At 70.9% G+C, this 90,152-nt stretch carries 69 protein-coding genes, 4 tRNA genes and 3 pseudogenes (1 of these 76 running past the window's edge); 18 read left to right on the forward strand and 58 right to left on the reverse strand.

The window, feature by feature from the left end; genetic code table 11:
* Both dnaJ and hrcA read right to left on the reverse strand, forming a co-directional pair.
* Positions 1–974, reverse strand: partial view of a molecular chaperone DnaJ gene (gene dnaJ / locus ACWD10_RS15365; protein WP_451090951.1) — the 5' portion only. Its footprint begins 160 nt before the window's first position; the window shows 974 of its 1,134 coding nt (coding positions 1–974); it begins with the start codon at positions 972–974; the stop codon falls past the left edge of the window.
* A 1-nt stretch (position 975) separates the two neighbouring features.
* The gene (gene hrcA, locus ACWD10_RS15370; protein ID WP_451090953.1) at positions 976–1,992 is read right to left on the reverse strand and encodes a heat-inducible transcriptional repressor HrcA; all 1,017 of its coding nucleotides are present in this window, start codon (positions 1,990–1,992) and stop codon (positions 976–978) included.
* A gap of 185 nt (positions 1,993–2,177) precedes the next feature.
* Here hrcA and ACWD10_RS15375 point away from each other — a divergent pair, with 185 nt between their 5' ends.
* Complete coding sequence (locus ACWD10_RS15375) at positions 2,178–2,933, forward strand: MBL fold metallo-hydrolase (protein WP_451090955.1); 756 nt, start codon at positions 2,178–2,180, stop codon at positions 2,931–2,933.
* 35 nt (positions 2,934–2,968) lie between these two features.
* A complete protein-coding gene (locus ACWD10_RS15380; RefSeq protein ID WP_451090957.1) occupies positions 2,969–3,772 on the forward strand; it encodes a DUF3097 domain-containing protein in 804 nt (267 codons plus the stop codon).
* A gap of 150 nt (positions 3,773–3,922) precedes the next feature.
* Here the strand turns inward: ACWD10_RS15380 and hemW are convergent, their stop codons facing one another.
* The 3 genes from hemW to lepA all read right to left on the reverse strand — a co-directional run bounded on the left by hemW (position 3,923) and on the right by lepA (position 9,322).
* Complete coding sequence (hemW, locus tag ACWD10_RS15385; RefSeq protein WP_451090959.1) at positions 3,923–5,164, reverse strand: radical SAM family heme chaperone HemW; 1,242 nt, start codon at positions 5,162–5,164, stop codon at positions 3,923–3,925.
* A 68-nt stretch (positions 5,165–5,232) separates the two neighbouring features.
* Entirely contained in the window at positions 5,233–7,122 is a 1,890-nt protein-coding gene (locus ACWD10_RS15390; RefSeq protein WP_451090961.1) for an AMP-dependent synthetase/ligase, read from the reverse strand.
* 337 nt (positions 7,123–7,459) lie between these two features.
* Entirely contained in the window at positions 7,460–9,322 is a 1,863-nt protein-coding gene (gene lepA, locus ACWD10_RS15395) for a translation elongation factor 4 (RefSeq protein ID WP_451090963.1), read from the reverse strand.
* A 462-nt stretch (positions 9,323–9,784) separates the two neighbouring features.
* Here lepA and rpsT point away from each other — a divergent pair, with 462 nt between their 5' ends.
* Positions 9,785–10,051, forward strand: a complete 267-nt coding sequence (rpsT, locus tag ACWD10_RS15400) for a 30S ribosomal protein S20 (protein WP_451090965.1) — start codon at positions 9,785–9,787, stop codon at positions 10,049–10,051.
* A 347-nt stretch (positions 10,052–10,398) separates the two neighbouring features.
* On the opposite strand, the gene holA is transcribed toward rpsT, so the two are convergent.
* The 8 genes and pseudogenes from holA to leuS form a co-directional block, all read right to left on the reverse strand.
* Positions 10,399–11,388 carry a DNA polymerase III subunit delta gene (holA, locus tag ACWD10_RS15405; protein WP_451090967.1) on the reverse strand — a complete coding sequence of 330 codons (990 nt, stop codon included), beginning with the start codon at positions 11,386–11,388 and terminating at the stop codon, positions 10,399–10,401.
* Positions 11,389–11,477: 89 nt separating this feature from the next.
* Positions 11,478–11,723, reverse strand: coding sequence for a hypothetical protein (locus ACWD10_RS15410; RefSeq protein WP_451090969.1), 246 nt, complete (start codon positions 11,721–11,723; stop codon positions 11,478–11,480).
* 31 nt (positions 11,724–11,754) lie between these two features.
* Positions 11,755–12,233, reverse strand: a pseudogene (locus ACWD10_RS15415) (YceI family protein); the annotation flags it as partial.
* Between the two features lie 227 nt (positions 12,234–12,460).
* On the reverse strand, positions 12,461–14,905 hold the full coding sequence (locus ACWD10_RS15420; protein ID WP_451090971.1) for a ComEC/Rec2 family competence protein: 2,445 nt from the start codon (positions 14,903–14,905) through the stop codon (positions 12,461–12,463).
* A 653-nt stretch (positions 14,906–15,558) separates the two neighbouring features.
* Positions 15,559–16,224 carry a helix-hairpin-helix domain-containing protein gene (locus tag ACWD10_RS15425; RefSeq protein ID WP_451090973.1) on the reverse strand — a complete coding sequence of 222 codons (666 nt, stop codon included), beginning with the start codon at positions 16,222–16,224 and terminating at the stop codon, positions 15,559–15,561.
* Positions 16,225–16,874: 650 nt separating this feature from the next.
* A complete protein-coding gene (locus ACWD10_RS15430) occupies positions 16,875–17,720 on the reverse strand; it encodes a DegV family protein (RefSeq protein WP_451090975.1) in 846 nt (281 codons plus the stop codon).
* Between the two features lie 108 nt (positions 17,721–17,828).
* Positions 17,829–18,641, reverse strand: a complete 813-nt coding sequence (locus tag ACWD10_RS15435) for a hypothetical protein (protein ID WP_451090977.1) — start codon at positions 18,639–18,641, stop codon at positions 17,829–17,831.
* A 165-nt stretch (positions 18,642–18,806) separates the two neighbouring features.
* Complete coding sequence (leuS, locus tag ACWD10_RS15440) at positions 18,807–21,698, reverse strand: leucine--tRNA ligase (RefSeq protein WP_451090979.1); 2,892 nt, start codon at positions 21,696–21,698, stop codon at positions 18,807–18,809.
* Positions 21,699–22,123: 425 nt separating this feature from the next.
* On the opposite strand from leuS, the gene ACWD10_RS15445 reads away from it, so the two are divergent.
* Together ACWD10_RS15445 and ACWD10_RS15450 are read left to right on the forward strand one after the other, a co-directional pair.
* Positions 22,124–23,647 (forward strand): hypothetical protein, encoded by a 1,524-nt coding sequence (locus tag ACWD10_RS15445; protein ID WP_451090981.1) that lies wholly within the window; start codon positions 22,124–22,126, stop codon positions 23,645–23,647.
* A complete protein-coding gene (locus ACWD10_RS15450; RefSeq protein ID WP_451090983.1) occupies positions 23,644–25,242 on the forward strand; it encodes an NADH-ubiquinone oxidoreductase-F iron-sulfur binding region domain-containing protein in 1,599 nt (532 codons plus the stop codon). The genes ACWD10_RS15445 and ACWD10_RS15450 overlap by 4 nt, the downstream gene beginning before the upstream one ends.
* Positions 25,243–25,340: 98 nt before the next feature.
* Here the strand turns inward: ACWD10_RS15450 and ACWD10_RS15455 are convergent.
* Positions 25,341–25,413: transfer RNA gene (locus ACWD10_RS15455), tRNA-Ala, on the reverse strand.
* On the opposite strand from ACWD10_RS15455, the gene ACWD10_RS15460 reads away from it, so the two are divergent.
* Complete coding sequence (locus ACWD10_RS15460) at positions 25,381–26,883, forward strand: glycosyltransferase 87 family protein (protein ID WP_451090985.1); 1,503 nt, start codon at positions 25,381–25,383, stop codon at positions 26,881–26,883. The two genes, ACWD10_RS15455 and ACWD10_RS15460, sit on opposite strands and share 33 nt — an antisense overlap.
* Here the strand turns inward: ACWD10_RS15460 and ACWD10_RS15465 are convergent.
* From ACWD10_RS15465 to ACWD10_RS15475, 3 genes are all read right to left on the reverse strand, one after another.
* The gene (locus tag ACWD10_RS15465; RefSeq protein ID WP_451090986.1) at positions 26,862–27,095 is read right to left on the reverse strand and encodes a hypothetical protein; all 234 of its coding nucleotides are present in this window, start codon (positions 27,093–27,095) and stop codon (positions 26,862–26,864) included. The two genes, ACWD10_RS15460 and ACWD10_RS15465, sit on opposite strands and share 22 nt — an antisense overlap.
* Before the next feature lie 3 nt (positions 27,096–27,098).
* Complete coding sequence (locus ACWD10_RS15470) at positions 27,099–27,329, reverse strand: hypothetical protein (protein ID WP_451090988.1); 231 nt, start codon at positions 27,327–27,329, stop codon at positions 27,099–27,101.
* A gap of 88 nt (positions 27,330–27,417) precedes the next feature.
* A complete protein-coding gene (locus tag ACWD10_RS15475; RefSeq protein WP_451090990.1) occupies positions 27,418–28,905 on the reverse strand; it encodes an MFS transporter in 1,488 nt (495 codons plus the stop codon).
* A 102-nt stretch (positions 28,906–29,007) separates the two neighbouring features.
* Between ACWD10_RS15475 and ACWD10_RS15480 the strand changes: the two genes are divergently transcribed.
* On the forward strand, positions 29,008–30,012 hold the full coding sequence (locus tag ACWD10_RS15480) for a helix-turn-helix transcriptional regulator (RefSeq protein WP_451090992.1): 1,005 nt from the start codon (positions 29,008–29,010) through the stop codon (positions 30,010–30,012).
* A 91-nt stretch (positions 30,013–30,103) separates the two neighbouring features.
* Here the strand turns inward: ACWD10_RS15480 and ACWD10_RS15485 are convergent.
* From ACWD10_RS15485 to ACWD10_RS15510, 6 genes are all read right to left on the reverse strand, one after another.
* Positions 30,104–30,176: transfer RNA gene (locus ACWD10_RS15485), tRNA-Ala, on the reverse strand.
* A gap of 94 nt (positions 30,177–30,270) precedes the next feature.
* A complete protein-coding gene (locus ACWD10_RS15490; RefSeq protein WP_451090994.1) occupies positions 30,271–30,942 on the reverse strand; it encodes a histidine phosphatase family protein in 672 nt (223 codons plus the stop codon).
* Positions 30,939–31,391 (reverse strand): ribosome silencing factor, encoded by a 453-nt coding sequence (rsfS, locus tag ACWD10_RS15495; RefSeq protein ID WP_451090996.1) that lies wholly within the window; start codon positions 31,389–31,391, stop codon positions 30,939–30,941. Before rsfS ends, ACWD10_RS15490 begins: the two co-directional genes overlap by 4 nt.
* A 104-nt stretch (positions 31,392–31,495) precedes the next feature.
* Positions 31,496–33,220 (reverse strand): LCP family protein, encoded by a 1,725-nt coding sequence (locus ACWD10_RS15500; protein ID WP_451090998.1) that lies wholly within the window; start codon positions 33,218–33,220, stop codon positions 31,496–31,498.
* A 17-nt stretch (positions 33,221–33,237) separates the two neighbouring features.
* The gene (gene nadD / locus ACWD10_RS15505) at positions 33,238–33,909 is read right to left on the reverse strand and encodes a nicotinate-nucleotide adenylyltransferase (protein ID WP_451091000.1); all 672 of its coding nucleotides are present in this window, start codon (positions 33,907–33,909) and stop codon (positions 33,238–33,240) included.
* Positions 33,910–34,012: 103 nt separating this feature from the next.
* Positions 34,013–34,177 carry a hypothetical protein gene (locus ACWD10_RS15510; protein WP_451091002.1) on the reverse strand — a complete coding sequence of 55 codons (165 nt, stop codon included), beginning with the start codon at positions 34,175–34,177 and terminating at the stop codon, positions 34,013–34,015.
* A gap of 332 nt (positions 34,178–34,509) precedes the next feature.
* Between ACWD10_RS15510 and ACWD10_RS15515 the strand changes: the two genes are divergently transcribed.
* Entirely contained in the window at positions 34,510–35,682 is a 1,173-nt protein-coding gene (locus ACWD10_RS15515; RefSeq protein WP_451091004.1) for a M48 family metallopeptidase, read from the forward strand.
* Between the two features lie 67 nt (positions 35,683–35,749).
* Here the strand turns inward: ACWD10_RS15515 and ACWD10_RS15520 are convergent, their stop codons facing one another.
* From ACWD10_RS15520 to proB, 5 genes are all read right to left on the reverse strand, one after another.
* Positions 35,750–36,841: an SCO2583 family membrane protein gene (locus ACWD10_RS15520; protein ID WP_451091006.1), complete on the reverse strand. Its 1,092-nt coding sequence runs from the start codon at positions 36,839–36,841 to the stop codon at positions 35,750–35,752.
* A gap of 68 nt (positions 36,842–36,909) precedes the next feature.
* Positions 36,910–37,584 carry an SCO2584 family spore wall biosynthesis protein gene (locus ACWD10_RS15525; RefSeq protein ID WP_451091008.1) on the reverse strand — a complete coding sequence of 225 codons (675 nt, stop codon included), beginning with the start codon at positions 37,582–37,584 and terminating at the stop codon, positions 36,910–36,912.
* A gap of 119 nt (positions 37,585–37,703) precedes the next feature.
* A complete protein-coding gene (locus ACWD10_RS15530; RefSeq protein ID WP_451091010.1) occupies positions 37,704–38,975 on the reverse strand; it encodes a glutamate-5-semialdehyde dehydrogenase in 1,272 nt (423 codons plus the stop codon).
* A 227-nt stretch (positions 38,976–39,202) separates the two neighbouring features.
* Positions 39,203–39,736: a hypothetical protein gene (locus ACWD10_RS15535; RefSeq protein WP_451091012.1), complete on the reverse strand. Its 534-nt coding sequence runs from the start codon at positions 39,734–39,736 to the stop codon at positions 39,203–39,205.
* Between the two features lie 155 nt (positions 39,737–39,891).
* On the reverse strand, positions 39,892–40,998 hold the full coding sequence (gene proB / locus ACWD10_RS15540) for a glutamate 5-kinase (protein WP_451091086.1): 1,107 nt from the start codon (positions 40,996–40,998) through the stop codon (positions 39,892–39,894).
* A gap of 258 nt (positions 40,999–41,256) precedes the next feature.
* On the opposite strand from proB, the gene ACWD10_RS15545 reads away from it, so the two are divergent.
* Together ACWD10_RS15545 and ACWD10_RS15550 are read left to right on the forward strand one after the other, a co-directional pair.
* Positions 41,257–42,393: an acyltransferase family protein gene (locus ACWD10_RS15545; protein ID WP_451091014.1), complete on the forward strand. Its 1,137-nt coding sequence runs from the start codon at positions 41,257–41,259 to the stop codon at positions 42,391–42,393.
* 143 nt (positions 42,394–42,536) lie between these two features.
* Positions 42,537–44,618, forward strand: coding sequence for a hypothetical protein (locus ACWD10_RS15550; RefSeq protein ID WP_451091016.1), 2,082 nt, complete (start codon positions 42,537–42,539; stop codon positions 44,616–44,618).
* 117 nt (positions 44,619–44,735) lie between these two features.
* On the opposite strand, the gene obgE is transcribed toward ACWD10_RS15550, so the two are convergent.
* The 5 genes from obgE to ACWD10_RS15575 all read right to left on the reverse strand — a co-directional run bounded on the left by obgE (position 44,736) and on the right by ACWD10_RS15575 (position 52,378).
* Positions 44,736–46,181, reverse strand: a complete 1,446-nt coding sequence (gene obgE / locus ACWD10_RS15555; RefSeq protein ID WP_451091018.1) for a GTPase ObgE — start codon at positions 46,179–46,181, stop codon at positions 44,736–44,738.
* A 204-nt stretch (positions 46,182–46,385) separates the two neighbouring features.
* Positions 46,386–46,643: a 50S ribosomal protein L27 gene (rpmA, locus tag ACWD10_RS15560; RefSeq protein ID WP_451091020.1), complete on the reverse strand. Its 258-nt coding sequence runs from the start codon at positions 46,641–46,643 to the stop codon at positions 46,386–46,388.
* Positions 46,644–46,657: 14 nt separating this feature from the next.
* Positions 46,658–46,978, reverse strand: coding sequence for a 50S ribosomal protein L21 (gene rplU, locus ACWD10_RS15565; RefSeq protein ID WP_451091022.1), 321 nt, complete (start codon positions 46,976–46,978; stop codon positions 46,658–46,660).
* Positions 46,979–47,245: 267 nt separating this feature from the next.
* Positions 47,246–51,352 (reverse strand): Rne/Rng family ribonuclease, encoded by a 4,107-nt coding sequence (locus ACWD10_RS15570; RefSeq protein WP_451091024.1) that lies wholly within the window; start codon positions 51,350–51,352, stop codon positions 47,246–47,248.
* 234 nt (positions 51,353–51,586) lie between these two features.
* On the reverse strand, positions 51,587–52,378 hold the full coding sequence (locus tag ACWD10_RS15575) for a TIGR03936 family radical SAM-associated protein (protein WP_451091026.1): 792 nt from the start codon (positions 52,376–52,378) through the stop codon (positions 51,587–51,589).
* A 238-nt stretch (positions 52,379–52,616) separates the two neighbouring features.
* Between ACWD10_RS15575 and ACWD10_RS15580 the strand changes: the two genes are divergently transcribed.
* The gene (locus tag ACWD10_RS15580) at positions 52,617–52,817 is read left to right on the forward strand and encodes an antitoxin (RefSeq protein ID WP_451091028.1); all 201 of its coding nucleotides are present in this window, start codon (positions 52,617–52,619) and stop codon (positions 52,815–52,817) included.
* A 42-nt stretch (positions 52,818–52,859) separates the two neighbouring features.
* Here ACWD10_RS15580 and ACWD10_RS15585 read toward each other — a convergent pair whose 3' ends face one another.
* From ACWD10_RS15585 to folC, 10 genes are all read right to left on the reverse strand, one after another.
* A complete protein-coding gene (locus ACWD10_RS15585; protein ID WP_451091030.1) occupies positions 52,860–54,809 on the reverse strand; it encodes a TIGR03960 family B12-binding radical SAM protein in 1,950 nt (649 codons plus the stop codon).
* A 78-nt stretch (positions 54,810–54,887) separates the two neighbouring features.
* Positions 54,888–56,429, reverse strand: coding sequence for a CYTH and CHAD domain-containing protein (locus ACWD10_RS15590; RefSeq protein WP_451091032.1), 1,542 nt, complete (start codon positions 56,427–56,429; stop codon positions 54,888–54,890).
* 84 nt (positions 56,430–56,513) lie between these two features.
* Positions 56,514–57,704 (reverse strand): rod shape-determining protein RodA, encoded by a 1,191-nt coding sequence (gene rodA / locus ACWD10_RS15595; RefSeq protein ID WP_451091034.1) that lies wholly within the window; start codon positions 57,702–57,704, stop codon positions 56,514–56,516.
* 3 nt (positions 57,705–57,707) lie between these two features.
* Positions 57,708–59,885, reverse strand: coding sequence for a penicillin-binding protein 2 (mrdA, locus tag ACWD10_RS15600; RefSeq protein ID WP_451091036.1), 2,178 nt, complete (start codon positions 59,883–59,885; stop codon positions 57,708–57,710).
* The gene (gene mreD, locus ACWD10_RS15605; protein WP_451091038.1) at positions 59,882–60,595 is read right to left on the reverse strand and encodes a rod shape-determining protein MreD; all 714 of its coding nucleotides are present in this window, start codon (positions 60,593–60,595) and stop codon (positions 59,882–59,884) included. The genes mrdA and mreD overlap by 4 nt, the downstream gene beginning before the upstream one ends.
* Positions 60,596–60,601: 6 nt before the next feature.
* The gene (gene mreC / locus ACWD10_RS15610; protein WP_451091040.1) at positions 60,602–61,636 is read right to left on the reverse strand and encodes a rod shape-determining protein MreC; all 1,035 of its coding nucleotides are present in this window, start codon (positions 61,634–61,636) and stop codon (positions 60,602–60,604) included.
* Positions 61,637–61,771: 135 nt separating this feature from the next.
* Positions 61,772–62,791: a rod shape-determining protein gene (locus tag ACWD10_RS15615; protein WP_451091088.1), complete on the reverse strand. Its 1,020-nt coding sequence runs from the start codon at positions 62,789–62,791 to the stop codon at positions 61,772–61,774.
* A 322-nt stretch (positions 62,792–63,113) separates the two neighbouring features.
* Positions 63,114–63,527: a nucleoside-diphosphate kinase gene (gene ndk / locus ACWD10_RS15620; protein WP_451091042.1), complete on the reverse strand. Its 414-nt coding sequence runs from the start codon at positions 63,525–63,527 to the stop codon at positions 63,114–63,116.
* Between the two features lie 111 nt (positions 63,528–63,638).
* A complete protein-coding gene (locus ACWD10_RS15625; RefSeq protein WP_451091044.1) occupies positions 63,639–64,016 on the reverse strand; it encodes a DUF4233 domain-containing protein in 378 nt (125 codons plus the stop codon).
* 8 nt (positions 64,017–64,024) lie between these two features.
* Positions 64,025–65,488 (reverse strand): bifunctional tetrahydrofolate synthase/dihydrofolate synthase, encoded by a 1,464-nt coding sequence (gene folC, locus ACWD10_RS15630; protein WP_451091090.1) that lies wholly within the window; start codon positions 65,486–65,488, stop codon positions 64,025–64,027.
* Positions 65,489–65,753: 265 nt separating this feature from the next.
* Between folC and ACWD10_RS15635 the strand changes: the two genes are divergently transcribed.
* Positions 65,754–66,812, forward strand: coding sequence for a rod shape-determining protein (locus ACWD10_RS15635; RefSeq protein ID WP_451091046.1), 1,059 nt, complete (start codon positions 65,754–65,756; stop codon positions 66,810–66,812).
* A gap of 13 nt (positions 66,813–66,825) precedes the next feature.
* Here the strand turns inward: ACWD10_RS15635 and ACWD10_RS15640 are convergent, their stop codons facing one another.
* Complete coding sequence (locus ACWD10_RS15640; RefSeq protein WP_451091048.1) at positions 66,826–68,001, reverse strand: sensor histidine kinase; 1,176 nt, start codon at positions 67,999–68,001, stop codon at positions 66,826–66,828.
* 232 nt (positions 68,002–68,233) lie between these two features.
* Between ACWD10_RS15640 and ACWD10_RS15645 the strand changes: the two genes are divergently transcribed.
* A complete protein-coding gene (locus ACWD10_RS15645) occupies positions 68,234–68,854 on the forward strand; it encodes a hypothetical protein (RefSeq protein ID WP_451091050.1) in 621 nt (206 codons plus the stop codon).
* A gap of 75 nt (positions 68,855–68,929) precedes the next feature.
* Here the strand turns inward: ACWD10_RS15645 and ACWD10_RS15650 are convergent, their stop codons facing one another.
* Both ACWD10_RS15650 and ACWD10_RS15655 read right to left on the reverse strand, forming a co-directional pair.
* On the reverse strand, positions 68,930–71,557 hold the full coding sequence (locus ACWD10_RS15650) for a valine--tRNA ligase (RefSeq protein ID WP_451091092.1): 2,628 nt from the start codon (positions 71,555–71,557) through the stop codon (positions 68,930–68,932).
* A gap of 192 nt (positions 71,558–71,749) precedes the next feature.
* Positions 71,750–72,977: pseudogene (locus ACWD10_RS15655) on the reverse strand (RNA-guided endonuclease InsQ/TnpB family protein); the annotation flags it as partial.
* 149 nt (positions 72,978–73,126) lie between these two features.
* On the opposite strand from ACWD10_RS15655, the gene ACWD10_RS15660 reads away from it, so the two are divergent.
* On the forward strand, positions 73,127–74,095 hold the full coding sequence (locus ACWD10_RS15660; protein WP_451091052.1) for a hypothetical protein: 969 nt from the start codon (positions 73,127–73,129) through the stop codon (positions 74,093–74,095).
* 494 nt (positions 74,096–74,589) lie between these two features.
* Here the strand turns inward: ACWD10_RS15660 and clpX are convergent, their stop codons facing one another.
* From clpX to ACWD10_RS15685, 5 genes are all read right to left on the reverse strand, one after another.
* Complete coding sequence (gene clpX / locus ACWD10_RS15665) at positions 74,590–75,873, reverse strand: ATP-dependent Clp protease ATP-binding subunit ClpX (RefSeq protein ID WP_451091054.1); 1,284 nt, start codon at positions 75,871–75,873, stop codon at positions 74,590–74,592.
* A 168-nt stretch (positions 75,874–76,041) separates the two neighbouring features.
* Positions 76,042–76,737, reverse strand: a complete 696-nt coding sequence (locus ACWD10_RS15670; RefSeq protein WP_451091056.1) for an ATP-dependent Clp protease proteolytic subunit — start codon at positions 76,735–76,737, stop codon at positions 76,042–76,044.
* 88 nt (positions 76,738–76,825) lie between these two features.
* Complete coding sequence (locus tag ACWD10_RS15675; RefSeq protein WP_451091094.1) at positions 76,826–77,431, reverse strand: ATP-dependent Clp protease proteolytic subunit; 606 nt, start codon at positions 77,429–77,431, stop codon at positions 76,826–76,828.
* Between the two features lie 304 nt (positions 77,432–77,735).
* Positions 77,736–79,139, reverse strand: coding sequence for a trigger factor (gene tig, locus ACWD10_RS15680; protein ID WP_451091058.1), 1,404 nt, complete (start codon positions 79,137–79,139; stop codon positions 77,736–77,738).
* A 202-nt stretch (positions 79,140–79,341) separates the two neighbouring features.
* Positions 79,342–79,418, reverse strand: a tRNA-Pro gene (locus ACWD10_RS15685).
* A 333-nt stretch (positions 79,419–79,751) separates the two neighbouring features.
* On the opposite strand from ACWD10_RS15685, the gene ACWD10_RS15690 reads away from it, so the two are divergent.
* Positions 79,752–79,825: transfer RNA gene (locus ACWD10_RS15690), tRNA-Gly, on the forward strand.
* 95 nt (positions 79,826–79,920) lie between these two features.
* On the opposite strand, the gene ACWD10_RS15695 is transcribed toward ACWD10_RS15690, so the two are convergent.
* A complete protein-coding gene (locus ACWD10_RS15695; RefSeq protein WP_451091060.1) occupies positions 79,921–80,115 on the reverse strand; it encodes a hypothetical protein in 195 nt (64 codons plus the stop codon).
* Positions 80,116–80,646: 531 nt separating this feature from the next.
* Here ACWD10_RS15695 and ACWD10_RS15700 point away from each other — a divergent pair.
* Positions 80,647–81,777 carry an acyltransferase family protein gene (locus ACWD10_RS15700; RefSeq protein WP_451091062.1) on the forward strand — a complete coding sequence of 377 codons (1,131 nt, stop codon included), beginning with the start codon at positions 80,647–80,649 and terminating at the stop codon, positions 81,775–81,777.
* Between the two features lie 40 nt (positions 81,778–81,817).
* Here the strand turns inward: ACWD10_RS15700 and ACWD10_RS15705 are convergent, their stop codons facing one another.
* The 4 genes from ACWD10_RS15705 to ACWD10_RS15720 all read right to left on the reverse strand — a co-directional run bounded on the left by ACWD10_RS15705 (position 81,818) and on the right by ACWD10_RS15720 (position 86,599).
* Positions 81,818–83,278, reverse strand: a complete 1,461-nt coding sequence (locus tag ACWD10_RS15705; RefSeq protein ID WP_451091064.1) for a MinD/ParA family ATP-binding protein — start codon at positions 83,276–83,278, stop codon at positions 81,818–81,820.
* A gap of 199 nt (positions 83,279–83,477) precedes the next feature.
* The gene (locus ACWD10_RS15710; RefSeq protein ID WP_451091066.1) at positions 83,478–84,671 is read right to left on the reverse strand and encodes a type VII secretion integral membrane protein EccD; all 1,194 of its coding nucleotides are present in this window, start codon (positions 84,669–84,671) and stop codon (positions 83,478–83,480) included.
* Between the two features lie 315 nt (positions 84,672–84,986).
* Positions 84,987–85,427 carry an HD domain-containing protein gene (locus ACWD10_RS15715; protein ID WP_451091096.1) on the reverse strand — a complete coding sequence of 147 codons (441 nt, stop codon included), beginning with the start codon at positions 85,425–85,427 and terminating at the stop codon, positions 84,987–84,989.
* Complete coding sequence (locus tag ACWD10_RS15720) at positions 85,427–86,599, reverse strand: PP2C family protein-serine/threonine phosphatase (RefSeq protein ID WP_451091068.1); 1,173 nt, start codon at positions 86,597–86,599, stop codon at positions 85,427–85,429. Before ACWD10_RS15720 ends, ACWD10_RS15715 begins: the two co-directional genes overlap by 1 nt.
* 193 nt (positions 86,600–86,792) lie before the next feature.
* On the opposite strand from ACWD10_RS15720, the gene ACWD10_RS15725 reads away from it, so the two are divergent.
* Positions 86,793–88,064 carry a GNAT family N-acetyltransferase gene (locus ACWD10_RS15725; RefSeq protein WP_451091070.1) on the forward strand — a complete coding sequence of 424 codons (1,272 nt, stop codon included), beginning with the start codon at positions 86,793–86,795 and terminating at the stop codon, positions 88,062–88,064.
* Between the two features lie 24 nt (positions 88,065–88,088).
* On the opposite strand, the gene ACWD10_RS15730 is transcribed toward ACWD10_RS15725, so the two are convergent.
* Positions 88,089–88,949 (reverse strand): Fpg/Nei family DNA glycosylase, encoded by an 861-nt coding sequence (locus ACWD10_RS15730; RefSeq protein ID WP_451091072.1) that lies wholly within the window; start codon positions 88,947–88,949, stop codon positions 88,089–88,091.
* 211 nt (positions 88,950–89,160) lie between these two features.
* A complete protein-coding gene (locus ACWD10_RS15735) occupies positions 89,161–89,649 on the reverse strand; it encodes a ribose-5-phosphate isomerase (RefSeq protein WP_451091074.1) in 489 nt (162 codons plus the stop codon).
* Positions 89,650–89,874: 225 nt separating this feature from the next.
* Here ACWD10_RS15735 and ACWD10_RS15740 point away from each other — a divergent pair.
* Positions 89,875–90,152, forward strand: a pseudogene (locus tag ACWD10_RS15740) (amino acid transporter); the annotation flags it as partial.

Here is a 90,152-nt window from a genome sequence, read left to right on the forward strand (position 1 = left end):
ACGATGAGGTCACCGCGCCCGCCGCCGCGCAGATGCGTGATCCCGCGACCGTGCAGCGGAATGGACTGGCCGGACTGCGTACCGGGCCGGATGTCGACCTCTTCCATCCCGTCGAGCGTCTCGAGCGGCACCTTCGTGCCGAGCGCCGCCGCCGTCATCGGAATGGTGACCGTGCAGTGCAGATCGTCGCCGCGCCGCTGGAAGACCGGGTGCGGCAGCTCGTGGATCTCCACGTACAGGTCACCGGCGGGCCCGCCGCCGGGGCCGACCTCGCCCTCACCGGCGAGCTGGATCCGGGTGCCGTTGTCCACACCGGCCGGGATCTTCACGGTCAGCGTGCGGCGCGAGCGGATCCGGCCGTCACCGGCGCACTCGGGGCACGGCGTGGGCACCACGGTGCCGAAGCCCTGGCACTGCGGGCACGGCCGCGAGGTCATGACCTGGCCCAGGAAGGACCGCGTGACCTGGGAGACCTCGCCGCGGCCGCGGCACATGTCACAGGTCTGCGCGGAGGTGCCCGGGGCGGCGCCCTCGCCGCTGCAGGTCGTGCACACCACGGCGGTGTCGACCTGGATGTCCTTCGTCGTGCCGAACGCCGCCTCGTCCAGCTCGACCTCGAGCCGGATCATGGCGTCCTGGCCCCGACGGGTCCGCGACCTCGGGCCGCGCTGCGACGCCGTACCGAAGAACGCGTCCATGATGTCCGAGAAGTTCCCGAACCCGCCCGCGCCGAAGCCGCCCGCACCGGCGCCCGCCTGCGAGAGCGGGTCGCCGCCGAGGTCGTAGACCTGCTTCTTCTGCGGGTCCGACAACACCTCGTACGCGGCGTTGATCTCCTTGAAGCGCTCCTGCGTCTTCGGATCGGGGTTGACGTCCGGGTGCAGCTCACGGGCGAGCCGCCGGAACGCCTTCTTGATCTCGTCCTGGGATGCGTCGCGGCGCACGCCGAGTACGGCGTAGTAGTCCGTGGCCACCTTAAGACTCCGCCAGGATCTGTCCGACGTAACGTGCCACTGCGCGTACCGCTCCCATCGTTCCGGGGTAGTCCATGCGGGTCGGGCCGACCACGCCGAGCTTGGCGACTGCCTCGCCGCCCGAACCGTAGCCGACCGAGACGACTGAAGTGGAGTTGAGCCCCTCGACGGCGTTCTCATGACCGATGCGCACGGTCATGCCCGAATCGGTCGACTCGCCGAGCAGCTTGAGCAGCACCACCTGCTCCTCGAGGGCCTCCAGGACGGGCCGGATCATCAGCGGGAAGTCGTGCCCGAACCGCGTGAGGTTCGCGGTCCCGCCGATCATCAGGCGTTCCTCGGTGTCCTCGACGAGCGTCTCAAGGAGCGTCGCGAGGACGGTCGAGACCGAGCCGCGGTCCTCCGCCTCGAAGGACTCGGGCAGGTCCTGCACCAGCGTCGGCACGTCGCTGAACCGACGCCCGGCCACCCGGCTGTTGAGCCGGGCCCGCAGATCCGCGAGCGCCGTCTCACCGAACGGGGCAGGGCAGTCCACATGACGCTGCTCGACCCGACCCGTATCGGTGATCAGTACGAGCATCACCCGGGCCGGAGCCAGCGAGAGCAGCTCGACGTGCCGCACCGTCGACCGGGTCAGCGAGGGGTACTGCACCACGGCGACCTGCTGGGTCAGCTGCGCGAGCAGCCGCACCGTCCGGCTGACGACGTCGTCCAGGTCGACGGCGCCGTCGAGGAAGTTCTGAATGGCCCGCCGCTCGGCTCCCGACAGCGGCTTGACGCCCGCGAGCTTGTCCACGAAGAGCCGGTAGCCCTTGTCGGTCGGGATCCGCCCGGCGCTGGTGTGCGGCTGGGCGATGTACCCGTCGTCCTCGAGGGCCGCCATGTCGTTGCGCACGGTGGCCGGGGAGACGCCGAGGCGGTGCCGTTCGGTGAGTGCCTTGGAACCCACCGGCTCCTCGGTGCCGACATAGTCCTGGACGATGGCGCGCAGCACTTCGAGCCTGCGTTCGCTGAGCATCCGCGCTCACCTCCCTGCCGCCGTCACCGCGACCGTCGCCTTGTCTTGACCTTCGCCTTGCTTCTGGCACTCACCTCGCGCGAGTGCCAGTTTCCGCCGCCCAGTGTACGGCCGTGGGGTACGGCCCCGGCAAGGGCGGTACCTCAGGCCCTGCCAGGGCACGCTCGCGGGGTTAGCGTCTGTGTATGCAGCAGCCGCACTCCACCGGGGCGCCGGACCGGGTTCCCGGCTGGGAGGAGCTCTCACCGGTCGTACGCCGCCGCCGACTGCCCGTCTGGGACTGCACCACGGGCCTGGTCATCGGCGAGCGCTCCGCCCTGGTGATCGACCCCGGGTCCTCGCTCCGGGAGGGCGCCGAGATCCGCGCTCAGGCACAGGCCATGCTCGGCCCGGCCCGCCGTGTGACCCATCTCGCGCTCACGCACCCGCACTTCGACCACGTCATGGGCGCCGCGGCCTTCGCGGGCGTCGAGGTGTACGCGGCCGTGGGCGTCGACTCAGTCTTCGCCGCACGCCGCGACGAGCTCGCCTCGTCCGCCGTGCACCACGGCATGGATCCGAGCACCGCGACCGAGTCCGCGGACGCGCTGGCCCGCCCGCACCACCTGGTGTGCGGCGAGTGGACCCTCGACCTCGGCGGCGGCGTACAGGTGCTGCTCGCCAACATCGGCCCCGCCCACACCGGCCACGACCTGGTGGTTCTTGTACGGGGCCCGGGCAGCGACCCCGAGATCGTGTTCTGCGGCGACCTGGTCGAGGAGTCCGGCGACCCCCAGGCGGGCCCGGACGCGGTGCCGACCCACTGGCCCCACGCCCTCGACCGTCTGCTCGAACTGGGCGGTGAGGACGCCCTCTACATCCCCGGTCACGGTTCGGTGGTGGACGCGGCTTTTGTCCGTACGCAGCGCGCGGAGCTGGCCACCCGCTTCGGCGTGTCGTAACGGACGCCCCGCTCCCTTTTCCTATCGTCGGCCGAATGCGCAGCTACAGCCCCGACCTGACCCCGCCCTGGAAGAAGCGGAAGCCGGTGCCGGAGGTACCGGCCGAGCCGGATCTGGTCGTGGAGGAGGCGGCCACCGGCTTCTGCGGCGCGGTCATCCGCTGCGAGGCGGGCACGGTCACCCTGGAGGACCGCTTCGGCAAACACCGCGTGTTCCCGCTGGAGCCTCGCGGCTTCCTCCTGGAGGGCCAGGTGGTCACCCTGGTCCGCCCGTCTTCTCCTGCTCCGGTACGCCCCACCCGCACCGCCTCCGGTTCGGTCGCGGTCCCCGGGGCGCGGGCCAGGGTCGCACGGGCGGGCCGCATCTATGTGGAGGGCCGCCACGACGCGGAACTGGTCGAGAAGGTCTGGGGCGACGACCTGCGCATCGAGGGCGTGGTCGTCGAATACCTGGAGGGCATCGACGACCTCCCGGCCATCGTCACGGACTTCGCCCCGGACGCGGAGGCCCGCCTGGGCGTCCTGGTCGACCACCTGGTCCCGGGCTCGAAGGAGTCCCGCATCGCGGAGTCGGTCAGCAGCGAGCACGCCCTGATCGTGGGCCACCCGTACATCGACATCTGGGAGGCGGTGAAACCGTCCACCCTGGGCATCGCGGCGTGGCCCCGCATCCCGCACGGCCAGGACTGGAAGACGGGCGTGTGCCGGTCCCTGGGCTGGCCGGAGAACACGGGGGCGGCGTGGCAGCGGATCCTGGGCAACGTGCGCTCGTACAAGGACTTGGAGCCGGAGTTGCTGGGGAGGGTGGAGGAGCTGATCGACTTCGTGACGGGAAATTGAGCCCGTCCGGCGATTGAGGACGAGCGCGTTCAGCACGATATCTGCGGCGGGGGTCCGGGGGCGGCAGCCCCGAAGCCGCTGCAACCACGCGGCGTTAGCCGCATATCGACACAGTCGGGAAGGGGCGGGGCCGGGGAAGGAAAGACCCCGTCAGTCCACCAGGTCCCGCACCACCGCATCCGCCAACAACCGCCCCCGCAGGGTCAACACGGCCTGCCCGCGTTCGAACGCGGAAGCCGACAGCAACCCCTCCCCCACAGCCCCCCGCGCCGCGGCAAGCCCGTCCGCCCGCAGCAGCGACACCGGACACCCCTCCCGCAACCGCAGCTCCAGCAGAATCCGCTCCACCCGCCGGTCCTCCGCGGACAGCAGCTCCCGCCCGGCCCCCGGCGACGCCCCCGCGAGGACCCGCTGCGCATACGCGCCCGGATGCTTGACGTTCCACCACCGCACCCCGCCCACGTGCGAGTGCGCCCCGGGCCCCGCGCCCCACCAGTCGGCACCCCGCCAGTACAGCTCGTTGTGCAGGCACCGCCCGGAACGGCTCGTGGCCCAGTTGGACACCTCGTACCAATCGAACCCGGCCGCCCCGAGTACCGAATCCGCGATCAGATAGCGGTCGGCGTGCACGTCGTCGTCGGTCATCGGCACCTCGCCGCGCCGGATCCGCCGGGCCAGCTGCGTGCCCTCCTCGACGATCAGGGCGTACGCCGACACATGATCGGGCCCGGCACCGATGGCCGACTCGAGCGACGCCCGCCAGTCGTCGTCGGACTCGCCCGGCGTGCCGTAGATCAGGTCGAGGTTCACGTGGTCGAACCCGGCCGCCCGGGCCTCCGCGACGCATGCCTCGGGCCGCCCCGGCGTATGCGTACGGTCGAGCACGCGCAGCACATGCTGCCGGGCGCTCTGCATCCCGAACGAGATCCGGTTGAAGCCCCCGGCCCGCAGCTCGGACAGATATGCCGGATCGACGGACTCCGGGTTCGCCTCGGTCGTCACCTCCGCGTCGTCCGCGAGCCCGAACTCGTCCCGGATCGCCCCGAGGGCCCGTACGAGATCGGCCGCGGGGAGCAGCGTCGGCGTACCGCCCCCGACGAACACGGTCCGCACCGGGCGTGGGTCGTCGCCCAGGACCTTGCGGGCGAGGCGGATCTCCTCCACGAGGTGGCTCGCGTAGTTCTCCCGGGACGCGAGCGCGCCGCCTGGGCCGCGCAGCTCGCTCGCGGTGTACGTGTTGAAGTCGCAGTAGCCGCAGCGCGTGGCGCAGTAGGGGACGTGGAGATAGAACCCGAGCGGGCGCGCGGCCGCGTCGGCGAGGGCGGACGCGGGCAGCGAACCGTCCTCGGGCACGGGCTCGCCATCGGGGAGTACGGAGGGCATGTCCTCCATTGTCCCGTACGCCGACGAGCCGCCCCGGCCGTGCGACCGGGGCGGCCCACCAGGCGCTCCCGGCGCTCTCAGGCCTCCCGCGTTCCGGCGTACATCTCCTCGATGAGTTCCTTGTACTCGCGCTCGACCACCGGCCGCTTCAGCTTCAGGCTCGGCGTCAGCTCACCGTGCTCCACGTCGAGGTCACGCGGCAGGAGCCGGAACTTCTTGATGGTCTGCCACTTCTGGAGCCCCTCGTTGAGCTGCCGCACATAGTCGTCGATCATCTTCACGACCCGCTCGTCGGCCACGAGCTCGGCGTACGACTTGCCGGTGATCCCCTGCTCCTCGGACCAGCCGAGCAGCGACTGCTCGTCGAGGGCGATGAGGGCGGTGCAGAAGTTCCGGTCGGCGCCGTGCACCAGGATGTTGGAGACGTACGGGCAGACCGCCTTGAACTGGCCCTCGACCTCGGCGGGCGCGATGTACTTGCCGCCGGACGTCTTGATCAGGTCCTTCTTGCGGTCGGTGATCCGCAGGTAGCCGTCGTCGGACAGCTCACCGATGTCCCCGGTGTGGAACCAGCCGTCGCTCTCCAGGACCTCGTCGGTCTTCTCGGGGAGGCCGTGGTAGCCCTGCATGATCCCGGGCCCGCGCAGCAGGATCTCGCCGTCGTCCGCGATCCGCACCTCGGTGCCGGGCAGCGGCTTGCCGACGGTGCCGGTGCGGTACGCCTCGCCGGGGTTGACGAAGGACGCGGCGCTGGACTCCGTCAGGCCGTAGCCCTCGAGGATGTGGATCCCGGCGCCGGAGAAGAAGTACCCGATCTCGGGCGCGAGGGCGGCGGAGCCGGACACACACGCCCGCAGCCGTCCGCCGAAGGCCTCCCGCAGCTTCGCGTAGACGAGCTTGTCGGCGATGGCGTGCTTGGCGGAGAGCCCGAACGGCGCGGAAGCGGTCCCGGTCCTGCGGAAGTTGTCCTGGGTGACCTTCGCGTACTCGCGCGCGACCCCGGCCGCCCACTGGAAGATCTTCAACTTGGCGCCGCCACCGGCCCGCGCCTTGGCCGCGACCCCGTTGTAGACCTTCTCGAAGATCCGCGGCACGGCGGCCATGTACGTGGGCTGCACGACCGGCAGATTCTCGATGATCTTGTCGACCCGGCCGTCCACCGCGGTCACGTGCCCGACCTCGATCTGCCCGCTGGTCAGCACCTTGCCGAAGACGTGCGCGAGCGGCAGCCACAGGTACTGCACGTCGTCCGGGCCGACGAGCCCGGTCGCCGCGATGGCCTTCGCCATGTACGACCAGTTGTCGTGCGGCAGGCGCACGCCCTTGGGGCGCCCGGTGGTGCCGGAGGTGTAGATCAGCGTCGCCAGCTGGTCCTTGCTGAGCGCGGCGACCCGCTCCTTGACGGCCTCGGGGTGCTTCTCCAGGTACGCCGCGCCGCGCGCCTCCAGGTCGGCGAGCGAGAGGATCCAGCCCTCGGGCTCGTCGCCGGTGGCGAGGCCGTGGTCGCCGTCGATGACGATGACGTGCTTGAGCTCCGGCAGTTCGTCGCGGCGCTCGCGCACCTTGGCGACCTGCTCCTCGTTCTCCGCGATCAGGATCTTGCTGTCGGAGTCCGCGAGGATGTACGCGGATTCCTCGGCGTTCGTCGAGGAGTAGACCGTCGTCGTGGCCGCGCCCGCGCAGAGGATGCCGAGGTCGGCGAGGATCCACTCGACCCGCGTCTCGGAGGCGAGCGCCACCCGTTCCTCGGGCGCGATTCCCAGGTCAATCAGGCCCGCCGCGATGGCGAAGACCCGCTCGGCGGCCTGGCCCCAGCTCAGCGACTTCCAGTCATCGGGGCCCTGCCCGGAGGCGGGCGGTACCGGATAGCGGTAGGCCTCGCCGTCCGGCGTTGCGGCGACGCGCTCCAGGAAGAGGGTCGCCACGGAGGGCGGACGGTTCTCGATCGTTGTCTGTGTGTCGCTCACGACATCCTCCGGGCCCGCGACAGGCGTACGACGCGGCATACGACTGGTGGAGAGGGGGCGGTAGTGGGGCGGTGACGGGACGGGGTGTGGGGGAGAAGGTTGTGGGGGGAACCTTGTGGGGAACTTTGTGGGGGAAGTTGTTTAACTAGCGAGTAACCTGCGAGCAGTGATCAGAGTAGAGCGCGCGGGCCCGCCGCGTAAGGGTCTGCGAGCAGTCACTTGCCAGGTCCTTTCTGGGTCACTGCCAGGTCACCGCTAGGTCACTTCTTACAGAGCTCCGGAAACGCCGCGGGCCCGCCGCGCGGTGCGCGACGGGCCCGTTCCTGCGAGGGGGCGGCTACTTCTTCTTGGCCCCTTCATCGCTGGAGAGCACCGCGATGAAGGCGTCCTGCGGAACCTCCACGGAGCCGACCATCTTCATCCGCTTCTTGCCTTCCTTCTGCTTCTCGAGCAGCTTCCGCTTACGGGAGATGTCACCGCCGTAGCACTTGGCGAGGACGTCCTTGCGGATGGCGCGGATGGTCTCGCGGGCGATCACCCGGGAGCCGATCGCGGCCTGCACCGGCACCTCGAAGGCCTGCCGCGGGATGAGCTCCTTCAGCTTGGCGACGAGCCGCACTCCGTAGGCGTACGCGTGGTCCTTGTGCGTCACCGCGGAGAAGGCGTCGACCTTGTCGCCGTGCAGGAGGATGTCGACCTTGACGAGCTGCGAGGACTGCTCGCCGGTGGGCTCGTAGTCGAGCGAGGCGTAGCCGCGGGTCTTGGACTTCAGCTGGTCGAAGAAGTCGAAGACGATCTCCGCGAGGGGCAGCGTGTAGCGGATCTCGACGCGGTCCTCGGAGAGGTAGTCCATGCCGAGCAGGGTGCCGCGGCGGCCCTGGCAGAGCTCCATGATCGAGCCGACGAACTCGGACGGGGCGAGGATGGTCGCCCGCACCACCGGCTCGTACACCTCGGCGATCTTGCCCTCGGGGAACTCGCTCGGGTTGGTGACCTGGTGCTCGGTGCCGTCCTCCATGATCACGCGGTAGACCACGTTCGGGGCGGTGGCGATCAGGTCGAGGTTGAACTCGCGCTCCAGGCGCTCCCGGATCACCTCAAGGTGAAGGAGGCCGAGGAAGCCGACGCGGAAGCCGAAGCCGAGCGCCGCGGAGGTCTCCGGCTCGTACACCAGGGCGGCGTCGTTCAGCTGCAGCTTGTCCATGGCCTCGCGCAGGTCCGGGTACTGGGACCCGTCCAGCGGGTACAGGCCCGAGAACACCATCGGCTTGGGGTCCTTGTAGCCGCCGAGCGCCTCCTCGGCGCCCTGCTTGAGGCTGGTGATGGTGTCACCGACCTTGGACTGGCGGACGTCCTTCACACCGGTGATCAGATAGCCCACCTCGCCGACGGCGAGGCCGTCGGAGGGCGTCATCTCCGGCGAGTTGGTGCCGATCTCCAGCAGCTCGTGGGTGGCGCCGGTGGACATCATCCGGATCCGCTCGCGCTTGTTGAGCTGCCCGTCGACGACTCGGACGTACGTGACGACGCCGCGGTACGAGTCGTACACCGAGTCGAAGATCATCGCGCGAGCCGGGGCGTCGTGCACGCCGACCGGGGCCGGGATCTCGTGGACGACCCTGTCGAGCAACGCCTCGACACCCATGCCGGTCTTGGCGGAGACCTTCAGGACGTCCTCGGGCTCGCAGCCGATGAGGTTGGCGAGCTCCTCGGAGAACTTCTCCGGCTGCGCGGCGGGCAGGTCGATCTTGTTGAGCACCGGGACGATCTGGAGGTCGTTCTCCATCGCCAGATAGAGGTTGGCGAGGGTCTGCGCCTCGATGCCCTGGGCGGCGTCGACGAGCAGGATCGTGCCCTCGCACGCGGCGAGCGAGCGCGAGACCTCATACGTGAAGTCCACGTGCCCCGGGGTGTCGATCATGTTGAGGATGTGGGTCTTGCCCTGCCCCTCACCCTCGGTGGGCGCCCAGGGCAGCCGGACCGCCTGGGACTTGATGGTGATACCGCGCTCGCGCTCGATGTCCATGCGGTCGAGATACTGAGCGCGCATCTGCCGCTGCTCGACCACACCGGTCAGCTGAAGCATCCGGTCGGCAAGCGTCGACTTGCCGTGGTCGATGTGCGCGATGATGCAGAAATTCCGGATCAGCGCCGGGTCGGTACGGCTCGGCTCGGGCACGTTCGAAGGGGTCGCGGGCACGCAGGGTCCTGATTCTTGAGACGTCTGCAGCTCTCTGCAGCCTCGGGTCGGATCATTACGCAGCCTCCATGGTCCCACGAGCGAGCGGGATGCTGGGGCTGTGGGGGTTGGGGGTGCGGTGTGGAGGGTGTCCGGGTCCGGTTTTTGGGGCCGGAGTCCGGTTTTTTGAGGGCCGGGCTCTGGTTCGGGGTGGTCCGCGGGACTGGCTCGGGGTGGTTCGGGGTGGTTCGCGGGACTGGTTCGGGGTGGTGTGCGGGTTCCGGCTCGGGATGGTGTGCGGGACTGCTTCGGGATGGTGTGCGGGACTGCTTCGGGATGGTGGGCGGGACCGGCTCGGGGGCAGCGACGGGGCCTCGTTTTGGGCCGGTCGGTGGGCTGCTGGTAGCCTGGTCAGCTGTGTCTCGTGGCCCTCTCAGCGGCGGGACACACAAGGAAGATCACCCATCCTGAAAAGGCTCTTTCGTGGCGAACATCAAGTCCCAGATCAAGCGGAACAAGACGAACGAGAAGGCGCGCCTGCGCAACAAGGCCGTCAAGTCCTCGCTCAAGACCGCGATCCGCAAGACCCGTGAGGCGGCCGCCGCGGGTGACGTCGAGAAGGCCACCGTGGCCCTGCGCGACGCCAGCCGTGAGCTCGACAAGGCCGTGTCGAAGGGCGTCATCCACAAGAACCAGGCCGCCAACAAGAAGTCGGCCCTGGCCTCCAAGGTTGCCTCCCTCAAGGGCTGAACTCTCCCGAGAGTTCTTCTGACTTGACCGCCGGAACGGACCAAGCGGGCCCTCTCAACCGCTCCTGACCGGCACCCTCCGCGCCGCACGCGGCCTGCGTTCGCCACGCGGGTGCGGCGCACCATCTGTACGACGGGCCCCGCCTGACACCCTTCCCCAGGGTGGTCGGGCGGGGCTTTGTCGTGTGTCGTGCCAAACGGGCTTGGTCGTGTGTCGTGCCCGACCGGCTTGGTCGTGTCTTGTGTGCCAAACCGGCTTGGTCATGTGTCGTGCCCGACCGGCTTGGTCGTATGTTGCGCCCGACCGGCTTGGTCGTGTGTTGTGCCAAAGCCCTCGGGGGCCCACCCTCAGCGAGCCGTACGAGACCGCGCTGCCCGCGCGACCGTCACGACCGCCTTCTCCAACGCGTACTCCGGATCGTCACCGCCGCCCTTCACCCCGGCATCCGCCTCCGCCACCGCCCGCAACGCCACCGCGACCCCGTCCGGTGTCCATCCCCGCATCTGCTGCCGAACCCGATCGATCTTCCACGGCGGCATCCCCAGCTCACGGGCGAGGTCCGCGGGCCGCCCGCCACGCGCCGACGAGAGCTTGCCGATCGCCCGCACCCCCTGCGCAAGCGCACTGGTGATCATGACGGGCGCGACCCCGGTCGCAAGGGACCAGCGCAACGCTTCCAGGGCCTCGGCCGCCCGTCCCTCCACCGCCCGGTCGGCCACGGTGAAGCTGGACGCTTCGGCGCGCCCCGTGTAGTACCGCCCGACCACGGCCGCATCGATCGTGCCCTCGACATCCGCGGACAGCTGGGACACGGCACTGGCCAGCTCACGCAGATCACTGCCGATCGCGTCGACCAGGGCCTGACACGCCTCGGGCGTCGCGGAGCGCCCCAACGTGCGGAACTCCCCGCGCACGAACGCCAGCCGGTCCGCCGGCTTGGTCATCTTCGGGCAGGCCACCTCCCGCGCACCCGCCTTGCGGGCCGCGTCGAGCAGCCCCTTGCCCTTGGCCCCGCCCGCGTGCAGCAGCACGAGCGTGATCTCCTCGGCGGGGGAACCGAGGTAACTCTTCACGTCCTTGACCGTGTCGGCCGCGAGGTCCTGGGCATTGCGTACGACCACGACCTTGCGCTCGGCGAAGAGCGACGGGCTGGTCAGCTCGGCGAGGGTGCCGGGCTGCAACTGGTCGGGCGTGAGGTCCCGCACGTCCGTGTCGGCGTCGGCGGCGCGGGCGGCCGCGACCACCTGCTGCACGGCGCGGTCGAGCAGCAGCTCTTCCTGGCCCACGGCGAGCGTGACGGGGGCGAGCGGATCGTCGTTTCCGGATTTCCTGGCCATCGCCGTCAAGGATCCCACGGGCCACTGACATCGGGCTCACGCCCGAGGTGCCGCCCCCCCGGCCCCGCGACCCCACAGCCTTCCGCCCGTCACGGCTCCTCGCGCCAGCCCTCCCACTCCGCGGCGAAGGCATCAAGGGCAGCCGGGTCGAGGCTGTCCTGTGCGTCCTCCAGGACAAGCAGCCACTGCGCGTCCTCGGCGTCGTCCTCACCGGCCAGAGCATCGCGTACGAGCTCGGGCTCCTCGGCCACGCCGAACCGCTCGGCCAACGCCTGCGCCGCCTCCTCGGCCGCATCACGGTCGGGCAGGACCAGTACGTGTCTCACATCGCTCACCCGCCCATTTTCCTCCGCCCGCATGACGCACAGCCTCCGGGTACGTGCGCAGAACAGTCGACTCCATGCGCTCGGCGATCCGGACCGCCCCCGCGAACGTATTGAACCGGCCGTGGATCCGGGCCAGCCCAATGCGCCGCGCCGTGAACCCGAGCGAGGAGTGCCTCGGCTCGATCTCCCACTCGCCCGGCTCGGGCGGCTCGGGAGGCGCGGGAGGCGCGGGAGGCGCGGGAGGCGCGGCTACCTGGAGCATGGGGTCACCGAGGCTCACATGACCCTGTTCGGTGACCGTGGCGGTGCCCCGGTAGGGCGCGTAGCCGTCGGCCGAGACGGCGAGGCGGACTCGCCCGCGGGCACCGTCGCGATGAACGAGCCGAACGGGTCCGCCTCGCCGCTCACCACCTTGCGGCCCTGGCTATCGCTGACGGTGAACTCGGCGTTCCGGACCGGTTCGTGGAGCGGATCGGGGATCCGGCAGCTGAGTACGCCGCCTCGGGCCGGCAGCGGCAGCGTCGCGTGGGGACTCCTGCCTTTGGCCCGGGTCGTACGGTTTCCCAGCCAGCGGCCGAACGTCGGCTTCCGGCCCGAGTCGGCGGCGGCCCACCCGCATCAGTACGGGTGAACCGTTCAACCCGGGTGGCCCGATCAAGCCGAGTGACCCGATCAAGCCGGGTGCCCCGATCAAATCGAGCGACGTGATCGGCCCGGGCAAGCCCCGTTCAGCCCTGGTGGCCCGATCAGCCCGGGTGCCCCGTGGGCGGTGGCCGAGCCGGGCCGGACGTCACCGCGCGCAGTCCGCTTCCGGCGCCGGTCACGGCCAGCGCGCCGTCGGTGTCGGTGCGCAGCACCACCGTGCCGAGGGAGCGGAGTACGTCGACCGTGCGCGGGGCCGGATGCCCGTAACGGTTCCCCGCACCCGCCGAGATCAGCGCGAGACGCGGCCGCACCCGGCGCAGAAAGCCCGGGTCCTGCTGGCCGGAGCCGTGATGCGCGACCTTCAGCACATCGACCGGGCCGAGCGTGGGCGCGGCCCTCAACAGCGCTTCCTGAGCGGGCGGTTCGAGGTCCCCGGGCAGCAGCATGTTCAGGCCACCGGTGCGCACGAGCAGCGTGACACTCGCGTCGTTGGCCCCTTCCAAGGCGGGCCCCGCCACGGACCCGGCCGGGGGCCAGAGGACCTGCCAGCTCAGCGGGCCCACACGGCGCCGCTCCCCCGCCGCGGCCCGGGTCAGCGGGATACCCCGGGCTGCAGCCTGACGTCGTACGGCCGCCGCCTGCCCCGGCGGATCCTCGAGCCCCGTCACCTGAATCGCACCGACCTCCCGGCCCCGCAACACCCCCGGCAGCCCCGTGACATGGTCGGCGTGAAAGTGCGTGAGCAGCACGAGCGGCACCCGGGTGACGCCGAGGGAGCGCAAACAGCGGTCGACGAGCGCCGGTTCGGGCCCCGCGTCCACAACCACGGCCGTGCCCGGGCCCGCCGCCAGAACGGTCGCATCGCCCTGCCCCACATCACACACCGCGTAACTCCAGTCGCGCGGCGGCCATCCGGTGATCACCCGGGTCAGCGGCGCGGGCCGGAGCACGGCCAGGAGCAGGAGCAGCGCCCCGGCACCGACCACCGCGGGATGCCGCAACCACCGGGCCGCAGGATGCCGCAGAAGCCGCCCGCCACACAGCAGAAGCACGGTGATGCCCGCCGCAAGCAGCAGCCCGCCGCGCCATCCGCCCGGCCAGTCCACCCCCGAACCGGGCAGCGCGGCCCCGGCCCGGGCGACGTCGGCGATCCACCCGGTCGGCCAACTCGCGCACCAGGCCAGACCCTTGGCCACCGGCATGGCCAGCGGCGCGACCGCGAGCGCCGCGAAGCCGAACACCGTGGCCGGTGCCACCGCGAACTCCGCGAACAGATTGCAGGGCACCGCCACCAGGCTGATCCGGGCCGCCAACACGGCCACCACGGGCGCGCACACGGCCTGAGCCGCCAGCGCGGCGGCCAACGCCTCGGCGAGCCGCGGCGGCACACGACGACGACGCAGCGCGGCGCTCCACCGCGGGGCGAGGGTGAGGAGGGCACCAGTGGCAAGCACCGACAGCACGAAGCCGTAACTCCGGGCCAGCCAGGGGTCGTAGAGAACCAGGAGCAGCACCACGGCGGCCAGTGCCGGAATCAGAGACCTACGGCGTCCCGTACCGATGGCAAGAAGCACGATGAGCCCGCACGCCGCCGCGCGCAGCACGCTCGGATCCGGTCTGCACACCACCACGAAAGCGAGCGTGAGGACGCCTCCGAGCAGGGCCGTCGTCCGAAGAGAGAAACCGAGGCGCGGCGCAAGCCCACGGCGCTCGGCACGGCCCGCGGTACCGGGCGGGCCGATGAGCAGCACGAGGACGATCGTGAGGTTGCTGCCCGACACGGCCAGGAGATGGTTGAGTTCAGTGGCCTCGAACGCCTCGTCCAGCTCCTGCGACACCCGCGAGGTGTCACCGACGACCAGCCCAGGAAGCAGCGCACGGGCATCCGGCGGCAACCCGTCGGTGGCCTCACGCAGCCCGGCCCGCAGCCGTCCCGCGAAGCGCTGGAGGGCGCTCGGCCCGGCCGTCACCGTGGGCGGCGTACGGCCCGACACCCGCAGGACCGCGGCAACCCGGCCACTGTCGTCGAACGGCGGCGCGAGCCGGGCGTGCATCCGCAGCCGTGTGGAGGGGAGCAGGGAGGACCACTTGGTGCGGTCGGTCTGGCCGGTCTGGTCGGTCTGGCCGGTCTGGCCGGTCTGGCCGGTCTGGCCGGTCTGGTCAGACTGGTTGATCTGGTTCGTCTCGCTGGTCTGACTGGTCTGGTCGGCCTGGTTCGTCTGGCTGATCTGGTTGGTCTTGTCGTACGTGTCGGCGACGGCGACCGGGGCCGCGTCGGCGTGACGGTCGCCATTGCCGTATCTGGCTCCGTCTCCCCTTTCCCCGCCCCCGCCCCCTCCCTCTCCGCCTCCGTTGCCGTTGCCGTTGCCGTTGCCGTTGCCGTCGCCGTCGCCGTCGCCGTCAGCATTACCGTCGCGGTCGCTGCCGCCTTCGCCTTCGCCGTCGTCGGCCTCGCCGTCGGCACCGCCGTCGCCCTCGCCCTCGCCAAGAACGAGGACCAGTACAGGGGTACGGGTCGCCACCACCTGCCGGGCAGGGGTAGTCACGCGAGTGACCTCCGCCTGGAGAACAGTGCCGGGCAGTGTCGCCACGGGTCCCCGGACCCGGGGGCGCATCGGGCGGGGGTCTGCCGTGACCTCCAACTCCACCGTGACGTGGGCGTATTGGCGGGCGAGCCCCGGGAGCGGCCCTCGGCGCACATCCGCCGTGTGCAGGGCGGCGGAAGCGACGGCCGCCGCGACGCAGAGCAGCGTGGTGGCAGCGGCGAGACGAACTCCGGGACGCGTGGAGCGAGGACGCGTGGAGCGTGGTCGGGTGGTGCGGGGACGCGTGGAGCCGGGACGCGTGGAGCGGGGACAGGCGGAGCGCGGTCGGGTGGAGGGGGTACTCGTGCCGCCGGAGCGGTCCGCGGGACGCGGGACGGGGCCGGGGCCGGGCGTGAGTCCGCGACCACGGGCGCGCCGTACCCACCGTGCCTCCGCCCCCAGGAGTCCCGCCGCCACGATGACGCACAAACCCGTCGCGAGCCACGCCCAGTTCGCAGGTGCGCCAAGGGCGAGTGCCGCCGCGGCCCAGGCCGCGAGTGCGGGCGGAACGAGACGGAGGTCGGGTGGGCGTTCCTGATGAGGGTGCGACGAGCCGAGCGGGCTGGCCGCGGTGGCATGGACCGACTGGCGGTCGGCTTCAACTCCGGTGCGCGTCATGGCCGTACGGCGTTCTTCAACTCGGCGAACCGACGGTCGCCGATGCCATTCACCTCGCGCAGCTCATCGACCGAGCGGAAGCCGCCGTGCTGGGTGCGGTAGTCGACGATGTGCTGGGCGAGGACCGGGCCCACCCCAGGGAGCGTGTCCAGTTGCTCGACGGTCGCGGAGTTCAGGCTGACCGGACCGGCCGGCCCCGCTCCACCGGACACCGAGCCCGGGCCGGCGCCGCCCGATGCCGCCGCGGAGGCCGATCCGCCGGACGCTGGCGGCACCGCGCCACCGGGTGCCCCCACGACGACCTGCTCGCCGTCCACGAGCACCCGTGCGCGGTTGAGCGCGCTGAGGTCCGTTCCCTTGCGGACTCCGCCCGCCGCCCGCAACGCGTCGGCTACCCGTGACCCTTGCGGCAGTTGGTGGATGCCCGGTCGGCGGACCTTGCCGCTGACGTCCACCACGATCCGGCCCTTCGCACCGCCCGGGCTCCCCCGGCCCGACGCGGGCGGCCCGCCCGGGGTCGTCACGGGAGCTCCGGGAGAGGGGTCCGGTCCGGATGCGGCCTGGCGCACCACGTCGGGCGCGGCCACCGGCTGCGGCCGCCCCGTCCAGAAGTGGTGCACGGCAAAACCGACCGCGACGACCAGGACCACGGCGATGGCCACAAGGCTCCGACGTTCGAGCCCGCACCTCAACTGCAGCCACAGCGGCAGCCGTTCCCGCACTGCGCCCCAGCCGCGCCGCCGCCGAGACCCGACCTCCTCCGACGCAGGCGGAGGCGCAGGCACGGGCGCGGGCGGAGGCGCAGGCACGGGCGCGGGCGGGGGCGCGGGCGGAGATGCAGGCGGAGACGCAGGCGCAGGCCCCCGCGGCTCAGCCGCACCCTCCGCGACCCCCGTGCCACCCCCAGCGCCGCCGACTGCCCTGGCCGCACTGGCCGCACTCGCCGCACTCGCCGCCCCACGCGCGGCGGACGTATCGAAGAGCGCCTGCGCGCGCAGCCTGAGACGTTCGGCCGCAGCACGTCGGCGCCGTACTCGACCAAGGTCGCGTTCGTAGTCCCGTACCGCCCGACGCGCGGAGGCAGCACGGTCGTCAGCAGCGGTCTCACGCCCGGAACCGCTCGTTGCCATGGAAGATCGAAGAGTCATGCGAGCGACGTTAGGCATCTCCGCCCGAGCCCGCTGATCTTGCTCAAATCCTCTGGATTACCCAGCAGTTGTGGATAACTCAGCCACCCACACGAGCTACACCAGCCCCGGCCAAGCCGCGCCTGCGCCGCCTGGGCCCGCCCGCACGAGCTACACCAGAACCCTCACCGCGGCGAAACCACAGCCCCCAACAACCCAGGCCCCGTATGCGCCCCGATCACCGCGCCGACCTCGCTGACGTGCAGCTCCGCGAGGCCCGGCACCCGCTCCCTGAGGCGCTCCGCGAGCGTGGCGGCGCGTTCCTGGGCCGCGAGGTGGTGCACGGCGATGTCGACCTGGCTCGCCCCGGCGCGCTCGACCACGAGTTCCTCGAGGCGGCCGATCGCCTTGGAGGCGGTGCGTACCTTCTCGCACAACTCGATACGCCCGCCGTCCAGTTCGAGCAGCGGCTTCACGGCGAGGGCCGAGCCGAGCAGGGCCTGTGCCGCCCCGATCCGCCCGCCGCGGCGCAGATAGTCGAGGGTGTCGACGTAGAAGTACGCGGACGTGGACGCGGCCCGCTTCTCGGCGGCGGCTACCGCATCGTCCACGGTGCCGCCGCTCTCCGCGGCCTCCGCCGCCGACAGGGCGCAGAAGCCCAGGGCCATCGCGACCATGCCGGTATCCACGACGCGTACCGGAATCGGGGCGTCGGCCGCGGCGAGCACCGCGGCGTCGTATGTGCCCGAGAACTCGGCGGACAGATGCAGCGACACGATGCCGGTCGCCCCCGACTCGGCGATCTTGCGGTAGGTCTCCGCGAAGACCTGAGGGCTGGGCCGGGATGTGGTGACGGGGCGGCGTTTCTGCAGGGCGAGGGCGAGCGAGCGGGCCGAGATCTCGGTGCCCTCCTCGAGCGCCTGGTCGCCCATGACCACGGTCAGCGGGACCGCGGTGATGCCGTGCCGCTCCATCGCCCGTTGCGGCAGGTAGGCCGTGGAATCCGTGACGATCGCGACATGGCGGGACATGAGCTGGAGGTTACCTGGCCCAAACGGTGAGCGGCAGCCCGGCCCGGCCCTCGGACGCTGTCCCGGATACCCGTGTGAAGCACCCGTTCCGGAAGGCGGGTGGCTGTCTCAGGTGGTCCCCTCGCGCCGCTCCTGCTTCTGCCACGGATAGGTCGGCGTCGGCCGGGCCTGCTCGATGGCCTGCGGTTCCTCGGCGTCGCGGCGCGGGTCCGGCCAGGTCTGCTCGGCCGCGGCCGCCGGCCCGTCGACCAGCGTCGGCTCGGGCCACGAGGGCGGAGTGGCGGGGCCGGTCGCGGGGGCGGCGGCACCCTCGGGGGGTGTGGTGGCGGCAGTGGGGCCGGAGGTCTCTTCGGTGCGCCCCTTCGGCGACGGCTCGGCGTCCGTCCAGTGCCGCAGTGCGCCCGATTCGACGTCGATCTCCCGTCCGAGCGCCGCCAGATCGTCGTCCGCGAACTGCCGTGCCCGGTCGCGTGCGGCCCAGCGCAGCGAGTCCGCGGCGTGCGTGATCCGGTCCGTGCGCTCCTTGAGCTCGGGGAGCAGTTCGCGGAGCCGGGGTCTGTCGGGCTCGCGCTCCAGGCCCCTGAGTTCGTGGTCCAACTCGTGGGCGTGCGCGCTCAGGCGCTGGAAGAGGGCCATGGATTCCCGCAGCGAGGCGTCCTCGCCGACCTTCTCGCCCAGCGCGTCCTGGGTGGACCGCATCGAGGTGCGTAGCTTGAGCCGGAGCTGGGCGAGTTCGCCGGCGGTGCCCGGCTGGGCGAAGCTCTTCGCCTTGAGCGTGGTGTCCTCGACCGTGCGGCGGGCCTGCGCGACGGTCCGGTCCACGCCGCGCGCGGCGGCCTTGGCCACCTTGACCGTCACGAACACCCCCGCCGCCACGAACAGCACGAAGAGCAGTGCCACTACGGCGATCACTACGTCCATGGCAGGTGAGCTCCTTCGGGGCGGTGCCGGGGTCAGGGCCTCTCTTCCACCGTAAACGCAGCCGGGCAGGTCGAGGGTTCCCCAGAACCCCCAACCTGCCCGTAGGGCATGTCCCCTATGCGCCGCGGTGCGCGCTCAGCTGGGCGCCGGAGTCGTCACGGCACGTTACGCCGGAACGATGTTCACGAGCTTCGGCGCCCGCACGATCACCTTGCGGATACCGGCGCCACCCAGGGCGGCCACGACCCGCTCGTCGCCCAGGGCCGCCTGCTCCAGCTCCTCGTCCGAGATCGACGGGGAGACCTCCAGGCGGGCCTTGACCTTGCCCTTGATCTGCACGACGCAGGTCACGGCCTCGTCCACGACGTACGCCGGGTCGGCGGCCGGGAAGTCCTGGTGCACCACGGAGTCCGTGTGGCCCAGCTTGCGCCACAGCTCCTCGGCGATGTGCGGGGCCAGCGGCGCGATCAGCAGCACCAGGGACTCGGCGACGCTGCGCGGCAGCGGGCCTCCGGCCTTGGTCAGGTGGTTGTTCAGCTCGGTGACCTTGGCGATGGCGGTGTTGAACCGCAGGCCTTCCAGGTCCTGGCTGACGCCGTCGATCGCCTTGTGCAGGGCGCGCAGCGTGGCGTCGTCCACCTGGTCGGTGTCGACGACCGTGACCTCGCCGGTGGCCTCGTCGACGACGTTCCGCCACAGCCGCTGGAGCAGCCGGAACTGGCCCACCACCGCGCGCGTGTCCCACGGCCGGGAGACGTCCAGGGGGCCCATGGCCATCTCGTAGAGGCGCAGGGTGTCGGCGCCGTACTCGGCGCAGATCTCGTCCGGAGTGACCGCGTTCTTCAGGGACTTGCCCATCTTGCCCAGTTCGCGCTTGACCGGCTCGCCCTCGAAGAAGTACTTGCCGTCGCGCTCCTCGACCTCGGCGGCCGACACCGGGAAGCCGCGGCTGTCCCGGTAGACGTACGCCTGGATCATGCCCTGGTTGAACAGCTTGTGGAACGGCTCGGCCGACGAGATGTGGCCCAGGTCGAACAGGATCTTGGACCAGAAGCGGGCGTACAACAGGTGCAGCACGGCGTGCTCGGCGCCGCCCACGTACAGGTCGACACCTCCGGTGGGCTGCCCCTCGCGCGGGCCCATCCAGTACTGCTCGACGGCCGGGTCGACCAGCTTCTCGCTGTTGTTCGGGTCCAGGTAGCGCAGCTCGTACCAGCACGAACCCGCCCAGTTGGGCATGGTGTTGGTCTCGCGGCGGTACGTCTTGACGCCGTCGCCCAGGTCCAGCTGGACGTTGACCCACTCCTCGTTGCGCGAGAGCGGCGTCTCCGGGGAGGTGTCGGCGTCGTCCGGGTCGAAGGTGCGCGGCGAGTAGTCCTCGACCTCGGGCAGCTCCAGGGGCAGCATCGACTCGGGCAGCGCGTGGGCCACGCCGTCCTCGTCGTAGACGATCGGGAAGGGCTCGCCCCAGTAGCGCTGGCGGCTGAACAGCCAGTCGCGCAGCCGGAAGTTGACGGTGCCCTCGCCGATGCCCCGCTCGGCCAGCCACTCGGTGATCTTCGTCTTGGCCTCGACGACGCCCAGGCCGTCCAGGGACAGCGTGTCGCTCGACGAGTTGACGAGCTTCGCGTCGTACGAGTCGAAGGCGTCGTCCCACGTAGTGGCGTCGGTTCCGCGGTCGTCGGACGGCTCGACGACGCAGCGCATGGGCAGCTCGAAGGCGCGCGCGAAGGCGAAGTCGCGGCTGTCGTGCGCCGGGACGGCCATGATCGCGCCGGTGCCGTAGCCCATCAGGACGTAGTCGGCGATGAAGACCGGGACCTGCTCGCCGCTGACCGGGTTGATGGCGTACGCGCCGGTGAAGACGCCGGTCTTGTCCTTGGCCTCGGCCTGCCGCTCGACGTCGGACTTGGCGGCGGCCTGCTTGCGGTACGCGGCGACGGCGTCGGTGGGCGTGGCGTGGCCGCCCGTCCATACGTCGTGGGTGCCCTCGGGCCAGGCGGCCGGGGTGATCTTCTCGACCAGCGGGTGCTCGGGGGCCAGGACCATGTAGGTGGCGCCGAACAGGGTGTCCTGGCGGGTGGTGAAGACGGTGATGGCGTCCTCGCCGTTGGTGGTGACCTTGAAGTCGACGCGCGCGCCCTCGGAGCGGCCGATCCAGTTGCGCTGCTGCAGCTTGATGGCCTCGGGCCAGTCCAGGCCGTCCAGGTCGTCGAGCAGGCGGTCGGCGTAGGCCGTGATGCGCATGTTCCACTGGCGCAGCTTGGCCTTGAAGACCGGGAAGTTGCCGCGCTCGGAGCGGCCGTCGGCGGTGACCTCCTCGTTGGCCAGGACAGTGCCCAGGCCGGGGCACCAGTTGACCGGGGCGTCGGAGGCGTAGGCCAGGCGGTAGTCGCCCAGGACCTCGGCGCGCTCGACGGCGCTCAGCTCACTCCACGCGCGCGTGACGCCGGATTCGGTGGCCGGCACGGCGCGCTCGCCGCTCTCGAACTGGGCGATCAGGTCGGCGATCGGGCGGGCCTTCTTCGCGTCCTGGTCGTACCAGGAGTTGAAGATCTGGAGGAAGATCCACTGGGTCCACTTGTAGTAGTCCGGGTCGATCGTCGCGAACGAGCGGCGCTGGTCGTGGCCCAGGCCCAGGCGGCGCAGCTGCGCCTTCATGTTGACGATGTTGGCCTCGGTGGAGACCCGCGGGTGCGTGCCGGTCTGCACGGCGTACTGCTCGGCGGGCAGGCCGAACGCGTCGAAGCCCAGGGTGTGCAGGACGTTGTGCCCGGTCATCCGCTGGAAGCGGGCGAAGACGTCGGTGGCGATGTAGCCGAGGGGGTGGCCGACGTGCAGGCCCGCGCCCGAGGGGTACGGGAACATGTCCATGATGAACTTCTTGGGCCGGGCCACGACCGCCGGGTCACCGGCCATGTCGCCGCTGGGGTTCGGCACCTGGTAAGTGCCGTTCGCGTCCCAGAAGTCCTGCCAGCGTGCCTCGATGTCGGCGGCCATGGCAGCCGTGTAGCGGTGCGGCGCTGCCACCTCGGCAGCCGTATTCGTCTCGCTCATGATCCTTAAGGCTCCATCGATCGTCTCTGCCGGCGTTTCGTCTGCTACGTACAGCCGAAATGAAAAATCCCCTCGCATAGGAGGGGACGCCGCGCCGATTCCGACCACTCAATTGTCATCACTTGCCAAGAGTGGTCGGCACTGATCAGCGCGGCTCGCTAAGCAGAAGGCGTACGGCACGCATGGCGTCAGGGTACCGCAGGGCTCGCGACGGCCGCACCGAGCTTCCGGTCCAGACCAAATCGGCCGCCGAACTCCGCCTCACCGCACCGGGTTACTCGGCGTACCGACCCCTATCGGGGCAACACCACAAACCGATGTCCAGTGGATAACGACGCAATAACTCAAACCCCGTACTGGCTGGTATGACTCCACTTAGCATGCGGCAACGGGACGCGCTTTGCCGAACTTTCGGAGTCTGCCCCATGAACTCTCTGACCCCCCCGACCCGTCCGAGCCCGCCCTCCCTGGACCGCCGCCGGCGCCCCGCCGGGCCGAGCCGCACGGTCCGCGGGCTGTCCTTAACGGCAGCACTGCTGCTCATACCCCTCGCGGTGGCCGCGGGCAGCGACGATTTCCGCGCCGCGCTCGACTTCACCAGCGGAGTCCTCTGCCTCGTGGCCCTGACCTGCTCCGTGGTCTGGGGCCTGGTCGCTTCCGACCGGCTCTTCCTCGGCGCCCGCCAGCGGCTGCTCGCCCAGGCCGTGCACCGGGGCACGGCGGTGGCCGCCGTCGGCTTCCTGCTCCTGCACGGCACCATCAAGTTGAACCTCGACCATGTCGCGCCGGTCGACGCGCTCGTGCCCTTCGCACACGGCGTGGTCGGCACCGCCGGGCTCATCGGGTTCGGCACCCTGGCCGGACTGCTCCTGCTGACGGTCGCGGTCACCGGCGCACTGCGCAGCTCCTTCGCCTCGCCCGCGCGGGTCGCCGGGCGCTGGCGGGCACTGCACACCCTCGCGTACCCCGCGTGGTGCTCGGCCCTCGTCCACGGCCTGTACGCGGGCCGTGAGCCCGCCGCCTGGGTGGTGGTGCTCTACTGCCTGTGCCTGGCGGCGGTGGCCGGGGCGCTGGCCCTACGGGCGGCGCCCGAGCCGGTCAAACGGAAGGTCTCCCGCCGCATCCTCGCGCTGCTGTCCCCCGACGGGCGTACGAGCCGCACGCCCGAGGAGGAACCGCCCGCCCGCCGGGACTCCGCGCCACTGCCCGGCATGGACGGTTCCGCGGCGCATCACACCACCACCGTGGTGCCGCCCCGGCCCTCCGAGCGCCCGTTCACCCCGCCGATGCCGCGGTTGTACGAGGCCGAGGCGCCCTCCTCCGCCGCCTCACGGCACCCCTGGGACACCGAAACGGGCACTACTACAGATACGGCCGCCGCTCCCGGACCGGTGCCGCCCCCAGGAACAGGCGCCACCACAGATACGGCCCCTTCTGCAGGCCTGCCCACAGGAGAAACGGCCACCCCTACAGGTCTGTCCGCCGCCTACCGCGCGGTCTCCGCCCCCGCCCCGCGTCCAGGGCCCGTCCCGCTCCCCCATCCCCCGGCCGGTCCCGCCGCTCCCCGCTCACACCCCGCCGGATCCGGCACGCCGCACTGGCCCGCCCCTTCTCCACCGCCGCCCGCCGAGGCCACCCCGTCGACGTACGAGACGTCCGGCACCGTCCCCCGGCCGAGGCCCGCCAGCGGTCCCGCCCACGCCCGCACCTCTCACGCACGCGCCCCCTACACCCCCGACCGGCCGTCCGCACACCCGGCGTACGACGACGGACCCGTCACCGAGCCGCTGCCCCGGCCAGGGCACGAGCGCGAGCGCGAGCGCGAGCCAGGGTACGAGCCGGGGCACAGGCCGGGCCGCGCGCCCACCCCGGCACCCGGCGCCGACTGCCGCCCGCCGGTCACCGGTGAGCCCTGGGACGCTCCGAGCTCCACCGGAGGTCACCGGTGAACGCGCCGCTCCCCGACATCCCCGAGGTCCGCGTCGTCGGCCTCCCCCACCTCACCAGCGGCCTCGACCTCGTGGAGCGGCTCGACCTGCCGCTCCACCTCAAGGTGCACGGCCCCCTCGAACCGGTGCCCGGCGAGCGGCTCGCCGCGCTCGCCGACGCGGTCGCGCTGCGCGGCCGGGGCGGCGCCGGGTTCCCCTTCGCCCGAAAACTGCGGGCCGTCGCCGAGTCGGCCATCTCGCGCGGCATACGTCCCGTGGTCGTCGTCAACGGAAGCGAGGACGAGCCCGCGTGCCGCAAGGACACGGTGCTGCTCAACCGAGCCCCGCACCTGGTCCTGGACGGCGCGCTGCTCGCCGCCGAGGCGCTCGGCGCCCGCACCCTGGTGGTCGGTGTCACCCGCGACTCCACCGAGGCGTCCACGGCCGCCGCCCTCACCGAGCGGGGGCTCTCCAACCGGCGCGGTGCGCCGCTCCGCGCGCGCGTGCAACGCAATCCCGCGCGCATGGTGACCGGCGAGGCCACCGCCCTGGTGCGCTCCGCCGACGGCGGCCCGGCACTGCCGCCCGGCCGCCGGGTGCGCGCCGCCGAGTCCGGCGTCGGCGGCGCCCCGACCCTTGTGTCCAATGCCGAGACCTTCGCGCAACTCGCGGTCGCCGCCCGGCTCGGCCCGGACCGGTACCGCCGCACCGGCCTGCACGACGAGCCCGGCACCGTGCTGCTCACGCTCTCCGGCGCCGTGGGCCGCCCCATGGTCATCGAGGTGCCCACCGGGGTGCCGCTGCGCTATGTCCTTCAGCTGGCCGGGGCTCCGCCACTGCCCCAGGGCGTCCTGACCGGCGGCTACCACGGCAGCTGGCTGGGCGGCCCGGCCGCGCACGACGCCGTCGTCTCCCGCGCCGCCCTCCAGGCCCTGGGCGGCGCGCTCGGCGCCGGGGCGATCCTGCCCCTGGGCCCGGACACCTGCCCGCTCGGCGAAGCCCTCAGGGCGGCGCGCTGGCTGGCCGCCGAAAGCTCCGGCCAGTGCGGCCCCTGCCGACTCGGGCTGCCCGCGGCGGCGAACGGCCTCGCCGACCTGCTGGGTGGCGGCGGCCCCACGGCGCTCGAGGCGCTGCGCGAGGTCACCCGCGCCGTCCGCGGCCGCGGCGCCTGCAAGCACCCGGACGGCGCGGCCCGCTTCCTCGACTCGGCGCTCTCGGCGTTCCGCGACGACGTCGCCGCACACGCGCTCGGCTCCGGCTGCGGCCGCGCCACCAGAGGCGTCCTGCCGCTGCCCGGTCCGGGACAGCAGGACGCGGGCGCGCCCAGCGGCGAGCGCCTCGCCGTCGACTGGACGCTCTGTCAGGGCCACGGCCTGTGCGCGGACGTCGTGCCGGAACTCATCCAGCTCGGCCCCGACGGGTTCCCCACGGTCCCGGACGCCGCGGTTCCGCTGCCGCTACGAGGGCGGGCACAGCGCGCCGTACGACGCTGCCCGGCGCTCGCACTCCGCTTGGAACGCACGCCCGGGCAGACGCCCGCACGCCTCACACAGGCCACCCCGCTCGCCCTGCCACCCGCTCCTGAACCCAAGCCCCTGAACAGCCACCGGAGTTGACCCCAGGGCGCCCCGGAAAACAAAAATCCCGTCCGATCGGAGTGATCGGACGGGATCCGGGAGACCGAACCTGATGCGACTCAAGAACGGTTCTGCTGTGGAGCTAAGGAGAATTGAACTCCTGACCTCTTGCATGCCATGCAAGCGCTCTACCAACTGAGCTATAGCCCCTTGCGGTGTGTCTCCCCGGGGCCTTGCCCCGCGGCGACGTCGTCAACAGTACACGGTCACCCCGGTGCTCCACCAAATCGTTTGTCCGCCCCTCCGGGGGGAGAGCGCCAGAAGGTACTGTCAGCACGCGTGACCACAGTAGGACGGGCCGCCGACAAGGCCGACAACAGGAACCGGGACGGACGGCCGCCGCACCTTCTGTACGCCCTGCTCGTCTGCCTGGCGTCGTTCACGGCTTTCTGGATCGCCCAGCGCCTCGCCGGCGTGACCCTGCTCGACGTGATGGTCTACCGCGCCGAGGGCATGACCGTGCGCGCCGGCGGCGACCTGTACGCGATGCGCGCGACCGCGGCCGAGCTGCCGACGACCTACCCGCCGTTCGCCGCCCTGCTGTTCACGCCGCTGACGCTGCTCGGCGTACCGGAGATGCGGACCTTCGCGACCGGTTTCAATCTCGTGCTCGTCGTCGCGGTGGTGTACCTCTCGCTGCGCCTGGCCGGGCTCGAGCGGCGCCCGCGGCGGTTCGTCGTCGCCCTGTGGGTGTCCGCGCTGCTCGTGTGGTGCGAGCCGGTGTGGACGACGCTGCGGTACGGCCAGATCAACCTGCTGCTCGCCGTCCTGGTCCTGTGGGACCTGACCCGGCGGGCGGAGAACCGCTGGGCCGGGGTCGGCATCGGCCTCGCGGCCGCGATCAAGCTCACCCCGGCCCTGTTCGCGGTGATGCTCGCGCTCGCGGGCCTGGTGCAGGCGCTACGTCTGGTGCGCGCGGGTCAGAAGTGGTGGAACCCATGGCTGCGTCAAGCCGCCGTCGCCACGGCCACGTTCGTCCTCGTCACCGCGGGCACCGCGGTCGCGCTGCCGGGCGACTCACGGCGTTTCTGGACCGAGGTGATGTTCTCCGCGAACCGCCCGGGCAAGGCCGAGGACACCGCCAACCAGTCGCTGCGCGGGGTGCTCGCGCGGCTCCTGCACACCCCCGAACCCGGCGTCTGGTGGGCCGCCGTGGCGGCGCTCGTGGCCGTCGCCGGGCTCACCGTCGCAGTGGCGGCGCTGCTGCGCGGCCGTACCGCCTGGGCGGTGACCGCGTGTGCGGCGACCGCGCTCCTGGTCAGCCCGGTGTCCTGGTCGCACCACTGGGTGTGGGTGGTACCGGCGCTCGTGCTGCTCGGCACCGAGGCCCGCCGCTCGGGCAGTCGGCGGCTGCGGGCGGTGACGGTCGCGGGCGCGGTGCTGTTCTCGTCGTTCGTGCTGTGGTGGGTGCCGCACAGCGGCTCGAGCACCACGATCCGGTACGAACTCGACCAGAACGCTTGGCAATCGCTGTGCTCGGGCGCGTACTGCCTGGCCGGGCTCGCCTTCCTGGCGCTTGCCGCCCGGCACGCGCGCGTGGGGCACGACATGAGCGTGGAGCAGGAACGTGCCTTCCCCGTAGGGGCGACGCCGAACGCTCAGGCCGTCGCGAACGAATAGAACCGTTTCAGGGTGCAGTGCTCGTCGAGGAGTCGCCCGTAGATCGGCTCGCCCTCCAGTTCGCGGTACGTCTCGATCGGGTCGCCTTTTATGATCAGCGCCCGCGCGCATTCCTCGCACCAGTACTGGTACGCGGCATTGACCGGCTCCATGTCACGGACGATCGGCGTGCCGCTGCCGCACCAGTCGCACTTCCTCCTATGTGCACCCATCGATCAGCTCCAGCTGTGGCCGCAGGCCGTGCACACGTAGGAGATTCCGCCGTTGTCCCCGAGCACTTGGGCCACACTGACGGAACCACAGGACGGGCAGCTCAGGGCGGTACGGGCGAGTGGGGTGGCGCGCCGGGGGCGGGCGGAGCGGAGCGGCTGCGCAGGCGAACGGCGGCCTTGCTCGTCGATCGCGTCGAGGACGCCGCTGCCTTCCTCGGGGATGCTCGCGGGCATCGCTCTTCTCCCTCCCGTCGGGCGCTCTTCGCCGGGTGTTCCGGCCCCCTTCCGGCCCGCTCGATTCTGCCACGACCTTGGAAATGGGTCAGCGACGCACGGGTACCAGTCCGGACACGACGCCGACCCCGGCCGCCAAGGCCAGTGCTAGACAGCTGACCAGGAGCGCTTCACCGGACTCCAGCGCTCCGCCTGTCGTACCGGCGTCCGCAAGGCGGTTGAGGAAGAGCGTGCCGACGGTGGCGACGCCGGTGAGCTGACCGAGCTGTGTGACGGTGGCGAGCAGGCCGCTGGCGTCCGCGGCATCCTCCTGCCGTACCGCCGCGAGCGCGCCCGTGAGCGCCGGTCCGAAGGCGAGCGCGATGCCCGCGCCGACGCCCGCGAACGCCGCGTACAGCCCGATTCCGCCGCTGCCGCCGCCCCGCAGGACGAGACCGACCAGCGCGACCGAGACCGCGGCGAGGGCGAACCCGCCCGGAATCAGCGGCCGTTGCCAGGCCGCGGGCAGCCGCTGCCAGCTCCGCCCGGCCACGCCGAAGGCCAAGGCGGCCGGTACAAAAGTAAGTCCGGTACGCAGCGCGCTGTGCCCCAAGCCGCCCTGGAGATGCAGGGTGAGGGTGAACAGAAAGCCCGCGTTGAGCGCCATGGCCAGCAGAATGTGCAGGGCGGCACGGGCCGTTCCCGGGGTGCGCAGCAAGCGGGGCGCGATCAGCGGGGCGCCGCCGCGCGCGGCCAGGCGTGCCTCGTACGCCACAAAGCCCGTGAGAATGACGGCGCTTGACGCCAGCGAGACCCAGGACCAGAGCGGCCAGCCCTGCTCCTGGCCGAGCACCAGCGGAACCGTGCACAGTGACACGGCGGCCCCGAGCAGCACCAGGCCGGGCAGATCGAGCCCACGCGCGCGTGCCGCACCTCCGGCGCGCGGCACCACCGGTCCTCCGTCCTTCGGCAGCACGAGCGCGCCGAGGGCGAGCAGCGCGAGGCCGACCGGCACGTTGACCAGGAAGACCGGGCGCCAGCCGGTGCCGAACAGGTCGGCGCTGACCAGCACTCCGCCGACCACCTGCCCGGCGGCGGCGCCGAGTGCCAGGACGGCCGAATACGCGCCGAGCGCCCGCACCCGGGCCGGACCCGTGAAGTGCCGCTGGATCAGGCTGAGTACCTGCGGAATCATCACCGCCGCGGCCGCGCCCTGGACGAGCCGGAAGGCGATCAGCTGCCCGCTGTCCTGGCTGAGGCCGCAGGCGAGCGACGCGGCGGTGAACAGGGCGAGCCCGGCGAGGTGCGCCCTGCGGTGGCCGATGCGCTCGCCCAGGCGCGCGCCGGTGATCAGGAGCACGGCGTACGCGATGGTGTAGCCGGCCACCACGAGTTGCAGCCCGGCGCCGGAGGTGCCGAGGTCGGCGCGGATGGTGGGCGCCGCGACATTGACGATGAACACGTCGAGCAGAGCCATGAATTGGGCGGTGAGCACCACCGCGAGCAGTCTGCCGGGACCGGCGGCGGCGCGATTGTCAGTGCCACCGGCTTTACTGGACGCGGAAGTTGGCGGTGCGGCCGCAGAGGTCGTCGTCATGGACCGAGCCTGACGACGTTCGGCCTCGGGTCACGAGAGCCCGTGGATACGGGTACTGACAGTACCTGGCAGCGCCGCCGCACCGGCTCGACGATGGGGGATGTGACCACGGTGACGACGGAGGCGGCGGAGACGACGGAGACGGACACCGAAGCCCGTCCCGATACGCGCGGGGCCACGCGCGCGAGCACGGGTGCCGGTGCTGGTGCCGGTACTGGTACCGACAAGCCCGGTGACAGGCCCGGCGGCAGACCGGGTGGCAGGCCCGGCGGCACCCAGCGCCGCCGGGCCGAGCTCGCCACGTTCCTGCGCGGCCGCCGGGCCCGCGTGCGGCCGCAGGACGTCGGGATACCGCCGGGCCTGCGCCGCCGCACCCCGGGGCTGCGGCGCGAGGAGGTCGCGCAGCTCTCCGGCGTGGGCATCACCTGGTACACGTGGCTGGAGCAGGGCCGACCGATCAACGTCTCGCCGCAGGTCCTGGACGCCGTGGCGCGCACCCTGCGCCTGGACCGCCCGGAGCGCGAGCACCTGTACCACCTGGCCGAGGTCCCCTGCGAGCCCGACGCCTCCGACCCGGCCTTCAACGCCGACGTCGGCCCGGAGATCCAGGGCATCATCGACGCCCTGGACCCGCGCCCGGCGGTGGTCTACAGCTCGCGTTGGGACATCCTGGCCACCAACCCGGCGTACCGCGTCCTGTTCGATGTGCCTTCGGCCCCCACCCTGGGGGTGCCGAACGCGCTGTGGACGCTGTTCACCGTCCCGGACCCGGTGTGTCCGCTGGTCTTCCGGGAGGCGGAGCTGCCGGTCATGGTGGCGCAGCTGCGCGCGGCCTATGGGCGCCACGTCGGGGTGCCGTCCTGGGAGTCGTTCATCGGCCGCCTCTCGAAGGCCAGCCGCTACTTCGCCGAACTGTGGGAGAGCGGCGATGTGGTGCCGCCGGGCTCCCGCGTGAAGCACTTCCGGCACGAGGCGGTGGGCGAGATACGGATGACCTCGGTCTCGCTGTCCATCGACGGCATGCCGGAGCGCCGCATCGTCACGTACAACCCGAACGACGAGGAGAGCCACGCGCGGATGGCGGCGTTGCGGTCCCGGAAGGCGTGAACGGGCACGGAGCGGCTGCGGAAGCGGACGCGGAGAAGTGCCGGGCAAGACAAAGATCCCGCCCCCTTGCGGGGACGGGATCCGGTGACTGTGGAGCTAAGGAGAATTGAACTCCTGACCTCCTGCATGCCATGCAGGCGCTCTACCAACTGAGCTATAGCCCCTGGTGTTCTTCCCGCTCGGCGGGCGAACAAGAAGAACTTTAGCCGGTGACCTGCCGGAAAGTGAAATCCGGGTCGGCCCCTGCTCGGAAGGTGCTCAGGAGTCGTCGCCGAGGACGGGTTCCGGCAGCGTGCCCGCGTTGTGCTCCAGGAGCCGCCAGCCGCGGGCGCCCTCGCCGAGGACGGACCAGCAGCAGTTGGAGAGGCCGCCGAGCCCTTCCCAGTGGTGGGCCTCCAGGCCGAGGAGCCGGCCGATGGTGGTGCGCAGGGTGCCGCCGTGGCTGGCGACGACGAGGGTGCCGCCGTCGGGCAGCTTGTCGGCGTGGCCGAGGACGACCGGGGCGGCGCGGGCGGCGACCTCGGTCTCCAGTTCGCCGCCGCCCCGGCGCACCGGCTCGCCGCGCTTCCACGCGGCGTACTCCTCGCCGTACTTCGCGATGATCTCGTCGTGCGTGAGGCCCTGCCACTTGCCCGCGTAGGTCTCCCGCAGGGCCTCTTCGTGGGTGACGTCGAGGCCGGTGAGCGCGGCGAGCTCGGCGGCGGTGGCGGCGGCACGCTTGAGGTCGGAGGCGACGATCGCGTCCGGCTTCAGGGAGGCGAGCAGGCGGGCCGAGCGACGGGCCTGGGCGGCACCCTCGTCGGTCAGCGCTATGTCCGTGTTGCCCTGGAAGCGGCGCTCCAGGTTCCAGGAGGTCTGGCCGTGCCGCCACAGGATGATGCGGCGTCCCCGGCCCCCGCTCGCGTTCAGGAACACCTGGTGCGAGCTCACCGCGGGCCGCCCGCGGATGCTCCGGCGTCCCTGGCCTCCCCGCCGTCCTCGGCCACGGCGGCGGCGTGCTTGCCGCGGGTGGCCTGGGCGTCGGCCGGAAGGTCGAGCTCGGGGCAGTCCTTCCAGAGCCGCTCGAGGGCGTAGAAGACGCGCTCCTCGCTGTGCTGGACGTGCACCACGATGTCGACGTAGTCGAGCAGCACCCAGCGGGCCTCGCGGTCGCCCTCGCGGCGCACCGGCTTGGCGCCGAGTTCCTTGCCGAGCCGCTCCTCGATCTCGTCCACGATGGACTTGACCTGGCGGTCGCTGGGGGCGGAGGCCAGCAGGAAGGCGTCCGTGATGGCAAGGACGTCGCTTACGTCGTAGGCGATGATGTCGTGCGCGAGCTTGTCGGCTGCCGCCTGCGCGGCAACGTTGATGAGCTCGAGGGAGCGGTCCGTCGCGGTCACTACGAGGCTTTCTTTCGGTGGTCAGTACTCCCCAAGGGTCTCACGGACAGCTGTCGGCACCCCAAACGATTACCGGGGTCACCCGGCGGGGGTGCGGATCGGGCCTACCCGGCCGGGGTGTAGTCCGTGCCCAGGACCACCGCGATGTCCGCGTTCGCCGCCACCTTGCCCTTGCGTACGGCGGTCGCGGGCAGGTCGAGGGTCTTGGCGACCTCCACGGCCTCCGCCTTGCGGGACTCGTCGGCGTAGCTGACCCGTGAGGTGGCGGTGCCCGAGGGGCTGCCCTGGACCACGGTCCAGCCGCCGTTGACCAGGGAGACCCGGGCGCTCTGCGCGGCCTGCTCGGTGCCGGAGAGCTTCACGCGGACCGCGGCGCCCTGCTCGGGGGCCTTGACCTTGCCGCCGAGGACGTCCTTGACGACGCGGTCGGTCGCCTGCGCGGAGAGCGTGCCGTTCTGGCGTACCGGAAGGACCGAGGTCTTGTAGTCGCCGGTCTTGGCGTGCCCGGCCAGCTTGGCGAGGGAGGCGCCGAGGTCCTTCTCGGTCAGCGACGGGTCCAGGATCTGGGTGAGCGTCTCCACGGTGACCGTGGCCGCCTGCGGGTCCGACGAGATCTTCCGCAGGACGCCCTGCATGACCGCCCCGAACCGCTCCAGCTGGGCGCTCTCGCTCTCGCCGGGCGCGCGGTAGGTGGCGTACGCGACCGCCATCGGACCGCTCAGGGTCTGCTTCTCGCCCTTGTTGACCAGCGGTGCCTCGCCCTTCCGCTTCGCCTTCGGGTCGGGCACGTCGGTGTTGGTGTCGATCTCGATGTCCCCGACGGTCTCCACCAAGGTGTCGAGGTAGGGGGTGTCGAGCCGCCAGGTGCCCTCGATGCGGGTGCCGAGCAGCGTGTTCAGGGCGTCGCGGGTGCCGCCCGCGCCGTCGTCCTCGACGGACTTGCCCAGGGTGGTGGCGGCGCCGTCGTCGTCCGTGACGGCCAGGGCGTTGGGCAGCAGGATCGTGGTGCCCTGTCCTGTAGTGGCATTGTCGACGAGCAGGGCCGTGGAGGTGCCGCCCTGCTTGGTGTTGTGCAGATGGACGACGATCACGTCCCGCTGCTGCGGCCCGGAGGCGGCGGGTCCGCCGGTCTCCTTGTCGGAGACGCCGGGCAGCTTGCCCGCGGACCAGAGGTAGCCGACACCGCCCACCACGGCGAGGACGAGCACCACGGCCAGGGCGATCATGCGGTTGCGGCCGCGGCGCTTGGCCTCCTCGCGGCGCTCGGTGCGGGACTCGGTGAATTTCAGCCAGTCGATGACGTCTTCGGACTCCTCGTCCGGTTCGTCGATGAACTGGAACTGTTCGGTGCGGTAGTCCTGCTCGGGGCGGTGCTGCTGCTCCTGCCGGTGCTGCTGCTCGGTGCGGTGCTGCTGCGGCATCCGGGGCGACGGCTGCTGAGCACCTTGCTGGGCGCCGTACTGGCTGTCGTACTGGGTGGTGTCTCGCGGGGCGTCGTACGTCGTGCCGTGCGCGGTGTTGTACGACGTCTCGTACGACGGGTCACCGCCGTACTGCCGCTCGTACGCCCCCTCGTAGCGCGGGGCCGTTGGGGCCGTTGAGCCGTAAGGCCGCTCATACGCCTGGGCGGGCTGCTGCGGGGGGACGGGGGGCTGCTGGCCGGTGCCCGTGGCGGCGCCGTAGGGGTCGTAGCCGTAGCCCTGGGACTGCTCCGGCTGCTGCTGCGGTGCGACCTGGCGGTAGACCGGCTGCCCGTGCTCGTCGTAGCCGACGATCTCGTACGGGCCTGCGGCGTACGGGTCGTAAGGGTCGTACTGTCGGTCGTTCACCGGGTGCCCCTCTCGGCTCACTCGCCGCGGTACAGCTCGCGCTTGTCGATGTAACGCACCACGCCGTCCGGCACCAGATACCAGATGGGCTCGCCCTTGGCGACCCGCGCCCGGCAGTCCGTCGAGGAGATGGCGAGCGCCGGCACCTCTACAAGAGAGACGCCGTCCTCGGGAAGGCCGGGGTTGTTCAGCGCGTGGCCGGGCCTGGTCACGCCGATGAAGTGCGCGAGGGAGAACAACTCTTCCGTGTCCCGCCAGGTGAGGATCTGGGCGAGGGCGTCGGCGCCGGTGATGAAGAAGAGGTCCGTGTCGGGGTTGAGCGCGCGCAGCTCACGCAGGGTGTCGGTGGTGTACGTCGGGCCGCCGCGGTCGATGTCGATGCGGCTCACCGAGAACTGCGGGTTCTCCGCGGTGGCGATGACCGTCATCAGATAGCGGTCCTCGGCCGGGGAGACATGCTCATGACTCTTCTGCCACGGCTGGCCGGTCGGCACGAACACCACCTCGTCGAGGTGGAACTGGGCGGCGACCTCGCTGGCCGCCACCAGGTGCCCGTGGTGGATCGGGTCGAATGTTCCACCCATGACGCCGAGGCGGCGCTTGCCCGTGCTGATCCTGCCGCTGAGCTCGCCGCTCACCGTGCCGGGGCTCTCGCCGGCCGGGCCGGTCGGCATGTCCTGCTCTCCCATGCGTGCAGACCCTACCGGCCCGCCCGGCCGGCCCCGCTGTCGGCGGTCGACGGCGGCGCGGGCTCCGGTGCGGGCGGGCGGTCGGGCGTCGGTGCCCGGGACCTCAGCGGTCGCGGTTGAAGCGGGTGGTCACCCACAGCAGCAGGAGCAGCACGAGGAGTGCGCCGCCGCCGGTGAGGTACGGGCTGATGCTGTCGTGTCGGCCGCCGTGCTCGCCGCCCTCGGAGGCGAGGGTGACCAGCTGGGCTGCGGTGGTGTGGAGGCTCATCGTCGACAGGACCTATCGGGTGGGAGCGGGCTTGAGACTTCGGGCACATCGTATGCGGGCGGTTCCGGGGCGCCCACGCCGACTCGGGATTCCCGGGTCGGAGCCGGGCCACCTGGGGCGGGCACCTACTCGTCGGCGTCGGAATCGCGCCCGTAGCCCCGCCTTCAAGTGTGCTGCTCCGCCACGGTAGGCCGCGCCCCGAGCCGCCCCGGCAACGCCCCTGGGACCACACCGTCCCGGGTTATCCACAGGCCCCGGCACCGGGGAACCGTACCGCCTAGGCTGGGCGTTGCCAGGGGGGCGAGACCACTCGCAAAGATCAGGGGGCGACCATGACCGAAGAATCCGGAAGCACCGGCAGCAGCGGAACCAACGGCGGCGGAAGCGGAGCCGGGGGCGACGACCGCCTGCCCGGCCGCACGCGCCGACGCTTCCCCGGGATCTCCTCCCGGGCGTACGAACATCCGGCGGACCGCTCGGCTCTGGTGGCCCTGCGCAAGCTGAGCGGCTTCGACACCGTCTTCAAGGCACTCAGCGGACTGCTCCCGGAGCGGAGCCTGAGGCTGCTGTTCCTGTCGGACTCGGTGCGGGTGAGCGACGCCCAGTTCGCCCACCTCAACTCCATGCTGCGGGACGCCTGTTACATCCTGGACCTGGAGAAGGTCCCGCCGATGTACGTCAACCAGGACCCGGTGCCGGGCGCGATGTGCATCGGTCTCGACGAGCCCATCATCGTCGTCACCACGGGTCTGGTGGAGCTCCTCGACGAGGAGGAGATGCGCGCGGTCGTCGGCCACGAGGTGGGCCACGCCCTGTCGGGGCACGCGGTGTACCGCACGATCCTGCTGTTCCTCACCAACCTGGCGATGAAGGTCGCCTGGATCCCGCTCGGGAACGTCGCGATCATGGCGATCGTGACCGCGCTGCGCGAGTGGTTCCGCAAGTCGGAGCTGTCCGCCGACCGCGCGGGCCTCCTGGTCGGCCAGGACATACAGGCCTCGATGCGCGGCCTCATGAAGATCGCTGGTGGCAACCACCTGCACGAGATGAACGTGGACGCGTTCCTGGAACAGGCCGAGGAGTACGAGGCGGGCGGCGACCTGCGCGACTCCGTGCTGAAGATCATGAACGTGCTGCCGCGCTCCCACCCCTTCACGACGGTGCGCGCCGCCGAGCTGAAGAGGTGGGCGGAGTCCCGGGACTTCCAGCGGATCATGGACGGCCATTACCCGAAGCGGGACGAGGACAAGGACACCTCGGTCTCCGACTCCTTCCGCCAGTCGGCGAGCAGCTACGCGAGCGATGTCCGCAGTTCCAAGGACCCGCTCATGAAGCTGGTCACGGACATCGCGGGCGGCGCGGGCGACCTCGGCGGCAAGCTGCGGGACAAGTTCACGGGCGGGACTTCCGGCCCGGGTTCCGGCTCGGGTTCTGGCTCCGGCTCCGGCTCCGGCTCCGGCTCCGGTCACAGCGACGATACGGACGGCGACGGTCCGGGCAAGTGAGCCCTGCCCTGGCCTTGGCTATAGCCCCGGGTCAGGTCCCGGGCCAGGTCACGGACCAAGTCCCGACCTAGGCCCCAGGCCCGTCCCCCGAAGGCTGTGCGGACGGTGCCAGCGAGCCGCACAGGGCCGCCGGGTTGTCCGTCGCGTAGGGGTTGGTACCGGCGGGGGCGCCGTCCTTCGCGGTCTGGCCGGCGAGCAGGGGGTGCAGCCGGGCCGCCGAGTCCGTGCCGCAGGCGAGCGGTCCGGCCTGGACATAGGAGGTCACGAGCTGGGCCTGGTGCAGCCGTACGTTCTCGGTGTCGAAGCGGAAGTGCAGCTCACGCCGGACGGTGAACAGGGAGGCGGGTCCATCGTCGTCTCCGGCCGGCCGCAGGGCGTAGGCGAAGGTGTGGTCGGAGGTCACCTCCAGGACGTCCCGCTCGGTCTCGGTGACGTTCAGGACACCCGAGACCCGTACCTGCGTATCGGCGAGCTCGGTCTTCGCCGGGTCGAAGCGGATCAGCCAGCCGGGGGTGGCGTGCCGACCGTCCGCCGCGGGCTGGTCGACGCTCTGGTCGAACTGCGCGTGCTGGTCCGGGTCGACGAGCATGCGCACCGGCCGCACGGTCTCGCCGGTCAGCACCTTCGGGTCGAGAGAGGAGGCGACGAGATAGTCCTTGACGGTGGTCAGGGCGGACATCACCTGGCTGTCCGAGAAGTGCGCGGTGCGACGGGCACCGGGCAGCGTGATCCCGGCGGCGCCGCTCTTGAACTCGGCGGCGGGGCTGCGCGCGAAGAGGTCGTCGGGCTTGTCCGCGCCCGGCACCGGGCCCTGCGGGACCAGTGGGATCACGGTGGTGCGCAGCGGGTCCGCGGGGCGGCCGGTGGGCTGCTGGTACGGGTGCCGGACGCCCATGTAGATCGCGGTGCCGAAGGCGACGGCTATGAGGAGGATGAGGATGAGGGCCTGACGAGAGAGCTTTCCGGCCGCCTGCCCAGGGCGTCCCGGGCGGCGGCGCACGGCCGGGGCGTGATCGGTGATGCGCTCCTGCGCGGAGGACTCCTGGAGGGGCGCAGCGCTGACGAACGACTCGTCGAAGACGACGGATCGATACTCTTCGTCTCCTCCACCGGGGACGCCTTCGGGTGTGCCCTCAGGTGGGTCTCCAGTCCCGGCCATACTTTCAGGGTAGGTCCGTGAAGCGGAACGTAAACGCCCAGGTACGCGACAACTTGCGCGGGCCGGGATCAGGGCCCCGGGGACCGTGCGGTGACCGGTGGCGCGGAGTAATCGGCCGAGGTGGAAGGGCCGGTTCCGAGGGTGGGCCGAGCACCTGCCGTGGGCTCGACGCCGGTGGTGGCGGGCGGCGGCACCCGGTCCTGGCGGCCCGCGGAGGCGCCGCGGTAGACGGCGCTGAAGGCCAGGGCGACCATGCCGACGCCCATGACTACAGCGAGTACCCAGGCGACGGGGCGGTGCCAGCGGGTGTGGCCGCGGCGCGCGTAGCCGTCGTCCAGGAAATCGGGGTCGTACGGGTCGTGGAACTCCGGGTCGTGGCCGAAAGCGCCATGACCGTAAGGATCGTGAACGCGGCCACGGGATCCGCGGCCGCGCGCGGCACGGCCGTCTGCCGCGTCCCGGCCGCCGCCCGCCGGGTCCGCGGGGTCCGCGGGGTCCGTCGGGTCGGCGGGGTCGTCGTCGGAGGGGGTGCGGCGGCCGTGCAGCCGTTGCTCGGCCTCCGCGCGTGCCTCGGCGGCGGCCAAGAGCCGTTCCACGGCGGTGGGTTCATGGATTTCGGCGGACCGGACGAAGCCCTCGTCGAAGACCACGGAGGCGAACTCGTCGTCCGCGCCCCCGCGGTCGTGGTCGTCGTCGGGCTCCCAGCCGTCAGGGAACGGCGAGCCCCCCACGTCCTCCGGCACGGCTCCAGAGTAGACCTGAGGGGTCAATTTGGGCAGAGAGTAAGGGAATTCACCGCCCGGCCCATCCGTACAAATGGGCCGGGGCCGTCAGCGGGCGCCGTCGTCAGCAGATGTCGCCGTCAGCGGGTGTGGCCGTCGCCGGTGACGATGTACTTCGTCGAGGTCAGCTCGGGCAGGCCCATCGGGCCGCGGGCGTGCAGCTTCTGCGTGGAGATGCCGATCTCGGCGCCGAAGCCGAACTGGCCGCCGTCGGTGAACCGGGTCGAGGCGTTCACGGCGACCGTCGTGGAGTCGACGAGCTGCGTGAAGCGGCGCGCGGCGGGCTGCGAGCCGGTGACGATCGCCTCGGTGTGGCCGGATGTCCAGCGGCGGATGTGCGTCACGGCGGCGTCGAGGGAGTCGACGACGGCGGCCGCGATGTCGTACGAGAGGTACTCGGTCGCCCAGTCCTCGTCGGTGGCGGGCACTACGGAGGCCTTGGTCTCCTTGGCATACGCCTGGACCCGGTCGTCGGCGTGCACGGTCACGCCCGCGTCGGCGAGAGCGTCGAGGGCGCGCGGCAGGAACGCGGCGGCGATGTCCTGGTGCACAAGGAGCGTCTCGGCGGCGTTGCAGACGCTCGGGCGCTGCGCCTTGGAGTTGACGAGGACGGAGACGGCCATGTCGAGATCGGCGTCCGCGTCCACGTACACATGGCAGTTGCCGGTGCCGGTCTCGATCACCGGGACCGTGGACTCCTCGACGACGGTACGGATCAGGGAGGCGCCGCCGCGCGGGATCAACACGTCGACCAGGCCGCGGGCGCGCATCAACTCCCGTACGGAGTCCCGGGATTCGCCCGGCACGAGCTGCACCGCGTCGGCCGGGAGCCCGGCCTCGGCGACGGCGTCGCGGAGCACCGCGACGAGCGCGGTGTTGGAGTGGTACGCGGAGGACGAGCCACGCAGGAGTACGGCGTTGCCGGACTTGAGGCAGAGCGCGGCGGCGTCCGCGGTGACGTTGGGCCGGGCCTCGTAGATGATGCCGACGACGCCGAGCGGGACCCGGACCTGGCGCAGGTCGATGCCGTTGGGCAGGGTGGAGCCGCGGACGATCTCGCCGACCGGGTCGGGCAGGGCCACCACATGGCGTACGTCCGCGGCGATGGCGGCGACGCGCTCGGGGGTGAGCGTGAGCCGGTCCACGATCGCCTCGCTGGTACCGGCCTCCCGGGCCTTGGTCACGTCCTGCGCGTTGGCCTCGACGATCTCCGCGGTACGGGCCTCGAGGGCGTCGGCCATGGCGAGCAGCGCGGCGTCCTTGGCGGAGCGCGGCAGCGGGGCGAGCTCGGCGGCGGCGGTGCGGGCACGGTGGGCGGCCTGGGCGACGGGGGTGTGGTCGGCTTGCGTCATGCTTCGCAGGGTAGTCGGGCGGGGAATGGCGTCCGCCGGGTATCCCGTACTGCGAGACGGGGGTGCGCCTCGTTTTTTCTTCCCCAGTCCCGCCCCTTCCCGTAACTGGGGCCCGCGGCGAAGCCGCTAATGGATGCAGCGCCCCCAGACCCCCGCTCCTCAAACGCCGGAGGGGCTGGTTTCGAAGCCGAAGGGGCTGGATCAGAAGCCGGACGGGCTGAAAACTCTCAGAACGGGTGCACCCCGACCCGAGCCGCCGGAGGCGGCCCGTACCCCTCCGCTATCCGCTGGTGGTACGTCTGCCGGTCGATGACCTCGAGGCCCACGATCTCCCACGGTGGCAGCTGGGCCGTCTGTCGGTGTTCGCCCCAGAGGCGGAGCGCGACCGCGGCCGCGTCGTGCAGGTCGCGGGCCTCCTCCCAGTAGCGGATCTCCGCGTGGTCCGCGGCGTACCGGCTGGTGAGCAGGAACGGGTGGTCGTGCGCGAGCTGTTCCAGGGAGCGGCGGACGTCGGGCAGCGGTGCCGCGGCCCCGGAGACGCTCAGCGTGACGTGCCAGAGCCGGGCCTGCTCGGCCCGCGCGCCGGATCCATCGGCCGACCTGCTGCCCTGCGGGGTGGCGCGGCCCGCGGGGCCGGTGGTGTCCGCCGGGCTGCCGGTGCCGGTCCCCACGTCCGTGCCGTTCCGGCTGTCGCCCGTCTTGACACTGGTCAGCGTCCGCTCAGCTCCTCGGGGCGCGGCCCCCGGGCGCGCTCGTCTCACCGGCGGCCTCCTGCTCTGCGTTCGTCGTGCGGCCCTGCCCCGCAACTCCCCGCAACAAAGTTGACCAGCCCTCGCGGCTCCGCGGGGCGGTTTTACGGAAGGTCACTCAGGACGAGAGGGTCATTTCGGCCGGATTTACGGGGCAGTCGGCCGGATTACCGGTGCAGGATGACCAGATCGTCCCGATGCACGACCTCGCGTTCGTACGCCGGGCCGAGCTCCTTGGCCAGATCGCGGGTCGACCGTCCGAGTAGCTGCGGGATCTCCTTGGCGTCGAAGTTGACCAGGCCGCGGGCGACCGGGTTCCCCTCGGCGTCCCGCAACTCCACCGGGTCCCCGGCGCTGAACTCGCCCTCGACCTCCTTGATCCCGGCGGGCAGCAGTGAGGTGCGCCGCTGGGTCACCGCGCGTACCGCCCCGTCGTCCAGGACGAGCGCGCCCTGCGGCGTCGAGGCGTGCTGGAGCCAGAGCAGCCGCCCGGCCGAACGGGGTCCGGTGCTGTGGAAGTACGTGCCGGTGGGGCGGCCCGCGAGCGCGTCGGCGGCGTGCACGGCGGAGGTGAGCACGACCGGAATACCGGCCGCCGCCGCGATCCGGGCGGCCTCGACCTTGGTGACCATGCCGCCGGTGCCGACACCCGCCTTGCCCGCGTTGCCGATCTGGACATGCGCTATGTCGTCGGGGCCGCGTACCTCCTCGATCCGGGAGCTGCCGGGCTTGGCCGGGTCGCCGTCGTACAGGCCGTCGATGTCGGAGAGGAGCACGAGCAAGTCGGCCTTGACGAGGTGGGCGACGAGCGCGGCGAGCCGGTCGTTATCGCCGAAGCGGATCTCGTCGGTCGCGACCGTGTCGTTCTCGTTCACGAGCGGCAGCGTGCCCATGGCGAGCAGCTGGTCGAGGGTGCGCGAGGCGTTCCGGTGGTGGGCGCGGCGGGCCATGTCGTCGCTGGTGAGCAGGACCTGGCCGACGCGTACGCCGTACCGCGCGAGGGACGCCGTATAGCGGGCCACGAGCAGCCCCTGTCCGACGCTGGCCGCGGCCTGCTGGCGGGCCAGGTCGCGCGGGCGGCGGCGCAGGCCGAGCGGGGCGAGCCCGGCGGCGATGGCGCCGGAGGAGACGAGCACTATTTCCTTCTCGCCGCCGCTGCGCACCTTGGCGAGCACGTCGACGAGCGCGTCCACGCGGTCCGCGTCCAGGCCCCCGGACGCGGTGGTCAGGGACGAGGACCCGACCTTCACCACGATCCTGCGCGCCTCTGCCACGGAGGCCCGGTGGGCCGTCCCTTCCTTCTGACTTGCGCCTGACACCTCGTACGTCCTCATGGGCTGTGTGCCGCGGCGGTGTTCTGCCGCCGCGATCCGATCTCCCGACCTGCGCAATCTACGCGAGGAAGGCCGTGTCGCGCCCGCACATTCCGAGGGGCGGAACGGGGCCGGGCCCGCACGTCCGGGACCTTCGACTCCGACGCGCGGGGACTTCCGGCGTCCGGGTGCGGCGGGATGGTGCGTAGGGTCACGTTTGTGTCCCTCTCCGCACCGGCGGCGAAGGTCCGGCGCACCCTGGCGAAGGCCGCCCCTTCGAAGCCCGCCCCCTCCAAGATCGCCACTCCGAAGACCGCAAACGCCGCCGCGAGTCGCGACCCGTTCTTCGACAACTCCAAGTTCCTGCTGATCGCCCTGGTGGTGTGCGGTCACAGCTGGTCGCCCGTGCAGCACGACATCCCGGCGGCGCGGGCCCTGTACTCCACGGTCTATCTCTTCCATATGCCCGCGTTCATCCTGATCTGCGGCTATTTCTCGCGGGGCTTCGCCGGCCGCCCGGAGCAGCTCAGGGCCTTGGCCACCAAGGTGCTCGTGCCGTATCTGCTGTTCCAGACCGCGTATCGGGGCCTGGAACGATGGATCGACGGCGGGCCCTTCGAGATCCAGCCCACCGAGCCGACGTACATGCTGTGGTTTCTGCTCGCGCTGTGCCTGTGGCGGCTGAGCGCGCCCCTGTGGCAGGCGGTGCGCTACCCCGTCGCGATCGCCGTGCTCGTCTCGCTCGCCGCCGGGACCACCCGGATGGGATACGACCTGGCGCTCCCCCGGGTCCTGATGTTCCTGCCCTGGTTCGTGCTCGGCCTGCGGCTGCGGCCCGAGTACTTCGCACGCCTGCGCGTCCCCGCGGTGCGCCGCGCGGCGCCGGTGCTTTTCGCGGCGACGGCCGCGGCCGCCTACTGGCTGGCCCCACACCTGAACACCGACTGGTTCAACATGCGGGACAGCAATACCGACCTGGGGGTGTCGGTGCCCGTCTATCTGGGCGTGCGGGTGCTGCTGTTCGTTCTGTCGGGTGCGCTGGTGGCGGCCTTCTTCGCGCTTGTGCCGACGCGCACGACCCGATTCACGGCGCTCGGGGCGGTGACGATGTTCCCGTTCCTCGCACACGGTCTGGTGATCCAGACGGCGGAGAAGTACGACCTCGACGTCCTGGCCGGGCAGCTTGGCGCCGGAGCGGCGCCGCTACTCGCCGTAACCGGGCTCGGTCTGACGCTGCTGCTCTCCAGTACGCCGGTCCGGCGCGTCCTGCGGCCGCTGGTGGAGCCGCGGTTCCGCCGATCCACCGGATCCGCCGAATCCACCGAAGACGACCGCAGGACCTCCGGGGTTCAGTGAATTTGCCCAGAAATCCGGTGATTGATGTCACCGGAGATTGCTAGGCGGACACAGAAAGTCATACGGTCAGGGGTCAGCCTCCCCCCACAAGGCAGACTCTTCCGCCTTCCCCCCCTCATTCGATCAGCCAGGAGCCCCAGCCCGTGCCCTCCGCCGGACTCGCCCCCCGCCGCCTTGCGCAACTAGCCGCGCTGCTGATGATGTTCGTGTTCTTCACGGCCCAGCTGACCGGCGCACTCCTGCCCAGCCTGCCGGTCTTCGTGATCGCCGGTGTCGGCGGCCTGGCCCTGGACACCTACCTGCAGCACAAGCAGCCGGGCCTGCTCGCTCTCCTCGCGAGAATCCACTTCGACGTTCCGGTACGTCAGCTCCTGCGGGACATGCTGATCGTGGTGGGTCTGCTCCGGCTGCCCGGCATCGACCCGCTCAAGGAGCAGGCGCCGGTCACCATCGCGCTCCTGGCCTTCCACGTGCTGCACTTCATTTGCCAGGCCCTGGCCGTCCTGGTCCGCCGCAGCCGCCAACTGCCGTTCCTCACCCGGAACATCGACACCTCGGCGCTCCACCTGTCCGCGGCCCCGCCGCGCATCCTGGCCCGCCGCCAGGCGCACCGCCTGCTCATCTTCTCGGCCCCGGCCACGCTCGGTCTGCTCGGCTCGGCGATCACCAGGACCGTGTACCCGGGCGCCATCGGCGTCGGCATCGCGCTCGCCCTGATGGGCGGCGGCACCGTCTACCTGGCCACCTGGCTGCTGCCGAAGAACCGCAAGGTCAGCGACGCCAAGGCGATGGAGTGGCTGAGCTCCTGGCTGGCCGAGTACCAGCCGACCGTGGCGATGTACTTCTCCGGCGGCACCACGTCCGCGTACCAGGCGAACATGTGGCTCTCCACCCTCGCCGCCGTCGACGGCAAGCCGCTGATCGTGCTCCGCGAGCGCTTCATGGTCCGCAAGATCGACGCGACCGACGTGCCGATCATCTGCGTCCCCAAGGTGGCGAACATGTTCGCCCTGGAGGACTCGACCCTGAAGATGATGCTGCACCCGGCGAACGCCGCGAAGACCTCCCAGGTCCTGCGCATCCCCACGGTGAAGCACGCCTTCATCAACCACGGCGAGAGCGACAAGCTCTCCTCCTGCAACCCGTACGCCAAGGCGTACGACGAGGTCTGGGTCGCGGGCCCGGCCGCCCGCGAGCGCTACCAGCTCGCCGAGATCGGCGTCGAGGACAAGGACGTCGTCGAGGTCGGCCGCCCGCAGCTCGCCCCCATCCGCCCGTACGCGGGCCCGCCCACCGGCGCGTACACGACCGTCCTGTACGCCCCCACCTGGGAGGGCTGGGACGGCAACCCCGGCAATACGTCGGTGGTCCTGGCCGGCGAGAACATCGTCCGGCACCTGCTCGCCGACGACAACGTACGGCTGCTCTACAAGCCGCACCCGATGACCGGCTCCCAGGACCCGCGCGCGGGCGCCGCCGACAAGCGCATCCGTGAGCTGATCCGGGAGGCCAACGCCCAGCGCTCCGGCGACCGTCCCGGCCCCGAGGCCGCGCGGGAGCTGGCCGACCGCACTGCCGAGCTCGACCGCCTCACCTCGTCCTCCTTCCGCCCCAGCGCCGACATGATGGAGCGGATGATGCTCCAGGGCGCCCCGGACGGCGACCGCCAGGCGGCCGTGGCCGAGGCGACGGCGGCCTGGGAGGCGGCGTTCTGGGCCTCGTTCCCGGAGTGGGAGCACCAGATCATCACCGGCCCGCGCCCGGCGATCTTCAACTGCTTCAACCAGGCGGACCTGCTGATCAGCGATGTCTCCTCGGTGGTCTCGGACTGGCTGAACAGCGAGAAGCCGTACGCCGTGGCCAACACCTCCGGCATGACGGAGGACGACTTCCGGACGGGCTTCCCGACGGTGCGCGCGGCCACCATCCTCACGCCGAAGGCGGAGGGCGTGCCGGAGCTCCTGGAGTCGGTACGCCACCCGGAGAAGGACCGCTTCGTGGCGGAGCGCACCGAGCTCAAGAAGCACCTGCTCGGCCCCTCGGACCCGCCGTCCCTGGACCGCTTCAACGCCGCCGTACGCGCCCTGTGCGCCAAGGCCGACGACCGCCGCGCCCGCATGGCCTCCCGCATGGCCACGGATATCCCGACCCAGCGCTTGGGCGACGAGACGGAGCCCGTGGACGCCGGGGACCAGGAGTCGGAGCAGGACACAGCGGACGCCTAGGCGTCGTCTGTGGGCACAGCCCACGGCGCCAAGTACGCCAACGGCCGGCCTACGGCAACACCAGAGGGCGGCACCCGAATCACTCCGGGTGCCGCCCTCTGGTCGTACCGCCGAGGATCAGAACGGCTTGAACTCGTCGAACTCCTGCTCCGACTCGTCCCGCTCCGCCTGCTTGTCGCGGCGCCGCTGGGCCGCAGGCCGAGGCGCCTCGAAGCGGTGGTCCTCGCCGCGGCGGCCGAGCATCTCCGCGCCGGACGCCATCGTCGGCTCCCAGTCGAACACGACCGCGTTCTCCTCCGGGCCGATGGCCACGCCGTCGCCGGAGCGGGCGCCCGCCTTCATCAACTCCTCTTCCACACCAAGGCGGTTGAGGCGGTCCGCGAGGTAGCCCACGGCCTCGTCGTTGTTGAAGTCGGTCTGCCGCACCCAGCGCTCCGGCTTCTCGCCGCGCACCCGGAAGAGCACCTCACCGTCGTCGCCCTCGCGCGTGACCGTGAAGCCCGCGTCGTCCACGGCCTTCGGGCGGATCACGATCCGGGTCGCCTGCTCCACCGGCTTGGCCGCGCGGTCGGCCGCGACCAGCTCGGCGAGCGCGAAGGACAGCTCCTTCAGGCCGGTGTGCGCCACCGCGGACACCTCGAAGACGCGGTAGCCGCGCGCCTCCAGGTCCGGGCGGACCAGGTCGGCCAGGTCCTTGCCGTCCGGTACGTCGATCTTGTTGAGGACCACGACGCGGGGCCGGTCGTCGAGACCGCCGTACTGCGCCAGCTCCTCCTCGATGACGTCGAGGTCGGAGGCAGGGTCGCGCTGTGACTCGAGCGTGGCGGTGTCCAGGACGTGCACGAGCACGCTGCACCGCTCCACGTGCCGCAGGAACTCGAGGCCGAGCCCCTTGCCCTTGCTGGCGCCCGGGATGAGCCCCGGCACGTCGGCGATGGTGTAGACGGTGGCACCGGCCGTGACCACGCCGAGGTTGGGCACGAGCGTCGTGAACGGATAGTCCGCGATCTTCGGCTTGGCGGCACTGAGCACCGAGATCAGCGAGGACTTACCGGCGCTCGGGTAGCCGACGAGCGCCACGTCCGCGACGGTCTTCAGCTCCAGGACGATGTCGTCGGTCTTCCCGGGCTCCCCGAGCAGCGCGAAGCCGGGCGCCTTGCGGCGGGCCGAGGCGAGCGCGGCGTTGCCGAGGCCGCCGCGGCCACCGTCGGCGGCGACGTACGAGGTGCCCTGGCCGACCAGGTCGGCGAGGACGTTGCCCTGCTTGTCCAGGACCACGGTGCCGTCCGGGACCGGCAGGATCAGGTCCTGGCCGTCCTTGCCGGAGCGGTTGCCGCCCTCGCCGGGCTTGCCGTTGGTGGCCCGGCGGTGCGGGCTGTGGTGGTAGTCGAGCAGCGTGGTCACGGACTGGTCGACGACGAGGATGACGTCGCCGCCGCGGCCGCCGTTGCCGCCGTCCGGGCCGCCGAGCGGCTTGAACTTCTCCCGGTGTACGGAGGCACAGCCGTGACCTCCGTTACCCGCGGCGACATGGAGCTCGACGCGGTCCACGAAGGTGGTCATGGTTCAGTGCCTCCAGCAATGCCAGGAAAAACAGGGAAACGGTAAAAACAGGGAAAAACGAGAAATGCGTACGCGTTTGTCTCTCTGGATAACGCGTCGAGGGCGGACCCGCTTCCCGTACGCAAGCCGTACCGGAAACGAGGTCCGCCCTCGGAAGTTCGCTGGAACGCGCGAGCCGTCAGAACTCGCTCTGCGGTGCCGTGATTACTCGGCGACCGGAGCGATGTTGACGACCTTGCGGCCGCGGAAGGTGCCGAACTGCACCGCACCGGCCTCCAGCGCGAACAGGGTGTCGTCGCCGCCGCGGCCGACGCCCGTGCCCGGGTGGAAGTGGGTGCCACGCTGGCGGACGAGGATCTCACCGGCGCTGACGACCTGACCGCCGAAGCGCTTCACGCCGAGCCGCTGAGCGTTGGAGTCGCGACCGTTCCGAGTGGACGATGCGCCCTTCTTGTGTGCCATCTCTCTTCAGTCCCTTACTTCGCGACCGCGGGGATACCGGTGACCTTGATCGCCGTGTACTGCTGGCGGTGGCCCTGGCGACGGCGGTAACCGGTCTTGTTCTTGTAGCGCAGGATGTCGATCTTCGCGCCCTTGTGATGGTCCACGACCTCGGCCTGGACCTTGATGCCGGCCAGGACCCACGGGTCGCTGGTCACGGAGTCGCCGTCGACAACGAGCAGGGTAGAGAGCTCTACCGTGTCGCCAACCTTGGCGGTGGAAATCTTGTCAACCTCAACGATGTCGCCGACAGCAACCTTGTGCTGGCGACCACCGCTGCGCACGATGGCGTACACGCGGATCTCTCTTTCGCTCGATATCGGACCTCTGATGCCAGCCGCTCACACGGCCCCATGGACAGCGCCCCGGGGTCGATGATCCTTCGGTGGACGAGCGGCCTCTCCCGGGCCTTTCGCAAGGTCCGGCAGGTAGGTGCTCAGAGGTGGGCGTACAGACGCCGACGGTCAAGATTACGGGGCTGCGGCCGAACGGGTCAAACCGGCCCCGGGGCCGGTGCCGCCGTGTGGACACGGAGGCACCGGCTGCCCGTTGGACGGAAGCGCTCAGCTGCCGCCCGCCGAGGCGGAGACGGAGGGCAGCGCCTGCTGCTCGGCCGCCGCCGTCTTCGTCTTGCTGGTGGTGCTCTTCTTCGTGGCCGCCTTGGTGGCGGTCTTCTTCGCCGCCGTCTTCTTGGCCGCCGTCTTGGTGGTGGCGGCCTTCTTGGCGGTCGTCTTCTTGGCCACGGTCTTCTCGGCGTCGGTCTTCTCGGCCGTGGTCTTCTTGGCCGCCGTCTTCTTCGTGGCGGCCTTCTTGGCCGTGGCCTTCTTCGCCGACTTACGGGCTGCCGCCTTCTTGGCCGGAGCCGCTTCGGCCTCCGGGGCTTGTGCCGCAGGGGCTTCAGCGGGGGCCGGGGCCTCCGCGGGGACGACCACGACGGCCGCCTCCTCGGACGCCGTGGGCGCCGCGGCCTTGCGCACCACGCGGCGCCGGGGCCGGGCGGGTGCCGCGGGCTCGGCGACCGCGGCCTCCGCGGCCACGGGCTCGGCGGCTACGGGCTCGGCGACCGGCTCCGGCTGTGCGGCAGGGGCCTCGACCGGTTCCGGCGCACGCGCGGGTGCGACCTCGGCCTCGGCCTCGGCGGGCTTCGGCGATCCGGCAGGCGCCGTCGCCTTGCGCGTCGCACGGCGGCGGGTACGGGGCTTGGGAGCCTCCTCGGCCGCCGGGGCCACGGGCTCCGCCGGGGCGGCGGGAGCCTCGACGACCGGCTCGGCCTTGGCCGGGGCCTCGGTGGCCTCGGCCGCCGCCACGGGAGCGGCAGGAGCGGCCGCCTCCGGCTGCGGCTTCGGGGCACCCGAGGGCGCCGTCGCCTTCCGGGTGGCCCGGCGACGCGACCGGCCGCGCGCACCGGCCGCCGCGGCCTCCGCCTCGGCGGCGCTGCCGTACAGCTCCTCGTCCGGCCGGAACTCGGGCTCGGCCAGCTTCACCGGCGCCGCGGCCGCGGCCGCGACCTCCGCCTCGGTCTCGGCGGCAGCGGGCTCCTTCGCGGCGGGCTGCTCCGGCTTGGCCGGTGCCTCGGGCACCTGCTCGGCCTGGGCACCGCGGCCGCGCTTCTTCCGCTTGCCACCGCCACCGACCGCGGTCGGCTGCTCCATGTGCACGATCAGGCCACGCCCGTTGCAGTGCACACAGGTCTCGGAGAAGGACTCGAGCAGCCCCTGCCCGACCCGCTTCCGGGTCATCTGGACGAGGCCGAGCGAGGTGACCTCGGCGACCTGGTGCTTCGTACGGTCCCGGCCCAGGCATTCGAGCAGGCGCCGCATCACCAGGTCCCGGTTGGACTCCAGGACCATGTCGATGAAGTCGACGACGACGATGCCGCCCAGGTCACGCAGGCGCAGCTGGCGCACGATCTCCTCGGCCGCTTCGAGGTTGTTCCTCGTCACGGTCTCCTCGAGGTTGCCGCCCTGGCCGGTGAACTTGCCGGTGTTGACATCGATCACGACCATCGCCTCGGTCTTGTCGATGACCAGCGAGCCGCCGCTGGGCAGCCAGACCTTGCGGTCCAGGGCCTTCATCAGCTGCTCGTCGATGCGGTACGTCGCGAAGACGTCGACCTCGGACGTCCACTTCTGGAGCCGGTCGACCAGGTCGGGCGCGACGTGCGAGACGTATCCGTGGATGGTCTCCCACGCCTCGTCACCGCTGACGACGACCTTGGCGAAGTCCTCGTTGAAGATGTCCCGGACGACGCGGACCGTCATGTCCGGCTCGCCGTAGAGCAGGCTCGGCGAGCTCGTCGACGCCTGCTTCGACTTCTTCTGGATCTCTTCCCACTGCGTCTGGAGGCGCTCGACGTCGCGCCGCAGCTCGTCCTCGCTGGCGCCCTCGGCGGCGGTGCGCACGATGACGCCCGCGTCCTCGGGGACGATCTTCTTGAGGATGGTCTTGAGGCGGGACCGCTCGGTGTCGGGCAGCTTGCGGCTGATGCCGGTCATGGAGCCCTCGGGCACGTACACGAGGTAGCGGCCCGGCAGCGACACCTGGCTGGTCAGACGGGCGCCCTTGTGTCCGATCGGGTCCTTGGTGACCTGTACGAGGACGGACTGCCCGGACTTCAGGGCGGACTCGATCCGGCGCGGCCCGTTGGCCATGCCGAGCGCCTCGAAGTTGACCTCACCGGCATAGAGCACCGCGTTGCGGCCCTTGCCGATGTCGATGAAGGCGGCCTCCATCGACGGCAGTACGTTCTGCACCTTGCCCAGGTAGACGTTGCCGACGTACGAGGTCGACTGCTCCTTGTTGACGTAGTGCTCGACGAGGATGTTGTCCTCGAGCACGCCGATCTGGGTGCGGTCGCCGTTCTGCCGGACGATCATCTCCCGGTTGACCGCCTCGCGGCGGGCCAGGAACTCGGCCTCGGTGATGATCGGCACCCGGCGGCGGCCCTGCTCGCGCCCCTCGCGGCGGCGCTGCTTCTTGGCCTCCAGACGGGTCGAGCCCTTGATGGACTGCACCGCGTCCTGGAAGTCCGACGGCTCGGACTCCTTCTTCGCCCGCGGCTCGCGGACCTTGACGACCGTACGCTCCGGGTCGCCCTCGCCCGGCGCGGTGTCGGGGGAGGTGTCACCCGCGCGGCGACGGCGCCTACGGCGGCGACGGCTGCTGCTCGAGCCGCCCTCGCCGCGCTGCTCGTCGCGCTCGGCCTCGGCTTCGGCGCCTTCGTCCTCGGCCTGCTCGGCAGCTCCCTCTTCGGCCGACGCTTCCTGCGCGGCCTCTTCGGCGGTCTGCTCCTCGGCCTCGTCGTGCTCGGCGGCCTCGCCGCGGCGGCGGCGACGGCCTCCACGGCGGCGGCGACGGCCCTGGCGGCCGCCCTGCTCGTCGGCCTCCTCACCGGCGGCCTCGGCCTCCGCGGACTCGGGCTCGGGCTCGGCCTCGGCGGGCTCCTCGGGCTCCTCTACGGCGGCGGGCGCGGCGGCCTGCTCGGCCTGCTCCGGCTGCTCGGCCTTACGACGGCGGCGACGGCGCGGACCGGTGGTCGGCTCCGCCTCGGCGGCCTCGTCAACGGCACCACCGGAACGGTCGGCGCTGTCGGCCTCGGCCGCGGCGGCGGCAGCGGCGGTCTCCGGCGTCTGGAACATCGGCTCCGTGAAGACCGGGGCCTGGAAGACGGCCACGGCGGGGCGCCGCGGACGCCGCTCCTCCTCGGGCTCCTCCTGCGCGGCGGGCGCGTCCTGCGGCTCGGTGAAGAGCGCGGACTTCCGCGTGGTCCGGCGACGGCCACGCTTCGCGGGCGCGGGCTCCTCGGCGGGCGCCTCCGTGACGGGCTCGGCCTCGACCGGGGCGGCGGCAGCGGCCGGGGCGGTCTCCTCGACACTCTGCTCGGCCGCGACGGCCTCGGGGGCGCTGGTCTTACGGGTGGCACGGCGCCGGGTCCGCTTGGGGGCGGCCTCCTCGGCGGGCGCGGCAGCCGGGGCCGGGGCCTCGGCGGGGGCCTCTGCGACAGCCTCGAGCGGTGCGGCAGGAGCGGCCGGAGCAGCCGGAGCGGTCTCCTCCGCGGACGGCTGCGGGGCGCCCGCGGGGGCGGTGGCCTTGCGCGTGGCGCGGCGGCGGGTACGGCGCGGTGCTTCCTCGGCAGCGGCGGCGGGCTTCTCGGCCTCGGCCGGCGCGGCGGTCTCGGTGATCGCGGGGATCTCGGTGGCAGCGGCCGCCTCGGCGGGCTCCGTGCTCTCGGTGGTCACCTCGGCGGTCTCCGTCTCCGTACCGGCCTGCTTCGGCGACCCGGCGGGCGCGGAGGCACGGCGCGTCGCCCGGCGCCGGGTGCGCGGAGCGGGCTTCTCTGCGGCCTCTTCGACGGAGGCTGCCTCAGTGGTCCCGGTCGTGGCGGCTTCCTCGGCCTCGTCCACGACGACGGCGTCACCGGACTCCACGGCGTCACCCGACTCCACGGGGTCCACGGACGCCACAGGGTTCGCGGACGCCACAGGGTCCACGGGGTCGATCGGATCCGCCGGATCGGCGGGGTCCAGGGCAGCGGCGGCCGTCGCGGACGGCGGCCCCGCGGGGCGCGAAGCGGCGCGGCGCCGACGGCGCGGCGGCAGCTTGTCGCCAGGGGCGTTGTTGCGGTGACTCTCAGGTTCCCCGGTCACACCGGGTTCGTTCGGCTCGAGCATGCGGGCGGTTCTCCCGTCGGGCTCCCGGGCGCCGCGCCTGGTCCGGGTGACGTCCGCGGCCACCGCATGCTGGGCGGGGCCGCCGTCCGGGGCGCGGGCGCCGCACGGGAGCTCTCTGTGTCTGTCTCGCCGGTTCCGGTACGCGATGTACGTACGGCCTGGCGAAAGTCCTGGTTGGTGCGCTGCCCGACCCAGGTGGCTCCCGAGTACCAGGGCTGCGCGCGACGACCGTCCTTACGCGGAGCCTTCCTGCACCTGCGCTGCCGCGGCGGTCGGTCCGGCGGCCCCTGAGCGATCGGCCGGGGCGGCCGTGACTGCCTCGCGGTCGGGCGCGAGCGGGTCGGTCACCGTGCCGGTCTCGTCATCGAAAAGCCCCTGCGCCAGCCTGGTCACCGCTGCGGGGACCGGCGGCGCCAGGTCGGCCACAGCTCGGAGACCGGACAGGACGTCGTCGGGTCGAACGGCAGGCGTCACGTGCCGAACAACCAGCCGCAGTATCGCACAGGGCCCGTCCACCGGCCTATCAGCATGTGGACGAAGGGCCTCGAGCGAGGCCACGGCGGCGCGGGCGTCGAAGCTGCGCATGCCGTTCTTGGTGCGCCGCTGCACCTCCACCGACTCGGCCGCGAGGAAGGCGTTGGCGGCCTTCTCGGCCTCCTCGACCGTCACACCGTCGAGCCGGAGCTCCCACACGGAGGCCTGGAGCCGGTCGGCGAGCCCGGAGGTGCGGGCCTCGACGGCGTCGGTGATGTCAAGGCCCGTGGGCAGTGACGCGTCGAGCAGGTCCCCGAGCCGTTCCGGGTCGCGCTGTTCGACGAGGGCGATCTCCAGGTACTCGGCTTCGCTGCCCGTGCCGGTGGGTGCGGCATTGGCGTACGACACCTTGGGGTGCGGGGTGAAGCCCGCCGAGTAGGCCATGGGGACCTCGGCGCGACGCAGGGCGCGCTCGAAGGCGCGCTGGAAGTCGCGGTGGCTGGTGAACCGGAGGCGGCCGCGCTTGGTGTAGCGCAGTCGGATGCGCTGCACCGCGGGTGCGGGCGGCGGGCCTTCGGGCTGTCGCTTGCCCAGTGTCGTTCAGTCCTTCGTGATCTTCGGCAATGCGTGAGTCGTAGCTGTGTCAGCTGCGTCCTGCTACCAAGAGTACGTGTCCGGCGCTCCCCCGGTTCCCGCCGGGGCGGAAGCGCCCCGGGCTCCCAGCGGATGCAGTGTGCGCGGTGGACGGCGATCCTGTAGTGGTCCGGATATCTCGCCAGGGAGGTCCACGATGTCCATGATGGACAAGCTCAAGAGCATGCTGAAGGGCCATGAAGCGCAGGCCGGAAAAGGCATCGACCAGGGCGGCGACATGCTCGACGAGAAGACCCGGGGCAAGTACAGCAGCCAGGTCGACACCGCCCAGGACAAGCTCAAGGGGCAGCTGGGAGCGGACCGGGACCAGGGAGAAGAGCGGCCGCCGCAGTCCTAGCGCATAGCGCGTGCGGCCGCCCCGAAACCGTCCCGCCCGCGGTCAGCAGCCGTTCCCGCCGCCACCCGCGTTGACCACGCTGAGCGGCAGCAGCTTCTTGCCGGTCGGCCCGATCTGGATGTCCAGGTCGAGCTGCGGGCACACGCCGCAGTCGAAGCACGGGGTCCAGCGGCAGTCCTCGACCTCCGTCTCGTCGAGGGCGTCCTGCCAGTCCTCCCAGAGCCAGTCCTTGTCGAGGCCCGAGTCCAGGTGGTCCCAGGGCAGGACCTCTTCGTAGGTGCGCTCGCGGGTCGTGTACCAGTCGACGTCCACGCCGTACGACGGGAGCGTCTTCTCGGCGCACTGCATCCAGCGGTCGTACGAGAAGTGCTCGCGCCAGCCGTCGAAGCGGCCGCCGTCCTCGTAGACGGCGCGGATCACGGCGCCCACGCGGCGGTCGCCTCGGGAGAGCAGGCCCTCGACGATGCCGGGCTTGCCGTCGTGGTACCGGAAGCCGATGGAGCGGCCGTACTTCTTGTCGCCGCGGATCTTGTCGCGCAGCTTCTCCAGGCGCGCGTCGGTCTCCTCGGACGACAGCTGCGGGGCCCACTGGAAGGGCGTGTGCGGCTTCGGCACGAAACCGCCGATCGACACGGTGCAGCGGATGTCGTTCTTGCCGGAGACCTCACGGCCCTTCTGGATCACGGACGTTGCCATGTCGGCGATCTGGAGGACGTCGTCGTCGGTCTCCGTCGGCAGGCCGCACATGAAGTACAGCTTCACCTGGCGCCAGCCGTTGCCGTACGCCGTCGCGACCGTCCGGATCAGGTCCTCTTCCGAGACCATCTTGTTGATGACCTTGCGCATCCGCTCGCTGCCGCCCTCGGGGGCGAAGGTCAGGCCCGAGCGGCGGCCGTTGCGGGTCAGTTCGTTCGCGAGGTCGACGTTGAAGGCGTCCACGCGGGTCGACGGGAGCGACAGGCCGATCTTGTCGTCCTCGTAGCGGTCGGCCAGGCCCTTCGCGATGTCGCCGATCTCGGAGTGGTCGGCGGAGGAGAGGGAGAGGAGGCCGACTTCCTCGAAGCCCGTGTTCTTCAACCCCTTGTCGACCATCTCGCCGATGCCCGTGATGGAGCGCTCGCGCACCGGGCGGGTGATCATGCCGGCCTGGCAGAAGCGGCAGCCGCGCGTGCAGCCGCGGAAGATCTCCACGGACATGCGCTCGTGCACGGTCTCCGCGAGCGGGACGAGCGGCTGCTTGGGGTACGGCCACTCGTCGAGGTCCATGACCGTGTGCTTGGAGACGCGCCACGGAACGCCCGACTTGTTCGGTACGACGCGGCCGATGCGGCCGTCCGGCAGGTACTCGACGTCGTAGAAGCCGGGGACGTACACGCCGCCGGTCTTCGCCAGACGGAAGAGCAGCTCCTCGCGACCGCCCGGGCGGCCCTCGGCCTTCCACGCGCGGATGATCTCGGTGATCTCCAGGACGGCTTGCTCACCGTCACCGATCACGGCGCAGTCGATGAAGTCGGCGATCGGCTCGGGGTTGAAGGCCGCGTGGCCGCCCGCGAGGACGATCGGGTGGTCCTCGGTCCGGTCCTTGGCGTCCAGCGGGATGCCCGCGAGCTCCAGGGCCGCGAGCATGTTGGTGTAGCCGAGCTCGGTGGAGAAGGAGAGACCGAAGACGTCGAAGGCGCGCACGGGGCGATGCGAGTCGACGGTGAACTGCGGCACGTCGTGCTCGCGCATCAGCGCCTCGAGGTCCGGCCACACGCTGTAGGTGCGCTCGGCGAGGACGCCCTCACGCTCGTTGAGCACCTCGTAGAGGATCATGACGCCCTGGTTCGGCAGACCGACCTCGTACGCGTCCGGGTACATCAGCGCCCAGCGGACGTCGCACTCGTCCCACGGCTTGACGGTGGAGTTCAGCTCGCCGCCCACGTACTGGATCGGCTTCTGTACGTGCGGGAGAAGCGCTTCCAGGCGCGGGAAGACCGACTCGACAGGCATGGTGGTGTCTCTCATGACGCTCGGCAGGGGCTGACAGGGCTGGCAGGGTGACCCTCAAGACTAACCCGTCCCCCGCAACTACCCGCCTCCGCGCAGGTCAGCCGCGTACTCGGGATGCTCCTGCGGGCTCAGCCCCGGCAGTTCCCGCTCGCAGTCCGCGGCGCGCTGTTCCTCACGGCCGTACAGCAGGCCGTACGTGAACGCCGACTCGCCCGCCGTGTGTGCCTGGGCCGCCAGGTCGCGCAGGGCGGTGCGGGCGACCACGCTGTCCTGGTGCTCGCCGAGCAGGTTCTGGAGGTCCTTCATGTAGCGCACCAGGCGCTTGGCGGGCTTGCCGAGTGCGGGCTGCGCGGCCTCCGCGGCGTACCGGGTGCGCTTGGCCTTCTTGCGGGCCTCATGCATGGCGAGGTCGCGCTCCTCGGTGCCGGGAGGCGCCTTGAGGGCGTCCTGGACGTGGCCGGTGACGCGGTCGTAGTCGCGCAGTACGGCCTTGGTGATCACCTTGGCGGCCGGGCGCTCGGCGGCCGGGCGCAGCGGCGGGTCGGCGAGCAGCGCGTCGAGGGTGTCGAGGAGCACCAGGTAGCGGTGGCCGTCGAGGACGCCGATCAGATGGCGCCGCGAGCCCTGGCGGCGCGCCGCCGACCAGGTGCGCAGGCGGCCCCGTACCGGCCCGTGGATCAGCGTGCGGGGGAGCTCGGCGACGGCGTTCTGGAGGCGTTCGGTCAGCACCTCGCGGTCCCGGTCGATGCCCAACTCCCCGGCGAGCCACTTGAGTTCGTCACCGATGGGGTCGGTGACGGCGCGGTCGAGGACGCGGCGGTACGAGCGGAAGGCGCTGCGCATCCGGCGGGTCGCGACCCGCATCTGGTGCACGGAGTCGGGCAGGTCGCGGCGGACGGCGGGGTCGAGCTCGACGATCGCGTCGCGCTGGGCCCGCAGGTAGGCGAGGACGTGGTCCCCGGCGGTGACCGGTTTCGTCGGCTTCGGCGGCCGGGGCGGCTCGGCGCCGGTCTCGGCGAGGGCCCGGGCCAGCTTGGAGGCCGTGCCCGCCGGGCGGAGGCCCTTCTTCCGCAGCAGCCGCTTCTCGACCTTGTCGAGCAGGTCCGGGTCCGCACCGTTCGCCAGCTCGACCTCGACCTCGGTCCACTCGGCGGTGGCCCCGGCACCGTCCCCGGCCAGCCGGTCCGCGCGTACGGCGTCCACGGCCACCTCGGCGAGCAGCGTCCCGTCCGCGTCGACGAGGTGCCGCAGTTCGCGGGCGGAGCGCAGCCGGACGACGGGCACGAGCTCGGCGTCGCGCACCCGCGAGCGCACGAGCCCGGCGAGCGCGCGCGGTACGGCGGCGGAGAGCGGGGCGTGCACCTCGTCCCGTACGCCCTCGGCGACCGGCAGCTTGAGGTGCCAGCCCGCGTCGTCCCCGCCGGTGCGGCGGCGCAGGGTGCGGCCGCCGGCGGCGAGGGTCAGGTCGGGGGTGTCGTAGTAGGTGGCGTCGAGGTCGACGAGTCCCTTGTCGACGACGTCCGCGACCCCGGGGGCCTTGGTCAGGTCGGGCAGGCCCGTGACTGCGTCCCCAGGAGTACCTTCGTACTTCCGCTCGATCTCGCGCTTCGTCTCCGCCATAAATCGAATTTAGTCACGATGTCTGGCTATGGGCAGCCCCCGGCGCGCGCGGGCGCACGCCGGGGGCTGCCCGAAGATCGTTGGTTACGCCGACAGCGGCCGCTGCGCTTGGATCGACTGCAGTAGTCCTACTGCTATCCAGACCGCGAACATCGACGTACCGCCGTACGACACGAACGGCAGTGGCAGACCGGCGACCGGCATGATGCCGAGGGTCATGCCGACGTTCTCGAAGGTCTGGAAGGCGAACCAGGCGATGATCCCGGCGGCGACGATCGTGCCGTACAGCTCGGTCGTCTCGCGCGCGATCCGGCAGGCGCGCCAGAGCACCACACCGAGGAGCAGCAGGATCAACCCGGCGCCGAGGAAGCCGAGTTCCTCGCCCGCGACGGTGAAGATGAAGTCGGTCTGCTGCTCGGGCACGAACATCCCGGTGGTCTGCGAGCCCTGGCCGAGCCCGGCGCCGGTCAGGCCGCCGGAGCCGATGGCGATACGCGCCTGGTTGGTGTTGTAGCCGACGCCCGCCGGGTCGAGGGCCGGGTTGGCGAAGGCCGCGAAGCGGGCGATCTGGTAGTCGTCGAGGAGCCCGAGCTGCCAGACCGCGATCGCGCCACCGGCGCCCGTGCCGAGGAGCCCGAAGACCCAGCGGTTGGAGGCGCCGGAGGCGAGCAGCACGCCGAGCACTATCACCGCCATCACCATGACCGAGCCGAGGTCCGGCATCAGCATGACGATCAGCATCGGTACGGCGGCGAGGCCGAGGGCCTGCACGACGGTGCGGTGGTCGGGGTGGTCCCGGTCACCGGCGTCGACGCGGGCGGCGAGCAGGATCGCCATGCCGAGGATGATGGTGACCTTGACGAACTCGGAGGGCTGGAGGGAAAGCCCGCCGACGTTGATCCAGGCGTGCGCGCCGTTGATGGTCGCCCCGAGCGGGGTGAGCACGAGCAGGATCAGGAAGACCGAGACGCCGTAGAGCACGGGCACGGCGGTGCGCAGGTTGCGGTGGCCGAGCCAGATAGTGGCGATCATCAGGGCGAGCCCGATGCCGATGTTCAGGACGTGCTTGATCAGGTACGCGTACGGGTCCTCACCGACGAGCTCGGTGCGGTTGCGCGTGGCCGACCAGACCAGGGCCGAGCCGATCAGGGAGAGCGCGAGGGCGCTCAGGAGCAGCGGCCAGTCGAGCCTGCGGGTCACCGAGTCGCGGGCGAACAGCCTGGACCAGGCGCTGCGTTCGGGCCCGTACCCGGAGACGGAGAATCCGCCTGCCATCGGTCAGTCCCGCCTTCCGGGCTCGGTGATGGCGGCCGCCAGCTCCTGTGGGGCGGGCGACTCCTTCTTGGGCGGTACGTAGGGCTTGATCTCGGGGGCGTTGATGGAGCCGTCCCCGTCGATCTTGGGCAGGCCCTTCTCCGGCTCTGGCAACAGGGCCTTCTTCAGGTGCTGCTTGCCCTTTTCGTCGACCCCGTACATGGCCTCGTAGATATTGCGGACCGCGGGGCCGGAGGCGCCGGATCCGGTACCGCCCTGGGAGATGGTCATGATGATCGTGTAGTCCTTGGTGTACGACGCGAACCACGAGGTGGTCTGCTTGCCGTAGACCTCGGCGGTACCGGTCTTGGCGTGCATCGGGATCTTCTTCTGCGGCCAGCCGCCGAACCGCCAGGCGGCGGTGCCGTCGGTCGCGACTTTGGCGAGCGCCTTGTCCACCATGTTGCGGGTCTTTTTGTCCTTGAACGGCAGCTTGCCGTGCGACTTGGGCTCGATCTCCTCGATGTGCTTGCCGTCGGCGCTGATGATGGCCTTGCCGACGGTGGGGTCGTTGAGGGTGCCGCCGTTGGCGATGGCCGCGTAGATGGTGGCCATCTGGATCGGCGTGACGAGGGTGTCGCCCTGGCCGATGGAGTAGTTGACCGAGTCACCGGCGCGCATCTTCATGCCCTCGAGGCAGTTCTCATACATGATCTTCTCGACGTAGTCGCCGCCCTTCTTGCCCTTCTTGCACCAGACCTTGTGGTTGGCGTCCCAGTAGTCCTTCTTCCACTGGCGGTCCGGGACCCGGCCCCTGACCTCGTTGGGCAGGTCGATGCCGGTCTCCTTGCCGAGGCCGAACTGGTGGGCGGTCTTGTAGAACCAGTCCTTGGCATCCTTCTTCGGCGTAAGGCCGCCGTCCTTCCTCCACTGGTCGTGGGACAGCCTGTAGAAGACGGTGTCGCAGGACACCTCCAGGGCCTTGCCGAGGGAGATGGCGCCGTGGGACTGGGACTCGAAGTTCTTGAAGACCTGCCCGCCGATCGAGTACGAACTCGGGCACGGGTAGCTGCCGTTGAAGTCGTATCCGGCGTTGACCGCGGCGGTGGTCGGGATGACCTTGAAGATCGAGCCGGGGGCGGCCTGGCCCTGGATGGCGCGGTTGAGCAGCGGGTAGTTGGAGCCCTTGCCGGTGAGCTTCTTGTACTCCTTGGCGTCGATGCCGCCGACCCAGGCGTTGGGGTCGTAGTTCGGCTCGGAGGCCATGGAGATGACGCGGCCGGTCTTGTTCTCCATGACGATGACCGCGCCCGCGTCGGCCTTGTAGTTCCGGTTGGTGTTCCGGTCGTGCTCCTTGCGGGCTTCCTTCATCGCCCAGTTGAGCTCGTACTCGGCGACGGCCTGGACGCGGGCGTCGATGCTCGTGACCACGTTGGCCCCGGGCCGGGCCGGGTCGCTCTCCGTCTCGCCCATGACGCGGCCGAGCTTGTCGACCTCGTACTCGGTCACGCCCGCCTTGCCGCGCAGCTCCTTGTCGTACGTCCGCTCGAGGCCGGAGCGGCCGACCATGTCGGAGCGGAGGTACGGGGACGGGCCGTCCTTGGCCTTCTCGATCTCCTCGTCCGTGACCGGCGAGAGGTAGCCGAGCACCTGGGAGGTCCGGGCCTTGCCGGGGGCGGGGTAGCGACGGACGGCGGTGGGCTCGGCGGTGATGCCGGGGAAGTCCTCGGCGCGCTCGCGGATCTGCAGGGCCTGCTTGGGCGTTGCCTCGTCGGTGATCGGGATGGGCTGGTACGGGGAGCCGTTCCAGCAGGGCTGTGGGGTCTCGCTGTCGCAGAGGCGGACCTTGTCGGCGACCTCCTTGGGGGTCTTGCCGAGGACTTCCGCGAGGCGGGTGAGGACGGCGTCGCCGTCGTCCTTCATCTTCATCAGCTGGGTACGGGAGGCGGAGACGACGAGGCGGGTCTCGTTGTCGGCGAGCGGGACGCCGCGCGCGTCGAGCAGGGAGCCGCGCACGGCTGGGTGGACGACGCGCTGTACGTGGTTGCCGCTGGCCTTGTTGGCGTACTCGCTGCCGTTGCGGACCTGGAGGAACCAGAGGCGTCCGCCGAGAGTGGCGAAGAGGGAGAAGACGAGCACCTGGATGACGACGAGCCGGATCTGGACCCGCGGGGTGCGTCCGGTCTCCGGAATATTGGTCACAGCTTTTTGACCCCCTTGATGCGTCCGGTGCGTGCCATGCGCGTCTTGGTCTGCTTCATCCGCAGGCCGCCGCGACCGGGCCCGACGCGGCCCGGCCCGCGTCGCTGGCTGCCGATGCGCAGGCCGGTGCGGAGTCCGGTGCCGGTGGAGAGCCAGCCGGTGGAGGCCTCGCTCGATCTGCCGCTGCCGCCGGTCTCGGCGAGCGGGTCGTTCTCGGCCCGCCGGGCGAGCGCCATGATCCCGGGCACGACGAACGGCGCGAGCAGCAGGTCGTACAGCGTGGCCGTGAACAGCAGGCCGCCCAGGCCCACACCGCGGGCCCCGGTGTCCCCGACGAGGAAGCCCACCGCGGCGTAGAGGAGCGTGGAGCCGAGGGCGCCGCCGACGACCACGACCATCGGCCCGGTGGCGGAGCGGACCTGGCCGGACTCGGGCTTGGTCAGTCCGGCGAGATAGCCGATGACGCAGAGCACGAGGGCGTAGCGCCCGAGGGCGTGGTCGGCCGGTGGCGCGAGGTCGGCTAGGAGTCCGGCGCCGAAGCCGACGAGGGCGCCGCCGACGTGGCCGTAGACGAGGGCGAGTGCGAGGACGGTGAGCAGCATCAGGTCGGGCACGGCGCCGGGCAGGCGGAGCTTGGCGAGCACACTGACCTGGAGGACGAGGGCGACGGCCACCAGCGTGGTGGAGAGGAGCATCCGGTTGACACGCATGGGCTCTTACTCCTGGTCGTCCTGGGCGCCTTGGTTGTCCGGGTCGCCTGCGGGTGGCTGTTCGCCGTCGGTCGGCGGGGCCTGCCCGTCGGCGTCGGCCTCGCCTTCTGCGGGCGGTGGTGCCTCGCCCTCGGCGGGCGGGGTGACGGTCACGGTGACCGTGGGTGTCGGCTTGGGCTTCGGCGGCGGGGGCAGCACCTTGTCGCGCGGGTCGGTGCGCGGGGCCTGGACGACGACGCCGACGACGTCGAGCTTGGTGAAGCCGACGTACGGCTTGAGGTGCACGGTCCGGGTCAGGTCGTTATTGGCCGGGTCGATGCGGGTCACCTCGCCGAGCGGGACGCCGGGCACGAACGGCCGGTCGGCATGCGAGCCGAAGGTGACCATGCGGTCGCCCTTCTTGATCTTGGCCTTGCCGTTGAGCATCTTGACGGAGAGGTCGCCGCCGCCGCGGCCGTTGGCGAAGCCGAGCTCGTCGGTCTTCTCCAGGCGGGTGCCGACGGCGAAGTCCGGGTCGATGGCGAGCAGTACGGTGGCGGTGCTCGGGCCGACGGTGGTGACGCGGCCGACGAGGCCGTCCGCGTTGAGCACGGTCATGTCGCGCGTGAGGCCGTCGTTGGCGCCGGCGTCGATGGTGACCGTCCAGCTGAAGCCTTGGGCGGCTCCTATGGCGATGACCTCGGCACCCTTGATGGCGTACTGTCCGGCGCCGGCCTTCTTCAGCATCTGGTCGAGCTGCCGGACCCGACTTCGGTTGCGGTCGTCGCTGCCGAGCCTGGCCTTCAACGCGGCGTTCTCACGCTCGAGTTCGCTGATTCTGCTGTGCCGCTCGCCGGAGTCGCGGACCGCGGCGATGGCGTTGCCGAACGGCTCGACCGCCGCGGATACGCCGTTCTCCACGGGTCCGAACACCGTCGCTGCGGCCTGTCGGGCACCGTCGACCGGTGACTCCTCGCCACCGCGGATGTCCACCGTGATCAGCGCGAACGCGATGGCGACCAGCAGTACCAGGAGCAGCCGGCTCTCTCGTGTGTCCCTCACGTGCGGCGGCCGTGCCTTCCTCGTCGGAATGGGTTGTGGCTTGCGTAGCGGATCGCCGCTACCGATCCGCTATATCAACGATCCGCCGTACGAAGAGAAAGCTCGTACGGCGGACGTTTTTTGTGTGGCCCCCGCTTACCTGCGGGGCGAGGCGTCGAGCACCTGCTGGAGCGCCTCGAACTCCTCCACGCACTTGCCGGAACCGAGCGCCACGGAGTCCAGCGGGTCCTCCGCGATGTGGATCGGCATGCCGGTCTCGCGGCGCAGCCGCTCGTCCAGGCCGCGGAGCAGGGCGCCGCCGCCGGTGAGCACGATGCCTCGGTCCATGACATCGCCGGAGAGCTCCGGCGGGCACTTGTCGAGAGTGGTCTTGACCGCGTCCACGATCGAGTTGACCGGCTCCTCCATGGCCTTGCGGACCTCGGCGGTGGAGACGACCACGGTCTTGGGGAGCCCGCTGACCAGGTCGCGGCCGCGGATCTCGGTGTGTTCCTCGTCCTCCATGTCGTATGCCGAACCGATGGTGATCTTGATCTGCTCGGCGGTGCGCTCGCCGAGGAGGAGCGAGTACTCCTTCTTGATGTGCTGGATGATCGCGTTGTCCAGCTCGTCGCCGGCGACGCGGATGGACTGTGCTGTGACGATTCCGCCGAGAGAGATGACGGCGACCTCGGTGGTGCCGCCGCCGATGTCCACCACCATGTTCCCCGTGGCCTCGTGGACCGGGAGACCGGAGCCGATGGCGGCGGCCATGGGCTCCTCGATGATGTGCACCTGGCGGGCGCCGGCCTGGGTCGACGCCTCGATGACTGCGCGTCGCTCCACGCCGGTGATGCCGGAGGGGACGCAGACGACTACGCGGGGGCGGGCGAGATAGCGTCGCTTGTGGATTTTGAGGATGAAGTAGCGGAGCATCCGCTCGGTGATTTCGAAGTCGGCGATAACGCCGTCTTTCAGCGGGCGGACCGCGACGATGTTGCCAGGGGTGCGGCCGATCATCTTCTTCGCCTCAGCGCCGACCGCAAGAATGCCGCCGGTGTTGGTGTTGATGGCGACGACGGATGGCTCGTTGAGTACGATGCCGCGGCCCCTGACGTACACCAGCGTGTTGGCAGTCCCGAGGTCGACAGCCATGTCACGGCCGATGAACGACATGTTGGTTCCCATCAGGAGCGTCAGGCCTTCCCAAGTGAAGCGTTTGATGGCTGGTCAGGTCGGCGTGGGGTGCGCGCTGGCGTGCAGGGTTACATCGTAATGTCGCCCGCACGGACTGGGCGCGAGGGTCTCCGCCATTGTCAGCAGAGGAATCACCGTCCCGCTAATGGGGACGTGCCGACTGAAGGAAGCGTTCCCCCAATCGGCCTGCATATGCGGAAGGGCGGCCGCTCAATTGGCGGCCGCCCCAGGTCACAGGCCTGGATTTATTGACGGTACGTCAGCAATTCGGGCAATCCGCCGCCCGGGCCCGCGTGCCTGCTCAGAGGCCTTGGGGGAAGAAGATCTTCAGCTCGCGCTCGGCGGACTCCTCCGAGTCCGAGGCGTGGATCAGGTTCTCCCGCACGATGGTGCCGTAGTCCCCGCGGATCGAGCCCGGCGCCGCGGCGATCGGGTCGGTCGGACCGGCGAGTGCGCGCAGGCCCTCGATGACCCGCTCCCCCTCGACGACCATGGCGACGACCGGGCCCGAGGCCATGAACTCGACCAGCGGCTCGTAGAACGGCTTGCCCTTGTGCTCGCCGTAGTGCTGCTCCAGGACGTCCTGGCTCAGGGTGCGCAGTTCGAGCGCGGTGATGGTCCAGTTCGCCTTGCGCTCGATCCGGCCGATGATCTCGCCGATCAGACCACGGCGTACGGCATCGGGCTTGAGCAGGACGAGAGTGCGCTGGCTCACGGGTCGGCTCCTTCTGGCAATTGCAGATAGCGGGTGGTCAGAGGCTACAGGTCCCTGAGCGGCGGACGTTACTCAGCGTCAAGCCGCGGGGAGTACTCGGGCAACTCCGGCTCACGCCGGGTCGGCCCCCGCAGCCCCCGCCGCCTCCGCTGCCCCCTCAGCCTGTGCGGCGAACCGCGCCTTCGCCTCGTCCACCTTCCGGCCGAAATGCACCGAGCACCACCACAGGGCCGCGAAGCCGACGCCCAGGAAGAACATCGTCGGCAGCACGAAACCGGAGGCGATCAGGCCGGCCTGGAGAACCCAGCCGAGCTGCACCCCGCCGGGCCGGGTGACCATCCCGCAGAGCAGCACGGACACGGCCATGGCGATGCCGCAGATCGTCCAGACCGTGCCCATCGACAGATTCGGGTCCTTCATCGCGACCAGACCGGCGAAGCCGATCACGAAGAACTCGCCGATCAGCGTGGACGAGCAGAGCGTGCGCATACGAAGAGTCAGCCCTTCCCCAGGAGCAGCCGGGCCTCGCCGACCGTGATGACGGAACCGGTGACGAGGACGCCGCCGCCCGCGTACTCGTCCTCTTCCTCGGCGAGGGTGATCGCCGCCTCCAGGGCGTCGTCCAGGCGCGGCTCGACCTGGATCCGCTCCTCGTCCCCGAAGACCTCGACGGCGAGGGCGGCCAGGGCGTCCGCGTCCATCGCGCGGTGGCTGGAGTTCTGCGTGATGACGACCTCGGCGAGGAGCGGCTCGAAGGCCTCGAGCAGCCCCCGCGCCTCCTTGCCCTCGCTCACGCCGACCACGCCGATCAGACGGCTGAAGTCGAAGACCTCGCTGACCGCGGCGGCGGTGGCGCGGGCGCCCGCCGGGTTGTGCGCGGCGTCCAGGACGACGGTCGGCGAGGTGCGGACGACCTCCAGGCGGCCCGGCGTGGCCACCGAAGCGAACGCGGAGCGGATCACCTCGGCGTCGAGCGACTCGGTGCGCTGGGCGCCGACGCCGAAGAACGCCTCGACCGCGGCGAGCGCCACCGCGGCGTTGGCCGCCTGGTGCGCGCCGTGCAGCGGCAGGAAGATGTCGGTGTACTCGGTGCCGCCGAGGCCGCGCAGCGTCAGCAGCTGCCCGCCGACGGCGACCTGGCGCGAGACGACGCCGAACTCCAGGCCCTCGCGGGCCACCGTGGCATTGACCTCGACGGCCTTCTTGAGCAGCACCTGGGCGGCGTCCACCGGCTGCTGCGCCAGGATCACCGTGGCGTCCTGCTTGATGATCCCGGACTTCTCGGCGGCGATCTCGCCGGGCGTCTCGCCGAGCCGGTCGGTGTGGTCCAGGTCGATCGGGGTGACCACGGCGACGTCCGCGTCGATCACGTTTGTCGCGTCCCAGCTGCCGCCCATGCCGACCTCGACCACGGCCACGTCCACCGGGGCGTCGGCGAAGGCGGCGTACGCCATGCCGGTCAGGACCTCGAAGAAGGAGAGGCGGTAGTCCTGCTGTGCGTCGACCAGCTCGACGTACGGCTTGATGTCGTTGTACGTCTCTACGAAGCGCTCGGCGGAGATCGGGGCGCCGTCCAGGCTGATCCGCTCGGTGACGAGCTGGACGTGCGGCGAGGTGTACCGCCCGGTGCGCAGCTCGAAGGTGCTGAGCAGCGACTCGATCATGCGGGCCGTGGACGTCTTGCCGTTGGTGCCGGTCAGGTGGATCGAGGGGTAGGCGCGCTGGGGCTCGCCGAGCACGTCCATCAGGGCATTGATCCGGGTGACGGACGGCTCCAGCTTGGTCTCGCCCCAGCGGGTGGCGAGCTCGGCCTCCACCACGCGCAGCGCCTCGTCGAGCTCGGGGTCCTCGGGGCGGGTCGGGACGTCGGCCTGCGGCGGGCCTGCCTGGGTGCGCAGGGTGCGGCTGCCGGCCTCGATCACGGCGAGGTCGGGGTCGCGGTCGGTCTCGGCCTCGACGATGTCGGCGAAGGCGTCGTCGCCGCCGTCGCCGTCGGGGCCTTCGACACCGTCGGGACCGTTGTCGGCGCCGTGGCCGAAGGGGCCGAGGGGGCCCTCGATGGGGCCGGGTTCTGGGTCGTCGCTCGGGTTGCCGTGCGCGGGGAGGTCACTCACACCGCCAAGTCTACGGAGGGGGTGTGACACCGACGGGACGGGACCTTCGGCCCGCCCGGTTCGGGACCAACGCACTGCCCTCGCGCGGAATCACCCGGCAAACTTGGCGATCATGGACATAGGTATCGACCTCGGCACGGCCAACACCCTGCTCTACGCCCGCGGCCAGGGCATCGTGCTCAACGAGCCGTCCGTCGTGGCGGTCCGCGAGGGCACCCGCGGCGCCCTCGCCGTCGGCGCGGACGCCAAGGAGACCATCGGCCGCACCCCGGGGTCGATCACCGCGATCCGCCCCCTGAAGGACGGCGTGATCAGCGACTACGTGGCCGCCGAGGAGATGATCCGGCACTTCGTCCGCAAGGCGGTGCCGGGCCGCCGTCCGCGCACCCGCATGGTCGTCTGCGTGCCCTCCGGCGTGACCCCCGTGGAGCGGCGCGCGATCGTGCACGCGGCGCAGCGCTCCGGGGCACGGGCGGTGCACCTGATCGAGGAGCCGATGGCGGCGGCGATCGGGGCGGGCCTGCCGGTCTCCGAGCCGCGCGGTTCGATGGTCGTGGACATCGGCGGCGGCACCGCCGAGGTGGCGGTGATCTCGCTCGGCGGCATCGTCACGGCGCAGTCGCTCCGGGTCGGCGGCGACCGTCTGGACGCCGCGATCACCGACTACGTACGCAAGGAGCACGGGCTGCTCATCGGCGAGCGCACCGCCGAGGACATCAAGGTCGCGATCGGCTCGGCCTGGCCGGTGCCGGAAACTGAAGGGGCGGGGCGAAGCCCCTCCGGCAAGGGCGGTGGTGGGCGACGGGCGGGCGCCTTCGAGATGCGGTCGTTCACGGTACGGGGCCGGGAGAAGGTCGGCGGCCTGCCGAAGACCATCGACCTCACGGCCCGCGAGGTACGGGCGGCCCTGGACGAGCCGATCGAGGCGGTCATCACGGCGGTGAAGGCCACCCTGGAGGACTGCCCGCCCGAACTCTCCGGCGACGTGATGGAACACGGCATCGTGATCACGGGCGGCGGCGCGCTGCTGCCCGGGCTCGACCTGCGGATGGCCTCGGAGACCGGCATTCCGGTGTCGGTGGCGGAGCACCCGCTGGACTCGGTGGCCTTGGGGTGCGGGAAGTGCGTGGAGGACTTCGACGGGTTGCAGCGGTTGATGTCGGCGGCGTGAGCCGCGCCCGTCCTCAGCTGCCGGACGGGCTTGTGGTGCCCATCGGCAGCTCGGCCACGACCTCGTACGCATCCACCGTGCGGCCCGCCGTGAACGTCCCGCCCACACTGCTCACCCGCTCCGCCATCCCCGCCGTCCCCGTCCCCGCGGACACCGGCGCGTGCGGCGGGACCGCCTCCGGCAGCGCGTTGCGGACCTCGATGCGCGCGCGTCCGGCGCCGACGGTGATCCGTACCCCCACGGCCTCCCCCGGCGCGTGCTTCGCCGCGTTGGTCAGGCACTCCTGGACGACCCGGTGGACCGCCGCCTGCCGCAGCGGCGAGAGGCGGTACGCCGCGTCGTCGACCTCCAGCTTCACCGGGCTCCCGGCCCGGTCGCTCTCCTCGGCTAGCAGCTGGAGCCCGTCGAGGCCCGGTGTCGGCGCACCGTCGGCGCCGCGCCGCACGATGATCTCGTTGAGTACCCGGTGCGCCCGGCGCGCGGTCTCGGACAGCTCCTCGAAGTCCCGCTGCCAGCTCTCGCCCCGCGCCCGCCGCGCCAGCACCTCCGAACGCACGGTGAGCAGCGTCAACTCCCGCCCCACGAAGTCGTGCACATCGCCCGCGACCCGGTTCCGCTCGCTCTGCACGGCCTGGAGCACCGCGGTCCTTGCGCGCTGGTTCTCCAGGGCGCGCACCAGGTCCTGCCGATTGGCGGCGATGCCGACCCCGGCCGCGAGCGCCCCGATCGGCACCACGAGGCCGAGGAACTCGGGCAGGGTGTCCGCTTGCCGCACCGGCCAGCCCGGCAGGCTGAACAGCGCGCAGGCCACCGCCAGATAGCCGACCGCGGCGAGGATTCCGGCCCGCCGTCCGCGATAGCGCCCGAGGGCGTAGAGCGCGAACTGCACCAGGGTCAGCTCGTGCAGCCACCAGAGCAGCACCAGACCCACGCCGTACGCCACCCAGGGCGCCCGGCGGCGCAACAGCAGCGTCGCGGAGGCGGCGGCGAGGACCGAGGCGACCTGAAGGTGTCCGCGCAGCGAGTTGTCACCGGCGGCGAGCCCGGGGATGTCCAGGGCCATCAGGCCGAGGCAGCTGAGCGCGGTGAGCACGTCGAGGGAGCGCGGACAGCCCACCCAGCGCCGCGCGAGGCGGCGGCCCGCGGCCGTCGCCCTGCGCAGCGCCGCTATGGCGGGAAGGTCAACCATGTCCTCCATCATCCGGGGTCTTTTGGCCCGTTCCGACGGACTTACGTCCCGAATTGCCGTGATCTACCGCACTCCTGGCATCCGCACCGTCCCCGCCCGGGAGGGTCTCGTCCGCAAACGCCGGACGGGCTGCGTTGATCGGACCGGTTGTACTGATCCGTTCCGGCGATCGCATGCCTTGATCACGGCGCGGTTCGGGGGGCGGGGCGGTCGCCGGGGGTGCAATCGGTGCATGTGGTACGCCCAGAACCCCGGACGCAGAGCGCGGCAGCTGATCGGCGACGGTGCGGTCCTGTTGTGGGCCGTGCTGTGCGCGGCGCTCGCGGTGACCGCGCACCGGTTCATCCAACTGCTCCTGCGGCCCGCCCAGGACGTCGAGGCGGCCGGGCGCGGCTACGGTGCGGGCCTGCCGGGGCCGGGCCCGTCGGCGGCGCGGGTGCCGCTGGTCGGGGCGCGCATCGACGCGGCGCTGCGGGAGCTCGCGGGCGCCGGGGACCGGCTCGTCACGGCGGGCGACCGCGGGCAGGCGCTCGTGGACATGCTCGCGATCGGCGGTGCCGTCGGCCTGTTCGTCCTGCCCGTCGGCCTGGTCCTGGCGCTGTGGCTGCCGCGGCGGGTGCGCTGGGTGCGGCAGGCGGCCGCGGCGCGGGAGCTGGCGGCCTCAGAGGACGGCCGGGAGATCCTGGCGCTTCGGGCCCTGATGCGGCCGCTCGACGAGGTGGCGCGTACGGCTGCGGAGTTGCCGGACGCGACGCCCGGGAGCCTCGCCGAGGGCTGGCGGAACGGGGATCCGGAAACCCTGGACACCCTGGCGGACGCGGAGTTGGAGCGCCTGGGCCTGGTCATGGCGTAAGACGACGCGAACGCCGGAGGAGCCGCACCACCGTGCGGCTCCTCCGGCGTTCTTCGAGGAAAGCGACGCGTCGCGTTACGCGGCCGGAAGCTTCTCCAACTGCCCCTGAATCCGGGCGATATCGGCCTCCGCCTTGGTGAGGCGGCCCCGGATCTTCTCCACGACGTGGTCCGGCGCCTTCGCGAGGAACGCCTCGTTCCCGAGCTTCGCGTTGGCCGCCGTGACCTCCTTCTCCGCCGCCGCGAGGTCCTTGGCCAGGCGCTTGCGCTCGGCCGCGACGTCGATCGTGCCGGAGAGGTCGAGCGCGACCGTCGCCCCGGACACCGGCAGGCTCGCCGTCGCCGCGAAGTTCTCGCCCTCCGGCTGGAGGCGGAGCAGCTGACGGATGGCGGGCTCGTGCGGGGCCAGCGCCGTGCCCTCCAGGGTGAGCCGGGCCGGAACCTTCTGACCGGGCTGAAGGCCCTGGTCGGAGCGGAACCGGCGGACCTCGGTGATGACCTGCTGAAGGGTCTCGATCTCCCGCTCGGCGTCGGCGTCCCGGAAACTCGAGTCCGTCGGCCAGTCGGCGATGACCAGAGACTCCTTGCCGGTGAGCGTGGTCCACAGGGTCTCGGTCACGAACGGCACGACCGGGTGGAGCAGCTTCAGCGTGACGTCGAGGACCTCCCCGAGCACCCGCTTGGTGTCCTCGGCGGCCTGACCGCCCTCCTGGAAGGTGGTCTTGGTCAGCTCCACGTACCAGTCGAAGACCTCGTCCCAGGCGAAGTGGAACAGGGCGTCGGAGAGCTTCGCGAACTGGAAGTCCTCGTAGTACGCGTCGACTTCGGCCACGACGGAGTTGAGCCGGGACAGGATCCACCGGTCGGTCGACGAGAGCCGCTCGGCGGGCGGGAGTTCGCCCTCGACCGTGGCGCCGTTCATCAGCGCGAAGCGCGTCGCGTTCCAGATCTTGTTGGCGAAGTTACGGGAGCCCTGGACCCAGTCCTCGCCGATCGGGACGTCCGTGCCCGGGTTGGCCCCACGGGCGAGCGTGAACCGAAGAGCATCGGAACCGTACTTGTCCATCCAGTCGATCGGGTTGACCGCGTTCCCGAAGGACTTCGACATCTTCTTGCCGAACTGGTCGCGGACCATGCCGTGCAGGGCGATGGTGTGGAACGGCGGGGTGCCGTCCATCGCGTACAGGCCGAACATCATCATCCGGGCGACCCAGAAGAAGAGAATGTCGTAGCCCGTGACCAGCACAGAATTCGGATAGAACTTCGCGAGGCTCTCGGTCTGCTCGGGCCAGCCGAGCGTGGAGAACGGCCACAGGCCGGACGAGAACCAGGTGTCCAGGACGTCGGTGTCCTGCGTCCAGCCCGCACCGCTCGGCGGCTCCTCGTCGGGCCCGACGCAGACGACTTCACCCTCCGGCCCGTACCAGACCGGAATCCGGTGGCCCCACCACAACTGCCGCGAGATGCACCAGTCGTGGAGGTTGTCGACCCAGTCGAAGTACCGCTTCTCCATCTCCTGCGGATGGATCTTGACGCGGCCGTCACGGACGGCGTCTCCCGCCGCCTTCGCCAGCGGGCCGACCTTGACCCACCACTGCATGGACAGACGCGGCTCGATCGTGGTCTTGCAGCGCGAGCAGTGGCCCACGGAGTGGGTGTACGGGCGCTTCTCGGCGACGATCCGGCCCTCGGCGCGGAGCGCGCCGACGATGGTGCTGCGGGCCTCCAGGCGGTCCAGGCCCTGGAACGGACCGTGTGCGGTGATCACCGCGTGCTCGTCCATGACGGCGAGGCTCGGCAGCCCGTGCCGCTGACCGATCTCGAAGTCGTTCGGGTCGTGGGCCGGAGTGACCTTGACGGCGCCGGTGCCGAACTCCGGGTCCACGTGCTCGTCGGCGACGACCGGGATGGACCGATCGGTGAGCGGCAGCTTGATCTGCTTCCCGATCAGGTGCGCGTACCGCTCGTCCTCGGGGTGCACGGCGACGGCGGTGTCACCCAGCATCGTCTCGGCGCGGGTGGTGGCGACGACAAGCGTCTCGTCCCCCTCCCCGTACTTGATGGAGACGAGCTCACCGTCATCGTCCTGGTACTCGACCTCGATGTCGGAGATGGCGGTCAGACACCGGGGGCACCAGTTGATGATCCGCTCGGCGCGGTAGATCAGTTCATCTTCGTAGAGCCGCTTGAAGATGGTCTGGACGGCCTGGGAGAGCCCCTCGTCCATGGTGAACCGCTCACGCGACCAGTCCACGCCGTCACCAAGCCGACGCATCTGCCCGGAGATCTGCCCGCCGGACTCGCCCTTCCACTTCCAGACCCGCTCGACGAACTCGTCCCGCCCCAGGTCGTGCCGGGACTTGCCCTCCTTGCCGAGCTCGCGCTCCACGACGTTCTGCGTGGCGATACCGGCATGGTCCATCCCGGGCTGCCACAGCGTCTCGTAGCCCTGCATCCGCTTGCGGCGGGTGAGGGCGTCGATGAGCGTGTGCTCGAAGGCGTGGCCCAGGTGCAGGGACCCGGTGACGTTCGGCGGCGGAATGACAACGGTGTACGGCGGCTTGTCGCTCTTCGCGTCGGCGGCGAAGTAACCGCGGTCTACCCAGCGCTCGTACAGCGGCCCCTCTACCTCGGCCGGAGCGTAGGTCTTCGGCAGTTCGGGCTCGGGGACGCTGGCGTGCTGCTGCTGAGTGTTCTCGGTCACGCGGCACAGTTTACGGGGGCGGTCGGCCCCGCTTCGAATCGATACCTGACGGCCCCTCCCCGCCACAGTTCCGTACTGATACCCCGCATGTTTGGTAACGGTGAGGCACCGGCGACCCCACCCCCTTGCTGGTTCCGTCAGGATGTTCGGAACGCTTGACCTACCCCCGCCCCTGAGGGGCGAGAGTTCTCGTGGCTCGCGCCACAGAGCTTCCTGCTTCAACACCGACTGCCCGCCCGGAGGATTTCCGTTGGGGTCTTACACCGGCTCCACAGGCCGCAACCGCCAGCCCGGCGGCCAGAATGTTCCGTGCCGCGTTCACGTCCCGGTCCAGGACCAGGCCGCACGCGGGGTTGCCGCACCGGAAGGTGCGTTCATTCAGTGGCAAGCTCGCCTTCAGCGTGCCGCAGGAGGAGCAGATCCTGCTGCTTGGATGCCACCGGTCGATCACCACGAGATCTCGTCCGTACCAACGGCATTTGTACTCAAGGAGCGAGCGCAGTTCCGTCCAGGCGGCATCGGAGATCGCGCGCGCAAGCGTGCGGTTCTTGAGCATGCCCCGGACGGTCAGGTCCTCGATCGCGATCAGTTGGTTGTCCTGAACGAGTCGAGTGGTCAGCTTGTGCAGAAAGTCCCGGCGTCGGTCGGTGATCCGTGCATAAACCTTCGCAACCTTGGCGCGGGCTTTGTCCCGGTTCTTCGATCCCCATTGCTTGCGCGCCAGCTGCCGCTGAGCCCTGACCAAACGCCCACGGTCACGGCGCTCGAACCTCGAGTTGCCCACCTTGCCCGAGCCGTCGGTCAGGCCTTCGGTCGGACGCGACAAGGTGACCAGCGAAGTAAGGCCGGCGTCGATGCCCACCATTGCATCCGTCTGCGGCAACGGCTTGACGGCCGGATCTTCCACCAACATGGAGACGAACCAGCGTCCGGCCGCATCCCGGGATACCGTCACCGTCGACGGTTCGGCCCCCTCAGGCAACGGTCGCGAATAGACCACATTCAACGGCTCGTTCATCTTGGCAAGCGTCAGCTCACCTGCACGCCAGCGGAACGCGGCGCGGGTGTACTCAGCCGATGCCCTCGACTTCTTACGGGACTTGAGCCGCGGATACCGCGCACGCCCTTCCCAGAAGGCCACGAAAGCGCTCTGCAGGTGCCGAAGTCCCTGCTGGAGCGGCACCGCGGAAACCTCACCGAGATAGGCAAGTTCCTCGGTCCTCTTCCATGCCGTGAGCATCGCGGAGGTTGCGTTGTAGTTGATGCGCTCCTGCCGCTGATACCAGCCTTCGGTACGCGCCTGCAGTGCGAGGTTGTAGACCTTCCGCACACACCCGAACGTGCGCAGCAACTCAACCGCCTGCGCATCGGTCGGGTAGACGCGGAACTTGAAGGCCCGCCTCACCCGGTCAGTCTTCACAACTTACAATCTAGCGGGCCTATTTGTAGCCCTACAAGCCTACACATCAGCACCTCTCTGGGGGAGTTTGCGGCGCTTCGCATCACCCTCTGCAGAAATGCACTTCCTGCCCGCCTTGACGGCCGGACTGTCCACACAAGGAGAACTCGATGAGCTACAACCAGCCCGGCCCGTACGGCGGCCAGCCTCAGCAGCCCGGACCGTACGGTCAGCCGGGTCAGCCGCAGCAGCCGGGGCCCTACGGCCAGCCGGCCCCGCCGCAGGCACCCCAGCCCGGCTACGGCTACCCGCAGCAGGCCCCGCAGGGCGTCCCGCCACAGCAGGGCTACGGCTACCCGCAGCAGGGCGCCCCCCAGCAGCCGGGCCCCTACGGCCAGCAGCAGTACGGCCAGCAGCCCCCGTACGGCCAGGTCCCCCCGCCCCCGCCGGGCGGCGGCGGTGGCGGCAAGAAGGTCGGCATCATCGTCGGCTCGGTGGTCGCCCTTGCGGTGATCGCGGGTGGCGTGTGGTTCTTCACCGCGGGCGGTGGCGGCGGCAGCAGCGTCGCGGACGACGGCAAGACGTACAAGCTGACGACTCCGGCGACGGTGCTCGGGGAGTACAAGAAGAGCCCGAGCAACGACGCCGGCTCGGGCGACTTCGACGACGCCGAAGACTGGGGCATCAAGAACGCCAAGGACGTGTCCGCCGGCTACGCGGCTGGCTCCGGCACCAGCGCCAAGTCGCTGGCGTTCGGCGGCGTCTACGGCGAGATCGAGGACCCCGAGGCGGCTGTCGACGCCATGTTCGCCCAGATGAAGGAAGAGTCCGAGAAGGACCAGAGCAGCAGCTCCAGCAAGGGCGAACTGATCGGTGACCCCGAGGAGTTCCAGCCCGATGGCTTCGAGAACGGCATCATGAAGTGCCAGGAGGCCAAGGTCACCAAGGGCGCGGGCGCCGCCGCGGGCGGGCCCAGCGAGGCCACCATCCCGATCTGCATCTGGGCCGACAACAGCACCCTCGCCGAGGTACTCCACTTCGACATGGCTTCCCTGGCCACCGGCAACGGCGGCTCCATGGAAGACCTGGCCGGCATCGCAGCCAAGGTCCGCAACGAGGTGCGGGTCGAGGTCAAGTAGCAACGCCTAGCAACCCCAGGGCGTGTCCCAGCCACCCAGCCGGGACACGCCCTCACTGCTAGAGACGAGACAGGGAACAAGCCTTGTCGGCGTGAGTCTCACGTACCCCCAGCTGCTCAAGGCGGAACCGGCAGGCATCATGCCCGAAGACACTAGAACCAGTCCTGCAAGCCCGCTCCACACCCTCGCCAACTATGTACCCCCTGTCGCGAAGGTACTGCATGCAGTCATAGGTGTGGGCTGCCGCCGGAGACGCAGTGACCACCGGAGTCACACTCGCAGCAATCGCCACCCCCACCGCAGCGAGCACCCGCTTCTTCTTCAACGACTTCACGGTCTCCCCTCCCGTTTACTTCGGTCACAGAAGACCCAAGCAGCGGGCGCACGCAAAGCACAAGCGTTCGACGGACGTTGTCCTGATATTTGCGCCAAGCACTGAGGCCCCAGCCAACTCAATAGCTGGGGCCTCAGTTACGTACAAGCAAAGCGCAGCGCTACGCGCTCTTCTCGTGCCGCCCATCGTTCTTCACGATCCGCGGCACCAACGTCGGGTTCACGTTCGAGTGGACGACGTCCGGGGTGATGACGACCCTCGCCACGTCCTTCCGCGAGGGGACCTCGTACATCACCGACTGCAGGACCTCCTCCATGATGGCGCGCAGGCCCCGCGCGCCGGTCTGGCGGAGGATGGCCTGGTCGGCGATGGCCTCCATGGCCTCGTGCTCGAAGTCCAGCTCTACGCCGTCCAGTTCAAACAACCTCTGGTACTGCTTCACCAGGGCGTTGCGGGGCTCCACCAGGATCTTCAGGAGCGCCTCGCGGTCGAGGTTGTGGACCGACGTGATGACCGGGAGGCGGCCGATGAACTCGGGGATCATGCCGAACTTCACCAGGTCCTCGGGCATGACGTCCTCGAACTGGTCCTTCTCCTCCAGCTCCCGCTTGGAGTGGATCGTCGCGCCGAAGCCGATGCCCTTGGCACCGGCCCGACCTTCGATGATCTTCTCAAGGCCCGCGAAGGCACCGCCCACGATGAACAGCACATTCGTGGTGTCGATCTGGATGAATTCCTGGTGCGGGTGCTTGCGGCCGCCCTGGGGCGGGACCGAGGCGGTCGTGCCCTCCAGGATCTTCAACAGCGCCTGCTGTACGCCCTCGCCGCTGACGTCACGCGTGATCGACGGGTTTTCGCTCTTTCGCGCGACCTTGTCGATCTCGTCGATGTAAATGATCCCGGTTTCGGCCTTCTTGACGTCGTAGTCCGCCGCCTGGATCAGCTTCAGGAGGATGTTCTCGACGTCCTCGCCGACGTACCCGGCCTCCGTCAGCGCCGTCGCGTCGGCAATGGCGAACGGGACGTTCAGCATCCGGGCCAGCGTCTGGGCCAGGAGCGTCTTTCCCGAACCCGTGGGGCCGAGCAGGAGGATGTTGGACTTCGCCAACTCGATGGCGTCCTCGCGCCCTTGAGCGCCGCCGTTCTCACCGGCCTGGACCCGCTTGTAGTGGTTGTACACCGCGACCGAGAGCGCCTTCTTGGCCGCTTCCTGACCTACGACGTAACCCTCGAGGAATTCGTAGATCTCACGGGGCTTGGGGAGTTCCTCCCAACGCACCTCGCTCGTCTCCGCGAGCTCTTCCTCGATGATCTCGTTACAGAGGTCGATGCACTCGTCGCAGATGTACACACCGGGGCCTGCGATGAGCTTCTTGACCTGCTTCTGGCTCTTGCCACAGAACGAGCACTTGAGCAGATCGCCGCCGTCACCGATGCGTGCCACGAGGTGCTTCCCCTTCGCCTGGGAGACGCCCTTTCAGGCGGCTCCTGGTGCCTCATATCCGACGGTACCTTGCCGGGCCCCCCGTTCGGGCCCCCCTTGGCGCGGTTCGCTTCGACGTGAGCCAAGTACGAACCGCGCCCAGGGATGGGCAGGTGTCACTGTGCCCCGTCAGGCGACCGATGCGTTGTTCATCTTCCGGGTGGAGATGATCTGGTCGATCAGGCCGTACGAGAGCGCGTCCTCAGCCGTGAGGATCTTGTCGCGCTCGATGTCGTCGCGGATCTTCTCGATCGGCGTCGTGGAGTGCTTGGCCAGCATCTCCTCCAGCTGCGAACGCATCCGGAGGATTTCATTCGCCGCGATCTCCAGGTCGGAGACCTGACCGCGGCCGGTCTCGCTGTACGGCTGGTGGATCAGAATGCGGGCGTTCGGCAGCGCCATGCGCTTGCCCGGCGTACCGGCGGCGAGCAGCACCGCGGCGGCCGAGGCGGCCTGGCCCATGCAGACCGTCTGGATGTCCGGCTTCACGAACTGCATCGTGTCGTAGATGGCCGTGAGCGCGGTGAAGGAGCCACCGGGGCTGTTGATGTAGACCGAGATGTCCCGGTCGGGGTCCATCGACTCCAGGCACAGGAGCTGCGCCATGACGTCGTTGGCGGAGGCGTCGTCGATCTGGACGCCGAGGAAGATCACGCGCTCCTCGAAGAGCTTCGCGTACGGGTCGTACTCGCGCACGCCCTGCGAGGTGCGCTCGACGAAGCGCGGGATGACGTAACGGGACTCGGCGCTCGGGCCGGTGTACTGGCCGGCGGCCTGCTCGGCGCGGGTCCGGTCGTAGAGACCGCTACCGGGGAAGTCGTTCACTGAAGTTCTCCTGAAGTGAGCGGAGTGAGCTGAGGGTCGGCTCCGGGGCTGAGGATCGATGGACGAGCGAAGGCTCGGGATCGAGTGCTCAGGCCCCGGTGCCGCCGCCGCCCGGCATTCCGATCGCCGTGGGCATGATGTCGTCGATGAGGCCGTACTCCTTGGCCTCCTGCGGGTCGAACCAGCGGTCGCGGTCCGAGTCCCGGGTGATCTGCTCGACGGTCTGGCCGGTGTGGAAGGCGGTGAGCTCCGCCATCTTCTTCTTGGTGAGCAGCAGCCGCTCGGCGTGGATCTTGATGTCCGACGCGGAGCCCGCGAGGCCCGCGGAGGGCTGGTGGATCAGGATCTCGGCGTTCGGCAGCGCGAAGCGCTTGCCGGGCGTGCCCGCGCTGAGCAGGAACTGGCCCATGGAGGCCGCCATGCCCATCGCGATCGTCACCACGTCGTTCTTGATGTACTGCATGGTGTCGTAGATCGCCATGCCGGCCGTGATCGAGCCGCCGGGGCTGTTGATGTACAGGAAGATGTCCTTGTCCGGGTCCGCGGCAAGGAGCAGCAGCTGCGCAGTGATCTTGTTGGCGATGTCATCGTCGACCGGCTGGCCGAGGAAGATGATCCGCTCGTTGAGCAGCCGGTTGTAGACCTGGTCGCCGAGGCCACCACCGATGGAAGGCTCGCCGGCGGCGGAGGGCATCAGATTCGTCACGTATCCACCTGCTCGTCTTACGACGGCGCCGGGCCGTCTCACGTCTTCTGCTGGGGCCTGGGCCGCCCCGGTCATTCGCCGCGTCCGCGTCTTCGGCGGGTCTTGGCGGCTTTCGGGGACTCCCCTGCCCTCGTATTCATGGACCCTAACGCGCGGGTCCCTTCGGGGAATCCCGGAGACGGAACTGTTCGCTGTGAGCGCAGGTCGTGCTGCCTGAAGAGGCACGCCGGGCCCCCGGGGAACGCGATGTCCCCGGGGGCCCGGCTCACGTACTGCGCGGAGGCGCGGAGGGTCAGCCCTCCTTCTTCTCCTCGTCGGCTTCGCCGGCCTCGGCCTCGGCCTCGGTGACGGCCTCGACCGTCTCCGTGGCGGCCTCGGTCTCGTCCTCGTCCGAAAGGTCGACGACCTCGCCGTTCGTGTCCTTGACCGTGGCGGCCTCGACGACGACCGCGAGGGCCTTGCCGCGGGCGACCTCGCCGACGAGCATCGGCACCTGGCCGCCCTCGACGACGGCCTGCGCGAACTGGTCGGGGGACATGCCGGAGGACTGCGCGCGGCGCATGAGGTGCTCGGTGAGCTCCTCCTGGCTGACGTTCAGCTTCTCCTTGTTGACCAGCTCGTCGAGGATGAACTGGGTCTTGATGCCCTTGACCGCCTGCTCGCGGGTCTCGGCGTCGAACTCCTCGACCGTCTTGCCCTGGATCTGGAGGTACTTCGCCAGGTCCAGGCCCATCTGGGCGAGCTGGTGGTTCTCGAGGTTGTGCTTGCGCGTGTTGACCTCGTCCTCGAGCAGCTTCTCGGGGACGGGGATCTCGACCAGCTCGAGCAGCTTCTCCAGGACGCGCTCCTGGGCCTGCGTGGCCTGGTCGTACTGCTTCATGTTCTCGAGGCGCTTGCGGCTGTCGGCCTTGAGCTCGTCCAGGGTGTCGAACTCGGAGGCCAGCTGCGCGAAGTCGTCGTCGAGCTCGGGCAGTTCGCGGGCCTTGACCTCGGTGACCTTGACGGTGACCTCGGCCTCCTTGCCCTCGGCGGAGCCGCCCTTGAGCTCGGAGGTGAAGGTGGCCTCGCCACCGGCCTCCAGGCCGGTCACGGCCTCGTCGATGCCGTCGAGCAGCTCGCCGGAGCCGATGGTGTACGAGACGCCGTTGGCGACGCCGTCCTCGAGGACCTCGCCCTCGACCTTGGCCTCCAGGTCGATGGTCACGACGTCGCCCTCGGCGGCGGCGCGCTCGACGACGGAGGTGGAGGCGAAGCGCTCGCGCAGCTGCTCCACGGACTTCTCGACGTCCTCGTCGCTGACCTCGACGGCGTCGACCTCGACCTCGATGCCGGAGTAGTCCGGGATCGTGATCTCGGGACGGACGTCGACCTCGGCGGTGAAGTTGAGGGTCTCGTTGTCCTTCAGCTCGGTGATGTCCACGTCGGGCTGGCCCAGGACGTTGAGCTCGGCCTCGTTGACCGCCTCGGTGTAGAACTTCGGCAGCGCGTCGTTGACGGCCTCCTCGAGGACCGCACCGCGGCCGAACCGCTGGTCGATGACGCGGGCCGGGATCTTGCCCTTACGGAAGCCCTTCACCGTGACCTGCTGGTTGATCTTTTTGTACGCCGCGTCGAGGCTGTCCTTGAGCTCCTCGAAGGGCACCTCGACAGTGAGCCGAACCCGGGTCGGGTTCAGGGTCTCCACGGCGCTCTTCACGGTTCGGTCTCCTTGGTGGCTGACTGCTTGGGTTCGCTGAGGCAGACGGCTTCAGCAGATGTTCGTCGCCCGGGGAGAACGTCAGACGTGAGGCACACGGGCGCGCAGCTTGCATAGTAACCGGAGCAGGTACGCGCCCCAAAAGGCGATCTTGCCGGTCGGGATCCCGAACGAGGGACGAAGCCGGAGATGATCTGGCTGGTGGTCGGGGTGGCGGGATTTGAACCCACGGCCTTCCGCTCCCAAAGCGGACGCGCTACCAAGCTGCGCCACACCCCGTCGGTGCGACACGTAGGGTACATGCCCCCAGGCAGTGCGGCTGCCGCAATATTCGTGGGGGTACGCGCAAGATCCTCGGTACGGATTGTGAGGGTCCGCTACGGGGAGCGCGAGACGGCCCGTACCGCTCCGGAGGCGGTCGGCAGGGTCGGTTCCCGGTCGGATTCGCGCCAGGGTGCACCCAGGTGCGCGGGGTCCACGGGGGACGGGAGGTCGTCTCGTTCGACTCCTGCGGGAATGGGGTGTGCGGGGCACGGGGGCGACCCGCTACGATGCTCTTCGTACCGCGGTCGGCGCCTCTGCGTGGCTGCCGTGACCTGCGGTGCGGCGCTTGCGGGCGTAGCTCAATGGTAGAGCCCTAGTCTTCCAAACTAGCTACGCGGGTTCGATTCCCGTCGCCCGCTCCACGGCCTCCGGCCCGGTCCTGCGATCACCTCGCGGGGCCGGGCCGGAGGCGTTTCCGCGCCCGGGCGTGACGGGGACCGGCAGAACCGGATCGATGTCAGAACTGGATCGAATTGATCGTGTTCGCTATCGAGTCGAGGAAGCGCTGGATGTCATCGGCCATGCCGGTTGACGCGAGGAAGAAGCCGAAGAGTATGGCGACGGCTGCGGGTCCGGCCTTGAGGGAGCCTCCGCGGATCAGCACCACCAGAATGATCGCACACAGCAACACAACAGACAGCGAAATGGCCACACTGATCACACCCTAGGTCGGTCCGCACTCCCGCTCGGAGGTACGCGGCCCTGCACACCCCCGCCAGAGACCATCGTGCCACCAACAGGCCCTGCCTATGCGGCGGGTGACGCATCGTTGGCCAACGGCATATGCGCCCCTGACGTCCCGCGCGCCGCGTCGGCACCATCGCGATACCCCGGCGACGGCTTGATCACGCGGAACGGCCCCCGCGCGGCGGCGAATTCGGGCCAGTGCGGATTCATATCCCCGGCCATATCCCCGGGCATTTCGAATTGCTGCCGGGAACACGGCACTTGTGACTGAGCGCACAGCAAGTCGGCTATCGAGTCGGACATTCCACCAGAGTCGCCTGGGGGCGTTATGCCCCAATTAAGCGGGATGAAGGCTAACTAAACGGACGGCACAGGGCGTCATCCTGCGTACCTGCGCACAGAAAAGGAGAAATGCCGAGAAGCCTCCCGGGGGCTTCTCAAGGCCGTTCTCTGCGGGGTTTTACGAAATCGCTCGGGCGCCGCTAAGGTGCCTCAGATGTTCCACGCGAGAACTCCGCTCCCCCCGGTCCAGGACGCCGCGGCCACCGGTCCTGCGGCGCAGCAGGCGCAGGCTGAGCCACAGGCGAAGCCGGGGAAGCAGCGGGACGCGTTCTTCGACAACGCCAAGTATCTGGCGATCGTGTTCGTCGCGATGGGCCATGCCTGGGAGCCGCTGACGGACGGCAGCCGCGCCGCCGAGGCGCTCTACATGACCGTCTACACGTTCCACATGCCGGCGTTCATCCTGATCTCCGGCTACTTCTCGCGCAGCTTCGACATGCGCCCGGACCGGCTCAAGCGCCTGGTCACCGGAGTGCTCGTGCCCTACCTGATCTTCGAGGTGGTGTACGCGTTCTTCAAGCGGTGGGCGGACGACGATCCGACGCATCCGATCAGCCTGCTCGACCCCTGGTACCTGACCTGGTTCCTGGCCGCGCTGTTCGTGTGGCGGCTGACCACGCCGCTGTGGAAGCTGATCCGCTGGCCGATCCCGATCGCGATCGGCGTCGCCATGCTCGCCTCGGTCTCGCCCGAGATCGGCGACGACCTCGATCTCCAGCGCGTCCTTCAGTTCCTGCCCTTCTTCGTCATGGGCCTCTTCCTCAAGCCGGAGCACTTCGAGATGGTGCGCCGCCGTGAGGTGCGGATCCTGTCGGTGCCGATCTTCGCCTGTGCGGTGATCGTCGCCTACTGGGCGGCGCCGCGGATGAGTTCGGCGTGGTTCTACCACCGCGACAGTGCGCAGGAGCTGGGCGGTCCGTGGTGGAGCGGCGCCGTGATGACGCTGGCGCTGCTCGGCTGCTCGGTGGTCCTGACCGCCTGCTTCCTGGCCTGGGTGCCCAAGCGGCACATGTGGTTCACGATCCTGGGCGCGGGCACGCTGTACGGCTATCTGCTGCACGGCTTCCTCGCGAAGGGCTCGCGCTTCTGGGGCTGGTTCGACGACTACGCCTGGCTGCACAAGCCGCTCGGCGAGATCTTCGTGACGGTCGTCGCGGCGGCCGTGATCACGCTCCTGTGCACCCCGCCGGTGCAGCGCGCCTTCCGGTTCGCGATGGAGCCGAAGATGGAGTGGGCGTTCAAGCGGGACGCGGCGGAGCTGGCGCGCGGGCGCGTGCGCGGCTAGTACGCCTTAGTGCCCTGGCGGCCTGTGCGGCTGGTACGCGTCAGTGCCTGGCCTGTAGAGAGAGGCGCAGGGCGTCCGCGGCGACGTGGGTGACGGCCTCGCGGGTGGTGTGCGCGAGCAGGTCCGTGCTGATCTCGCCGCCCGCGGCCAGGTGTCGGTCGTACGGCAGCAGATGCACCGTGGCGCCGGTCGCGCGCAGCTTCTCCGCGGCCTTGTCGACGTCGAGCCCGCCGTGCGGCACGGCCTCGGTCAGGACGACGACGGTACCGGCGACGACCTGACGCGGCAGACCCGCCATCCACTTCAGTACGGACTGCGTACTGGCGATCCCCTCGAACGTCGCGGGCGCGACCAGAACGCGCGCCTGGGCGGCGGAGAGCGCGGTGCGGGCGACCTCGGCGGGCAGGGTCTCGCAGTCCACGACGGTGACGCCGAAGTAGCGGCGCAGGGACACCATGGTCTTCTCGTACGCCTTGGTGTCAAGGATGGCGCCGACCTCGCCCTTGCTGCCGGGCAACAGCCAGGCGTTGTCCGGGAGTTGGACGAGGTAGCCGGTGACGTCGAGCAGCGACATCGACGGTTCGACGATCACGGCGAGGTCGCGGACCGTCCAGCGCAGGGACGGCGCCCCGAGCCGTGACGGCAGCGTGCCGAGCGCCGGGTCGGCCTCGACGAGCAGCACGGGATCGTGGCGGTAGTGGGCGTACGCCGTGCCGAGCAACGCCGCGACGGTGGACTTACCGGCGCCGCCCCGGATGGAGGTCACGGCGATCTGGCGTCCGGTCGCCACGGGTTGCTGAAGCAGCTGAGCGGTCTGCGAGGCGACGGCCACCTCGCGCGCGGCCGAGGACGAGACGGTACGCCGGACGGCCCGGAGCGCGCGGCCGACGAGGGGCTCGCCGTGGCGCGGCTTGCGGCGGGTGTCGGTGAGGGAGTCGTCCACGACGGGGAGGGAGCTGAAGCTGTTGGTCGGGGTCGGGGTCGGGGTCGGGGTGGCGGGGGTGGGCGTCTGCGGTTGCGGCGACTGCGGCTGCGGCTGTGTGGGGGCTGGGGCAGGTGTCGCTGGTGCTGCTGCTGTGGGGGCCTGAGGCTCTGCGGGCGCTGTGGGTGCTGCGGGTGCTGTAGGTGGTTGTGCCTGAGGTGTTGTGGGGGGTGTCGGTTTCGGGAGTACGTCGCGCAGGGCGGTGGTCGGTCGGTCCGGTCGTGACGACGGGGCGGGGGCCGGAGTTGGGGCCGAGGCGAAGTCGTCGAGGACGGCGGACGTGGCTGAAGCCGGGGCCGAGGAAGCCGGAGCCTCGGGCGGGAGTGCCTGCGGGGTCACCGACGACAGGGGACGCGTGGGGTCGTCCCCGGTGGGGTGGCCCGCCGAGGCGTCGGGCAACGGGGCGCCGGGCAGGGGCAGTTGGTGGGTGGCGTCCTCGGAGCCGGTGCTGCGGGCCGTGGACGCGGCGGAGGCGGCGGCACCGTTGGCCGGGCGGTCGGACGGCTTGGCGAGGGGCACGCCGCCCGTCTCGGCGGGGGCGGGGGCGGAACCCGGGGCAGCCGAGGCGGAGCCCGGAGTCGAACCGGAACCCGGAGCCGCAGCAGAGCCCGGAGCCGCAGCGGAGCCCGGTACGGCAGACGGGGCGTCGGCCGGAGGGTGGGGGTGCTGGTCGGCGTGTGGCATGTTCTTCTCTCTTCCGAAGTCGCCCTGCATCTGCTCAGGCCCCGCCGAACAGTCGGCCGTACACCCCGAACGCCCCCACGGCGAGCGGGAACAGGGCCACGACGCCCACGGACTCCACGCCGTCCGCGAGCTGCCGCAGCCGTACCCGGGCCCGCTCCCCCGGGCGCAGCGCGAGGGCGAGCAGCGGCAGGGCCGAGGCCAGGGCGAGGGCGGCGAGCGGGAGCGCGGCGTCGGCGTGGTGCAGCCAGCGCAGCGTCAGCCGTACGAGCAGGAACGCGGCGGCGGCGAACAGCGCCACCACCTCCACGACCAGGGGGAACGCGCGGGCCCTGGCAAGGAGCACGGCCCCGGTGAGCGCGGCGAGCAGCACGGTCCAGGGCGTCGGCTCCGCGCGGGTCAGGAACAGGCCCGCGGCCGCCGCCGAACCGGCCGTCAGGAGGGTGGCGAGGACCAGGCCGCGGTGGGTGTCGGTGAGCGCGTCCGCCACCTGGTGGCGGCTGACCGAACTGCCCGTGGAGCGCCGGTCGTCGATGGCCGTCAGACCGGTGGCCCGCAGCGCGAGCCGGGGCAGCAGGCCGAGCAGGACGACCGAGATGACGGCGAGGGTCGCGCCGAGGCGGCCCGGGTCGGCGCCGACGAGCAGGGCGGCCAGCTGCCAGACGGCGGTGAGCACGGCCACGGCCACCGCGCCGACGAGCCCGGCCCGCCCGAACGGCGAGAAAAGGCCGAGCAGCAGCAGCGTCAGGGCCACGGCCGCCGCGACGACCACGAGCCGACCCGGGCCCGGCAGCTGGTGGGCATCCGCGAGGGTCCACGCGGCGAGCACGGCGCAGCCGCCGGAGGTGAGCAGCAGCACGGTGGCGAGCCCACGGTTGCCCCGGCCGGGCGAGGTCAGCAGACCGATGGGGGCGGGAGCCGAACTCGGCCTCCCTGCAGAAGCGTTGCTGCTGGCACCGGCGGCACGGCCGGGCAGGGCCGGACCGGCCGCCACCACACCCCCCACCGCAAGCACCAGAGCCGCCGCGAACAGTCCGTACGCCGCAGGTCCCGCCGCGAACTCCTGACGTACGAGCCAGGCCGTCACGAGCGCGAGCACCAGCGTGGCGACCGCGGCGGTGGGCCGCCGGGACGCGGGGCGCCACCGCCAGGTCCGCAGATCGAGCGACTCTTGAACGGCGTCGGCCGCTTCTTGGCCCTCGACCGCGGGTACGGCTGCGGGCGCGGGCACCGGGGCGTCCACGGGTACGGCTGCCGCCGCGGGCGCGGGCGCCGATGCAGCCGCAGGCGCCGATGCAGAGGTGGCAGGCGCAGGCACAGGCCCAGCCGCAGGCGCGGATGCAGAGGGCGCAGGCCCAGCCGCAGGCGCGGGTGGCGGAACCGAAAAGGTCCCCCCTTGCGTCTGCGTTGTCGTTGCCGTCCCCGCCGTGTCCTTCGGGTCCCCGCCCACCATGCTCACCACGCGCGGGAATTTATCATCGCGAACCCCGACCGCCCCCGGCGCTGCCGGACTCTCACACGACCCCCACGCCCGCGCGGGCCTCGCTCAGGTGTCCAGGCCCAAGTGGCGGCGCATGTCGGCGTACTTGGCGGTGAGGCGGCGGGCGGTCGGCTCGTCGAGGGCGGCGAGGCGGGCCGGGTCGGCGTTGTGCGCGAGGTCGGCTTCTTTGACGAGGCGGGCGCCGGGGGTGGCGAGGATTCTGCGGGCGTACGTTTCCGGGGGCTCGCCGGGACGCTTGGTGAGGGCCCGCACGATGTCCTTGGTGCGCTCCGGGAGCGCGGCCTCGGCCAGCCACTGTTCGGAGAGGACGTCGTCCTCGACCGCGTCGTGCAGCCAGGCGGCGGCGATCTGGGCCTCGTCGCCGCCGCGGGCGCGGACTCCCTCGGCGACGGCCTGGAGGTGTTCGGCGTACGGGCGCCCCGCCTTGTCGGTCTGGGCGGCGTGGGCGCGGCGGGCGAGGGCCGCCACTTCGGTAAGGGTCAGCATCACGCGCCCCGGCAGAGCAGCAGCAGTGCCCGGTCGTCGTTGACGTCCTTGGCGACGGCCTCGATCAGGTGCCAGGCCGCGCCGTGGAAGCCGCCGGAGACATAGCGGTCGGCCTCGCCGGTGAGCCGGTCGATGCCTTCCGTGAGGTCCCGTTCCGAGGTCTCCACCAGGCCGTCCGTGAACAGCATCAGGACGTCGCCGGGGCGCAGCGAGCCCTTGACCGGGTCGAACTGGGCGCCGTCGTACACCCCGAGCAGCGGCCCCTCCGCGGTCTTCTCCTCCCAGCGGCCGGTACCGGCGTGCAGCTGGACGGCGGGCGGGTGACCGGCGGAGAGGAGCTCGTAGTCGCCGGACTCCAGGTCGAGCGCGAGGTGAATGGAGGTCGCGAAGCCCTCGTCCCAGTCCTGGCGGAGCAGATAGCCGTTGGCGGCGGGCAGGAAGCGGTGCGGCGGGAGCGAGCCGAGGAGCCCGCCGAAGGCGCCGGAGAGGAGCAGCGCGCGGGACGCCGCGTCCATGCCCTTGCCGGAGACGTCCGTGAGTACGACCTCGAGGGTGCGGCCGCCATTCGTACGCGCCGCCACCACGAAGTCGCCGGAGAAGGACTGGCCGCCCGCCGGGCGCAGCGCCATCTCGCGGTGCCAGCCGCCCGGCAGCTTGGGCAGCTTGCTCTGCACCTTGATGCGTTCGCGCAGGTCGAAGAGCATCGTCCCGCCACGCCGCCAGGGCACCCCGACCCGGCTGCGGAACTGGGCGATGAGCAGCCCGAAGAACCCGCAGGAGGCGACGACGAGCACGGTCCCGGGCGTCACGGGAGCGGGCCCGTCGGCGGCGGTGTACGGGGCGAGGCGGACCGACTCGACGATGAGGGCGGCCGCCGCGGTGGCGTACAGGGCGAGCAGGCTGGCGGGACGGAGCAGCAGGCCGCCCGCGACGATCGGCAGCACGAGCAGGGTGGGCGAGAACCAGACCGGTACCGCGAGGGTGCCCAGGGTGATCAGCGGAATGGTGAGGAACAGGGCGGCGAGCGCGATCCAGTCGGAGCCGTCGCCGCGGAAGTAGTCGACCCCGGATTTGCGCAGGTCGATGCGGACCCGGTGCAGCCTCTTGCGCAGCCGGGCCGAGAGCGTCTCCGCTGCCGCGCGCCGTGCGGGGCCGCGCCTCCTCGATGCCATTGCCGTGGACCCTATACACGCCGCGTACCGCTTCGCACGGGAGGTCCCGGTTGTCCACCGGGCGGGTGGGCCCGCGGCCCGGCCGTGACGGACGTCCGATGACGACGTCCGACGCCGTCGGACGGGCGGTGCGGGACCGACGCCGGGCAAATTGCCTCGCCCGCCGCGGGTCCGCCCTGGTAGGCAGGGGGGCATGACGACTGACGTACGGGTCCTGAGTCCCGACGACTGGGAGCGCTGGTTCGGCGTCCTCGAGCTCGCGTTCGGCGGGGTCCGGGAGCCGGACGAGGAGCGTGAGTTCGACCGCGCCGTGACCGAGTTCGAGCGGTCGATCGGCGTCTGGGACGGCGACGAGGTGGTCGGCACCGCGGGCGCCTTCTCCTTCCGGATGAGCGTCCCGGGCGGTGCCCTGGTCCCGACGGCCGGGGTCACCATGGTGAGCGTCGCGCCGACGCACCGCCGCCGCGGGCTGCTCACCACGATGATGCGGCGCGTGCTCGACGACGCCCGGGAGCGGGGCGAGCCGCTCGCCGGTCTGACCGCCTCCGAACCCGCGATCTACGGCCGCTTCGGCTTCGGCATCGCGACCCGGCGGCTGCTCGCCGAGATCGACACGTCCCGGGTACGGCTCGAACTGCCCGAGGGCTTGGGCTCGGGCGCGGGCGCGGACGCGGGAACGGGCACGGACGCGGGACGCGTACGGCTGCGGCTCGCCGACCCCGCCGAGGTGCTCGACGCCTGTGAGGCGGTGTACGCGCGGCTCGTGCCCGAACGGCCCGGGATGCTCGAGCGCGCCCCGGGCTGGGGGCGGGTCGGTCTGATCGACCCGCCTTCCGACCGGGAGGGCGCCTCGCCGCTGCAGTGCGTGCTCGCCGAGCGGGAGGGCGAGGTGGTGGGGTACGCCCGGTTCCACAACAAGCCGGAGTGGGGCGAGGCGGGCGCCGAGGGCGTGGTCACGGTGCGCGATCTGGACGCCCTGGACCCGGCGGCGTACGCGGCGCTGTGGCAGTTCTTCTTCGACATCGACCTGACGTCGTCGGTACGGATGCGGCGGCGACCGATGGACGACGCCTGGCAACACCTGGTCTCGGACCTGCGGCGTTGCACCGTCCGCTCCCGGGACGAGCTGCACCTGCGGCCGCTGGACGTGGGCGCGGCGCTCACGGCCCGTACGTATCAGGCGCCGGTGGACGTGGTCCTGGAGGTCGAGGACACCTTCTGCCCCTGGAACGAGGGGCGTTGGCGGCTCTCCGGCGACCCGAAGGGCGCGACCTGCGAGCGCACCGCCGATCGTGCAGAACTCTCCCTTTCCGTACGGGAGTTGGGCGCCGCCTATCTGGGCGGCAGTTCCCTGGCGGCGCTCGCCGGGGCGGGCCGGGTGCGGGAGGTGCGCCGGGGCGCGCTCGCGGAGGCGTCGGTGGCGTTCGGCTCGGCCCTGGAACCGTGGCTGCCGTACGGGTTCTGACCCGGCGGCAACCCTCTTACTCCCTTACTTCTTCTGGCAGTTGGGGCACCAGAAGAGGTTGCGGGCGGCGAGATCGGCGGTGCGGATCTCGCCGCCACAGATGTGGCAGGGCTGGTTCGCCCTGCGGTACACGTACACCTCACCGCCATGGTCGTCCACGCGCGGCGCGCGGCCCATCGCCTCCGGTGTGTGCTCGGGGCGCACGGTGTCGATGCGGTTGTGGCGTACGCCCTCGCGCATCAGGGCGACCAGGTCGGTCCAGAGGGCGGTCCACTCGTCGTACGTAAGGTCCCTACCCGGACGGTACGGGTCGATGCCGTGCCGGAAGAGCACCTCGGCACGGTAGACGTTGCCGACGCCCGCGATGACCTTCTGGTCCATGAGGAGGGCGGCGACGGTCGTACGGGAGCGGGAGACGCGGCGCCACGCCTTGTCGGGGTCGTTGGCCGGGTCGTCGGCGGGTCGCAGCGGGTCGGGGCCGAGGCGCTCGTGTATCGCCTGCTTCTCGGCGTCCGTGATCAGGGCGCAGGTCGTGGGGCCGCGCAGGTCCGCGTACGCGGTGGCGGAGACGAGGCGGAGCCGGACGGTGTCCGTGGGCGGGGGCGCGGGGGCCGTTCCGAAGCCGAGTTTGCCGAAGAGGCCGAGGTGGATGTGGACGTGGCTGTCCGTGTGGCCGTCTGTCGGGCCTGCGGCCGGGCCTGCGGTCGGGCCGAAGCCGAGGAAGAGGTGTTTGCCGTGGGCCTCGGCGGAGGTGAGGCGGCGGCCGTCGAGCAGGGCGGCGCTGTCGGAGAACTTGCCCTGGGGGCTGGTGACGCGGAGCGTCTCGTCGAGGAAGCGGTCGCGGTGGTCGGCCGCGAGGCGGTGGATCGTGTGCCCCTCGGGCAAGGTGATTTCTCCTTGGTGCGGCTCGGGGATGGGTTCTTTCCCCAGTCCCGCCCCTTCCCGTAGCCGGGGGCTTGCAGCCCCCAGGCCCCCGCTTTATCGCGCTGAACGCGCTCGTCCTCAAAACGCCGGACGGGCTGATTTGGGGCAGCCCCAAATCAAGCCCTTCCGGCGTTTGAGGAGCGGGGGTGCAGGCGGCAGAACCCCCTGCGGGTCAGTCCTGCTGCGGGTGGTGGGCCGGGATCGGCGGAAGCTCGCCGGTCGTCTCGTACGTCGACAGCATCTCGATGCGACGCGTGTGACGCTCCTCGTCCGAGTAGGCCGTACCGAGGAAGACCTCCACGAACTTCGTCGCCTCATCGAGGGAGTGCATACGGGCACCCACCGACACGACGTTCGCGTTGTTGTGCTCCCGCCCGAGCGCGGCCGTCTCCTCGCTCCAGGCCAGGGCGCAGCGCACGCCCTTCACCTTGTTCGCCGCGATCTGCTCACCGTTGCCGGAGCCGCCGATCACGATGCCGAGGGCGTCCGGGTCCGCGGCCGTGCGCTCGGCGGCGCGCAGGCAGAACGGCGGGTAGTCGTCCTGGGCGTCGTAGATGTGCGGGCCGCAGTCGACGGGGTCGTGGCCGTGGGCCTTCAGCCAGTCGACGAGGTGGTTCTTGAGTTCGTAGCCCGCATGGTCCGAGCCGAGATACACGCGCATGGGTCTGAGTGTGGCATGTCGGTACGGGCGGGGTCGCGCCCGGGTCCGGGGCGGGTCCGGGGCAGGCCGGGACCGGGGCGGGGACGAGGACGAGGACGGGGACAAGTCAGGACACTGCCGGGCAATTGGTTCTCCAGGCAACAAATCAGAATCGGGTCTTCCGTCTCTTGCCCCTTGGAGTATTGAATGCAAGGGCTCGTGACCCGAGAACTTAAGGATTCGTCCATGACTTCGCAACCGACCCTTGCGAAAGAAGACGGCAGCCCTATTACCCCAGGGGAACCGTCCGGCTCGCAGGGTGGTGGTGACGGCCTGAAAGCCGGTCTCAAGAACCGCCATCTCTCCATGATCGCCATCGGCGGCGTCATCGGCGCCGGCCTGTTCGTCGGCTCCGGCGCCGGGATCGCCGCGGCCGGGCCCGGCATTCTGATCTCGTACGCCCTCGTCGGCCTGATGGTCGTCCTCGTGATGCGGATGCTCGGCGAGATGGCCGCCGCCAATCC

The organism is Streptomyces sp. NPDC002851, from assembly GCF_053591935.1.

Excerpts from the sequence above, each read along its gene's own strand:
- ACWD10_RS15375 (WP_451090955.1), top strand. The coding sequence starts at position 2,178 with ATGCAGCAGCCGCACTCCACCGGGGCGCCGGACCGGGTTCCCGGCTGG.
- ACWD10_RS15580 (WP_451091028.1), top strand. The coding sequence starts at position 52,617 with ATGTCCATGATGGACAAGCTCAAGAGCATGCTGAAGGGCCATGAAGCG.
- holA (WP_451090967.1), bottom strand. The coding sequence starts at position 11,388 with ATGGCCAGGAAATCCGGAAACGACGATCCGCTCGCCCCCGTCACGCTC.
- ACWD10_RS15515 (WP_451091004.1), top strand. The coding sequence starts at position 34,510 with ATGACCGAAGAATCCGGAAGCACCGGCAGCAGCGGAACCAACGGCGGC.
- nadD (WP_451091000.1), bottom strand. The coding sequence starts at position 33,909 with ATGGGAGAGCAGGACATGCCGACCGGCCCGGCCGGCGAGAGCCCCGGC.
- ACWD10_RS15660 (WP_451091052.1), top strand. The coding sequence starts at position 73,127 with ATGAGCTACAACCAGCCCGGCCCGTACGGCGGCCAGCCTCAGCAGCCC.
- ACWD10_RS15645 (WP_451091050.1), top strand. The coding sequence starts at position 68,234 with ATGTGGTACGCCCAGAACCCCGGACGCAGAGCGCGGCAGCTGATCGGC.
- ACWD10_RS15715 (WP_451091096.1), bottom strand. The coding sequence starts at position 85,427 with ATGCTGACCCTTACCGAAGTGGCGGCCCTCGCCCGCCGCGCCCACGCC.
- ACWD10_RS15635 (WP_451091046.1), top strand. The coding sequence starts at position 65,754 with ATGGACATAGGTATCGACCTCGGCACGGCCAACACCCTGCTCTACGCC.
- mreD (WP_451091038.1), bottom strand. The coding sequence starts at position 60,595 with ATGCGTGTCAACCGGATGCTCCTCTCCACCACGCTGGTGGCCGTCGCC.
- ACWD10_RS15735 (WP_451091074.1), bottom strand. The coding sequence starts at position 89,649 with ATGCGCGTGTATCTCGGCTCGGACCATGCGGGCTACGAACTCAAGAAC.
- ACWD10_RS15675 (WP_451091094.1), bottom strand. The coding sequence starts at position 77,431 with ATGCCCTCCGCCGCCGGCGAGCCTTCCATCGGTGGTGGCCTCGGCGAC.
- hrcA (WP_451090953.1), bottom strand. The coding sequence starts at position 1,992 with ATGCTCAGCGAACGCAGGCTCGAAGTGCTGCGCGCCATCGTCCAGGAC.
- ACWD10_RS15435 (WP_451090977.1), bottom strand. The coding sequence starts at position 18,641 with ATGGACGTAGTGATCGCCGTAGTGGCACTGCTCTTCGTGCTGTTCGTG.
- hemW (WP_451090959.1), bottom strand. The coding sequence starts at position 5,164 with ATGGAGGACATGCCCTCCGTACTCCCCGATGGCGAGCCCGTGCCCGAG.
- ACWD10_RS15615 (WP_451091088.1), bottom strand. The coding sequence starts at position 62,791 with ATGTCGTTCATCGGCCGTGACATGGCTGTCGACCTCGGGACTGCCAAC.
- ACWD10_RS15510 (WP_451091002.1), bottom strand. The coding sequence starts at position 34,177 with ATGAGCCTCCACACCACCGCAGCCCAGCTGGTCACCCTCGCCTCCGAG.
- ACWD10_RS15470 (WP_451090988.1), bottom strand. The coding sequence starts at position 27,329 with ATGCCCGCGAGCATCCCCGAGGAAGGCAGCGGCGTCCTCGACGCGATC.
- ACWD10_RS15430 (WP_451090975.1), bottom strand. The coding sequence starts at position 17,720 with ATGTCCCGCCATGTCGCGATCGTCACGGATTCCACGGCCTACCTGCCG.
- ACWD10_RS15570 (WP_451091024.1), bottom strand. The coding sequence starts at position 51,352 with ATGCTCGAGCCGAACGAACCCGGTGTGACCGGGGAACCTGAGAGTCAC.
- ACWD10_RS15530 (WP_451091010.1), bottom strand. The coding sequence starts at position 38,975 with ATGACGCAAGCCGACCACACCCCCGTCGCCCAGGCCGCCCACCGTGCC.
- ACWD10_RS15640 (WP_451091048.1), bottom strand. The coding sequence starts at position 68,001 with ATGGTTGACCTTCCCGCCATAGCGGCGCTGCGCAGGGCGACGGCCGCG.
- rodA (WP_451091034.1), bottom strand. The coding sequence starts at position 57,704 with ATGGCAGGCGGATTCTCCGTCTCCGGGTACGGGCCCGAACGCAGCGCC.
- leuS (WP_451090979.1), bottom strand. The coding sequence starts at position 21,698 with ATGAGCGAGACGAATACGGCTGCCGAGGTGGCAGCGCCGCACCGCTAC.
- ACWD10_RS15590 (WP_451091032.1), bottom strand. The coding sequence starts at position 56,429 with ATGGCGGAGACGAAGCGCGAGATCGAGCGGAAGTACGAAGGTACTCCT.
- obgE (WP_451091018.1), bottom strand. The coding sequence starts at position 46,181 with ATGACCACCTTCGTGGACCGCGTCGAGCTCCATGTCGCCGCGGGTAAC.
- ACWD10_RS15475 (WP_451090990.1), bottom strand. The coding sequence starts at position 28,905 with ATGACGACGACCTCTGCGGCCGCACCGCCAACTTCCGCGTCCAGTAAA.
- ACWD10_RS15585 (WP_451091030.1), bottom strand. The coding sequence starts at position 54,809 with ATGCCTGTCGAGTCGGTCTTCCCGCGCCTGGAAGCGCTTCTCCCGCAC.
- ACWD10_RS15725 (WP_451091070.1), top strand. The coding sequence starts at position 86,793 with ATGACGACTGACGTACGGGTCCTGAGTCCCGACGACTGGGAGCGCTGG.
- ACWD10_RS15700 (WP_451091062.1), top strand. The coding sequence starts at position 80,647 with ATGTTCCACGCGAGAACTCCGCTCCCCCCGGTCCAGGACGCCGCGGCC.
- ACWD10_RS15445 (WP_451090981.1), top strand. The coding sequence starts at position 22,124 with ATGAACTCTCTGACCCCCCCGACCCGTCCGAGCCCGCCCTCCCTGGAC.
- rpmA (WP_451091020.1), bottom strand. The coding sequence starts at position 46,643 with ATGGCACACAAGAAGGGCGCATCGTCCACTCGGAACGGTCGCGACTCC.
- ACWD10_RS15380 (WP_451090957.1), top strand. The coding sequence starts at position 2,969 with ATGCGCAGCTACAGCCCCGACCTGACCCCGCCCTGGAAGAAGCGGAAG.
- ACWD10_RS15720 (WP_451091068.1), bottom strand. The coding sequence starts at position 86,599 with ATGGCATCGAGGAGGCGCGGCCCCGCACGGCGCGCGGCAGCGGAGACG.
- ACWD10_RS15465 (WP_451090986.1), bottom strand. The coding sequence starts at position 27,095 with ATGGGTGCACATAGGAGGAAGTGCGACTGGTGCGGCAGCGGCACGCCG.
- ACWD10_RS15460 (WP_451090985.1), top strand. The coding sequence starts at position 25,381 with ATGCAAGCGCTCTACCAACTGAGCTATAGCCCCTTGCGGTGTGTCTCC.
- ACWD10_RS15625 (WP_451091044.1), bottom strand. The coding sequence starts at position 64,016 with ATGCGCACGCTCTGCTCGTCCACGCTGATCGGCGAGTTCTTCGTGATC.
- ACWD10_RS15520 (WP_451091006.1), bottom strand. The coding sequence starts at position 36,841 with ATGGCCGGGACTGGAGACCCACCTGAGGGCACACCCGAAGGCGTCCCC.